The organism is Bacteroides sp. 14(A), from assembly GCF_000526555.1.
Lineage (GTDB): Bacteria > Bacteroidota > Bacteroidia > Bacteroidales > Bacteroidaceae > Bacteroides > Bacteroides cellulosilyticus.
The window spans coordinates 173,015-288,357 of record NZ_JAGH01000005.1 but is presented as its reverse complement, the minus strand read 5'-3'; the positions used below and the strand labels follow the sequence as shown (position 1 = coordinate 288,357).

Below are 115,343 nucleotides of genomic sequence, written 5' to 3'. Positions count from 1 at the left end.
TAACCAGCATTTCCTCCTTCATAACGATTTGGGTTATATTCGGTCCCAAACCAAATTTTATTTGAATCCATGAACCTTTCAAAGTCCTGCTTAAATCCATGACTAACTCTATTATTGCCAACCATTTCTCCATCTTCAAACGACAACCTTTCAAATATATACTTATTAAAAAAATTATCCCCTTGCTCATAATTAAGTGCTATTAAAACCACAATCATAGAAATAAAGAGCAAAATAAAGGTATATAAAACAAAATGTTTACTTGATAATAGCAACTTAACATATAAGCCAAAAATAAATAGTACATATGCCGCTAACGAAAAAGATATTATTACCGTTAATAATAAAATCAGATTATACCACTTCCTAAAATTATAATTTTGAGAAATCAATAATACTGTACTCGCTACACCAATATGAGCTGGCTCCAAAAAATACCCAGAAAATCTCCACTTATCAGCAACTATAGTCTTCAAGTCTACTAAAAAGAAATAATAGTTATAGTATTCATATTGTCCTTCGTTATAGTCAACAACATTTGGAGAAAAATTAAAGCCTAAGAAAAAAAGAATAAGTCCAAAGATAGAAACAAGAGATATACATGCTAATAATTTAGCTATAAATTGCAAAGAAACGATTCGACAAGCATCTCTAGAAAATATTATAAAGCCAAAAACACATATATTTAAAATAGAAAATATAATGGTTAATATCGTTACATCACTTTTAATCAGAAGAAGATAAATATGCAATATAACAAGAATAAAAAAGGAAAGCAAACGCTTTTCATTTATCAAATACAATTCCTTTCTATGAAACAAAGTAAAAAGAAATAAAACTACTGATAGAATAACGGAATAATTACCTAAAGACCATAAAAACCAAGGGTTCATTGAATATATAAAACTAGTGAACAATGCCACTTTAAATATTCCAATCCCTTTATTGTTTGCACTAAATATTCTCATCAATAATACTTCTCAAATAATTACCAGACTGTCTTCTACGTTCATATAACAATTTATTAGCTTCACCAAAACTATCAAAACTATCATCAAAATATATATCAGAGTCTATTCTAAATCTATTTTCCAAACCAAACTCTTTTAAAACTAATAATATTCTATCATTATCATTCTTAGAATCTTTTGAATCTCTTTTGGTAAAGCTATAAAATGGAATATTCAGATTTATACAAAAAATAGACCCATGGAAAGAATCTGTACAAACAAACGAAGCATTCATAATTAGAGAAATAAATTCTCCCGGACCTACTCCAGATAAGTAGTTTTCTTTCTCAAGATAGCATGGGCGTGTCAATATATAATACACTGGAAGTTTCTCTACTTTACCCAATTTTTCAGCAAATGATGATATGGATTTTTTCTCACCTAAAATGTAACATAAGATATATTTTGAAGGCATATCTGCCATAGGTTTGCAAACTTTTTCCCATTCTGTACGATCTAATAATAAGGTAGGGTCAACAACTGGTGTAACTTCTTTCTGTATCAAATTAGAAATTTTCACTGCTATTTCTTTTTCACGGCAAGAGATTTTATTAAATTGTTTTAATGATATCCGAATGTTTTTTAGATAATTCAAACTCAACTCTGTAGTACCAAAACTTGGAGCATATGAGTATTTCTTTTTGGACTCTGAAATAAAATTTAGAAAAAAATAATCAAAAATTTCCTTCCTTTGATTTCTATAAGGACTCCAGGTTTGGTCGCTACCAACAATGAATTTAGAATAACTATCAGATATAGTATGAATACTTTTTTCTGTAAAAATGCATTTTGTATGAGGAATATATTCTTCGTACCATTTGTTAAAAGCATCAACAGTGGTTCTAAATTCATCTGTTTTAAAAAATGAGAAATCATCCTGACTTCCTTTTCTCCTCACCACCCTGTCATACAAATTCTTTGGATGAAATAGATATCGATTCAAACATTGCAACAAATGTCTTTTTAAAGAAGGAGCAGAAGACTGATAAGTTATATACTCAGAATCTACTCCCTGCATTTTCAGTGCACGATATAACGCATAAGCTTGGAGCATTGTACCATAATTTAATTCATTATGATAAGATATTAATGCTATTCTATTTACCATTACTAAAACATTTACAACATTTGTCCACTGCAGTTTTCATTCTCTTCTTCAATTCTAATACTATAATACATTTAAATATCAAAAAGCGAATAGATTTTGTTACCTCTAAATTCTTATAAAAATATTCTCTATTATAATGAGGTTTGGAAGAACTCGTCAACGGCTTGTGTAAACCATATGGTTCAACATATTCATAAGGAACTGGAACAGAGTAAAAATTTTCTTTCATATTAAAAAATAAAGTTTTACCCTTGACTGTATTTATCAACACAATTGAACATCCCTTTTCAAACTGAGCTATCGAATAGTATTTTTCACACCCCCAAAAGTCGCCTATAGTAAAATCACTTCCACTCGTGTAATTTCTAGCTGGACAATCCGAACATGAAGGACGAGTATATAAATCTTCTAGAAAACCTCGCATATATAAATTTTGTTTTTTCCCCTCATGTAACAGTATTCTATCATCACTATTAACTTTGATACTATAATTTTTCCACCCATTTGATTTATCTCTAAACTGTACATTAGTAACAGAATTATAACGACTAATTTCAGCCAAATAATATCTCCACACTTTAGGGCTTGGAACACTATGACATATAATATCTACAGTAATCAAATTTTCATATTTTTTTAACAAGAAGTGATTCAAGCCAGATACTTGACAAGGTGTCCCTATAAACAATACATATTTGCCTTTCTTCAAATAATCCTTCACATGGCTATATACATCTCCTATTTTACTTTGCACATATTTAGAACCACGAAATTTAACAGAATCCTCAACATTATCAGCACAACTATGAAAAACCTCCCAATTCTCATCAAAACAGGCTCCACATACAATTCCTTTTTTTTCTAAAATATATTTAGACATCTCATATAAAATACCACCTGAAGAACTTCTTTCTTGTATATATTCATTATAGGTATAACACGCATATGAGTCCAATACAGTTGAAGATGAAAAACGATTCAGGACAGGACATACCTTTTCGCATAGCCTACAATTAATACATTTTTGAAGTTCAATCTTAGGATACAAAAAGCCCTCATAATCTTCTTCCATAATAATACATTTCTGAGGACATATTTGTACACAAGCATTACATCCACAACAATTTACCTTATTATAAATATTTATCATGAAAAAAATTAATTATTAATATGAAATACCCTAAAATAACATTTCTTCATCTTTAACACAAATGTCATTCTTTCATTCACAGTCAAACCGATCCTATATATTACTAACAATGAAATTATTCCACTTAAAATAAAAGTATTTATAAAATGTAATGTATCTTCAAATAATAATTGAAAACAGATTGGAATAGGAATGGCACATGCTGTAACATATATAATTCGAAGTATAACTTCCTTAAAATACTTCTTTACAGGAAGTCCGACATGCCCCCCTAGATACAAAACTCTAACCAATAAAGTTAATATATTAAGCCCAACTTTTGCAATAATTACATATACAGGAGAAAAATCAAAATACAATAACGCAAATGAGACAGGTATATTCAATGAAATCAATATTGATATAAGAATCTGATAGTTACGAATTTTACCTGTAGCCTGAACAGAGTTCCATAATGGTCCAGACACAGCATCAATCATACAAAATATTACTATCAACTGAGTAAATTCTACTGCATACTTAGGAATAACTGTTAACCAAAATTCAAGAATAGGTCTACAACATAAAATCAAAGGAAAACCTATTAAAAAGATTAAGAAATAAGAAAATCGAGATGTACGAAAAATAAGTGATAAAAAATAGTTCCTATTTTCTTCAGCATACGATTTTATAATCTGTGGAACAAATGCTGTTTGAAAATTCGCAATAAATGTATTTACCGCAGCATGTACTTGATGAGCAATTCCCATAGCTGCATTTACTGCAACACCACAAAAGACATTAATTACAATATTTACCCCTTGATTAGAACCAACATTTGCAAGACTTCCAAGCATACTCCAGCCAGAAAAACAAACAAGTTCTTTGTATAGTTTTGCATCCCAAAAAAAAGAATAATGGCTAACTGAAAATTTTTTATTACAAAAATATTTATATGCTAGATTCATTATTAATACAACAACAAACATCAATATTGAGTATAATATGAGCTTATCATGTTGCACTATCAATAATAAATACACTAACAAAAGTTTTAATACAGCTTCTACAATACTAATATAGGCATAGAATGACATCCTTTCGTAAGCAATAATGATAGCATTATATGGAATTCGTAAAATACTTACACAACAACTAAGAATTGAAAAATGATATACCCATAAAGCGGCAATAAACCTATCCTTTGGAATATTTAACTTAGTATATACAAAATACGCTCCTATAGTTTCTGCAAGTACAACAATTAACAATGCTATTGTAATATAAGCTGTTAGGCTCATACTGAATATTCTCTTCACTCCATTTATATTCTTACGTCCCAATTCATAATTCAAAAAACGTAAAGTAGCAGAAGACATTGCAGAATTCAAAAAAGAGAAAAGAACAACTACCGAACCTACTATATTATAAATTCCAAAATCCGTTTCCCCCAAAGTTTGTAACACAACACGACTAGTATATAGTGTCACAAACATAATAATAAAAGTTCTTATATATAAAAAAAATGTATTCTTAGCTATACGCTTATTACTCTCTGTTACAGAAGACATAAATAATTTATTTCAATATAGTGAAGGAAAATCCACAAAAGAATCTTCAAAACAATTTAATACACGATACATATTCTGATCTTCATGTACATCAAAATCGACAAGCCCATTCAGAATTACATTATTACTACCCAATATATTAGAATAATAAATTGTACTTTTCAGATTCCCATATTTTACCTGTCTATTAGCCTTAAATACACGGAGCAACTTTTTATTACTCCACTGCATTGGAATTTTCATATTATATCCAAAAATCCTATTTTCTCTTATATCCCAAGAACAATACTTATCTCCTGAAAAATATTTAGGGCAATTAGTGAAACTACAACCATCAATAATATATGAATTATTCTCTGAAATGATACAAGAATAATATTTGTCATTAGTAGGATATATCATTTTTCCCATTCTTATTTCACCATTTTCATCAAATCTATCACCAATTCTATATGGTACTATATCCTCAAAATAACACCCCCTTATTATTACATGACTAGACTGACTTCGATTGTAACCACAATTAAATCGAATTCCAAAACAACCTAATTTATCATATATCGCTTTATCATATTTCCCCCAACCTATTTTATAAAAATTACACCGATTAAATTCAACCATTGCAAAATTCGAATTACTAATAAAATAGGCGCCAAAATGACAATACTCAAAAGTACAATTATCAAAATAATTCGCTGTACAGTAATACATTTCATTACCACCTGCTGTTATCTGATTCATAAAAATACCACCAATACAGCTACTAAACTTGACATTCTCAAACGTACATCGATTTAACCCCGTTCTTGACACCCCGTCCCATTCCTTATATATGCAATATCTCCAAAGATATAACATCGAGTTTTTAATTGTCAAAGTTCTTGCTTCATTTGAAAAATGGAAACAGTCAGTACCATCTTTTGATGAACCATGATAAAAATTAAAGCCATCAAAAGAAACCTGATTATCGGCAATAATAAACATTGGCTTACCAATACCAGTGAAAACTAAACGAGAACCGATATTTTCTTCTGAGTAATTATTATAATCATTTTTATTACTTAAACTTGCAAAGTTATAACCACGAGATATAGTTACAGTGTTATCAATACGATAATATCCACCTAAAAAAAGTACTTCTTTATGCCTATAATTTGATTGTAAAACTCTATTTATAGCTTCTGAGGAGTCTTGCCCTTTTTTACATTCCGCTAAAGTCTTATATGCTTTCCCCCCATACCATTCAATAGGAATTGAACGATTTACCAACTCTCTGCATATTAAATCATCAAATATTTGCACAGCATCAGCTTCAACAACAACCTGTCCAACAACTTCACCATTTTTCAAAGCCCCACCCCTAAAGATTAGAACACAATTATCTGGAACTCTTATTGTCTTTTTATCTAGATTTAACGTTGATTCTATTATGTATCTTGCATTTGGCACATCTAACATTTCTTGTTTAAGAATTGTTCCACTCAAAACCAATTCAATATTTTTACATTTATTCATATTCCTATTTGCCCCTTCAACATTATGAAGAAATAAAAAAGTTAGAATACAATACAGTAAAATATTTTTTAGAGATACCTTTTTCATCTTAAGTAATCTACAATAATCAGTCTATTATATGTTCTTTTTTTGATTAAAGCATTAGCTCGACACCCTGAAATCTAAACAGTAACAAAACTGTTAATTACTGTCCAGTACTTAGCAATCCATGAGCTTTAGAAACAAGTCTTCGTTACGTTTACAGTTATCCTTTATATGCTTTCACCTGTCACTTATATCCCAATATAACTCTCTCCTATAACAATTAGGAATGATAAACATTTCATATATAAATAATGATATCCTTGTACTATAAAAAATAAAACATTTTATTTCCCACACAAAATATTTAAATAGATTCTACTGTACAGAATACAAATCCATTTGATAATCAAAATCTAGTACGATATCTTTCAAACACTCTCTCTGCATATCCTTTGCTGAAAGAATTACTTTCTCCATTGAAATTTCCCAATCAATCTCCAAATCTGGATCAAAAAGTTGAATGCCTCCTTCGCTTTGTGGAGCATAAAACTCATCACATTTATACTGAAAAACAGCTTCATCACTTAACACCGCAAAACCATGAGCAAACCCCTTAGGAATAAAGAGTTGTCGATGATTATCCTCACTCAGTTTTATTGCTACGTGCTTACCAAAAGTAGGAGATCCCTTTCGAATATCAACAGCGACATCTAACACACAACCTTTAACACAACGTACTAATTTACTCTGAGCATAAGGAAACTTTTGATAGTGAAGACCTCTTATCACACCATAAGAAGATTTACTTTCATTATCTTGTACAAAACGTATAGGGCGTACTTTCTCATCAAACTCTTTCTGCGAAAAAGATTCCAAGAAATAACCACGACTATCTAAAAATATGCAAGGTTCGATTATCACGACACCTTCTAATAAAGTAGGAATTATATTCATTTTTATTTTAAATATCACAATAAGCTTAACATTAAAACACTTATATTTATTCGTAAAACTCAGTAAATTTTGTTTCACGTATAATTTTTTATGTTCAAGCCACAAATCACCTCAATACAATTAAGATACTTATCTAATTAAAACTAGAGGGGAAGAAACACTAAGTTGATTTATATTAATTATAGGAATCTTCGCGCAGATTTATATTAAAAAATAGCATTACCTCCCACTCTAGTTATATAATAGTAATTTACTTATTTCATTTTTTCAATCTTGCTGTATCTCTCTTTTTTTACTCCTCAAACTTATAAAGACTCCCCTTCCAAACAATATCCAACCAATACAACTTGTTCCAGTCAGAAATATAATTCCAAGAAGCATAAGAGTTTTGCGAGGCTTTGAAGCTCTTATTGGAATAGTTGCAGGCTCAATTATAGTATACACAGGCGTAATTTCCTGCACCTTCGCCTCTGCCATTTGTAATTGTTGTGCTACGGATGTATAAACTTGATATGCCAAACGCATTTCATTTTCCAACCGTTCTTGTTCAGCACGATAACTCAATAGGATAATATTCTTGTTAGCATCAGCAAACTTTGCATAATTCTCTTGAGCTTTCTCATACTCCTTCTTTTTTCTTTCAAAAAGTTTTTTTTGAAACTGAAAATCTTGACGTGCTTTGGTCGTTCGATATTCCGTAATATAATCTTGCAATCGACGCACCACAGTATCAGTAAGACAAGCCGAAATACGAGCATCTTGCATCGTCACTGATAAAGTAGTAACTCCTGTCTTTTTATCAACGGAAACACTAATACGCTCACTCAACTCTTTTGCAGTATCAGCTTCTTCTTTCGTTAAATGAAAAGGGTCAAAAATTCTATCATTATCTACCTCATCATCTGCAAAGAGCGAAATAACCCAACCAAGTGCCTTAAAAGGCGCAGATGTTACCAGTGACCACCATGGCATACGTTGATGCTCATTTAAATAACAATAAAGCGTAGTATCAATTTCTTCATCCAAGTCCTTGACTCGAACCTTAAATAGCTCTGTTATAAAAGGAGTAGAACTAACAATATCAGGATACAAATCAGGATATATTGCATCCGCAGTAGATGTAGCATTAAGATTAAGACCTGCCATTGCTGCCAATGATGAAAGTCCACCTGTACCTTTATTGTCTGATAATTCAGGTGCAATCATAGTGCTCGCTGTATACTCTTTAGGAATACTAAATGCGATCACTAACCCAATCAGTACAGAATATCCACATACTTTCAATACAAACTTACGCTCTGCCCAAATCTTTAGTCCAAGTTCCAGCAAATCTATTTCTTCTTCATGTTGTGAAGACGTTTTTTTTTGAAGTTCCTCATTCATATAAATTATCTCTTATTTAAAAGCATTTGCCAAAGTTGCCACCATAGCCGCTATCGTAGCAGTAGTAGAACTGATACCCAATATTTCTGCAAATTTCATGTGCTGCTTCTCAGCCTTACTAGGTACTACAATTTCACAACCTGGCTGTATCAATTGACTATCACCGCGTCTTGCACGTGCCACTGTACCATTCAAATATATGATGTACGCTTTCTTCTTCTTTGCCATATTACCATAGCCACCAGCCATATTGATATAATGTTTTAATTTCGCACCTTTCTCCCAAGCCACCGTATTCGGATACATAACCGAACCGCTAATCTTAACAGTATTGACAAACTCAGGAATATAGATCACATCACCTTCGCGCAAAACAACATCATAGTCGCTACCCGGATTAGCCAAAGCCTTCTCCATATCTATACCGACGGTATATGTTTCTGTTATAGCCAACTTAGCAACAGATATGCTGTCTTTGCCCTCACCATTACGTGCCATACGCAGAGCATCCCTCTCACGGCGACGCTCTTCATCGTTCATTCTGCGAATAAGACGACCGCCTTTTATGTAAGCATCCGGAGTTATACCACCCGCACGTTTTATCAAATCACTCAAACGCTCGTTCTTTTTCAAAAGCGCATAACTTCCACTAAACAACACTTCTCCCGATACTGAAACGGTACGTTGCACCTTATAGGCCGGACTCCTGCGGATCTGAACCATATCAAACGGCTGCAAATAGAAATCCGCATCCCCTATCACCAAACCGTCTTTTATATCAAAAGCAAACGTTTCCGCCAATTTACTACTGTAAGCAGTACTCTTAGGGTTTTTAATACGGCGCGTCACACTCACTCGCGTAGTAGCCGCTGCCTCACGCAAACCGCCAGCCTGAACAACCAAATCCTCTATAGTCATCTTGTCCGAATATAGGAAGGTTCCCGGATTTAGAACTTCACCATATATTGATACGGTCTCTTCCTCCTTCAGATCATTCACACTGGGGATATAAAGATGGTCATCCTTTTGCAAGGGAATATCTGCAACGGTACCATTGAGTAAATCGTTCAAATCAATAGCTATAACTTCATGAGAAAGATCCTCATGTTCACGATCCAATAATACACGATTCAAAAAGGCATCGCCACGAAGCCCTTCAGCTTTCTTTATCAACTGTTTTACCGTGTTTACCTCTCCGTCCAACTGATAGAGTCCCGAACGGTAAACAGCACCGCTAATCTCAACTTTGTTTTCAAAGCGGTCGAGTACGGCATCAACGGTTACAAGATCACCGTCATCCAGACGGAATACGGAATAATCCATTTCATCTACATTGAAAACCTGATGCTCACGTCCGCTCTTACGGATAAGACGAATGGCTTTCTTATAGGAATCTCCAGTAAAACCACCGGCATATTCCAACAAATTAGCGACAGTTTCCGTAGGCTTCATTTCGTAGTACATTGGACGTTTCACCTTTCCAACGATCTCCACCAGAGATTCATAAGGATTCACAATGATAACGTCGCCTTCTTGCAAGCGTATATCGTCATTCATCTTACCCTTCATGATAAACTCATAGACATCAAGATTTTCTATAGTCTTTCCGTTACGCACCAACTTTATGCCACGCAAACTACCGATTTTATTAACACCACCCGCACGGTACAATGCATGAAAAACAGTAGAAAAAGCAGAAAGAGAATAAGTACCCGGAACGGAAACCTCTCCCATGATGTTTACCTGAATAGTACGCGTGTCGCCAAGCGTTAACCGAATCTGAGAGTTAGGCTCATTGCCACCAATACCCGAATAAATCTTAGAAAATTCACGTTGCAAATATTGGTTGGCTTCCTTCACCGTCATCCCATTCAAATGAACCGGCCCCAGATCCTTAACCTGAATATCACCTTCAGGACTGATCGTCTGGCGGATTGTATTTTCCGAAGCACCCCAGATATCTATAATCACTTCATCACCGGGGCCCAAACGATAACTTATCGGAGTGGCAAGATTAGCGCTGGGTTCAAAGCTTAAATTGGTATTTCTGAATAAATTGTGACCGAAAATCTGCCTGGTAGACATTTCCAAATGAGCTTTGCTATCCTGCTTTTCATCAATAACAGCCTTCTGGTCTTCCAACTCTGCAGCTTCATAAGATGAATCCAAAGCCACGGCGTGTTTACGCATCTGGTTGGGCTTATTACCTGTACCTTCAGCAGTACTGTTGGTAGCCTCATACCTGGACTTAATCCGCAATACCTGCTCCTGGGTCACACCACGGCGAAGCAGTTCAGTAGTCATTTGCTTCTGGGATTTTCCTGCTGCTTGTGCATTCTTTACATACTCAACAACCTGTTCATCAGACATGCGTTGGGCATGAACAAAACCGGATAAAGTAAAAAGACAAAAGATAAATAATAATAATCGACGCATAGTTTATATATAAAGATAATTATTCTTCATGATGATTTTCTCATTCATCAATATATTCCCAAGGATAAGGATTATCCACTACATTCTGGAACTCGGCGATAGCTTCCTGTTGATCGGGAGTAAGTGATGCGGAATCCCAGGAAGCAATGATGGTACGAGCTTCATCAGCCAAGGGATCGTCAAAAACCTCACCATAGCAGGCAGTTAGTAAACGGAGCTTCAACAAAGAAGCCGGAAGTGAATCGAGGATATTCCAGCAACGGTTTAAAACTTCCTGAACATGTATTTGCTTTTCACCATGATCGACAAATGAAGCGTTGTAACCCATCAGAAGAGCCAGACAAACATTTGCCTGTTCTTCCACAGTAGAACCTTTGACACCGGAATTATACAAAGCCGTGGTCAGGCGGTAAACTTCACCGTTACGGCGGGACAAGTCATCGCTATAGACCGGACTCCCGTCCATGCCTAAATACATCAGCTCGTGCGCTGCACGCTGAAGAGAAACTATTTCTTCGGAAAGAGTCATAAAGAATTATGATTTTGGAGTTATCAACTGTCAATTACCTCTATAAGGTCAGGATGGATAGTAGCCATGGCAACGGCTATGACACCTTGTATCGCAACAACTACACGACGATCGCGAGCCCCTTTTACTTTCAGGAAAATACCTTCCTGACCCTCGAAGTCACCTCCCGTGATACGAACTTTTGTACCTTTAGATAAATTCAGTTCATCAGGTTGAAAATACATGAGATGATCATTGTAAGTACCGGCTACAGCAATAAAACGCTGCATCTCGCTATCTGAGATAATAATCTTCTGACCACTACGGGTATCGGTTATGTATTGTAAATAGGTTACTTGTGATTTGATACGCTTCACTTCGGAAGGACAAGCATGAACAAAAAGTAAATTATGAATGACAGGAACCAGAACACGCACTTTCTTACCTTTCTTTATACTGATTTTGTATTGCATGGGAACGAAACAACCCAATTTTTCCTTTTCAAGCAGACGCATAGCATCCGGCTCTCTACGATAAGTGGCACGCATAGCATACCATATTGGGGTTTCTTTCTCCACTTCCATTCTATGATTATTTCAGAAAAGTGCGTTCCTCCGGGGCTTTGAACTTCTTGCATACACTTGAAATTCAATCACTTGCGAACACTTTATGTAAAATACAACAAGCTTTGTGCTCCTCTTGTCAACGAGTTTTCTACAGCAGTTCAATGCTTTATAGGTAAATAACTATAAACGAACAGATTACAGTCAAAAAGTATTTTTTAATCGTTCGTTTAATGGGCGTCAATATTTTTAAAAAGCGGAAGATAGAAAAAGAATAAAATGAGTAAATATTAACAGATATTTTTAGTCCTCGTTTATTACTTATAATCAAATAGTTAGCTTTGCATTTATCCAATTTAAAGAAGATTTTTTATCAAACATTTTGTCATTCGAAAAAACACCTTTATCTTTGCGCCCATTAAACGAACGTTTTTTGAACACTTTCCAAATTAAAACTTATATATCTAGTATACAATTATTTACTACTCATAAAAGATTATATTTACTGTATTTCCCCCTACTCTATTATCCCTCTAATTTTAATTTCCTATTTTTGTAACATTTTTAACTGTGAATATCAGTTAAATCAATAATTAAAAATTATACAATATGGAAAAATTAAAAAAAAGAGGTTCAAAATGAATCTAACGTAAAGAAAACATCTCATCAAGTTGAAAATCAGAGTACAAGCAGTAGCAGAACAGTAAGTAAAATCAGTATAGTTGATGAGGATTTATTGGCTGAACGGTATTATGCAGGTATAAAAACTCATCTGTGTATAGGAGCTCTAAGAAGCTTCAAATTAGGCTATTTTAAAGGTCAAAATATTAATAACATAAGCGATTTAGGAATGCATTTGTACAAATCGGGCGACGCCATAAAACACGAGAAAGGGCAAGATAACTTAATGGAAATAAGCAGCTTTATGACAGAACTAAGAAAGATGTGGGCAGTAATACAAAAGGAAGATACCGAACACATAGATCCGTATGGTTATGATGTAACAATAAATCATTGATAGTTTACTACAAAGAAAGGGCATAACTTTGCCCCGTCAATCTGATCGTGGAAGGGCTACACCCTTTCACCCGGATGGTGTAGCCCTAACCTAAAAAGGGTATAGCTATCCAGAGCAAAGGGTGTAGCCATCGCAGAGGATTGATTATTAATCATTTATAAACTACTAAATTCATTAAAATGAAGAAACAAACGTTGGGGCACCAATCGAATCATGTAACGAAAAGCGAAAGAGTAGAAAATCTATGGAAGAAACTTATCAGACAAGAAACAGATTTATCAGATGAAACCATCACATGGATGACAAGACGAATTAGACTACTGACTGAGTATATGGCATACGGATGTGCACTAATAGCCTATCGCAAGCAGAATGGAGATTTTTACATGGCAAGAGCCACACTCGTATATTATGAAACCTGTTTTCACCGAAAATACGACATTGAACGTATCCAGAACCATGTGGTATACTGGGATATAGAACAGCAGGGATGGAGAACATTCCAGATAGAGAATTTTCTGGAGTGGAAACCGGTGGTTAATTGAGAGTGGAGAATTTAAAAATCAGGAGATTATGGAATCATATCTATTACATGACGCCAATGCAAGCAGTAATTTTAAAATAATGATGATGATACAGAAAGAAGGAATGAAAGGATACGGTATCTACTGGATGATACTGGAGTTTCTTAGAGTACAGAATGGATATAAGGCAGACGTAAGAATACTGCCCGTACTGGCAAGAAAAATGAGAGTGACAGTAGCAACCTTAAAGAGAATCATCTTCGATTCAGGACTATTTGAGGTGAACGACACAACCTTTTCATCGCCCGGACTCACACGGCGCATGGGGCCACTGGAAGCCAAGCGCGAAGCGAACAGAGAATCGGGCAGACGTGGAGGACTGGCTAACCAACAGAGAATCAGGGAAGGCATGGCAAGCGACGCTTTACCTATCAATCAGACTAATGATATAAATAACTCCCCCTCTATATCTCCCCAAAGGGAGACAGGAAAGAATGAGGAGGTTCTTCTTCTTCCACCGGAGTATGCACTCAACAAAAATACACATAATTATGAAGGACTGATGGAAGAGTTACAACGCCAAAAAGTAACGGTTATCAAGGAAATCAATGCCATTCTCAGACTCACGGATTTCGGAAAGCTGAAAGGAAAGATATGGAAAATACTCTATGACATCAACAACTCACCGCAGATGAAAGCAAGGATTGTGATGCCCGGAAAATATATTCTGAAGCTGTTGCAAAACTAAAAGAACTAAAGAGGGTTTTTACACTTCTTCCACCACAGATTACACGGATTCTCACAGAATATCTATACTGGATAACAATTGTTTATTTGAATCTGGATAAATCTGTGGTGCTTTCTTCTTTCCACTCTAAACAAATTCGTATATTTGCTACACAAAAACCGTTTTAAATATCATGATAACATTTCCGAATGCCAAAATAAACCTGGGACTGAACATTGTAGAGAAGCGTCCCGACGGGTATCATAATCTGGAAACAGTATTCTATCCTGTTCCCCTAGAAGACGCGCTAGAAGTGAATATTCTGCACGAAGGCAATGAGAAGTTTCGATTGCACCAGGCAGGATTAAAAATCGAAGGAGAAGTTGAAAATAACTTAGTGGTGAAAGCCTATAAGCTGTTGGATGAAAAGTTCAATCTGCCGCCCGTGGATATTCACCTGTTCAAGCATATTCCTTCCGGTGCCGGTTTAGGCGGCGGATCATCTGACGCAGCTTATATGCTGAAATTATTGAATGAAAAATTCAATCTGGCACTCACGGATGAGACCTTAGAAGAATATGCCGCAAAATTGGGAGCAGATTGCGCCTTTTTCATCCGGAATGCCCCAACATACGCTGAAGGAATAGGAAACGTCTTCTCCCCTATCTCTTTATCCCTAAAAGGGTATCAGATTGTTTTAGTTAAACCGGATATTTTTGTTTCCACCCGGGAAGCTTTTGCTCAAATAAAACCGCATCGGCAGGAAATGCCACTAAAAGAGATAGTGAAACGTCCTGTAGAAAAATGGAAAGAATGGATGATGAATGATTTCGAGGAAAGTGTATTCCCCCAGTTCCCAGCTATCAGGGAAATTAAGGAAGACCTGTATAAACAAGGAGCTATTTATGCCTCCATGACAGGTTCCGGTTCGTCTGTTTTTGGATTGTTCGAACCAAGTGCCATATCACCCAGCAATACTTTTGGAGAGAAGACATTTATATACCGCGGAATATTAAAATAACGATCTTGATTAAAACTATATTGGAGAGGCTAAATTCAGCCTCTTTTTTTATGCCATTTTCCAGAAGCTGCAACTGAACCTTTATCAGACCCTGATATTTTTTTGTTCACTGGTGAACAAATCGAGTAGGAGGAACGGGATTAATTCCCGTTCCGACCTCTCACACCACCGTACGTGCCGTTCGGCATACGGCGGTTCCTTAATTAACCTCTAAACACAGGATGGTAGTACATCTTAAAAGTGGGATAACCAGCTCGGAGCAAGCGTTCATCCGACAAAGCCTCATGTACGGTAGGATGACTTGCCATTCGCCAGTATTTCTTCCGACAAAAGGCAGCCATTCGCACACGGTTCTCATCGGGAATAAGCTTCTGCAAATTTCGATACCGGGTTCGAACCCGTTTCCAAGACTTCCAAATACACATCCGTATTCGACGACGGAGCCAACCGTCCCATTCCTTTATCCGGTTTCTTAGACCTGCCAACTTAAAATAGTGGAGCCAACCACGGAGATAACAAGTCAGACATTGTTTACGATATTCGTAGCTCCAACCATTGTTACGGCCAGTGAGTTCACGTATCTTACTTTTCATCTTCTTGATGCTATCCCCATGAATGTAGAATTGGCATTTGCCATTACTACGACCAAAGGCATAGGAAAGGAATTTGATGTCACGCATATAAGCTACATGGGTCTTCTCCTTATTCACCTTTAGAAAAAGCTTCGTTTCAATAAAGGGAAGCAGATTATCCAATGTGCGTTGCGCGGAACGACGGCTCTTACAGAAGATGACCAGGTCATCAGCATACCGAACGAACAAATGACCACGTTTCTCCAGTTCCTTGTCTAACTCATTAAGCATTATATTGCTTAACAAGGGACTCAGTGGACCACCCTGAGGAACGCCGACTGAACTCTCTTTCTTCTTACCTCCTATAAGTACACCAGAGTTCAGATATTTATGAATAAGGGATATGACACGACCATCCTTGATAGTACGGGACAGAATTTCTATCAGTTTACTATGGCAGACTGTATCAAAGAATTTCTCCAAATCCATATCAACCGTGAACACATAACCGGCAGAGATGTATTCGCCACACTTTAATAACGCGTCATGAGCGCTACGATGAGGGCGAAAACCATAGCTGCTTGGTGAAAATTGGGCTTCATAAAGAGGTTGAAGCACTTGTGAGATGGCTTGCTGAATCAAACGGTCAACCACCGTGGGAATGCCCAGATTACGTTTCTTTCCACTCGATTTGGGAATCTCCACACGACGCACGGGGTTCGGATGGTATTTACCATTGTAGATGGAAACTATTAGCTTATCCTTGTGGCAACGAAGATAAGGAAGCAGCTCATCCACTTCCATACGGTCAATGCCGCCACTACCCTGGTTACTCTTAACCTGTTTATAAGCATGGTTTAGATTAGATGGGGAAAGAATATACTCCAATAGTGCACCTTTCTCCTGTTTTATGGCTGTAAGATGATTTTCAGTTATCCCCATGAAAGTCTGCATACCAATCATGACTTCAGGTTCCACCCACTGCGCCGATTGGTCGGATAGAGTTGCTATGTTCTGCTTTCTTCCTCTCATAAGGTAACATTCAGGCATCTTACGTAATTAAGGTTCAGCCCTTCCCCATTATTAGTGACTAACAGGTACTATGGCTTCTGCTGACTTCTCACGGTAAATCTTGTTTCAACCGGATACAAGCGTGTTGCACCCGTCCGTGAGATCTCCCCAGATAAGAACGTACGCTTTCATCTCATGTGCCCTCTGATTCTACTACATAGGGATTCGGATAGTTATAGGACTTTGTTTTGTTTAGCAAACTTGTCCACCAAATGTAGCCTCATAATCAGTTTCTGTTCGTAGAGCCGAGATTTTGCCGACAGCTTCCTTCAGATTCCTACTCATGCAGGACACCCTTGCCTTTGGCTAACGATTCCCACTATCAGGGCTCGTTCGGGACTTGCACCCTATAGCGAACACCCATGCTGGGCGTACAAAAAAATAAGCCCTGTCTCCCGACAAGGCTTATTCACAACACAAACACAAAATAAAACACGACAAAACTACTATGCAATCTTACCTGTCTATGCCGGGGAGGCATAAGTACTAGTTACGGATATTCACATATACATAAACAGCGTCAGGCTGATTTGCAACATATAAACAAATGCGGGGAAGCATTTGTTCATGTCCTATTTGTTAATAAAAACAAAAATCGCTTTTAATGCTTATTGAATACCTCTTTCGCGAAGCTTCAACTGCCAGTTCCAAGCAGAGAGCAACGTATCTTCGATAGTTTCAACAGCTGTCCAACCCAACTCTTCATTTGCGAATTTAGGATCGGCCCATACCTTTTCAATATCTCCCGCACGACGACCAACAATCTGATAATTCAGCTTCACGCCGGTTGCCTTTTCGAAAGCATTAATTAATTCCAATACTGAAAGACCGCGTCCTGTTCCAATGTTGAACACTTCCACTTTCTCTTTTTGTTTATTTTCCAAGATGCGGCGGATAGCAATCACATGTGCTTTTGCTAAATCGACTACATTTATGAAGTCTCGTATGCAAGAGCCGTCGGGCGTATCATAATCATCACCGAACACACTCAGTTTCTCACGGATACCGATAGCGGTCTGGGTCAGATAAGGTATCAAGTTTTGAGGCACACCATTAGGTAATTCACCAAGCAATGCTGTAGGATGCGCACCAATCGGATTGAAATAGCGCAGCAATATTGCATTGATAGGAGCACCTGAAGCCACAGTATCACGAACAATCTCTTCATTGATCTGCTTTGTATTACCATAAGGAGATTCAGCTTTCTTGATCGGCGCTTTCTCCGTCACCGGTAATTCATCCGGTTGGCCATATACAGTACAAGAAGACGAGAATACGATACCTTCCACTCCATGCTTCGGCATCAGTTCAAGCAGGTTTATCAATGAAACCAGATTGTTGCGGTAATAAAGCAACGGCTTCTGAACCGATTCGCCTACAGCCTTACTGGCTGCAAAGTGGATGATGGCTTTAATGCCTTTATATTTAGTAAACACAGCGTCAAGACCGGCGAAATCCAAACAATCCAACTTCTCGAATGCCGGACGGATACCCGATACTTTTTCGATGTTATCAACTACATCGGCGCTAGAGTTTGACAAATTATCTATTATCACTACTTCGAAACCTGCGTTCTGAAGTTCTACTACAGTGTGTGAACCAATATAGCCTGTTCCACCTGTAACCAAAATTCTTTCCTTCATCAGTGATTTATTCTATTAGGTTATCATCGTTGTGCCCGCAAAATTACGAAATTTAATTTAGATAAAATAAAAAAAGAGTGTTTTTTTTAGTCTAAAAAAGAAAGGGGTAGAATTTCTTCTACCCCTAACCTATTAGTTAATGTTCTATTTTTCAGATTTTCACAACACCGGAGAAACCCATAAATGCCATAGCCAAAAGACCGGCAGTAATCAGAGCAATCGGAGTTCCCTTCATTCCTTTCGGGATATTTACCAAACTCATCTGTTCGCGCAAGCCCGCAAAAAGAGTCAGCGCCAGGCCAAAACCGATAGCTGTGGAAAATGCATAAACCACACCGGTCAACAGATCATAATCTTTCTGAATTACAAGGATGGCAACACCAAGAATACAACAGTTAGTTGTGATCAGAGGCAAAAACACACCCAGTGCCTGATACAAAGAAGGCGATACTTTTTTCAAAATAATCTCTACCATCTGAACCAGTGCAGCAATCACCAGAATAAAAGTAATAGTCTGTAAATAACCCAGGTCAAAAGCATCAAGCACAAATTTCTGAATAAGGAATGTCACTATGGTTGCAATCGTAAGCACAAATGCCACGGCAGCCGACATACCCAATGCAGTTTCCACCTTCTTGGATACACCTAAAAACGGACAGATACCCAAAAACTGCGACAATACGATGTTATTGACAAAGATTGCCGAAATAAATATCAATATATATTCCATACTTTCCAAAATTAAGAATTAAAAATTAAAAACTAAAAGCAGTTACTACTCTCATCCTTAATTTCTAATTTTCCATTATTAATTCTTTTTCAAGCCGTTTATCAATGCGATCAGATACCCCAGTGCAATGAAAGCTCCCGGTGCAAGTACAAATATCAACATACCGTATTCTTCAGGAAGGATAGTCAGATCGAATATCTTACCGGTTCCCAAAAATTCACGTACGGCACCCAGCAAAGTAAGAGCCAAAGTAAAACCAAGGCCCATTCCTAAACCATCAAAGAAAGAAGCTACCGGAGTGTTTTTGGCAGCAAAAGCTTCTGCGCGTCCCAATACAATACAGTTTACCACAATCAGCGGAATAAACAAGCCCAGCGTAGCATATAGAGCAGGAACATAAGCTTGCATGACCATTTGCAGTAAAGTCACAAAGGAAGCAATGACCACAATGAACGACGGAATACGTACCATATCAGGAATTACATTCTTGATTGCCGAGATTACGACATTAGAACAGATCAGCACGAACATCGTTGCCAGTCCCATACCCATACCATTGATAGCGGAAGAGGTGGTACCCAGCGTAGGACACATACCAAGCAGGAGTACAAACGTAGGATTCTCTTTGATAATCCCGTTCATCATAACTTTAAAATTATTCATATCTTCTACTCCTTTCTTTATTTAGCGCTGATAGAGTCCGCAGCTTCAGTGGCGGCATTTTCAGCAGGTTCAACAACTTTTTGCGTAGCGCCCGTAGTGGCATCCGATTCATTCTGACCGGCATAAGCTGCATAAGCAGCATTCACAGCATTCAGGAAAGCTCGTGAAGTAATGGTAGAAGCTGTAATGGCATCTACCTGGCCTCCATCTTTGCTTACAGACAACGGAGTCTTGCCGGGGTTCATACCTTTGATACTTCCTTTATTTCCTTCTTTAAACCAATCGGCAGCCTTGGACCCCAATCCCGGAGTTTCCACATGCGACAACAGGGAATAATCTATAATGTTTCCCTCCGCATCAAAGCCGACCAAGACTTTCAGCTCGCCACCGAATGCCATTGAACTTGCTTCTATGGCAGCACCAATAAACTCTCCACCTTTCGTAGCAGGATACACAGCATAATCTACACCATTCACAGCCTGCATCTTCTTTTCTGCAATCGGATCATTATCGAAACCGGGAACCACTGCACTGACAGCGTCGCTCAATGTCTTTGCATTGGCTTGTGCTATAGGTTCTTTCGTCAATTCATTCACATATGCCAGCAAAGCCACAGAGATGGCAGTAACGCCCGTGAGTACCAGCAACATATTCTTCAAGGATGATTCTAACTTTTTCATTTCTTCTTCGCTACCTCCCCAAAGCGTTTAGGTTTACAATATGTATTAATCAGCGGAGTGAAGGCGTTCATAATCAAAATAGCGAATGACATACCTTCGGGATAAGCACCGAACAGACGGATAATCACTGTCAGTAATCCGATACATACACCATAAATCAGCATTCCCTTCTTGCTCATCGGAGAAGTGACGTAGTCAGTAGCCATAAAAATAGCACCCAGCATCAAACCACCTGTAAGCAACTGAAGCACGGGAGATACATACAGTTCCGGATCTACCAGATGCATAATACCCGAGAACACAAATACTGTAGCCAATATAGAAATAGGAATATGCCAGGTAATAATTTTCTTCCAAAGCATATAAGCTAATCCCAGCAGTAACGCCAATGCACTGACTTCACCCAGACAACCGCCATTGTTACCAATCAGCAAATCGAAAGAGGAAGGTAGATCTTTCAGAGCCTCTAAATTTCCACCGGCAATCTGCTTCATCAGATTAAGCGGAGTAGCAGCCGTCGTAGCATCGGTGTAAGCAGTCAACTGTCCCACCACCGGCCAACTCGTCATTTGCACAGGGAAAGAAAGCAACAGGAACACACGGCCTGCCAATGCAGGGTTGAACGGATTATTACCCAATCCTCCAAAAGACATCTTACCTACACCTATAGCAAACAATGCACCCAGAATAATAATCCAGATAGGCAGATTGGAAGGTAAATTGAATGCCAACAACACACCTGTAATTACAGCAGAACCGTCACAGATTGTTGTGGTTTCTTTCTTCATCAGGAATTTACCAATAGCCCATTCGAAGAACAAACAGGCAGCTACTGATGTAGCCGTGACAATCAGCGCACCCAGTCCGAAGAAATAGAGCGATACAAGAAATGCAGGAATCAATGCAATAAGCACACCATACATATTCTTTTTCACGCTGTCACCACCATGGACGTGGGGTGAAAGTGATATTACTAATTTATTTTCCATACTTCGTTATTATTTAGCTTGACGTGCACGGATAATCGCTCCTACCTTGCCCTTACCCAAGCGGCAATAGTCCAGCAACGGACGGTTGGCAGGACAGGTAAACTGACAAGAACCGCACTCGATACAATCCATAATTCTTTCTTTTTCCATTCTCTCGAATTCTGTATGTTCGGCAAGTGCCGACAGCAAATAAGGTTCCAATCCCATCGGACAAGCACCCACGCACTTTGCACAACGGATGCAAGGTTGAACCTCACCACGTTTGGCTTCCTTTTGATTCATTATCAGAATACCGGAACTACCTTTAGCGGTAGGAACCTCCGTGTTGACCAATGCCTTACCCATCATCGGGCCACCACCGATAATCTTACCTGTATCTTCGGGCAGACCACCGCAAGCATCAATCAATTGCTTCATCGGCGTGCCAATACGTGCCAGGAAGTTAGACGGTTTTGCTACTGACTTACCAGTAACGGTAATCACGCGCTCAAACAACGGCTTGTTTTTCTGTACGGCCTGATATACCGCAAATGCAGTACCTACATTCTGTACCACGGCTCCTGTAGAAATTGGTAAAGCACCACTCGCTACCTGACGACTGGTAATAGCATCTATCAACTGCTTTTCACCTCCTTGCGGATATTGCACCTTCAAGGCTACTACCTCGATACCTGCATAGCTGGATGCCACCTTCGCCATCAACTGAATAGCATCGGGCTTATTATTCTCAATACCGATAAATGCCTTGTTCACCTTCACAGCTTTCATCAGAATAGATACACCTACCATAATTTCCTCGGCATGTTCCAGCATTAGCTGATGATCAGCTGTCAGATAGGGTTCACACTCCACAGCGTTGATAATCACACACTCTGCTTTGAATGCAGGCGGCGGACAGAGTTTCACCTGAGTAGGGAAACATGCACCACCCAAACCTACAATACCGGCATTGGCTATCTTTTTTACTATTTCCTCGGATGTAAGGTTACATTCCCTCACCAACGTTTCGGTGCGGTCAATACTTTCTTCCCATTCATCACCGTCCACATCAATAAAGATGGCAGGTTTCGGATAACCACTGGCATCGATAACCGTATCGATTTTAGCAACCTTGCCGCTGACAGACGAGTGGATGGCCGCGGATACGAAACCACCGGGTTCGGCAATCTTTGTGCCGACTTTCACCACATCTCCTTTAGCTACAATCGGCTTTGCAGGCGCACCAATGTGCTGGCCCAGCAAAATCACAGCTTTGGCAGGAATTTCCGCCTTTATAATCGGCTGATGTGCTGAAAGTTTATTTTCGTGTGGATGAACACCACCGATTGAAAATGTCTTCAACATACAATTCTGTATTTTAGTCGTTTATTACTTCTTTATTATTAAGCCTCTGCCTTTGGAGTTTCAACCTGAGGAGTCTCAACAGCTTTAGGGGGCTCTACAGTTTTAGGAGCCTCTGCAACCTTAGGCGTTTCTGTAGCTTTCGGTGCAACGGCTACCTTAGGAGCAGCAACCGGAGCAGCACCTTCCGCCTTCGGTTTACGCGGCGGGAAATTGAGTGCGATAATAGTGTTCTGAGGACAAGCCTCTTCGCACTTACGACATGATTTACATTTGTTCGGGTCGATGTAAGCCAGATTATTTTCAAGTGTAATCGCTTCGAACGGACAAACCTTCACGCACTTGCCACAACCAATACAAGCAACTGTACAAGCTTTACGCGCTACGCCGCCTTTGTCCTTGTTTACACACTGCACATAAATACGGCGTGACTTCTTACCTTGCGGACGAATCTCGATAATGTTCTTCGGACAAGCCTTGACACAAGCTCCACAAGCCGTACATTTTGCTTCATCCACTTCCGGAAGTCCCGTTTCAGGATTCATGTGGATAGCATCAAACTGACAAGCTTCCACACAGTCACCACACCCTAGACATCCGAAACTACAACCGGTTTCGCCACCATAAAGAGAGGCCGCAATAGCACAACTCTTCGCACCGTCGTACATATTCGTACGGGGACGGTTGGCGCAGGTTCCATTACATCTCACAACTGCCACCATCGGTTCGGCAGCAACGGCATCCAAACCAAGGATTCCCGCTATTTGCGTCATAACAGGTTGTCCGCCTACCGGACAGAACTTGCCCTCCAGCGAACCTGCCTTTACACAGGCATCGGCAAAACCGCTACAACCCGGATAACCACATCCACCGCAATTTGCTTGAGGCAACACCTCTCCTACCTGTGCAATTCGCGGATCTTCATACACGGCGAATTTCTTGGAAGCTATGTATAATATAGCGGCCGAAACCAGCGCTATGGCTCCCAATGAAATCACTGCAATCAGAATTACATTCATAAATTAGTTATTTATTTAATTATTTGTTTTAATGTTCCAAGAGTTAGTCAATTGGCCTTATTGAAAAAGAAAATTTCTTTCCCATACGTGTTTTATTTAGCCACAATATATAATAATAAGGAATAAGAAGAGCTAACGAACAAAGTGCAGAGAGAAGTTCGTCACTCCAGATAGCCATAAATACAAAGAGAGAAATCACCAGAATACAGAAAGGTACTATAAAGGCCCACAACACCGCCATCATTCCCATAGAGAGTTCGCCAAAAACGATTACCCGGTCACCCACCTGATAGGAAGACGCATCGCCGGTAGTTACATCGATTATTTTTTCTTTGGTATCAGCCGAGGCACAATGTCCCTTCGCACTACATGCCGCACAAGCTGACGTTTGGACAATTCTCACCTTTATATGAGAACTGTTTATGTTTTCCACAATACCTTGATGTTTTATAATATCTGCCATTTTGCAAACTGTGCATTACAAATTGCGGCAAATTTACGCATTATTTGTGAACTGCAAGGCTTTCACCCGCTTTTTTTATGTGTACGCCAACGTACTTTTCCCCGTTTTAACTATTTTTCTTCACTTTTTCCACAGAACAAGCAAGAAAACCTGTTTTATAACACAGACTAAGGTATCACTTTGCACCATTGATAAGTATAAGATAACAAAATGATACTATGAATAATTCTTTTCTCCTAAAAGCAAGTAAGGCTGCCTCCCTAAAAGAAACAGCCTTACTTGTAATATCTATATTCAGATAGTATAGACTTACCATTTATAATTAATACCGAAACTCAAAATTTCATTCACCTGAAAGTAGCTGTCTCCCGTAGTCGGTTTACTGCTGTCATCATAACGGGCATGTACATAGAGTTTTGTAGAGAGGTAACGGTTCAATATAAAGTTGATTGTATTTTCCCACTCAATACGTGTCCATTCATAGCTGGTCAGATAATTCAAACGAGAATTCAGCACAATAGAAGGAATGATGGTCCAGTCAAATGTCGGTTGTATTTGCGAACCCCAATTATGACGCACGCATTTGCCCTTTTCCAAACCAAAGTCTACCTCATTTACATCTTTATTACCGATATAACGCATTGTCCAAGTCAACGGAGCTATAAAGACAGAAAGATTGAACTTTTTCTTCTTCAGTTTATAGTCCATACCGACACTGGTGGATAAATCAGCCGGAGCAAAGAAAGCAGAAACTAACTTCTCGCTATTTGCTTTATAACCGTGACAGAACTGAGTTTTGAATTCAGTAGAAATGGTATAGTACCAATTAGAAGCAGCCTGAACACCCAGCTTACTGTAAATACGGAGCAAGTCGGTGTTTACCAGATAATCATGGTACTTATCCGAAGGAGTTGAACCAAAACCTAACTTAGCTTCCAGCATATTTTCCCACTGTATCTTCTCACGGTCGTTATAGTTAGCGAACAACTGTAAGTTAGCCAGAAAAGAGTTCGTACTTTCACCACCTTTATACCAGTTATCCGAAATATAGTTCTGCGTAATCTGTAAAGAACCGCTTCCACCGGTCACCCACCAGTTAGGTTTCCGAATCAGCACTTCCGCATCTTCTTTCACATTTGCCATACTCTCCTGAGCAAACAACTTCAATACAGAAGGTTTAGAAGATACCTCTTTTTCAATATTATCCTTGAATACCCTCACCTGCATAATATCATCTTCCCATGCCACAATCTTATGCAGATCATCATTAACATAAAGATAGAGCAAAGCACGATCCACTGTTTCATTCGCGCGTTCCTTCGAGGTAAAGCGGGCTTCATCAAATGGCAAAAGTTCTTTCACTGGCAATTCAACCGTATCAAAAGGTTCAAATTTCCAATTCAATGTCGAAACACGCTTTATAGGAGAATTATAATATGTAAATGGCTTAAGAAACAGACGGTAGTAATCGGGATTATCAGGAATGTAACGTTCAGGAGTAGACGGATCATTCAGGTAGTTTAATACTCCAAAATACTTCTCATGCAGTATGGATACTGTGTCCAACTTGAGAGTATCATTCGCTGGTTTCAACTTTAAGACAAAATATTGCTTCATCACATCCGACAAGGTATCCACTTGTGCGGCAGCCGGTTCCTCTCCGGCCTTTAAGACAGTCTTTACTGAATTCTGCGCCACTATCGACGAAGAAAAAAGCGCAGCAACTGCCCATAAAGATAAGTATCTATTCTTCATAACGCCCTAAAATCTATGTTTTGACTGCAAAAGTAATTTAAAATGTTTAGAAAACATAGAAAAGAGTAAAGAAAAGATTAGCAATAGCCGGTACTTAGGATGACAAGTTCATATCAGCTCCGTACCAGCCCCGTACCAAGTCCGTATCAAGTCCAAACATATATATACGGAGATGACACGGAGGTGATACGGAGATAGTACGGAGATAACACGGAGATAGTACGGAGATGATAAGGACTTAATAACATTGCAGCATCACTTTTTTTAGAATTGTTTCGCCGAAACTTTATGTACTTCCTCTTTTTTTTTGTAATTTTGCGCTTTTTAAGTCTCATCTGTAGACAGGTAGGTACACAAATGTGTACATCGACCAAACAAAACAATAATATTAAAACAGTATAGCTGTGGGAGAAACAAAGTATATTTTCGTCACCGGTGGCGTTGCCTCATCATTAGGTAAAGGCATCATCGCCTCATCCATTGGTAAATTGCTACAAGCAAGAGGTTACAAAGTAACCATTCAGAAGTTTGACCCGTATATCAATATTGACCCGGGCACTTTAAACCCCTACGAACACGGAGAATGTTATGTGACTGTAGACGGACATGAAGCTGACCTCGACTTAGGTCATTACGAACGTTTTCTTGGGATCCAGACTACTAAAGCCAATAACATCACAACCGGACGTATCTATAAAAGCGTTATCGACAAAGAGCGCCGTGGTGATTATTTAGGTAAGACCATTCAGGTTATCCCTCACATCACGGACGAAATTAAACGAAACGTGAAGTTGCTGGGTAACAAATATAAATTCGATTTTGTAATTACAGAAATCGGTGGTACGGTGGGTGATATCGAATCATTGCCGTATCTGGAAAGTATCCGTCAGTTGAAGTGGGAATTGGGACGTGATGCTTTGTGCGTGCACCTTACTTATGTACCTTATCTCACGGCAGCCGGTGAATTGAAAACCAAGCCGACACAACACTCCGTAAAAGAATTGCAGAGTGCAGGTATACAGCCGGATATATTGGTATTGCGTACAGAACACGAATTGGGTACCAACCTGCGTAAAAAAGTAGCATTATTCTGTAATGTGGATGAAAACGCAGTAGTACAGAGCATCGATGCTCCTACCATCTACGAAGTGCCTATTCTGATGCAGGCTCAGAAACTGGATGAAACGATATTGAAGAAAATGGGACTGCCCGTAGGAGACACACCGGGACTGGGTCCATGGCGTGCTTTCCTCGAACGTCGCCATAAAGCAGAAAATACAGAACCACTGCACATTGCATTAGTCGGCAAATATGACTTGCAGGATGCTTACAAATCCATTCGCGAAGCCTTGTCACAAGCTGGTACATACAATGATCGTAAGGTATCCGTAGACTTTGTGAACAGTGAAAAGCTGACAGAAGAAAATGTAGCGGAAGCACTGAAAGGCATGGCAGGTGTATTGATAGGTCCGGGATTCGGTGAACGTGGTATTTCCGGTAAGTTCGTGGCTATCAAATACGCACGCACACATGATATTCCGACTTTCGGTATTTGCCTGGGAATGCAGTGTATCGCCATTGAATTCGCACGCAACGTGCTGGGATATACCGATGCAGATTCACGCGAAATGAACGAAAAGACTCCGCATAATGTCATCGACATTATGGAAGAGCAGAAATCCATCACAAACATGGGTGGAACAATGCGTCTGGGAGCCTACGAATGTATCTTGCAGAAAGGTAGCAAGGCTTATGAAGCTTATGGAACGGAACACATCCAGGAGCGCCACCGTCATCGCTATGAATTCAACAACCAGTATAAAGCGGAATACGAAGCTGCCGGCATGAAATGTGTAGGTATCAATCCGGAATCTGATTTGGTGGAAATCGTAGAAATACCGAAGTTGAAGTGGTTTGTCGGAACTCAGTTCCATCCGGAATACAGCAGTACGGTACTGAATCCCCATCCGTTGTTCGTGGCTTTCATCAAAGCATCTGTCGAAAGTTTCGAGGAGAAGGAGAAAGCAAAGAAATAAGATTATTTCAATAATTATAAAATTGTAAATTAGAAATTATTCATGGATAAAAACACCATTACAGGTCTTGTTTTAATAGCAATTTTGTTAGTCGGCTTCAGTTTTCTGAGTCGCCCCAGTAAAGAGCAATTGGAAGCACAGCAGCGTTATTATGATTCCATTGCGCTGGTACAGCAACGTGAAGAAGCGCTGAAAGCCAAAGCGGATGCAGCATTGGCCAATGAAAAAGATGTGGAAACTGTGGATTCCACTTCACTCTTCTTCAATGCCCGCCAAGGAACAGATTCGCTTATTACGATTCAGAACGACGTGGCTGAGTTGACCCTCAGCACCAAAGGCGGTTCCATATTCTCCGCTGTATTGAAAGAGTATATGGAACAGGACAAGAAAACTCCTGTAACCCTATTCACCGGAAACGATGTTTCCATGAATTTCCTTTTCTATAATAAAAAGGAAACAATACAGACTAAGGACTATTACTTCACCACTGTGAACCGTACGGACAGCACCGTAACAATGCGTTTATCAGCTGACAGTGCAAGTTATATAGACTTCAAGTATGCATTGCATCCCAATACCTACCTGGTAGACTTCAGCATCGATGCTAAAGGTATGGCAGATAAATTGGCAGCAAGCAATAACTATGTAGACATCGAATGGGCACAACGCGCCCGCCAGATCGAAAAAGGTTATGTATATGAGAACCGTTTGTCTGAACTGACTTATAAAATGCTGGGAAATGGCACAGACTACTTGTCAGCCAATAAGGATGATGAAAAAGAAGTGCCCGAACGTCTGGACTGGATTGCTTTCAAAAATCAATTCTTCTCCTCGGTATTCATTGCAGACGCTGACTTTGAAAAAACGAAGCTAGTCTCCAAAATGGAAAGAGAAGGCAGCGGATATATCAAAGACTACTCCGCCGAGATGAGCACGAGCTTTGACCCGACAGGTAAACAGCCTACGCAAATGTTCTTCTACTTCGGTCCGAACCATTACAAGACGCTGACTGCGCTGGATAAGGGACGTGATGAGAAATGGGAACTGAACCGTTTGGTTTATCTGGGTTGGCCGTTGATACGCTGGGTCAACAAGTGGTTCACCATCAATATCTTCGACTGGTTGTCCGGTTGGGGTCTAAGCATGGGTATTGTATTGTTACTGATGACCTTGATTGTAAAAGCAGTCGTATTCCCCGCTACCTGGAAAACGTATATTTCTTCTGCCAAGATGCGTGTGTTGAAACCGAAAATCGATGAGATCAATAAGAAATACCCCAAACAGGAAGATGCGATGAAAAAACAGCAGGAGGTCATGGGAATGTACAGCCAATACGGTGTGAGTCCGATGGGTGGCTGTCTGCCGATGCTGGTACAGTTCCCGGTTCTGATTGCATTGTTCATGTTTGTGCCAAGTGCTATTGAATTGCGTCAGCAAAGCTTCTTGTGGGCTGATGACCTTTCAACGTACGATGCATTCATCAACTTCCCGTTCAATATCCCGTTCCTGGGTAGCCACCTCAGTTTGTTCTGTTTGCTGATGACGGTTGTGAATATATTGAACTCCAAGTTCATGATGCAGCAACAGGATACCGGAGCCAACCCGCAGATGGCGGCGATGAAGTGGATGACGTATCTCATGCCGATTATGATGTTGTTCATCTTGAACAGTTATCCTTCAGGTCTGAACTATTACTACTTCATATCGACATTGATTAGTGTGGTGACTACTCTCATTCTGCGTAAGACTACGAATGAAGAGAAACTTCTTGCCCAATTGGAAGCCCGAAAGAAAGATCCGAAGAAAGCTAAGAAAACCGGCTTTGCCGCCCGCCTGGAGGCAATGCAGAAACAACAGGAACAGTTGTTGAAAGAGAGACAGAATAAAAAGTAAGTCTCCGCTTTTCATCACTTGATAATAAAAGCCGGGCAATTGATGTAATTGTCCGGCTTTCTTTCTCTTATAACGACTATAACTATAACTCAAATGAAAACTAAATATACCAACAAACAGATTTGGATGATAGCCTATCCGATCCTCATCAGTCTACTGATGGAGCAAATGATAGGTATGACAGACACAGCCTTCCTGGGACGGGTAGGCGAAGTAGAACTGGGAGCATCAGCCATTGCAGGTGTCTTCTACATGGTAATATTCATGGCAGCTTTCGGTTTCAGTATCGGAGCGCAGATACTCATTGCCCGGCGCAACGGTGAAAAGCAATACCGGGAAATAGGCGACCTTTTCTATCAAGGAATTTACTTTCAGATAGGACTGGCGGCAGTAATGTTCCTGCTCTCCTACTTCCTTTCACCAATGATACTGAAACGAATCGTTTCTTCCGAACACATCTATGAGGCTGCCATCAGTTATCTGAACTGGCGGGTTTTCGGAGCCTTCTTCTCATTCAGTGCAGTCATCTTCCGTGCTTTCTTCCTGGGAACTACACAGACCAAGACACTGACACTCAATTCCATAGTCATGGTATTGAGTAACGTAGTTTTCAACTATATACTGATTTTCGGTAAATTCGGCTTTCCTGCGCTCGGCATTGCAGGTGCCGCCATCGGTTCATCACTTGCAGAGCTGGTTTCACTGATATTCTTTATCCTCTACACCCGTTACCGCATTGACTGCCGTAAGTTTGGACTGGACCGTATTCCGAAGTTCCGCCCGGAGATACTTAAACGCATGCTGAACATTTCCTTCTGGACCATGATACAGAACGTCTTCTCCTTGTCCACCTGGTTCTTGTTCTTCCTCTATGTGGAGCATCTGGGAGAACGGTCGCTCGCCATCACGAACATTGTCCGGAGCATATCCGGCATTCTGTTCATGGTAATGATGGCATTTGCCTCAACCTGTGGTTCATTGGTCAGCAATCTCATCGGTGCAGGAGACAAAGACTGCGTGGCAGGCACTATCCGGCAGCATATACGCATTGCATACCTGTTCACATTGCCGCTAGCACTGTTTTTTGCACTGTTCCCAAAACTTATACTGGGAATCTATACGGATATACCCGATTTACAGGATGCAGCCGTACATTCACTTTGGGTAATGTGCTCGGCATATCTGTTTCTCGTACCTGCCAATGTATATTTCCAGGCAGTATCAGGAACGGGAAACACGCGCACGGCTCTGGTCATGGAACTAATAACGCTCGTCTTCTATGTTGCCTACATCACATACATCATTCTTTACTTGAAACTTGATGTAGCCCTGTGCTGGACATCGGAAATGGTATACTCCATTTTTATACTATTACTTTGCTGGTGGTATATTAAAGGAGGACGATGGCAAGAAAAACGCATATAATTTGTATATTTGTCGCAAAATAACCGTAACGAACAACATACATGAAACAAGTAAATTTATTGCTTATGTCAGCAGCTATGACATTGGCTGCCTGCGGCGGAACAAAGGACGCAGGGCAAGCCGGAGTACCGCTTATCGAGCGGTCGGACATCCAGATTGAAGGTAAACGCATGACTCCCGAAGCTCTCTGGGCCATGGGTCGTATCGGTGGTGTAGCCGTATCCCCCGATGAAAAGCAAATTGCTTACACAGTAGCTTACTACAGTGTACCGGAGAACAAGAGTAACCGTGAAGTCTTCGTGATGAACACAGATGGAACAGGCAACAAACAAATCACCCACACTCCCTGGCAGGAAAACGAAGTGAACTGGATAAAGGGTGGCACTAAACTGGCGTTCCTTTCCAATGAAGGTGGCAGCAGCCAGTTGTGGGAAATGAATCCGGACGGCAGCGGGCGTAAGCAGCTAACTCAATATGATGGTGACATCGAAGGTTATTCTTTCTCTCCCGACGGCAAGAAGTTGCTTTTCATTGCACAGGTGAAAACTAAACAAAGTACTGCGGATAAATATCCCGATCTCCCTAAAGCGACGGGTATCATCGTTACTGACCTGATGTACAAACACTGGGATGAATGGGTAACCGGTGCTCCGCATCCTTTTGTAGCTGATTTTGATGGAAACGGTATCAGCAATATAAAGGATATACTGGAAGGAGAACCTTACGAAAGCCCGATGAGACCTTGGGGTGGCATCGAGCAACTGGCATGGAGTCCTGCCGGAAACAAGGTGGCATATACTTGCCGTAAGAAGACCGGTCTGGCTTATGCCATCTCCACCAACTCGGATATTTATATCTACGATCTTGCAACCAAGAAGACAGACAATATCACCGAAGAAAACAAAGGTTATGATACAAATCCTCAGTACTCTCCCGATGGTAAATACATTGCCTGGCAGAGCATGGAACGTGACGGTTATGAAGCTGACCTAAACCGCCTCTTCATCATGAATCTGGAAACAGGTGAGAAACGTTTCGTCAGCAAGGAATTCGAATCGAACGTAGATGGTTTCTTGTGGAATAAAGACTCTAAGAGTATTTATTTCATCGGTGTCTGGCATGGTGAAACACAGATTTACAATATCGATCTTGCTGCCAACGATAAGGTTACGCAGTTGACAGACGGTATGTATGATTATGCTTCCCTCGCCCTTGCAGGAGATAAAGTAATCGCTTTACGCCACTCAATGAGTATGGGTGATGAAATCTATGCCGTATCTGCCACCCGCAACGGGGATGCTTTTGCCGAAGCAAAACAACTGACCTTCGAAAACAAGCAGATTTACGACCAACTGGAAATGGGTAAGGTTGAAGCTCGCTGGATGAAGACTACAGACGGCAAACAGATGCTGACATGGGTTATCTACCCGCCACAGTTTGACCCGAATAAGAAATACCCTACCCTCCTGTTCTGTGAAGGTGGTCCGCAAAGCCCCGTAAGCCAGTTCTGGAGCTATCGCTGGAATTTCCAGATTATGGCTGCCAACGACTATATCATCGTAGCTCCCAACCGCCGCGGACTTCCGGGCTTTGGAGTGGAATGGAATGAAGCCATCAGTGGTGATTACGGTGGTCAGTGTATGAAGGATTATTTTACAGCTATCGACGAGATGGCTAAAGAATCGTTTGTAGACAAAGACCGTCTCGGTTGTGTAGGTGCCAGCTTCGGTGGTTTCTCCGTTTACTGGCTCGCCGGACATCATGACAAGCGCTTCAAAGCATTCATTGCACATGATGGCATCTTCAACATGGAAATGCAATATCTGGAAACAGAAGAGAAATGGTTTGCCAACTGGGATATGGGTGGTGCATACTGGGAAAAACAAAATCCGGTAGCTCAACGCACATTTGCCAACTCTCCGCACCAGTTTGTAGACAAATGGGATACACCTATCCTTTGCATTCATGGCGAAAAAGACTACCGTATTCTAGCCAACCAGGCAATGGCTGCTTTTGATGCCGCCGTAATGCGTGGTGTTCCTGCCGAGCTACTGATCTATCCGGATGAAAATCACTGGGTATTGAAACCTCAGAATGGTATCCTCTGGCAACGCACATTCTTTGAATGGCTGGACAAATGGTTGAAATAAAAAACAGACGATTGAAGGCTCCTGAAACAGACCATCTGTTAGGGATGAACAGACCGTCTATTTGATACGAACAGGAAGGTGTGTCAAAACTGGAAAGTAACTTAATCTCCCCTCCTCCCGGGAGGAGGGGTGCCCAAAGGGCGGGGTGGTAGACAAACATATAACTTTAGATAGTACTGCATTATGACACATCTTCCTGTTTTTTATCTCTGCATCAAGCCCTGTAATTCAAGGCATAAGCATTGTTTTACTTCTTCCATCGGCACCTCCCGTTTCAGCTCCTGTTGCAGCGAAGTGACTCCTTTATCTATAAAGCCGCAGGGGTTGATATAACTGAAATATCGTAAATCAGTATTCACATTCAGCGCCAATCCATGCATGGTAACGAAATGACTGCTACGCACGCCAATAGCGCATATTTTACGCGCACGCGGCGTATCTCCCTCCAGCCAAACACCGGTTGCTTTCTCCAACCTCCCGGCAGCAATGCCATAAGAGGCACATACACGGATGACCGCTTCTTCCAACAAATGTACATACTCTTTCAGCCCCAACGAGAATTCTTCGAGATTCAGGATAGGATAACATACCAGTTGTCCCGGACCATGATATGTGATATCACCTCCACGATCTATATGATAGAGCGTAGCTCCTATCTTCTGAAGTTGTTCCTCACTCAACAGCATATTTCCTTCTTTACCGCTACGACCTAAAGTATAGACATGCGGATGTTCACACAAAATGATGTGATTTTCATACTCTTCCCCTGCCTGCTTGGCACGAATAAGAGCATCAAACCACTCCGTTTGCCGGGTCCATGCATCGGCATACGGAATAATATTCCAGTCTGTTACATTCAGTTTCATGCCGACAAAGTTAAGACTTTAGGGATAAAATCGTATATTTGCCGACAGCAAAATGAAAAAAGATGAAACATAACTTCCCACAAGTAGATTTGCCGGTTGAAATGCTGGCATGGAGAGATGTTACAGAAGATATTCTGAATCTCTATCGCCAGTCATGCCGTCTGAAGGCATGTATTTTTGCATTATGCACTGAAGGGACCATTACAGCATCCATCAATCTGATGGAACATGAAATAAAAAAGAATGATCTGATCATTCTGATGCCGGGAACTATCTTACAGCTCAATGAGCAAGTAGAAAAAGTACGGCTTTGCTTCGTAGGTTTCTCCAGTCACTGCGTCAACGGTATTAATCTATTGCAGGCTACGATGGGATCTTTCTCCAAAATATGGGATAATCCGATTGTAAATGTCAGCGACTTAATAGCATCCTACTTCGTGGATTACTTTGCACTACTGACACGTATATCAATCTCCCATCCTACCGCCACCAGTACCGCAATGGCACAAAGTGTGCTCCACAGCATTTTGCTTGGAATTAATGCCCTTTATGCCAATCGTCCGCAAAGCATTCTTGCCAAAAGCCGCAAAGAGGAAATCTGCCAAAAATTCGTACAACTGGTTATTGAAAATTATATGACTGAGAGACGTGCTCAATTCTATGCCGACAAGCTGGGAATTTCATTGCAGCATCTCAGCACTACCGTAAAGCAAGTAACAGGAAGGAATGTACTCGAAATTATTTCGCATGTGGTGATTACAGACGTCAAAGCACGGCTGAAATCCACAGACATGACTATTCAGGAAATAGCCTATTCACTGAACTTCCCCAGTGCCTCTTTCTTCGGAAAGTACTTTAAGAGGCACATGGGGATGAGTCCGTTGGAATATAGAAATAGTTAGTATCTTAAACGAAGGCTGTTCAAGACTACCGATACACTGGAAAATGCCATAGCGGCACTTGCCAACATGGGGTTCAGCAATAATCCATTGATTGGATAAAGCAATCCGGCAGCAATAGGAATACCTATCAGATTGTAAATGAATGCCCAGAACAGATTCTGATGAATCAAGCGCACCGTCTGCCGGGAGAGATTGAATGCTTTCGGCAACAGCAACAGATCCGAAGTCATAAGAGTGACCATTGCCACATCCATGGCAATGTCCGTTCCTTTACCCATGGCAATGCTTACATCGGCACAAGCCAAAGCCTGTGAATCATTGATACCATCACCCACCATAGCTACCGTCTTTCTCTGAAGTTGAAGCTGGCGTACAAACTCTTCCTTATCATCCGGCAAAGCATCGGCAATATACTGGATATTGCCTAATCGTCCGGCAACAGCAGAAGCAGTACGTTCACCGTCTCCCGTCAGCATATAAACTTCAATACCCTGGGTACGGAGTTCGCGAACAGCCTCAGCGGAAGTCGCCTTTATCTGATCTTTGATAGCAACAATCGCAAGCAATTCATCCTTGCGGCCAAAGTAAACGATGCTACAACCGTCCGACTCGTATTGAGCCAGCATTTCTCCCAAAACATCAGTCAGGGTGGCATGGTAATCTTTCAACAACTTGTGGCTGCCTGCCCAATACTCAGCACCCTGATAAGTCACTTTAATACCCTTACCGGTAATACTTTCAAAACCATCCAGAGTTGCAGGAACAATGTTCTCTTGTTCTTGCAAGGCAGTGACAATAGCACCAGCCAGCGGATGCTCCGATTTAAGCTCGGCAGCCAGAAGAATGTCTTTATAATGTCCTTCCTGCGGCTGTGCCCATAACCAACCGGCAACGGTAGGATGCCCTTCAGTCAATGTACCGGTCTTATCCAATACCACAACATTTACCTTTCGCATCTGTTCCAGTGCCACAGCATCTTTTATCAGAATATGATGATCGGCAGCCTTACCGATACCTACCATCAAAGCCGTAGGAGTAGCCAGTCCCAATGCACAAGGGCAAGCAATCACCAATACGGAAACCGCTGACAGCATGGCATGTGAAAGCATATCCACACCACCAAAGAACATCCAGATAAAGAATGTCAGGACAGACAAACCCAGTACGACAGGAACAAAGATACCCGTCACTTTATCTACAATACGCTGCACGGGAGCCTTACTGCCTTGCGCTTCCTGCACCATACGGATGATACGCGCCAGCACTGTTTCTCCACCTACTTTCTCGGCACGGATTATGAACGATCCTTTCTGATTGATGGTTCCGGCCAACACATGCGAGCCAATCTTCTTTTCTACCGGAATAGGCTCACCGCTTATCATGCTTTCATCTACATAAGAGTCACCTTCGGTCAGAAAACCATCCACAGGGATTTGCTCACCGGGGCGGACACTCACCAGATCATCGATGTTCAATTGATCCAAAGGTACATCCAGTTCTTTACCGTCGCGTACTACACGGGCTTTCTTAGGTTGCAAACCCATCAGTTTGCGGATAGCAGTGGAAGTATTTCCCTTCGCACGTTCCTCCATGAGTTTACCCGTCAAAACGAAGGCGATGATAACCACAGCAGCTTCGTAATAGACATGAGGCTCCAATCCACGGTTATACCAGAAATCGGGGAAGAAAGTATTAAAGACGCTGAACAGGAAAGCAATGGATGTACTTAGTGCCACCAGTGTATCCATATTGCTGCGTCCCAGACGTGCTTGTTTCCAGGCACCGGTATAGAATGGCGTACCGAACAATACCAATACAGGAATAGCAAGTACCATCTGTATCTCGTTAGAATAAGGTACATGCATGAAGACCATGGAAAGCAACAACAGGGGAACAGCAAAAATCCACGCTCCTATCACCCGCGTTTTCAAGCGGTGATAGCGTTTCTGTTGTTCTTCTTCCTGGCGTTCTTCAACATGCTCTTCCTCCATGATGAGGTCATAGCCCGCAGCCAGTACGGCAGCACGAATTTCTCCGGGTGTCAGTTTGTCCGTCTCATAGGAGACAGACAATGTATTGGAAGCAAAGTTGACCGAAGCATCTGCAACGCCCACCAACTTGCGAACTGTCTTTTCTACGTTATTGGCGCATCCCGCACAATGCATGTTCAGCACGGGAAACGTCTGTTTTTTTAAATTACCCATATATTGTTTTTATTTCAAGTTTTATATCAAAACAATCTCTACAGGCCGTTTGTTCGACTACTTCTTGTCCTCTTGTTTCGTTTCTTTCACGAATTCAGCTTCGTAGTTGAACTTCTTGAAACCGGCTTTCAGTTTATCCACAGTTGTCTTTTCAGCATCATAAGTAATGGAAACTGTTTTCGTTTTCAAGTCTGTAGAGAATTCTTTTACTCCTTTCTCAAATTTAATGTTATTCTTCACCTTCCGTTCACAGTTTTCGCAATGCATCTGTGAAACTTTAAAGACAGCTGTACGGATATCTTTTGCCATTACTGCCGTTACACTCAACAAAGCTACTACGAGGGCAGCCATCATTCTTTTTGTTTTCATAATCAATTTAGTTATTAGTTATTAGTTATTAGTTTCTTGCCAGGTTAAACCTCAACCCGATATATGCTTTCGCCCCGTGCATCGGTCCCCACACCATGGTAGCATCGAAATTCTCTCCCCATGGGTTAGAAGCATCGATTATCGGATTCTTCTGCTTAAAGTTCGTCAGGTTCTCACCGCCGATATAAACAGACCAGCGACGGAAATAGCGCGTCACCTGCGCACTGAGTTGCTGGAAACTACCGTAACGACGTTCCCACGAAAGACTTCCGTCAGACAGTTCATAAGGATCGGGCATCCTTCCACCACCATTCAACTGCAAGGTAGCATCGAATTGCCACAAGCCCAGAGGAGTCTGATAAGAAGCAGTCAACAAGCCTTTATATTTACCAGTAAGTGGCTTCTCCATTAATTTACCATTATAGGTAGTTTTCGCGTCCGTCAAACGGTAAGCCGCAGTCAAAGTGAAGCCTTTGAACAACGGATAATTGGCTTCTACCTGGAATACATGCGAATAAGAACGCCCATCCAGATTGTAAAAAGCCACTTCATGCGGATTGCTGTCCATATCCACTACTACCTGTTTCAGAAAATCCGTATAGTAATATTCTGCATTCACATTCAGCGTCTTACCGAAAAGGGGGATATAAGTCGAAACACTCGCACCGTAATTCCACGCTTCCTCCTGGTCTAGATGAGAAGCAATCTTCATCTTGCGGCTACTTGCCAGAAGATAATTATTCTCCGCCAATACATGATTCGTACGATATCCCTTGCCGGCAGACAAACGGAAATGCAGATATTCATTCGGATTATATTTGACGTGGGCACGCGGCGTCACAAAGAAGCCGTACTCACTACTGTAATCTCCCCGAATACCTCCCATCAGCATCAACTGATCGTTCAGATTGAATGTATATTGGACATAAGCTCCCGGAACAGACTCCTTCACAAATTTCTTCGTCAGCCCTTCTTCTGCCTGATTCGTCAGCCGATAGTTCTGATCGTAACCATCATAGTTGAAACTTAATCCGGCAGACAGACTATGCTGCTTACTGAGCTCCGTTTCAAATAGCAGCGAAGCATAAAAATTACTCTGATCCACATCATACAGTTTACGCCCGTAATTGGCATCCTGATTATGCAACGTTCCCTGTAAAATCAAAGCAAGATTCGTATTTTTCTCTTTGTCGAAGATATAAGCATTCTTCGTGAACGCTTCGTAACGATTTGTTTTGATACCTATTTCATACAGGTCATGCGAAGGAGTATTTCCGTGTGCAATCTGACCGCTGTTTCGAGTTTCATGCAACGCCTTTATACCTGCCTGGAATACATAGTGGTCACCCATATATGCCCATCGGTTCCAGACATTATATTGCTCCACACGAGGTATATCTACAAAACCATCATCATTAGAGTCATGAGATTTCGTCTCATTCTCATAATGTGCCAACAAAGAAGTGCTCCATCGCTTCGACAACTTTACCGTAGCATCCGCATTGGCTTCATAGCGGTTCGTACTACTGGCAAAAAGATTTGCCGACACCCAATCCGCTTCCGGCAATTGAGGCTTCTTGAATTCTACATTGATCTGTCCGGTTATGGACTCATATCCATTCTTCACGGACGAACTTCCTTTGCTGACCTGTATACTCTGCATCCACGGCCCGGGTACGTATCCTAAACCATAAGGAGCGGCAGCCCCCCGGAAATTGGGAATATTTTCAGTCATCATCTGCACATACGTACCGGAAAGTCCTAACAGTTTAATTTGTTTGGCTCCCGTAGCTGCATCCGAGTAACTGACATCCACGGAAGGATTCGTCACAAAACTCTCTCCCAGGTTACAGCAAGCCGCACGTGTCAGTTCGGCACTACTGATCATATCTTCATTCATCACACTGGTGCGCAGTTTCATAGTTCCCAATTTGCGGGTCACTACATTTACTTCACTAAGTTCCACTCCTTCACGAAGAACAATATCAAGTTGTTGGTTTCCTTTGTCTACATGTATCGTGTCATTCTCAAAACCAATAAAGCTAACTACAAGCATGTGGCTGCGAGCAGGCTTATGAATTGAAAAGTTACCGTCTTCATTGGTAGTTACTCCATTGGTTGTATTCATCCAAAACACATTCGCTCCCGGAATAGGTTCTCCGGCAGCATCTTTTACGACACCTGTTACTTGCGCCTGCAAAAAATTAAAAGTAAAAAGTGAAATTAATAAGAATATATATTTCATATATCTGAATTCATTTATTAAGGGTACAAAAATAGGATATATTTCATGCAACAAGGTTGCAAGACTATCCAGCTATCAATTCTTTAAAAGAGAACGTGCAAAGGTATCATCTCCGTACTCTTAGATACGGACAAACTACGGACCAGACACAGTTCAGATATAGCTTTGGATAGAACCGGGCAGGAAGGAAAACACTTCTCCTGCACACTAATTGATTCTAAATAATGAGAACAGAATATAAGGCCAGATACTGCCTCGAACTATCAGGATGCGGAGGTACGGCATACGACGCCTCTTTCAATTCCCTCGTAGGCAAGGAGTATTGGAAATCCGGCAATACTTCGCAGAAAAGTTGAATGACAGGTACGGTTATAACAGGACTTTCACATGAATATTTCACCAAATCCACTTTATAAAAAGTAGCCGTACAGCCTTCGTCTTTGCAAGATTTTTCCGGTTTATGAGAAGTTTTATGAGATTTATGGCATTTGGCACATCCATTGGTGCAACATGCTTGCGCTGTCTCGCAGCGGGCACAACAATAATGGACAATAGAGACTCCTGCCCCTGCATAAACAACCGTCAGGGACAATAAAACTGCCAATATGTAACGAAGTCTCTTCATATCCGGTGCAAAGATAGCCAGATAAAAGCATTCATACCTATCTTTTTTCATTTTTTATATGTTCTATTCGTTAATATGTTCTATATTTGTCGATAACGAACTGATATCGAAATGTTGAATTTAACGAAGAAAGTCCAAATGAAAAAGCAATATGTCAGCCTACTTGTCATTCTACTTGCGGCAAGTGGCTTTTTATTTTCTTGCGGTAACACTGTGAACAAAAGCGCGGGTGCGCTGGAGTTCGACAGTATACAGGTAAATGAGGTAGCCCACCTCTTCGGAGACACTGCGAAGCCCGGCTGCAACATCATCATCAACTTTGCATACGCTAATAAGTCGTCCGACGAAAAGCTGAAAGACAGTCTGAACACCTATTTCCTTTCAGCCTGTTTCGGAGATAAATACATGACTCTGAAACCTGAAGAGGCGATAAAACTTTACAAGGAAAACTATATCAAGGATTACCTGAAAGATTTGGAACCGATGTATGCCAAAGATGAAGCTGAAAAAGAAGACTCTGCTTCAATATTAGCTTGGTATTCTTATTATAAAGGTATTGAAAGCCACGTGCAGTATTATAAAAAACATCTGCTGGTTTACCGCATCAACTACAATGAATATACCGGAGGCGCACATGGTATTTATATGTCTACTTTCCTGAATATGGACCTGCGCACCTTGAGCCCGATATGCCTGGATGATATTTTTGTAGGAGAATATCAGGAAGCTCTCACCGATTTATTATGGAACCAGCTCATGGCAGACAATAAAGTTACTACACGCCAGGAAGTAGAGGATATGGGCTATACAAGTACAGGAGACCTGGAACCGACTGAAAACTTCTACCTAAGTCCCAAAGGTATCACCTTCTATTATAACATTTATGAAATTGCTCCTTATGTGATGGGCCCGGTAAAAATTACCTTGCCTTATGAGATCATGTCGCATCTGCTGAGTGATGATACTATGGTATTGAACGAAATAAGAAACGAGAACTAATTATGATTTAGGACTTCCACCCGCATCGTAAATCATAAATTATAAATCATAATTCATAAATTATTCACATGGAAATCATTCTAAAGTACTTCCCAGACCTCACAGAGGCGCAGAAGCAGCAATTTGCGTCCCTCTATGATCTCTATACGGACTGGAATGCAAAAATAAACGTCATATCACGTAAAGACATTGAAAACCTGTACGAACACCACGTACTCCATTCATTGGGTATAGCTAAAGTGATTCGCTTTACCCCCGGCACCCGCATCATGGACCTTGGAACGGGCGGTGGTTTTCCGGGTATTCCCCTTGCCATCTTATTCCCCGAGGTGAAATTCCATCTTGTTGACAGCATCGGGAAGAAAGTACGTGTAGCAACGGAAGTAGCCAACAGCATCGGACTGAAAAACGTGACTTTCCGCCATGCACGTGCTGAGGAGGAAAAGCAACTCTTCGATTTCGTTGTAAGCCGTGCCGTGATGCCGTTGGCCGACTTGCTGAAAATCATCCGCAAAAACATCGCCTCCGAGCAACACAATGCTATGCCAAACGGACTGATCTGCCTGAAAGGTGGTGAGCTGGCAAATGAAGCCATGCCTTTCAAGAATAAGACCATGATGTATGATCTGAAAGACTATTTCGAAGAAGAATTCTTTGAAACGAAGAAAGTGGTTTACGTGACGCCTTAATCACAGAAATAATGACTAACATATACCTATCATGAAAATAAAAAGGTTTGAGTTTAATATGTTCCCAGTAAACTGTTATGTTCTGTGGGACGACACTCTTGAAGCTGCCGTGATAGATCCCGGTTGCTACTATGAGGAGGAAAAACAAGCGTTGAAGAACTTCATTCACAAAAATGGCCTGAACGTAAAGCACCTCCTTAATACGCACCTGCATCTGGACCATATCTTTGGAAATGCTTTCATGGTCAAAGAATTCGGTCTGCCGGTGGAAGCCAACAAAGCCGATGAATTCTGGATTGACGAAGCTCCGAAACAAAGCCGCATGTTCGGTTTTCATTGGAACGAACTGCCCGCACCGATAGGACACTATCTTCATGACGGAGATATCATCAACTTCGGTAACACTACGTTAGAAGCTATCCACGTACCGGGACATTCACCGGGTAGCCTTGTTTACTACTGTGCCGCAGATCATTGCATGTTCTCCGGTGACGTACTTTTCCAGGGCAGCATCGGACGTGCCGACCTTACCGGTGGTAATTTCGACGAACTGAAAGAGCACATTTGCAGCCGCCTGTTCATACTGCCCAATGAAACGATTGTCTATCCCGGACATGGCGCCCCGACCACTATCGGTATTGAAAAGGCAGAAAATCCATTCTTCAGATAAGAGTAAGAGTCCACCACAGATTACACAGATTCACACGGATTTCTTTATCCGACAATCAGTAAAAGAAATTATTAATCTGTGATAATCCGTGTAATCTGTGGTGAAAAAGAAAGCATAAACTTTTAATCAAAATATAGATATGAAAAACGACCTATTAGCTTGCCGCCACATCGGCATCAGCGAAAAAGACGAAGAGAAAATGCTCCGGAAAATAGGAGTCGGCAGTCTGGATGAGTTGATAGACAAAACCATCCCTGCAAACATTCGCCTGAAAGAACCATTGGCATTGCCCGCGCCTATGACTGAATATGAGTTCGGACAACACATCACCCGGTTGGCGTGCAAAAACAAACTTTACACAACGTATATCGGCCTCGGCTGGTATAACACCATTACCCCCGCCGTTATTCAACGGAATGTATTCGAGAATCCGGTATGGTACACTTCTTATACCCCCTACCAGACAGAAGTTTCGCAAGGGCGCCTCGAAGCGTTGATGAACTTCCAGACCGCAGTATGCGACCTGACAGGTATGCCACTTGCCAACTGTTCTCTGCTGGATGAAGCTACAGCTGCTGCCGAAGCCGTAAGCATGATGTACGCCCTGCGTCCACGTGATATGCAGAAGTCCGGTGCAAACGTAGTGTTTGTGGACGAGAACATTTTCCCACAGACACTGGCTGTAATGACTACGCGTGCTATCCCGCAAGGTATTCAGATACGCACGGGAAAATATTCCGAACTGGAACTGACACCGGATATTTTTGCCTGTATACTGCAATATCCGAATGCAAGCGGAAACGCAGAAGATTACCGTGCCTTTGTAGAGAAAGCCCATGCCGCTAACTGCAAAGTAGCCGTTGCCGCTGATATCCTGAGTCTTGCCCTGCTCACCCCTCCCGGAGAATGGGGAGCTGATATTGTATTCGGTACCACCCAACGCCTCGGTACACCGATGTTCTATGGCGGACCGTCAGCCGGGTACTTCGCTACGCGCGACGAATACAAACGCAATATTCCGGGACGTATCATCGGTTGGTCAAAAGATAAATACGGAAAACTCTGTTACCGTATGGCACTGCAAACCCGCGAGCAACATATCAAACGGGAAAAGGCTACTTCAAATATCTGTACCGCACAGGCTCTGCTGGCAACCATGGCGGGCTTTTATGCCGTGTACCACGGTCCGGAAGGTATTCATGCCATTGCAGAACGTATCCACAGCATCGCCGCATATCTGGAAAAGTGTATCAAGAAACTGGGATACAAACAAGTGAATGACCAATACTTCGACACCCTTCGCTTTGTGTTGCCCGACAGCGTATCTGCCCAACAGGTACGTACCATCGCATTGAGTAAGGAAGTCAATCTGCGCTACTTTGATAATGGAGACGTAGGTATGAGTATTGACGAAACAACTGATGTATCCGCTGCCAATGTGTTGCTTTCCATCTTTGCCATTGCCGCAGGAAAAGACTACACCAAAGTGGATGATATTCCCGTAAGCAATACTATTAATAAGACTCTGAAACGCCAGAGCGCTTATCTGACACATGAAGTGTTCAATAAATATCATACGGAAACGGAGATGATGCGCTATATCAAGCGCCTTGACCGTAAGGATATCTCCCTTGCCCACTCCATGATTTCCCTCGGCTCCTGCACCATGAAGTTGAATGCTGCGGCAGAAATGTTGCCCCTCAGCCGTCCGGAATTTATGTGTATGCATCCGCTTGTACCCGAAGACCAGGCAGAAGGATACCGTGAACTGATTAACAATCTCAGCGAAGAACTGAGAGTCATTACAGGTTTTGCAGGTGTCAGTCTGCAACCGAACTCCGGTGCTGCGGGCGAATATACCGGTCTCCGTGTGATCCGCGCTTATCTGGAGAACATCGGACAGGGACATCGTAACAAAGTGCTGATTCCCGCATCTGCTCATGGTACCAACCCCGCATCTGCCATCCAGGCCGGTTTCACTACCGTGACTTGTGCATGCGATGAGCAAGGAAATGTTGATATGGCTGACTTGCGTGCCAAAGCGGAAGAGAACAAAGACGATCTGGCTGCACTGATGATCACTTATCCTTCCACCCACGGTATTTTTGAGACGGAAATCGTAGAAATCTGCCGCATCATCCATGATTGCGGTGCACAGGTATACATGGACGGTGCAAACATGAATGCGCAGGTGGGCTTGACGAACCCCGGAGTTATCGGCGCCGACGTTTGCCATCTGAACCTGCACAAGACCTTTGCTTCACCTCATGGCGGTGGTGGTCCGGGTGTGGGTCCTATCTGCGTAGCGGAACATCTGGTTCCGTTCCTACCGGGGCATCCGTTGTTCGGTAATCCTGTAAATACAGTGTCTGCCGCTCCGTTCGGTAGTGCAGGTATTCTACCTATCACTTACGGATACATCCGCATGATGGGTACGGAAGGGCTGACCCGTGCAACGAAAATCGCTATCCTCAGTGCCAATTATCTGGCTGCTTGTCTGAAGGATACTTACGGCATTGTATATCGTGGAGCTACGGGGTTCGTAGGTCATGAAATGATCCTGGAATGTCGTAAGATTCACGAAGAAACGGGCATCAGTGAGAATGATATTGCCAAGCGATTAATGGATTATGGTTATCATGCTCCTACCCTCTCCTTCCCTGTCCACGGCACACTGATGATAGAGCCTACGGAAAGTGAAAGCTTCAGCGAATTGGAAAACTTCGTGAAGGTGATGCTCAATATCTGGGAAGAGATTCAGGAAGTGAAAGAAGGAAAAGCGGATAAGGAAGACAATGTTCTGGTAAATGCTCCGCACCCTGAATATGAGGTGGTAGCCAACAACTGGGAACATAGTTATACCCGTGAAAAGGCTGCTTATCCGATAGAAAGCGTACGTGAAAATAAATTCTGGATAAATGTAGCGCGTGTAGATAACACGTTGGGCGACCGTAAGTTGTTGCCGACGTGCTACGGATGCTTTGAATAATCTCATTTTTCGGCACATCGTATTAATCAAGAAGCGGAACTACATGATGATAGTTCCGCTTTTTTTATCTCCTAATAACTAAAATAGCATCTCACAAAAACCGGTGACGGAGAATTTACGCAGCGCAGCAACATAATAAAGAAAAAGTTGTTACCTTTGCATCTGTACCTATTTTTAAAGCAATATTCATCATGGCTACAAAAGAAATTCCATACGGTCTGAGCGACTACGCCCGCCTCGCCCTCGAAAACTATTATTACGTAGATAAAACCCACTTTATCCCACTGATAGAGAAGGCCGCTTCGTTTTTCTTCCTCATCCGCCCCCGGCGTTTCGGCAAGAGCCTCACGCTGAGTATGCTTGAAAGCTATTATGACATCAACAACGCCAATCGCTTCGAAGAACTCTTCGGAGAACGGTGGATATACCAACATCCTACAGCACTGCGGGCAAAGTTCCTGATTCTGAGATTCAACTTCTCGGCAGTAAGTTCCAACATCGACCGGATGCTTGACTCCTTTGAGGAGCACTGCAAAGATCGCTTCATTGATTTTGCTGACCGCTACGAGCACCTCTTCGCTCCCGGCTTCCGCCAGGAACTGATGGAACGCGAAACGGCAGCATCCGGCCTAAGCTACATCAACACCAAAGCCAGCTTCCTAAAACTCAACCTCTACCTTATTATCGATGAGTACGACAACTTTACCAACACCATACTCTCCACCTACGGCACCGAGACCTATCAGAAGGCCCCCCACGGCGAGGGATTCTTCCGCTTCTTCTTCAACGTGATAAAAGCCGCCACCACCGGCAGCGAACAGGCACTGAAGCGAATGTTCATCACCGGAGTGTCGCCCATCACGCTGGACGACGTGACGAGCGGATTCAACATCGGCTCCAACTTCAGCACCGACCCACAATTCAACGGCATCGTCGGCTTCAGCGAAACGGAGCTACGCACCATGCTCACTTATTACAAAGAAGAGGGCACGCTGAAAACCGAAGTGGAAGATCTCATCACGATGATGAAACCCTGGTATGACAACTATTGCTTCGCGGAAGAAACACTGTCCGAGTCGATGTTCAACTCGGACATGGTGCTCTATTTCCTCTCCACTTTCCTGCGCCTAGGCACTCCACCAAAGGAGATGATCGACAGGAACATCCGCACGGACTACAACAAAATACGTCACCTCATTCGCATAGACCGAGAGTTGGGAGCCAACTTCTCCATCATCCGCGAGATTGTGGAAAACGGACGTACTACGGCCAACATCAACAGTAGCTTCCCCGCCGACCGAATGGTAGACACCAACAACTTCAAGTCGCTGCTCTACTACTTCGGATTGCTGACCATCAGCGGCACGGAGCGGGGAAACGTTGTACTCACCATCCCCAACCAGACGGTACGCGAACAACTCTACACTTATCTCGTCGACACCTACCACCAGGCCGAACTCTTCGCAGTAGATCTCAACAAACTAAACAACCTGATGGCAGGTATGGCCTACGACGGCGACTGGCAACCCGTCTTCACCTACATCGGTGAAGAATTGAAACGCCAGAGTCGCATCCGTGAGTTCATCGACGGCGAGGCGCACGTGAAAGGGTTCCTGCTCGCCTATCTGGGATTGACTAATTATTACTATCTGCAACCGGAATACGAATCGGGCAAGGGCTATGCCGACTTTTACTTCCGCCCCAACCCCTCGGTAACGGGTATTCCCTATCTCTATCTACTGGAAGTGAAGTACGCCAAGGCCTCCGATCCTGCCGACAAAGAGCAAGAGCTCATGACGGAAGCACGCACGCAATTATTGCAATATGCCGCCGACCCCATCGTGACACAGAGCATCGGAACGGCAAAACTAAGACTCATTACCGTTGTCTTCCGTACATGGGAAGTGGTAGCAATGGAGGAGGTAGAAGAAATAGAATAAATTTATCAGCGAAGAACGAAAGTGTAAACATCGCATTTCTATAAATGAGCATCACCCGAAAAAAGAAACAAAACGGACTTTTCTACACAAAAGCCGAAGAGAGAATAAATACCCTCTCGCACGCCGCAGGCATCCTGATGGGGATTATTGTCGGCACGATATTTCTCGTGAAAGGCTATCAGAGTGGAAACTTCTGGGCTGTATTTGGCATCTGGCTCTATCTCTTCGGTATGCTTGGCTCTTACGTCTCCTCTACCCTCTACCATGCGCTGAAATACCATAATCCCTGGAAGAAACGGTTGCGGAATTGGGATCATGCAGCTATTTACTGGCACATTGCAGGCAGTTATTCACCCGTCACGCTGATTGCACTGCGGAATGAAGGTGCCTGGGGATGGGGATTGTTCGGATTCGTCTGGCTATGCGCCATAATCGGCACTATCGTGAGTTTCCGCAAGATGGAGGAGCATAGCAATGTGGAAACCATTTGCTTCATTGTCATGGGATTGTCCGTACTGGTTGCCTTCAAACCTCTATATGCCATTGCCGAAGGAACTTGCTACTGGATGATTGCCGAAGGAGTCTGCTACATCACCGGAGCCGTATTCTACTCTTTCCGACAGCGATATATGCATTCTGTCTTCCACTTCTTCGTACTGGCAGGATCGGCATGTCACATAGTGGCGGTGTGGCTTATCCTATAAAATAAATACGCAGGAAATTACATTAATCCCCTTACAACACATCACATACACGCCCATCCGAATTTACGCACAAGTTCCGCCAACAGGCTACGGTCTTTTACAGGGAGATTAATTACCACATTCTCACGCATATCTCCTGACAATATATATCCCTCAGCAGGCAATTTATCTTCAGGCAACGATTTCTCCATGAGCCTCTCGTGTTGATATTGCCCCGTCTGAAACACTACATCAAAATATTCATGTTTGTTTTCAGGATGAATGAAAAGTGAGCGTAAATCTATACCGCCACTCAAAAAGTCTTCCAAGCGCCGGGCAGAAATACGAATACCTGTATAGCGACAAAGCAATTCATCTTCATATAGCAAACAAAGATACAAAGTATCAAAGGCATCACGTGCCACAAAAAGCTGTGGTACATCACAGAAATCCAATATCTTTTCTATCCTTAATACATTTTCCATAATCAGATTACTTTAGCTTGTGAAACATCAAAATCTTTCGTTCTCCACCAAGAATAATGTGCAGTGCCGAAAGTTTTCTTTATCATCCCATCTTTAGGCTTCAATTCAACCAAGGCAATATTTGCATTCCTGAACTTTGGAAGCTTCAATCTTTTCTCAGCCTCTTTTCTGTCAGAAAACAAAGAAACGGCTCTTGTTATACACTCATCTACGCCCAGCCCCTTAAACACTTTGTCCGGTTGCAGTCTTCTCTGCGAAAAAAAATCTACCGATTGCGCAGGATTGCCGTTTGCTATTCTATAATAATAACCATCACACTGTTGAGCATCTTCGGGTGGACATTGTTCTGGCAACAACTCAAACCATTCTACTTCCATTATTTCCTTATCTGTGTATTTCTCGCAAAGTTACTGCTTCTGTACAAGTAAACAAATATTTCTCAGAATATTTATCAACCCAAATATATCACCATTTCACAAGATATTTATGCAACAAGTTATCCTGAATCGAATTCAACGCGTGTTCCATTTTCACTTCTTCGTACTGGCAGGGTCGGCATGTCACATGGTGGCGGTATGGCTTATCCTATAAACATCCATCTGCTAAAATATATTAATTAAAGTCTCTCTTCCTTGCTTTTCTCCTTAGCATCATCTACGTTTGCAGTGTTGTACATCAGTGCAACACCTATAAAGTTATGATAAAGATAGAGAATATAAGCTACGGCTATAAGCCTAAACAACCTATTTTCAGTGATATATCTCTAAAAGTAGGCAGTGGGATATACGGACTCCTGGGAGAAAACGGTGTAGGAAAAACAACACTGATACATCTCATTTGCGGACTTCTTTTCCCCTGGAAAGGTGAATGCAGCATCGATAACAGTAACTCCGCCCGAAGAAGTCCGGAATTGCTGAACCGCTACTTCTTTCTACCGGAAGAAATGCAAATGCCTACTGAAAGTATCTATCAGTTCGCCGCCCGCCATTCCGTATTCTATCCCCATTTCAGCCGCAAGGATTTCGAACAGAACCTGGAAGAATTGCACATCGATGGAAAACAGAAACTTTCCGCCGTCTCCTACGGACAACAGAAGAAAGCGATGCTGGCGTATGCCTTAGCCCTGCACACTCCCCTCACCCTGCTCGACGAACCTACCAACGGACTGGATATCACCTCCCGGCAAGCCTTGAAACGTATCATCAGTCGCACCGTGGATGATGAAAGCACCTTATTCATCTCCACTCATCAGGCACACGATTTCGAAAACTTGCTGGATCACCTCATCATCCTCAGCGAAGGCGAAATCTTACTGAACCGCTCACTGGATGAAATCAGTGAACGGCTGCTTTTTGTCCGCACAGCCTATCTACCCGAAGATAGCCTTTATAGCGAACAAGACCTGCATGGCTACTTCTCTATCCTACCTAATGAAGAGGGAGAAGAGAATACAGCGGACATTGAACTACTGTATAAGGCAGCGCTGCAAGTACCGGAGAAAATTAAAACGATATGGAATGAATAAATCATAAGAAGAAATTATGAATACAACTTTTAATCTGAAACGTTTCTTCCTATTGGAGAAATACAAGAAGCAAGAAACCGGAAAACACTTGTTATGGAGTGCAGGTGTCGTTCTGGGGATTTGTATTCTCTGTATGATGTATGATATTAATAAAGGAGCAAGTTTCTATACAGAACAGACGCAAGCCGCATCCTTGAGTCGCTATACTTTGTGGTTCCTCTGCATCGCTCCTTGCCTGCTGGAAGCAAGTATCTCCAAGCATAACTCCACACTCTATCTGCTGCTACCCGCTTCTGCTTTGGAAAAGTTCATTCATTTATGGCTGAAATATATACTCATACTTCCGCTATTCTGTGCCCTGATAATTGTAGCTCTCAAAGGAGTATTCATGTTGTCAGGTATCGACTATCTGCAACACTTCGGGAATCTTATCGAACTTTACGTAGTCAATAAAGGCCAACTATTGACATACAGTCTGCTACAGGGTATCTTCTTCATCGGCTGTATAGCCTTTAAGCGTCAAAAAATGATAAGTTCTTTTATCCTCGTATGCCTCTGTCTCATCATCATGCTGGGGCTCACCGCACTCATGACAATATGTGCCCCCGCTGACTCTCATGGATATTGGATGTCAAATATTATAGCTTATCCAATATATAATTTCCCGGTATCTCCCACGGGAGAAGCCATCATCGCTTTCTGCAACTATGCCACTCCCCCGCTGTTTATCATCGGAACATGGGTATCAGTCTACTTCCTGCTCAAAGAAAAACAACTGTAAGCTATGGAGTTTAAAACCAACAAACCAATATACCAACAGATCGTAGACTTCTGTTTCAGCAAGATACTCACCCGGGAATGGCGGGCGGAAGAGCGGGTAGTCTCGGTCAGGGAGTTTTCTACACAGCTTGCCGTGAATTCGCGCACCGTAATGAAAGCCTACGAATACCTACAGGCGGAAGACATTATTTATCCGGAACGGGGTATGGGCTTCTATCTGGCAAAGGATGCGGTGAAGAAAGTGATGAAGATACAGAAGAAAGAATTCTTCGACAACCAACTGGCCGATGTATTCCTCAATATGGAACTGCTCGGCATCAGCATAGATGAAGTAATAGAACGATATAATAAACTTAAAAACAGCAGTTCATGAAGAGATACGCAAAGACAGCATTATGGATTACCTTCGGACTCCTCTTCGTGCTCATCATAGTCAAAGTTTTTACTCTGATGTACGAACTGAATTCCGCTGTACAGTCTTAACTTTTACAGCCTCGACGCCGAAAGTATAAACATCTGAAATACAAATTATAGAATCTTCCCTGACAGGGAGGAGTGCCTTTTACATCTCTAATCAAACAGTAATCTACTAACAGGAACGAATATGAAAACAAAACTATTTTTACTACTGGCTGTCCTCTCCGTACTCAGTACGCAGGCACAGAACCTTACAATCAAAGGACGTGTTACGGATATTTCGCAAGAAGCCATCATAGCCGCCAATGTATCGCTATGGACCACGGACTCCACTCTGGTGACCGGAGTGACTTCGGACACGCAGGGTAAGTTTGCCCTCAATAAAATCAAGGCGGGTAATTACCGCCTGGCCATTACTTTTATCGGCTATCAAAGTGAAGTCATCCTACTGAAACTGAACAACAACCTCGACCTGGGCGATGTACAGTTGCAGGAAGATGCCGTAAGCCTGGGTGAAGTGACCGTATCCGCCAGCAACGTGCTTCAACGCGTGGACCGTCAGATTATCCTGCCCACCGAGAGCCAGCTAAAACGCTCGTTCGGTGCCTACGATCTGCTGAATAACCTCGGCATCGCCCGTCTGCAAGTGGACAAGTTCACCAATAGCATGAGCATCAGCGGTGGCGGAGCCGTACAAACCCGTATCAACGGCATCAAAGTGACGGACAAGGAAATAGCCGCCGTCAGAGCCAAAGACGTGCTACGCGTGGAGTTCATCGAAGACCCGGGCAAGCAATACGGTGACGACGAACTGGGTGCCGTAGTCAATATTATCCTGCGTCGCCGCGAAACGGGTGGTGTGGTGAACTTCCAGCTTTCCGACTCGCCCCATACCCTGTGGGGAGAGAATTTCCTGAGTGCGAAGTTCAACTACAAGAACTCCGAATGGGGCATTGACTACTTCAACAAGAATGGCAAATACCACAGCCGCCTCGAATCTCACGAAACGTTCTATCTGGGCGACCGTACCATCGACCGCATCAAGGAAGGTATCGAAGATGAATCTCCCGCACTCAGTTTCATCAACAACCTGAATCTGACTTACAATCTGACAAAAGCGGACAAATATGTATTCAACGCCATCTTTCGCAATAACCTCAACAACGCTCCCTATCAGAATGAACTGAACAAAATGTGGGCGGCAGGAGATACGGAATCTATTTATTCGTACGTCAACAACCATTCGTCCAGCTATTCTCCGGCACTCGACCTTTACTTCCAGCATACCCTGCCCCATCAACAGAGCATTCAGATGAATGTGACGGGAACGCTCATCCATACCAAAAACAACCGGAAATATAAGGAGTACAAAAATGAGAATACGCCACTGGCAGACATTCAGACACTGGTGGACGGTGACAAACGCTCCATCATCGGTGAGGCCATTTATGAAAAGAGTTTCAAGGATGTAAAACTAAGCGGCGGTGCCCGCCACTATCAGATGAGGACGGAAAATGAGTACAAAGGCTCCACCCCCACAACTTCGAAGATGGATCAGGCACAGACCTCCGCTTTCTTTGAGGTGCAGGGCAAGGTAAAGGAGTTCAGTTATGCAGGCAGCGTAGGCATGACGCGCGCCTGGTTCAAGGAAAGTGACGAAGACCATGCTTACTATACTTTCACGCCTACCGTACGATTGAGTTATAATTTGAAGAAAGCGGGTTTCCTGCGCTATCGGTTCAATATTAGTCCCGCCATACCTTCACTCGGTTCGCTGACGGATGTGGAACAGGCTATTGATACCATACAGATTGTTCGTGGTAACCCGTTGCTGAAAACATACCAGCAGTTCACAAATTCCTTGTCCTACAGTTATTCTAAGAAACAGTTCAATGCCAATCTGAGCCTGCGCCATCAGTATTACGACAGTCCCATCATGGAAAGTATCTTCGTCGAGGATAGAAAACTGATACTGAAAGATGAAAACCAACGCTCGTTTCAGAGCCTGAATGCGGAACTGATGATCGGCACAAACGGGGCAACACTGTTCGGACTGAAAGATTTCCTGACTCTTTATGCTTCGGGAGGATACACTCGCAGTTGGTCGGAAGGTTTGGAATACAGCCACACGTACGATGAATTTTACTACAGTGTGATGGCGCAACTGCAATACAAAGGCTTCTCTTTGCTCGGGCAATTCAGGAAGGTGCAGAACAACTTCTTCGGTGAGACCATCAAGAAGAATGAAAATCAGACGGCATTTATGGCAATGTACGCCAAGCAGAACTTTCAGGCAGGGATTGGTGTTCTGTTTCCTTTCACCAATAATTATAAGGTGGGAAAAGAACGCATCAGTGAGGTGGCTCCCTTCCGTTCGGAAACTTTTGTGAAGGAGACGGGGCAAATGTTCATACTCCGCATAGGCTATACGTTCGAGTTCGGCCGCAAGCACAAAGCCGGAAACAAGGGATTGAACAATAGTGATACGGACAGTGGCATCATTGACATGCAGAGATAAAGATCCGGATATAATTTCATTTCAGCCCTCTTTGTGAAAAGAGGAAGTCCAAAGGGCGAGGTGGCGGATTATACAAATTGCTTCATGTATAATTCATTAATTACCTGACTGCCGCCTCCCCTGCGGACTTTTTCTATTTATAAACGGGAAGAAAAATCTTTCTTCCGCATGATCCCTTTTTCATCCTTATTCTTCATTTCCAGTTTCAAAGGATGAAACCAACAGTTTCTCGGTGTGAAACTGTCAGTTTCAAGCAATGAAACTACTGGTTTCACGGCATGAAACTGAGAGTTCCAAGCCATGAAACAAATCTGGGAACATGGAGATGAATTTTATCAGGTTGATAGCTCCTGAAAAGCAGGTCCGGTATTACTTAATAATAGTCACAGTGCCTTCCGCAAGCTGCCTTTCCTTAACCGGGGCAGCTGCCGCATAACCTAAAGCAGCGCAACCGTACACACGATGATTTTCGGGAATACCCAGCTTCGTCAGGAAAGCACGTACCTCAGGATCATCATAAGTCTGCCCCAATTGATTGATCCAGCAGGAGCCTATTCCGAGAGATTTTGCAGCAAGGAAGATATTCTGCATGGCACAGGCACAATCCATAGCTGCCCACCACTGCGTCGGTTCATTGGATACGATGACAAGCGTAGGCGCATGATAATAACAGCAATAGGTCTGGCTGTGTCCACGCTCCTGCAAACGGGGCTCTTCACTCTTGGCAAAAGCGCCTTTGATCTTCTCATTCAGTTCTTCCAGCACCGCGGCATTCTGAATGGCTGTGAAATGCCACGTCTGATAGTTCATACCACTGGGAGCATAGGTTGCCGCTTCCAAAATAGCATTCAGATCTTCTTGTGAAATCTGTTGTGCCGTATAAGCGCGTACACTGCGACGCGACTTGATGGCTTTTAAAACTTCATTCATACTCTTTATTTTTTTGTCAATCCAATCTTTACATTCAGTCTGAAATAATACACGCCGTTCTCTTTTTCCAGAAAGCCGTACTTGTCCTTGTCTACCGAGCCTTTCTCCAAACGGGTATTCAGGAAGAGGAAATCGGCAAATGTCCGGTGCTCCGACTTATGATAGCAAAGCACTTCTCCTTCTGCATCCACCAGCAGAATACCTTCTACGGCAGAGTCCGTACCGTTATAAATCTTTGCCGGACGCATACCAAAGGCAAGTGCCAACAAGAACTGCTTCATCTTAAACTCGTAGAAACCATGCTTGTTTATCAGCTCATCTTTTATCTTCAAGGGATTTATCTCTTTGATGCGTTCCGTCAGTTCACTGATACGGGCTATGCCGTCGAGATGCATCATACGCACCATTTCAGCCAGCATACGAGGAAAATGCAAATCAATCATCAGCAAATTACAACGGAATACACGGTCGGCTACATCGGAATATTTCAGTACTCCGCCCAGACGTTCAATCATCAGCATACGCTCAGCCACCTCCGTAGGAGACTCCGGCAAAGCATTCACCTTATTTACCGTAGGCGTGGCAAATTTAACACCCGACTGTTCCAGTTTCAGATTTGCCGTACGTCCGCCATCGAGCAACGGATTCATTGAGCTGAGACGACAACGGACATTGAATCCCGTCAGCGGAGCCTCGGGATGCCAGAAAGCTACTGAGAAATCCGTACGGTCTTCCGTCTTCGCTTCCAGGTCGTAGATATTGACCGCATCCAGAAATGCCTCCAGTCCTTCGGGAACTTCAATGGCGTCAGTGCCACTGGTAGTCTTCAGTAACTCAAGGATAAACTCGGCCGCTCCACCAAAATCTTCACGGGGGATGACTTGTTCCTCCTTATCGGCTGCAACAAATGTCCCCTCCTTCTCTATCACACCACTGACAATGCGGACATTGCCCTGCTCTATATAATAACGACGCGTACCGTCATGTTCCTCCCTCTGTATCAGCGCAACAGGCCAACACTTCGTTTCATCCTTCCGGGCTTGCGGTGTACCCAGTGAAACCTTTCCGTCTGCCAGGAGGCGAAAGAATGTGTAGAGTTCGCCCAACTCACGTTTTGTAGCTTCGAATGCCATAACAAATTGTTTTTTTCCTAATTAACAAGTGTGCAAAGATAATGCAAATCGAAGGTAGAACTTTCATGCTGGCATGAAAAAGTTATGCTGAAGCATAGCTTATTTTATTTAAAGATAAGGAAATCCCCCCAAAAGAAAGTGAATGGACAAACTATTTCCATGTAGAAGCGTTCTACCTAAAACATCAAACATTTAACTCCCTATAGCATGGAAAATGAAAAGAATATAGTAGCCATCACAGCTACACCGAATGGGCCTTTCATTGTGGAAGGCAATTTTAAACTGATAGACAGAGAAGGAAAAGCGGAAATACGAACAGGCAGAATTGCCTTATGCCGGTGCGGTAAGTCCTATAAACAACCCTTTTGCGATGGTACACACCGGAAAATCCACTATAATGATTTATCTTTGAAATAAACGTACTGGATCACCAGGAAGCCGGAGACATTACACTTCCTCGAAGTGTAATGTCTCTACTTTTTCCAGACGCGCCTTCAACTTCGGCATCATCGACTTCCGGATGCGAAGTGTCATACGGCAATCCATATCATACGACTGTTCCAGAATTTCCGGTTCTTCTTCCTTTACGATACGCATTACATCATTCATAAAGGGATATTCAAACAAGAAGGTCACTGCTTCGTCCACCGTTTTCTCTATCACTTCGGCAACAGCTATCGCCTCGGCAGCGGCAGCTTTATAAGCAACAATCAGTCCGCTTGTTCCCAACTTTATACCGCCGAAATAGCGGACAACAATTATCAGTATATCCGTCAGTTCATTGGAGTTTATCTGTCCCAGGATCGGCTTTCCTGCCGTACCGGAAGGTTCTCCATTATCATTGGCGCGGAAATCTTTACGTTCGGGTCCCAGCATATAGGCGTAGCAGACGTGGCGGGCATCATAATATTTCTTCTGATAAACTTCCAGATGCGATTTTACCTCATCGACAGTACGCACGGGCAAAGCGATAGCAATGAACTTGCTGCGCTTCTCAGTGTAAATCCCTTCGGAAGGGGCGCTTATGGTTTTGTAGGTATCTTCACTCATGCTGCAAAGATAAGTATTCTTATTGTTATGAGAAAATAGTTTCTAATCCTCTCTCTTTTTCAGACGAAACAGGCAGACTTTAGAAGTTTTTTCGTAAGTTTGTCAAAAGTACAGCGCATTCCATAGAAAAAAGTCTGATTATGAGTATGTATCAGGGCCTCATACTGATAATCTTAGCATGCAAGGTCCTCCCATAAGTAACATTTATTACTATGAACAACAAGCTGTTTACCTTTCTCGACCCTCTGCTGGGTTACATCGACAATGGTCGTTTCTTCCGCGAACCCTTCCGCTGGCTCTATGTCATCTTTGCCGTATTGAACTTGCTGTTTCCTATCTTTATACTGGCAAAGGTCATCGAGATGGACTTCTTTAAATATGCCGAAGGGAAATTAATCCTTGCTTTCATTCTGCTGTTCATTATCCTTTGCGCAGGAGCATGGGGAAGCTATCTGCTCTGGATGAACCGGAAAAACAAACTGAAAGAAGCTATTCAGGAAGAAAATGAATTCATTGCCATTCCTGTTGTATCGCACCTGACGCAGACGATGGGTGAATGGCTGGGACTTTATATCGGTGTCATCGGTACACTGTGTTCGGTGGTTATTGCAATCTTTGCTGCCAATGAAATCAGATACATACTGCCGATACCTTCCGGTATGTTCTTCCTGATGCCTATATACGGCTTCCTGATTGTGGTATTCGCACGCCTGCTTGCCGAGTTGTATCGCGCATTGGCCGTCATTGCCAACAACACCAGGAAATTGACAAAGACAGAAGCAAAAGCCGAAGCCAAACTGGAAGATATAGAAGATATAGAGGAAATCTAAATATATGAAGAAAGTAGTCATAGCTATTGACTCCTTTAAAGGATGTTTGCCCTCGGCAGAAGCTGGAAAAGCAGCCGCCGAGGGTATTCGTTCCGTATACCCGGAATGTGAAGTCATCTGCCTGCCCATAGCCGATGGGGGCGAAGGAATGCTGGATGTGCTGATTATGGCAACCAACGGTCAGGAAGTTCCGATCTCCGCCCACGATCCATTGATGAGGTGGCGCAATACTTATTACGGCATTTCCGAAAATGGGGAAACAGCTTTCATAGAAATGGCAAGCATCAGCGGATTGCCTTTAGTTCCACCGGAAAGAAGAAACCCAATGCTGACTACCACTTACGGCACGGGAGAAATCATTCGTGATGCTCTGGAACGTGGTTGCCGCAACTTTATCATTGGCATTGGTGGCAGTGCAACCAATGATGCGGGGTTAGGAATGCTTCAGGCATTAGGCTTTCGTTTTTCAGACAAGGAGGGTAAAGAAGTAGGGACAGGCCGTGGAGAAGTATTAATAAAAGTAGCGCATATAGACAGCACTTGTGTCCATCCGGCTTTAAACAGTTGCCGATTTACTGTTGCCTGCGATGTACAAAATCCATTCTATGGTCCCGAAGGAGCGGCTTATGTCTTTGCACCTCAGAAAGGAGCAGACCGGGAAATGGTGGAGGCATTGGATGCAGGACTGCAAAACTTTGCAGAAGTCATCCGTCATACGACGGGAAAAGATATTTCCCATCACCCCGGAGCCGGTGCCGCCGGAGGTATGGGCGGTAGTCTGCTGGCTTTCCTGAATGCGGAACTGAAACCCGGCATACAACTGATGCTGGAAGCTCTTGACTTCAGTAATAAAATAAAAAGCGCTGACCTGATCATTACCGGAGAAGGAAAAGCTGACCGGCAAACATTGATGGGAAAAGTTCCTTCCGGCATACTTGCTGAAGCCCGAAAACAAAATATTCCGGTAATCCTGTTAGCCGGCAACATAGAAGATTCGGATGAATTACAACAAGCCGGGTTTGAAGGGGTCTTCTCTGTTAACCCTCCATTCATATCGTTAGAAGAAGCCATGAGACCGGAAGTTGCACGCAAAAACATACAGCAAACAGTCGAGTCTATTTGCAAGAAATAAATGATTAGATGCAAGTGTATCTCCGTATCAGAGTTTATGTATCACTCTGCGACAACGTTTCATTTCCCTTTCCGTCAGTCCGGGATGTTGTTTCGTTCCGCCTTTCTCGATGGCTGAAACAACTTTAAAGCCGCTCCATTTCAGAATTTCTTTCAGCGCTTTTACTACTCCCCTTGTCTGATTAAAGAATATATTGAAAGGATATGGAGTAGTGCAAGTGCTTACGATAACTGCCTTTTTACCTTTATGCAGGCCGATAGGAATGCCTCGTGAGGTCTCTCCCATCATTCCGTAAACGATGCGGTCGAACATCACTTTCAGTTGTCCCGGCAGGTTTCCCCAATAACAAGGAGCGCCGATTATCAGTGCTTGTGCTTCTTCTATCTGCTTCAGCACACGTTGTGCATCATCCTCGGGCAAACAACATTTCAGTTTCTCACGGCAACTCATACAGCCGATGCAGGGACTGATTTGCAGGTCAGCCACTCTAATCACGGTAACTTCGTCCCCATTCGCCCGGGCTTCCGTTTCCATCAATTGCAGCATTTTCGAGATATGTCCTTGCTTGCGGGGACTTCCGTTGATAATCAGTATTTTCATAATTAGTCCGTATTTACGCAATTCCCAATAGCTGGACGTCAAACACTAAAGTAGAGAAAGCAGGAATAGGGCCACTGCTACGTGTACCATATCCCATTGCATAAGGAATATAAACAATCCAATGATCTCCTACATGCATTCGTTGCAGGGCTATCTGCCAGCCTTCAATGACTTCATTCAGACGAAAAGCCTCAGGGTAATTCCGTTTCCAGGAGTTATCGAACTCGCGGCCATTTATCAAAGTGCCTTTATAATGCACAGTTACGATACTATTCAAACGGGGAGTATTGCCGCCATTCCCTTCTTCCAATACCCGATATAGAATTCCGCAAGGCAGTTCCCGGATATCATTCTCTGCACGCAAAGCCTCCAGGTACCGCTCATTCTGCAATTTATATTCTTCTTTTCGTCCCATAAGTTATAAATGATTCTTCTTTCCCACAAAAGTACAACATTTATGCTATCCACCCAAATATGGAATAAGCTCATCGTGCGTTTTTGGAGATTATATGAATAAGCGGTATCTTTGCTCCATGAAAAAATTAGTTATTGTCGGATGTGGACGACTGGCCGGAATAGTTTCGGATGCAGTTGTTAATGGCTTATTGCCGGAATATGATTTAGTTGGAGTTTACTCACGCACAGCAGAAAAAGCTGAACGTATAGTTAGTAAAATGCAGCAACACGGGAAATCCTGCGTAGCATGTACAACCCCGGAAGATTTACTGGCACTGAAACCGGATTATCTGGTAGAAGCAGCCTCTCCTGCTGCCATGAAAGAGTTTGCATTGCCCGCCCTAAAGAACGGTACTTCCATCGTCACCTTGTCTATCGGTGCTCTGGCAGACACTGCATTCTATCAGGAAGTGATGGAGACTGCCAAAGCGAACGGTACGCGTGTATACATCGTTTCCGGTGCTACGGGCGGTTTCGATGTTCTGCGGACAGCTTCTTTAATGGGAAATGCAAAAGCTAAATTCTTTAATGAAAAAGGTCCTGATGCCTTGAAGGGAACAGCTGTATATGATGAGACATTGCAAACGGAGCAACGTGTTGTCTTCTCAGGAAATGCTACTGAAGCCATAGCCATGTTCCCAACAAAAGTCAATGTAGCCGTTGCTGCTTCACTGGCCTCCATCGGCCCGGAGAATATGGAAATGTCCATGCAATCCACTCCCGGATTCGTGGGAGACACTCAAAGAGTGGAAATAAAGAACGATCAGGTGCATGCCGTAATTGATGTGTACAGCGCCACCGCTGAAATTGCAGGGTGGTCTGTTGTGAACACCCTGCTTAACATAACATCACCGATTGTATTCTTCTGATTACATTATCGGTTATATGCTTCTATATTGGCCAGTACTTTCTCGCTCAGGCGGTCAAACGCCTGACGGGTACGGCCTGTAGACACCTGCATACAGCGGACATGCGGATGGCTTAAAAGATGCGCTCCACCCAAAGCTCCCAGTGTATCACAAAAACAAAGGTTATCACCTTTCAGCCACTTAACGAACGCGGGTTCGTCCCATGCCGGAGACAGCCCGGTATTGAACAAGATCTTTTTATTTCCGAGTTGTTCGAACTCAGCCTCATGCAACAGGACTGTATTCTTATTGAGACAACAGAAAACGACTTCACTCTGAGAAAGAAGTTCTCCCAAGGGTAAGAAACGATATCCTTTGGCAGCCGCATCCTCTTTTTCACTACGGGCAAAATAAGCGATATCCGCCCCAAAGAATTTCAATGCATCGGCAATCATGCCACCGGATTTACCCAATCCTATGACACCTACTTTCAGCCCTGTGATCTCCCGGGGCATTTCTTCCCAGGATTCCTGACCAAATCCATGCAGGCAACGCACCAGTTCGCTGACTACATATTCCACCACACCTTCATCCCCATAATCCCGGATACCGGTTACAGTAATCCCCCGTTCGTTCGCATAACGAATGTCTACATTGGCACTCTCCGGCGAATACAGCGAACAGCACATACCGATATACCTTATATTCGGACACTTCTCGAGCACACTCCTGTTTATTTGTGAAGTATAACTCAATAGCACAGCATCGGCATCTCCGATACGGGCTACTATTTCATCATCCCCTGCCGGAACATCAGGGAACGTCACTACCTTTTCTGCATACGAATGCAGTGCTTTTTCTGCTGACGGAATCAGACTTACGGGTTCTATTGCTACAAGTTTACGAAACATAGTTTTTTTATTTTAGAGAGGACGAAGTTAGCAAAAAGAGTGATATAAAACAAAAGAGCTGCCATCGATCATACGTGACAACTCTTTCTTACTATCTTTACGACAATACTTTTTCTTGTTCTTATGCGGACGATCTTTTGCAATCCAACGTCCACCATTGCGTTCCATCTCTATCAAGCGGTTCGCTTCTTTGAATGCCGACAGGGCATCCCTACGTTTTTTCGTCTTCATTGTTCTACAATTTTTATACATTACAATATAGCTGAAAGGCTAATGTTTTGCAAAGATAATGCAAATTGAGCGCAGAACTTTCATACTTGCATGAAAAAGTTATGCCGAAACTATCCTCTGCTGCCCAAACTATTCTTATCCGGATTTATCTCCGAAACCATATTGCGCACTTCTTTCTTATCGACTTTGGAATATAAGCCCAATTGTCGTCCAGGTAATGTTCCTTCAGCATCTTTTTGTATCTTGCTCTTCTCTTCAAGAGCCTTTTCATCTTTTTTATCCATATCGTTATCTGGTTTAGGTTATTTACTGATATACTAACAAACAGATGCTCCTTAAAGTTCTACTTTGCTGCAAAAAAAAGAGAGTTGACAGGGACATTGTCAACTCTTTTTTTTAATTCTTCAGAATAGAGTATCATTTCTTACTCAGTTTCAACTCCGTAATAAAAGCGGCAACAAGCCCTATACCACCAAATACAAGTACACATGCTCCATAAACCAAGGAAACTGTTTCTCTATACACACGCCAATCATCCATATTCTTATCCAAATATCCGGGAACCGATGAAGTACAGATAATAAAACCTATCAACAGACCTAACCCCATACCCAGCAGAAGACATCCTATCTTCAACGCCGAAAAAGAATAATTACTGTGAAACCTCGGTATAGATGCCACATCCGGTTCATATTTATCTCCCATTTTCTCAATAAGCATCAACCGCTCTTTCTTACATACAAACAGTTCAAACAGTTTGTAAATCCCTACAGTAATGATTGCCATTATCGCAGGCACCATAATAAAATTCATCATATTCGTTTCGTTTTAAATTAGTATTTTTGTTCCTTTGTACACTTTAGACGCAGTGTCTTGTGTAAGGTTACACATTTCATCGAAAAAAAATATTTCTCAGAAACAATGTAACCTCCTACAAAGAGTTGCGTCTAAAAGGCAGAATGGAGAATAACGAAACACATATTATCCAACGCATACTGAGAGGGGAAACTGCTCTATACGAATACTTCCTGAATCAACACGGTCAACAGGTCTTTTCTCTGATTGCCCGCATCATCTGTAACCAGAAAGATGCCGAGGAGTTGACGCAAGACGTTTTTCTGAAAGCGTTCCAGCACCTCTCCTCTTTCAAAGCTGAAAGTTCGTTCTCAACATGGATTTATTCCATTGCTTATAATACGGCGATTTCGGCAACCCGTAAGAAGAAGTTCGATACCTTTGCCATGGATGATACGTTGCTCGCCAACATTTCCGACCAACAAGTAGATGAAACGCTTAATGATGAAAGCGAGGAAATGATTATCAGATTAAACAGAGCCATAGAAAAACTTAACTCAGACGAGCGTGCCTTGATTACCTTGTTCTACTACGAAGAAAAGTCATTGAATGAAACTGCCCTGATTCTGGGCCTGACGGAAAGCAATGCAAAAGTAAAATTGCATCGCGTACGCAAAAAGATATATGTACTCATAAAACAAGAGGAAGTATGAACGAAGAACAAAAAGACAAAGGGCTGAAAAAAGCCATAAAAGAGGAAAACGGATTTCGTCTACCTTCCAATTTCGCCTACCATACCATGAGGAAGGTGGAAGAAGCCATACGCTTACGCGAAAAGAAATCGGAACGAAGAACGCTGTTTGCTACGATAGCCGCTTCCATATTCTTAATAGGATGCTGCATTGCCGGATTAGTGATTTATTTCGGTAATACAATCAGAGAAGCCTTCACCCGCCCCGACATACTGGAAACGGAAAAGATTCAAATTCCCTCATTCTATTTACTGATACTTATCGCAATGCCTCTGTTCCTTATCTTTGACCGCTGGATGAGGAAACGATATTTTAATAAGCATCACCCTTAAAGAAAAAGCGAGGATATCCTTTGCAGGAACATCCTCGCTTCACTTTTTTTATTCCATATTTTAATCCAGCTTATGAATCACCAACCCCGAACGTAGTTTCGGTTCAAACCACGTTGTCTTAGGCGGCATGATATTGCCCGTATCTGCAATATCCATCAATTGCTTCATGCTGACAGGATAAAGTGCCAAAGCCACTTTCATTTCACCACTATCCACACGCTTCTTCAACTCACCCAGACCACGGATACCTCCAACAAAATCAATACGTTTATCCGAACGCAGATCTTTGATGCCGAGAACTTCATCCAGAATAAGGTTGGAAGAGATAGTAACATCCAGTACACCAATCGGATCATTATCATTGTAAGTACCCGGTTTAGCGGTCAGACTGTACCACTTGCCATCCAGATAAAGGGAGAAATTATGCAAACTGGCAGGTTTATAGATTTCAGTGCCTTTTTCTTCTACCGTAAAATTCTTGCTGACAGCAGTCAGGAATTGTTCAGGCGTCAAGCCATTCAAGTCTTTTACAACACGGTTGTAATCAATAATGGTCAGTTGGTTAGCAGGGAAACAAACGGCCATGAAATAATTATATTCTTCATTACCGGTATGGTTTACATTCTGCTTGGCTTTCTCCGCTCCTACCAAAGCGGCAGCGGCACTACGATGGTGTCCGTCGGCAATATAAAGAGCAGGCATCTTAGCAAATTCCTTCGTAATGGCATCAATGTCTTCCTGCTTATCAATAATCCAGAAAGTATGACCAAAGCCATCACCGGGAGCAATAAAATCATATACCGGCTTTTCGGCTGTATAATGAGCGATAATAGCATCCAGAGTAGCATTGTCAGGATATGCAAAGAATACCGGTTCGATATTGGCATTATTCACACGAACATGCTTCATACGGTCTTCTTCCTTATCGCGACGGGTCAGCTCATGTTTCTTGATGACACCGTTCATATAATCAGGTACATAGGCACCTACTACTAAACCGTATTGCGTTTTCCCATTCATGGTCTGCGCATAGACGTAGTAGTTTTCTTTATCATCCTGCACCAGCCATCCTTTGTCCTGAAACATCTGGAAGTTTTCGGCAGCTTTCTGATAAACACATTCATCATGTTCGTCGGTACCTACGGGAAAGTCTATTTCGGGTTTAATGATATGATACAACGATTTTTCGTTTCCTTTTGCCTCTTCACGCGCTTCTGCTGAGTTCAGCACATCATACGGGCGGGAAGCTACTTGCTCCACCAGATCCTGCGGTGGACGGATACCTTTAAAAGGTTTAATTATTGCCATGGCTAGATTTATGATTTATGATTTATGATTTATAACTCATGAACTATGAAGACTTTTGCTTGGTAGTGAGAATACCACGCGAACAGCATACTTCAACGCCTTATCATACGTCAGTTTTTCCTTCATAAATCATAAATTATAAATCATAAATCTGATTATTTCTTATTAACACGGAATTTCTCGCAACCGTCTTTCAGGAAACCAACAATCTGTTGTGCAGCGGCAATACCGGCATTGATGTTAGCTTCAGCAGTCTGTGCCCCCATCTTCTTCGGTGTAGAGAAATAACAGCCTACGAACTTGGCAGCAAATGTTTCGTGAGCTGCGGGCATGATATCAGTCATGTATTTCAGATCACCGCGTTCTTCCATCAGCTGAATCAGTTCCGCTTCGTTGATAACTTCCTTACGTGCAGTATTTACCAATACACCACCCTTCGGCATTTTATTTACCAAAGCATAGTTGATAGAATTCTTCGTTTCAGCAGTAGCCGGGATGTGCAATGAAACTACGTCACAAGCAGAATAAAGCTCATCAGCAGAGTCAACAGCCTTCACACCGTCTTTCTCAATCACTTCTTTCGGACAGAAAGCATCGAAAGCAAAGATTTCCATACCGAAACCCTTGGCTATGCGAGCCACGTTGCGACCTACATTACCATAAGCGTGAATACCCAGTTTCTTACCCTTCAATTCCGTACCGGAAGTACCGTTATACATATTGCGGACAGCCATCACCATCATACCGAAAGCAAGTTCGGCTACGGCATTAGAGTTCTGTCCCGGAGTGTTCATTACGCACACACCATGAGCAGTGGCAGCTTCCAGGTCTACATTATCGTAACCTGCACCTGCACGTACTACAATCTTCAGTTCTTTTGCAGCGTCCAATACTGCGGCATCTATAATGTCGCTACGGATAATGATGGCATTGGCATCCTTCACTGCGTCCAGCAACTGGGCTTTTTCTGTATATTTCTCCAACAAGGCAAGTTCATAACCTGCCGCTTCAATTTCTTTGCGAATACCGTCTACAGCTACTTTAGCGAACGGTTTGTCGGTTGCAATTAATACTTTCATGATTCTTATGATATTAAAAAAAGACTCACCACAGATTACACAGATTATCACAGATTTTAATCATAAAACAATCTGTGGGATCTGCGTAATCTGTGGTGAATAAATATTATTAATGAAGTTTCTCAAATTCCTGCATGCAGTCAATCAAAGCCTGTACGCTTTCCTTCGGCATAGCATTGTAGCAAGATGCACGGAAACCACCCACTGAACGGTGTCCCTTGATACCTACCATACCTCTTTCTGTAGCAAACTTCATGAAGTCAGCTTCCAGTTCTTTGTATTCGGGAGCCATCACGAAGCAGATGTTCATGCGTGAACGGTCTTCCTGTGCGGCTGTACCTACGAACATCTTGTTGCGGTCGATTTCAGCATACAGCATATCTGCCTTTTCTATGGCACGACGTTCCATTTCTTTCACACCACCCTGTGCCTTGATCCAACGCAAAGTCTGCAATGCAGCATAGATGGGAACCACCGGAGGAGTGTTGAACATAGAACCGCTGTCAATATGTGTCTGATAGTTCAGCATCGTAGGAATATAGCGGGATACCTTACCCAAAGCGTCATTCTTCACGATAACGAAGGTTACGCCTGAAGGAGCCAGATTCTTCTGTGCACCACCATAGATACAGATATATTTAGACACGTCGATAGGACGGGAGAAAATATCGGAAGACATATCGGCAATCATCGGAACGTTTACATCCAGGTCTTCTTTAAGTTCAGTACCATAAATAGTGTTATTGGTCGTGATGTGGAAATAATCAGCATCAGCAGGCACTGTATAATCCTTAGGAATATAAGTATAAGTAGACTCTGCGGAAGAAGCGACTTCAACTACTTCACCGAAAGCTTTGGCTTCTTTCATGGCTTTCTTAGCCCATACACCTGTATTCAGGTAAGCAGCTTTCTTTTCGAGGAAGTTGAAGGGGACCATGCAGAATTCCAAACTGGCACCACCGCCCAAGAACAGTACCGAATACCCTTCAGGGATATTGAGTAATTCTTTGAATAGTGCTACGGCTTCGTCCACAACAGGTTGGAAGTCCTTAGCACGGTGGCTGATTTCCATCAGTGAGAGGCCTGAGCCATTAAAATCAAGAATAGCTTTTGCCGTATCCTCAATCACCTCACGAGGAAGAATAGAAGGTCCTGCATTGAAATTATGCTTTTTCATTTGAAGTTTGTTTTGGTTATACAATTTCGTTCATTAGTGTCTTTAGACCTTGCGAAATTACGGAAATATTTCTTTAAAACAAACCTTTCATAATGAAATTCTATTTTAACAGCGCATTTAGCTTACTTTTTTATGGTTTATACAGGATATATGCACCATTTTGTTATCCATACTTATCAAGAACGGACTTTTAGAAGAATCTAATAGTAATACGATTTTATTACTTTACATTCAGAAGTTTAGACGCAAAAAAAGTGAATATTTATAAGAAAGCTTACTTAGCTTCCTCAATTATCGTCTTTACTCCTTTAATTTTCTCACCTTGTATCAACGTGAGCAACTGTTTCATCTTACTACGGCGCACAGCAACGAAAGCATAGTGTTCTTTCACATCCACTTGTCCCACATCTTCACGCGCCAGTCCACCTTTCTTATATAAGAAGCCGACAATATCGACTTTGTTCAGCTTATCTTTCTTTCCTTTACCTATATATAAGGTAGCCCATCGGGACTTGGCCGGCTTCGGCAGTACTTCCGGAAACTCAAAGACTTCAATATCTTCGGGAATGTATTCAGGAACCCGTTCTTCATTGTGCAGGATGAGATAGGAATTTCCATCAGCTTCCCAACGAGCCGTACGTCCGTTACGGTGCGTATAGGCTTCTTCATTGACAGGAAGATGATAATGAACTACGTTTTCTATACCGGGGATATCCAGTCCGCGGGCAGCAAGATCAGTAGAGATCAATACGGCACAACTGCCGTTACGAAACTTATAGAGCGCCCGTTCACGGTCGGGTTGCTCCATACCGCCATGGAACATATCGCATGGGAATTTCTTTGCTTGCAGATATCCGGTGACTCGTTCCACACTTTCACGATAGTTGCAGAATACAAGGGTAGAATGATAGCCAAGCACACAAAGCAGGTTATAGAGAGTTTCCAGCTTGTCTTTTTCGGGAGAAACAACTTTATGAAGTTTCAGACGCGGTGCAAGGGCATCAGGGTCCAGGAAATTCAGTTTGACAAGTCGAGAACTGTCAGCAGAAAGTTGGTCCTCGCCTCCTACTCCGGCAAATTGAGGAATTTCTTCAGCATCCGTAGCCGAAAGCAGAATACGCTTCTTTAATGACGGTAACTGTCCGATCACTTCCGCCATTTCATCGTGGAAACCGAACTCAAGGCATTTATCGAACTCATCTATCACCAATGTGGTGACGGTAGCCGCATCGAAATTCTCTTTCCGCAGATGATCGTTCATTCGTCCCGGCGTACCGATAATGACGGAAGGATGAATCCCCTTCATCGTCCTGTGCTCTTCCATTGCAGGACGACCGCCGTAACAACTCATAGCTTTAAACGGGGTCCCCATGGATTTGAATACCGTTTCAATCTGCAATGCCAGTTCTCGTGAGGGCACCAGAACAACGGCTTGTACGCCTTGCGCATCCGTTTTCAGAGTCTGCACCAGCGGAAGCAGAAAAGCCAGTGTTTTACCCGATCCTGTGGGTGAAAGCAGCACCAAGTCTTTATTTTCACGGTAAGCTTCCCGGGTTGCCTCTTGCATCGGGGTAAGTTGCTCTATTTGCAGATTACGCAGTATATCTTGAATTTCCATAATAATCTTTTGTTATGACGAGCCAAAGATAATGCAAATTGGGCGTAGAACTTTCATGCATGTATGAAAAAGTTAATAAAAAAACTCCTGCTCAGCCGTAGCCTTGCAGGAGTTTTCAAAAATATCGAAGTCATTTACCAATTTTAGCGTATGCCTTATCCGCCGAAGTTGTCGAACATCAAGTTCTGAGCCGGAACGCCGAGATCGTCGAGCATCTTCTCGACAGCTTTCGACATCGGGCCAGGACCACACATGTAGTATTCGATATCTTCGGGAGCTTCGTGATTCTTCAGATAAGTTTCGTAAATCACCTGATGAACGAAGCCCGGAGTATACTTCACGCCTGCTGCATCTGCTGCGGGATCCGGACGGTCCAAAGCCAGATGGAACGTAAAGTTCGGGAAATCCTTCTCGATTTGCAGGAAGTCTTCCAGATAGAACACTTCATTCAGCGCACGTGCACCGTAGAAGTAAGTCATCTTACGGTCTGTAGTATGCAATGTCTTCGTCAAGTGCATGATCTGGGCACGCAAAGGAGCCATACCGGCACCACCGCCAATCCACATCATTTCCTTCTTAGAATCGAATATCGGGTGGAAGTCTCCGTAAGGACCACTCATGATTACCTTATCACCCGGTTTCAGTGTGAAAATATAAGAAGAAGCGATACCCGCAGGTACATCCATAAAGCCTTGTCCCTGATCTTTCGGCTTGAACGGAGGAGTTGCGATACGTACTGTCAACATGATACGGTCGCCCTCTGCCGGATAGTTAGCCATAGAATACGCACGGATGGTTTCTTCGTTGTTGTCACACTTCAGTGTAAACAAACCGAATTTCTCCCATGCCGGCAGATACTCGTCACCAATCAGGCTCTTGTCAATGTCCTTGTTATAGTCCATTGAGTATTTAGGTATCTTGATCTGTGCATAAGATCCCGGGATAAAGTCCATGTGTTCGCCTTTAGGCAACGCAACGATGAACTCTTTGATGAACGTAGCCACGTTCTTGTTGGAGATAACCTCGCACTCCCACTCTTTTACACCCAGTACAGACTCATCAATCTTGATGCCCATATCACTCTTCACTTTCACCTGGCAACCCAGACGCCAATGATCTTGCACCTGTTTGCGGCTGAAATGAGGAACTTCAGACGGCAGAATCTCGCCACCGCCATCCAGTACCTGGCATTTGCACTGTCCGCAAGAACCCTTACCACCACAAGCGGAAGAAAGGAATATACCGTTCACAGACAACGTATTCAGCAACGTGGAACCGGAAGCTACGTCCAGTACATTATCGCCGTTGATAGTCAGTTTTACATTACCTGAAGGTACCAGGAAGTTCTTGGCAACCAGCAGGATAACAACAAGCAGCAGAATAACCACCAGGAATACTCCAATGCTCGCTAATATTAAATTCATATCCATTGTTCTATTCCTTTCTTTATTAGATGTTCAAACCAGAGAAACACATGAATGCCATTGCCATCAGACCTACTGTAATGAACGTGATACCCAAGCCTTTCAGCGCGTCGGGCACGTCAGAGTAAGCCATTTTCTCACGAATAGCCGCCAGACCTACAATGGCCAGCAACCAGCCGATACCGGAACCGAGTGCATAAGAGATGGCATCCCATACGTCACCGATGTATTTCGGATCGCTCTCGCCCACATTGATACGTTGCTGCATGAACAGCGAAGCACCCATAATGGCACAGTTTACGGCAATCAGCGGCAAGAAGATACCCAGTGAAGCATAGAGGGAGGGACTGAAACGTTCCACAACCATCTCTACCAACTGCACGATACCGGCAATTACCGCGATGAAAAGAATAAAACTCAGGAAGCTGAGGTCAACGCCTTCAATGATAGCGTTGGCAGCCAGTACCTTGGTTTGCAACAAGTAGTTGACCGGAAGCGTAACCACCAACACGAAAGTTACGGCGATACCCAGTCCTACTGCGGTTTTCACGTTCTTAGATACAGCCAAGTAAGAGCACATACCCAGGAAGAACGCAAATATCATGTTGTCCACGAATATGGAGCGGACAAATAAACTTATTAAATGTTCCATAATCTTTATTGATTTATGAATTATGATTTATCGGTTATGATTTATCAGCACTGTAAGTAGCAGAAAATAAATCATAAATCTGAAATCATAAATCTACTTACTTTTCTTGCAATTCTTTGTGACGGGCACGTTGATACCAGATGATACAAGCACAGATGATCAAGGCCATCGGCGGCATCAGCATCAAGCCGTTGTTCACATAACCCAGGTTTGTCAACCATTCATGGTTCAGAATATTGAAACCGAGCAATGTACCGGAACCTAACAGTTCGCGGAAGAAAGCTACGATAATCAAAATCTTGGCATATCCCAAACCGTTACCTATACCGTCGAGACAAGACTCCCACGGACCGTTCTGCATGGCAAACGCTTCCAGACGTCCCATCAGGATACAGTTTGTGATAATCAGACCTACATAAACAGAAAGCTGCACACTTACGTCATAAGCAAACGCCTTCAGTACTTCACTTACGATGGTTACCAAAGCGGCTACCACAACCAACTGAACGATGATACGGATACGGTTGGGAATGGTTTTACGCAACAACGAGATAACCACATTAGAGAAAGCCGTAATCACTGTTACCGAAAGCCCCATTACGATGGCAGGTTCCAGTTTGGCAGTTACAGCCAGTGCAGAACAGATACCCAGCACCTGTACGGTAACAGGGTTGTTCATGCCCAGCGGGGTTGAGAATACTTCTCTATTTTTCTTTGAAAATAACTGTCCCATATCCTTTATTCCTCATCATTATTGGTTAAAAAACTCTTGTAACTATTCAGACAGGTTTTCAACATAACGTCTACACCTACAGATGTAATCGTACCACCGGAGATACCGTCCACCTGGTAATCAGGTTTTTCCACCTTACCGTTCTTCACAACACCCAGGGCAACTTCACCATTGTCCAGCGTCTTCTTGCCCAGGAATTCATCCTGGAATTGTTGTCCGGCGATTTCGGCACCCAGACCCGGAGTTTCACTGGCATGAGAGAAGTAAACACCGTAAACGGTATCCTTGTCACTGTTCAGTGCAACATATCCCCAGATAGCACCCCAAAGACCGGCACCGTAAACAGGGAATACATATTTGGTTTCTCCATTCACTTCTGCAACGAATACGTGCAGGCGTTGGTGTTCTTTAGCTTCTTTTTCGTAGCCGGTAGCAAATGCTCCGGTGTTCTCGGTCAGAGTACCGTCTACGTTCATCAGCATATCTCCTTTTACATACTTATTATATTCAGCCTCGGCATCTTCCACATTCTTGATGTTCAATGCAGCGAGTATTTGCTTCTTCGTATCCAGTTCCACGTTTTTATCCTGAATGCTTCTCAGTGAGGAACTAACGAATGCCAGCAAGAATGCCACGATAACAACCATTACCGAAGCATAAATGATAGTATAACTATTACTATTGGTATTCATTTTCTTCGGTATTTTAATTGTTAGACTTAATTGCACGTTTCTCGCGACGGCTGATATTGCCCTGTACTACACAGTAGTCAATCAGCGGAGCGAAGATGTTCATCAGCAGGATGGCGAGCATCATACCTTCGGGATAACCGGGGTTCAGCACACGGATCACGATTGCCATGACGCCGATCAGGAAACCGAAGATATACTTACCCGTCTCGGTACGTGCCGAAGTTACAGGGTCGGTAGCCATAAATACGGCACCGAAGCAGAAACCACCCAGCACGAGGTGTTCGTACCAAGGCATCTGAGCCATCGGAGTGTCAGGACCGATAGCGTTGAATACCCAAGCCATAAACGCACCGCCCACGAATACGGAGAACATCGTCTTCCAGCTTGCGATACCCGTTGCCAGCAACAGGATAGCACCCAGAGCGATAGCAATTACACTGGTCTCACCGATAGAACCCGGTATCAAGCCCGTCACCATATCCCAGGAGAATGGCGGAACAGCCCCCGATGTGGCAGCCGCACCCAACGGAGTAGCTACGGTCAGTCCGTCAACCGCTTGTCCCAGACCGAAGATTGTGTCGCCTGATACCCAAACGGCATCACCGGACATCTTCGTAGGATATGCAAAGAAAAGGAATGCACGAGTGACCAGGGCAACGTTGAACACGTTCATACCCGTACCACCGAATACTTCTTTAGCGAAAATTACAGAGAATGCAGTAGCCACCGCCAGAATCCACAGCGGACAATCTACCGGAACAATCATAGGAATCAGGATACCGGAAACGAGGAAACCTTCCTGGATTTCTTCTTTCTTCCACTGAGCCACAACGAACTCAATGCCCAAACCTACTACATAAGAAACGATGATTTTAGGCAATACAGCCAGAAAACCGTAGGCAAACATTTCAATGAAGCTACCTGTAGCACCGGTATTCGTGAAATGCTGATAACCTACGTTATACATACCGAACAACAACGCCGGTACCAACGCAATGACCACCATCGACATAATGCGCTTGCTGTCGATAGCGTCGTGAATGTGCGTTCCCGATTTCGAAGTCGTGCTGGGGACGAACAGGAATGTTTCGAATCCGTCGAACACAGACTGGAATGCGTGGAATTTGCCGCCCTCTTCAAAGTTCGGCTTTATCTTGTCGAGATAATTTCTTAACGCTTTCATTTATAAGTATTAATTATATAAGTATTAATTATTAGGCCATTTCGGCGCGAAGCATGTCGAGTCCTGCACGAACGATACGTTGAACTTCTACCTTCGAAGAGCAAACGAATTCGCAGAGGGCAAAATCCTCGGGAGCTACTTCATAGATTCCCAAAGCCTCCATACGGTCGATGTCACCCGCAATGATAGCTTTCACCAGATATTCGGGGAAGATATCCATCGGGAATACACGGTCGTACTCATTGGACATGATCATGTGGCGTTCACCACCCTTGATGCGGGCATCCAGCACATATTCCTTGTTGTTGCCCAGCAACCAGCTGAAGTAAGAACGGTTCACGCTGAACTGATTGAAACGCGGCATAATCCAACCCAGCATTTCGTGGATGTCATCGCCTTCGGGGATCACCGTGAGCTGGCTGTCGAATGCGCCGAGGAAAGCGTTCGGAGAAACCTTCTTGCCTGTAAGCACATTACCGCTGATGTAGCGCAAGTCTCCCTTGCCCGAGCTCACGTTTCCACTGAATACGTTTGTCAGCAAAGCACCTACTTTCAGTTTGCAGTATGCAGGTTTCAACACTTCGGAACCTGTAACGGCCACCTTGCGCGTCATGTCCACACGTCCTGTATTGAACAGGCGTCCGATGAATATAACGGCTTCCGGACTGATTGTCCACACAGTTTCGCCTTTCACGATAGGAGAAATGTGGTTGATCTGTACGCCTACATTGCCGGCCGGGTTCGGTCCGTCAAATGCGTTAATCGTTACATTCTTAGCTTGCGTCAACGCGGTTGCCTTTTGTTTTACACTAATACTCAGATACGTCTTTGCCATCTTGGAAAGAGCATCCAATCCTGTCTGGAAGTTTGCTTCCTCGCCTTTCAGAACGAATTCGAAATCGGGTGCCAGCGGGTTACTGTCGAAGGCCGAAACAAAGATAGCTTTCGGATACATCGTGGGGTCAGCAATCACGTCATAGGGACGCTGACGGATGAACGCGAACATACCTGCTTCCAGCAATGCGGCTTTCACTGACTCGCCGTTCAGGGAACTCACGTTTTTCTTACCGAATTCTTCATAGTCTTGCTCAGCCGCAGCTTCAACGACAATGTTCAGCACTTTACGACGTGCGCCGCGCTCCACACTTGTCACTACGCCGCTAACGGGCGAAACAAATTTCAATTCAGGATGATTCTTGTCGATAAACAAGGGTCCTCCGGCCATCACATATTCCTGTTCTTTGACTACTACCTTCGGAGTAATACCCGTAAAATCTTCAGGAACCAATGCGTAGAATCCCGGTTCTTTCACAGACATAAACTCCTGAGAAGCCTTACCTTTCAGGTTGATGTCAAGACCTTTACGTAACTTAATTACATTTGCCATGCGTTTATATAAAATAATGGTTTCATTAATTTGCCGCAAAAGTAGCAAAAAAGAACGTGAATAAAGAGCAAAAAAGAAAGGAATTACGGATAAATTTCCGTAATTCCTTTCGTTAACGAACACGATGACAACAAGATGAGTTATTGTGTTTAATATTCTTCTGCAAACATCGGATCCCAAGCGGGCAAACGAATGGGTTTCTGCTTGAATATATCCATTACTTTGGCAGGAATGTATTTAGTCTCCAGCACCAGACGGAACATATATTCGTCGAACCATTCATCGGTCATGATCAGATGTCCTTGATAACCGCTGGCAGGTCCCCAACTATTTTCAACCATCCATTTCACGGGTTTTCCGTCTTTATTCAGATCCACAGCCATAAGGGTCATGGCATGAGACGAGCCGCTGGAGAAGGTTTGGATGCGTTGTTTCTTATCCATATTGAAGGTGGTGCCCATGAGCGATTCATAATCATAGTTTTTCACATCGAGCAAGCCACGCTCGGAATTCAGGAACTTGCCTACGTCGCAAGAGAAATACATCATGGTGCTGTCCTTCAGAGAAGCGATAGCCATCTCTTTGATATCTTCCACAGGCAGATTGACGTACGTCCAGTTCTTCCCATCGTAGCGATGACGGTCGTAATCTATTTCATAGCACTTGTAGTACTCGCGCGAGGGATCGTTCATAACCATCACATAATTGGTCAACAGATTCTCGTCGCCATACTTCTTGAGGAATGACATCGGAGTGTGGTGTTCCGTTTCGGCAGGATTGCCCTGGGCATCTTTACGCACATAGTCAAATTCCGTAGGAGGAACGCCAAGATTCAGCACCAGCATGCGATAAATGGTACCGAGCATCGCAGTCTTTTCTTTATCCAGCGCCGCAGGTTTTGCTCCGTTAGAAGCCAGATCACGCAGTTGCAGACCGTATTCCTTTAACTTCAAAGAAATCAAATTTGCCATACGCGACGTATTGTCGCTGCTGTTCGTTTCCGGCATGGCTTCTTTAGGAACCAAACCATATTTACCTACAATGTCTGCAACGCCCGTAAAAGTTCCTCCATCGCTTAGCGGATGTTGGAAAAGCCATTCTACGGTTTTATCGTTCAAGGGTTTGTCACGGGTATCAATGATGCCTTGCAAAAAGAGGTTTGCCTTCTCCAGCTGGTCCCAGAAAAAAGGATAAATTTCCGAGAATTCAAAAGACTGGAAACCGTATTTACCGATGGCTTTGGCACGCATCACATTCAGTCCTGTGAAAAGCCAGCAACGACCGGATGATTTCTGGTCGGTGATGCCTTTCGAATTTACTTTTACGGAGAAATGAGTATCCATTCCGGTCAGATTCTCCTGGTTGAGGGCAAGTTTGCGGATGTCATTGTTGCCAATGGCATTACGCAGAGCTTTGTCGGCACTGGTTCCCTCGTAACTCTGTTTGATCTGGTTCAGCATCGCATCGCTGATACCGCCTTTCCTATCTTGCGCCTGTATGGAAAGTAATGCGGCGCTGAAAACAAAAACGGATAAAATTCGTTTATTCATAAATTATATGGTTTTTATAGTAATTGGTCTGTTTCTCTTGCTTCCTGTTACCCGAACCGTACCAAATCCGTGTTTGCTCCGTATCCAAGACTTTGGACTTGGTACGGACCAGGTACGGGCCAGACACGGACCGGGTACGGAAGGGTTCTGAATATTGGTCTAATTATCCGATATGTCGAAAAAACTTATTTAGAATTTCTCACAGCCAAGCTTCAGATTACATGCAAAAATAGCCGTTTTTTTGAAACTTTTAGTGAAATCTTTAGATTTATTGTCTATCAATTTGAAAACTTATCCAAATAAATTAGTTTTCTTTGCACCCTCATTCGCACGATATGAAGAAATATATAATAGGTATTATGACGTTACTGCTTTCAGTAACAAGCCTTTCCGCTCAGGAAGCTACAAATTTGGTTAGCATCAGTGACACTACACCGGCATTGACTAAACGTGAACTACGAAAACAGAAGGTAGCGCAACGAAATTTGCACTACAACATTTTGGGTGGTCCGAGTTACACCCCCGACTTTGGTGCCGTACTCGGTGGAAGCGCCCTGATGACCTTCCGCATGAACCCAAGTGACACCACACAACTGCGCTCCGTGGTTCCCGTAGCCATCGCTTTCCTCTTCAATGGCGGTATCAACCTTTTCTCTAAACCCCAACTCTTTTTTAAAGGTGACCGTTTCCGCATCTTCGGAAAGTTTGCCTACAAGAATACGGAAGATAACTTCTATGGCTTGGGCTACAGCACGAACAAGAATTATGTCCGGAGCGACACTACCAGTCAGTATCGCTACAGCGGCATCCAGTTCAACCCCTGGTTCCTGTTCCGCCTGGGCAACAGCAACATATTCGCCGGACCGCAGATAGATATAAATTACGACGACATCACGAAACCAGCCAAATATCTGGTGGACGAACCGTCGTACAAAGCAGCCGGAGGAACGGACAAAGGATACAAGAATTTCAATTCCGGTGTCGGCTTCCTGCTGACCTATGACAGCAGAGACATTCCCGCCAATGCCTATCGCGGCACGTACCTGGATTTCCGGGGAATGATGTATACTAAATTTCTTGGAAGTGATGACAATTTCTATCGTCTGGAAATAGACTATCGACAATATAAGACTGTCGGTAAGCGCAAAGTCATTGCCTGGACTGCTCAAAGCAAAAACGTATTCGGCGATGTACCCCTGACACAATATATCCTGACAGGAACTCCTTTTGACCTGCGGGGATATTACATGGGGCAGTATCGCGATAAATCGTCCCACGTAGTCATGGCCGAATACCGTCAGATGATAAATACCGATAAAAGCACCTGGCTGAAACGCATGCTCAATCACGTCGGCTTCGTGGCCTGGACAGGCTGCGGATTCATGGGACCCACCCCCGGCAAAATAGAAGGTGTGCTGCCTAATTATGGCGTAGGATTGCGCATCGAAGTGCAACCACGTATGAACGTACGACTCGACCTGGGTAAAAATACGGTCAACAATCAGACGTTGTTCTATTTCAATATGACGGAAGCGTTCTGAAAAGTATGGAAATGAACTAAATGCTGATAATAATTTAGGCGCGGATTACACGGATTAAAGGCTGCGCTATCACACTATATTACAGAAAATAAATCCGCGTAATCCGTGTAATCCGCGCCTAAAATTATTATCATGACCCGTTTACAAACAAACAACTCCCGCCAGCATCTTCCCCCCCTTATCCTTTCCGTTATTTATTTTTCCCTCTTTTCTTGCATCAGTAAAAGATTATCCATACTTTTGAGAAATATTTTGTTTACCTTGAACAAACAACTCTGAGGACATTACACAATGAGAACTTTCGAGATATTATTCTGGATAAGCCTGTTTATCGTATTCTATACTTATATAGGATACGGAATTGTGCTATACATTCTGGTCAAAATTAAAGAAACTTTCCGCAAACCGGTACACTACCCCATGCCTGCTGACGAGGAACTGCCCGAAGTCACACTCTTCATCGCAGCTTACAATGAGGAAGACGTGGTGGACGAAAAGATGCAGAACTGCCTGGCGCTGGATTACCCCGCAGACAAACTGCAAATATTCTGGGTCACGGACGGCAGCAACGACCATACCAACGAACGGCTTTCCCACTGGCCCCGTGCCACCATCCTCCACCAACCCGAGCGACAAGGAAAAACCGCCGCCCTCAACCGCGGAATGAAGTTCGTGAAAACACCACTCGTCGTATTCACCGATGCCAATACCCACCTGAACCGGGAAGCATTGCGCGAAATCGTCCATGCTTTTGTCAACCCCAAAGTGGGCTGCGTGGCAGGCGAAAAACGCATTGCCATGCAAAGCAAAGACAATGCCGCATCAGGAGGAGAAGGCATTTACTGGAAATATGAATCCACCCTGAAAGCACTCGATTCACGACTCTACTCAGCCGTAGGCGCTGCCGGAGAGCTGTTTGCCGTACGCCGGGAATTGTTCGAAGACATGCGGACGGACACACTACTCGATGATTTCATCCTCTCCCTCCGCATCGCCATGCGTGGCTACACCATTGCCTACTGTGCCGCGGCTTATGCCACCGAAAGCGGCTCCGCCGATATGCAGGAAGAAGAAAAGCGCAAAGTACGCATCGCCGCCGGAGGCTTACAGTCCATCTGGCGTTTGCGCCCGCTGCTGAATCCTTTCCGCTACGGTCTGCTCAATTTCCAATACGTATCCCATCGTGTCTTGCGATGGTCCATCACTCCTATCCTATTGTTCCTGTTGTTCCCTCTCAACGTAGCGCTACTTTTCACCACCGCACAACCATTGTTCTACGCCGTTATACTGGGACTGCAAATCTTGTTTTACCTGATGGGAATCTGGGGATATATCCTCTCCAGGAAACACATCAAAAACAAAATTCTTTTCATCCCTTACTACTTCCTCTTCATGAACGTCAATGTGCTAAGAGGATTCCGCTACCTGAGTAAGCGCAAAGGCAATAAAAGCGGAGCCTGGGAAAAAGCACGAAGGGCAAGTTAAGACGGAAATACCTCGACAAAAATCTAATACAAAGAAAATAATGAAAAGCATTCTGAAAGACACAAATAACTCCGAAAAACTACTGAACATGGTATCAGACACCCTGATACTCATGGACAAGGACGGTATTTGTGTAGACATGGCCGTACACAACGTAGACCTATGGTTTATGAACGAAGAGAGATTGCTCGGAAAGAATCTGCTGAACCTGCTACCTCCGGTGACATACAGTGAGTTTTATCCTGAATTCAAGAAAGTTTTGCTCCGGAGAACAAAGTCTGTCCGCAATTATGAACTCATGTTGCGGGATGACACCTACTTCTTCAAATGCATCATGCAACCCTACGGTGACCTCGTGCTTTGCCAATACCGGGATATCACCGAACGCAGCCAGCGCAAACTGGAGCTGGAAAGAAGAAACCGGGAACTATATGAGATACAGAAAGCCGCATTCATCGGCAGATGGGTGTTTGACACAGTCACCCGCGAATTTGGTTATGCCGGACATACGGGCATCATGTGCAAGACGGATGAGCAAGCCATTCCACTGGATGCATACCTGAACCTGATCTTGCCCGAAGACAGAAATACTTTTGAGAACTGGCTCGGCGATAATCTGAAAGGTAACATGGAAAATACTGTGGACTACCGCATTCTCTACAACAAAGATGTACATTATATCCGCCTGAAAACATTCAGTCGCGAACGCGATAAAGACGGCAACATCTCGCTGGAAGGATACATACAGAACATTACTGACATCCAAAAAAGCCGCAATGACATCAACCTGCTGACGCACGCCATCAACAATTCCACAGAAGATATCTTCGCCGCCAAGGAAGACGGTACCCTGATTTTTGCCAACCGCCTCTTCAAGTTGCACCATGAACTGGGAAGTACGGATGATATCAGCCAACTAAAAATATACGAAATCGGCTCGTATACACGTACCCTGGAGGGTTGGCAAAAGATGATAGCTTCAATCAAGGAGGGAGAGAAACATCAGTCCTTTATGGTATACAACCCATTGCCGCGCTTCCCAGAAATACTGGCGTACGAAGGCAATGCCTATTGGGTGACCAGCGATGAAGGCGTAGGAACCATCTGGGCTTTCGGCCGGGACATTTCACAACGCATCCGCCACGAACAACAGATCAAGTGGTTCAACCAGATATTGGACAAAACCATGGAGCATCTGCCCGCAGGAATTGTTGTGAAAGATATCAGGAACAACTTTAAATACCTGTACCGCAATCGTGAATCGTACAACCGTGACGTCCCTATGGAAGAGGCTTTGGGCAAAGACGACTTCGATTTCTATCCTCTCGAAATAGCCCGTGAGAAACGCCGACAGGACAAAGATATAGCCACCACCGGACAAGAGATGCACTGGATTGCAGAAGAACGTGACGGTCATGGAAATCCGCTTTTCCTGGACAAGCGGAAAATGAAAATAGAGAGCAAAGACTTCTCCCCCATCCTGCTGAACATAGAATGGGACATCACAGAAATGGAACTGATGAAACGGGAACTGATGGTAGCCAAAGAGAAAGCCGAAACCTCCGACCAACTCAAATCAGCCTTCCTTGCCAACATGAGCCACGAGATACGTACACCGCTCAATGCCATCGTAGGCTTTTCACGCATCATTGCCGAAAGCGAAAATACGGAAGAGCGCAAAGAATATTACAACATTGTGGAAGCCAACAACGAACGTCTGTTGCAACTCATCAATGAAATTCTCGACCTCTCGAAGATAGAGGCCGGAATTGTGGAGTTCAGCATCGCCGCCGTCCGCCTGCACCCGCTGTGCAAGGAAATCCATGATGCGCATGTATTCCGCTGTCCGTCAGGTGTAGAGCTGATATTCGATCCATCCGACGAAGATATTCTGATAGACTCTGATAAGAACCGCATCTTCCAAGTGATATCGAACCTGATAGGAAATGCGTTCAAATTCACCACCAAAGGCAGCATCAGCTACGGATACCACCGGGAAGGGGAAACTATCGTATTCCATGTGACTGACACGGGCACAGGCATCGCCCCCGAAAAGATAGGAAAGGTATTCGAGCGTTTTGTAAAAGCCAACAATTTTGCACAGGGCACCGGATTGGGTTTAGCCATTTGCAAAACAATCATCGAACGTCTGGGCGGAAAAATCTCCGTGACTTCCGAACTGGAGAAAGGAACTACCTTCATCTTTACCCTGCCCGCCAAGACCACCCAAGACGAAGATAAGGAAAAAACTGAAAACAGCCCCGAAGAAAACAAAACGGCAGCCGGAGAACAAAGTGCAGACAGCGAAAGCACGGAAAATGTACAGGCATCGCCACAAGAAACCGTCTCGCTGAAAACCGTTTTGATAGCCGAAGATACGGATAGCAATTATATCCTGACCAAAGCTATTCTGGGGAAGGAATACCATCTGGAACGTGCCAAAGATGGTATGGAAGCCGTCAATATGTTTGTAGAAATAAATCCGGATATCATCCTGATGGACATGAAGATGCCGAACCTGGACGGACTGGACGCAACAAAAATCATCCGGGAATTATCGCCCGGCGTCCCTATCATCGCCCTGACTGCCTTTGCCTACGATCATGACCGCAAAGCCGCACTCGAAGCGGGTTGCAACGATTTCCTGACCAAACCTTTCACACAGGAGAAATTGAAGGAGACGATAAAGAAGTGGGTTAATAAGTGATTAACCCACTTATCACTAATCACGCAAAGATATCGCTTCTTTGAATATAGGCAATCACATCGCCCTTATTCACAGTATCGCCTTGTTTGGCGCATATCTCTACGACGCGTCCGGTGAATCCGGTCAATATCTTTTCGTATTCTCCCCACGGGGTGGAGAGGTAACAGAACACTTCATCATGCTGGTATTTACGCCCTATGAACGGAGCCACGGAAGGACCTTCCACAGATACTTCCCACAACACCTGTCCTTTATCCGGTGCAATAATCGGATCGGCCTTGGCACGTTTCAGTTTCCGGATTTCTTCTTCCGAATATCCATTCTTCACCATAGACGCGTCTTTGGCACGTTGCAATTCATCCTCGAAACGCTTCTTGGCTGTGCCGGACTTGTAATCACGATACTGACGGTCGTGCATGGCAAGTTCAAAGAGTTCTTCTTCATCATCTCCATATTCCCAACCGTTCTCATCCATTTCTTTCCGATATTCATCCAGAGCATCCGGATAGTTCAATTGCGGATCGGTATCCACAAATTCATATCCTTTTGATTTCGCCAATTCCACAATTTCAGGAGCCAGCTCGCCCGGCAGACGTCCGCTCTTACCGAGAATCATATCCCACGTATGATTATCTATCATCGTCCAGCGCTCCTCACCTTTCACCAACTGCATGAGGTTCATCAATGCTACATTCTTCACATACTGACTGAAAGGCGTTACCAACGGAGGATACCCCAGCTTAGGCCATACGTATTCCACCTCGTCGAAGAGCATCACCAACAGGTCGTCAATGCTGAGTTCCGGTTCATTCTTCCCTCTTAATATCATGTTTATACCCGAATGTACTCCCTTCAGATCAGCCATCATGGAACCCATCATACCACCCGGAAGGCCACACTTCAACAGCAAAGAGGACATGTGTTTATTGGTCGGATCCATGAAATAGCCCAGGAAGTCATCTATAAATTCCTGTGTCATGGCACGTGCTTTCATATATGCCTTCATATTGATATCGGGCACCTGGAAGCCCTTATCTTTCAGCATGGCTTGTACGGAAATCACGTCCGGATGTACTTTACCCCAGGACATCGGTTCCATAGCCACATCAATGATGTCGGCGCCATTCTCGCAAACTTCCAGAATAGAAGCCATCGACAGCCCCGGTCCGCTATGGCCGTGATACTGGATAATCACTTCGGGATGCCTTTCCTTAATCGTCTTCGTCAACCGTCCCAGCATACCCGGACGACCGATGCCTGCCATATCTTTCAGACAGATTTCGGGTGCTCCTGCTTCAATCAGCTGGTCGGCAACATGGGCATAATATTCCACCGTATGCACAGGCGAGTGTGTGATACAAAGGGTTGCCTGCGGTATCATCCCTGCCTCCAATGCATATTTAATAGAAGGAATTATATTCCGCGTCTCGTTCAGTCCACAGAAGATGCGGGTGATATCCACCCCTTGCGCATGCTTCACACGATACATCAGACGGCGTACATCGGCAGGCACAGGATACATGCGCAAAGCGTTCAGACCACGGTCCAGCATATGCGTTTGTATGCCTACTTCATTGAAAGGTTTGGTAAAAGCGCGTACGGCTTTGTTAGGATTCTCACCGTACAACAGATTCACTTGCTCAAAAGCTCCCCCGTTCGTTTCCACACGGGCAAAACACCCCATTTCAATAATCAACGGAGCGATACGTACCAATTGATCTACACGAGGTTGATATTTACCGGAAGATTGCCACATATCACGGTAAACAAGACTGAATTTAATTTCCTTTTTCATCGCAGTCAACAGTTAGCGGTTTAACATATATGAATTACTCGGTTAACTTAACAAGTACAAATATAAAGGTTTATTCTGACATATAGTCAAACTTATATTTGAATTATTTAGTATAAAAGATATGTTTAATATCATATTGAAACTTATTTTTCATTTTATAACATTTCTCGTCATTTCATTCCTCTATGATTCAGACGATAATTTATCGGAAAGGATGGAGGGGAGTAATTATGGTACAGTAATGAACTAAATGCTGATAATGATTTAGGCGCGGATTACGCGGATTACACGGATTAATGGCTGCGCTATTACACTATATTACAGAAAAAGAATCCGTGTAATCCGCGTAATCCGCGCCTAAAATTATATTCATACTGGGAAAGAAAGGAATAAAAGTGATAAGTGTTTGGTGATAAGTGATTAGCGCCATTCGGCATATTATTTTTTAGACGCGGATGACACGGATAACGCGGATTTAAAAGGCTGCGCTATAAAAGTGGATAAAAAAAAGATCCGCGTCATCCGCGTCTAAAAGATTATTTATCATTTCACTCATAACCGTACAGAAAGGAACCAATCCCATCACAAAAAACATGCCCAGAGCATTGCCCTGGGCTATAAATATTAAGTTTGTCAGTCTTCAGTCTGCACTGTTTGTTTTCAAACAAAGTCTTTCAGTTCTTGTTGTAGCCGTTGGCGGGTAAAGAAGATACGGCTTTTTACGGTTCCTAAAGGCAGTCCGAGACGGTCAGCTATTTCACGATACTTGAAACCGGAGACATGCATGGAGAAAGGAACTTTATAATCGCGGGGTAACGAATTCACGATGCGATGCATTTCTTTTAAATCATAAGATCCTTCGGCATTTGCAAAACCGGAGTTTTGCGGCAGGTTTAAGTGATAAAGGTTATCTGTCTGGTCCACGAAAGTTTGTTCGCGAACGATTCTGCGGTAATTATTAATAAAGATATTCCGCATAATGGTGTACATCCACCCTTTGAAATTGGTATCGGGCATGTACTTGTCTTCGTTGTCCAATGCTTTGAGTGAGGTTTCCTGCAATAAATCATTCGCCTCCTCTTTATCGGCTGTCAACTTATATGCAAAGCGAAGCAGTTCTTCTTGCACACTAATCAAATCCTTCCTAAAACTGTAGGTATTCATACTTTGCTCTTTTAAATAGTTAATAATTATTTTAAATTCACGGTTGCAAGTATAGGGAAGTTTTGGGGTTCCCGAGGACCGAGTTTTGTTTTTATTTAGGGCAAAAACTATCAATTGACAGTTTTCACCCCCTTTTTGAGAGTTTTCTGGTGGTGATTTTTGTAAAAAGCGTATCTTTTTCCGAAGATTTCGTAAACTGTTTGTGATTTTTTTATAGTTTTGCCTACATATAGCAAAAACACTTTATTTAAAAACACTTTATTTTATGAGACGAATTATTAAATCAATCACTCTTCTGGCTATCATGGCTATCGCTTTGCCGTCATTCGGTCAAGGATTGAAAGCTTTCAAGCTGAAGAACGGCCTTTCCGTATATGTATGGGAAGACAACACGAAATCGGATGTGTACGGTATTGTGGCCTGCCGAACAGGTTCAGTGAACGATCCGGCAGAGTACACAGGATTGGCACACTATCTGGAACACGTGATGTTTAAGGGTACCGACAAAATCGGTGCACTGGACTGGGCTACCGAAAAGCCTATTTATGATAAAATCATTGCCAAGTACGATGAAATGGCCGACGAAGCTGATCCCGTTAAGAAAGAGGCAATCGCTAAAGAGATCAACGAGCTGACCATAGAAGCCGGAAAGGTTAGTGTATCCAACGAGTTCATGAACCTGATAGAAAGCATGGGTGGAAAGAGACTGAACGCCGGAACCAGCTTCGACGTAACTTACTATCACAACTCATTCCCTCCTTACCAGATCAACAAATGGTTGGAAATCTACTCACAGCGTCTTATCAACCCGGTATTCCGTACCTTCCAGACTGAGCTGGAAAGTGTATACGAAGAATATAATATGTATAAAGATAATCCGGGAAGCGTACAGCAAGAATTCATTTCGAGTGTCGCCTATGAAGGACATCCGTACGCACGCCCCATCATCGGTCTGCCGGAACACCTGAAAAACCCTCGCTTGAGCAAACTAATCGAATACTACAACGAATGGTATACTCCCGAAAACATGGTACTCATTCTTGTGGGTAACGTCAATGCCAAGCAAATCAGCGGACGTATCAACGCCACTTTCGGACGTTTACCGGCTAAGGCTACTCCCGAACGTAAAACTTATCCTGACCTTGAAATTAAAGGTCGCAAGCAGTATAATGCTAAAATCGGTTATTACCCCAATGTATGCCTCGTATACAAAGGCGTACCTTCCGGACACCCCGATGAAAAACCTCTGGAAATCGCCATGTCTTTGCTGAGCAATAGCAGCAGCACCGGTACGCTGGACAAATTGACCATCGACGGTGAACTAACCAATGGTTATGCCTATGCAGACACCCGCCGCGAACAAGGCCGCAATATCGTACGTTGCACACCACTGTACGATGAAAACCAACGTCGTTTCGAATCGAACAAGAGCGCTGAAAAGAAAGCACTGAAAGCTATCGAGAAAATCGCCAACGGACAATTCGAAGAATGGCAGATCAATGCTATCAAGAACAACATGTGTCGTGACTTCGACCTGATGATGGAATCGAATACTTCCAAAGCCCTCACGCTGATGCAGGCCTTTATCAGTGAAGAAGACCTGGGACAAGTTCTCAACTACAAAGATGAGGTAATGGCTATTACCACAGAAGATATCAAGCGTGTTGCCAAACAATACCTGACCAACGATTACCTGGCCATCTACATTGAAAAAGGCAAGCTGGACAAGAATGCAAAAATCAAGAAACCGGGTTACAAACCCATCGAACCGCCTGTAGGCAAACAATCTTTGTATGCTACACAGTTCAAGAATATGCCTATCGGACAAGTGGAAGAGAAATTCCTCGACTTCAGCGAGATACAGAGCAAACAACTGAATGACCGCTCCAAGATGTATTATTCGCAGAATCCGGAAAACAACGTATTCAGCCTTACACTCCGTTATGGTGTCGGAGTACGTGATTTCCCGAAACTGGGTATTGCAGCGGACTTGATGAACAACGCCGGTATCATGGGTACTTATGAGCCGCAACAACTGAAAGAGGAACTTAGCAGACTGAATGCAACTTGCCGCGTAAGCGCCAGTCAAAACTACCTCTACATCACCATGGAAGGCTACGAAGAAACCTTGCCGCAAGCTTGTCAGCTTCTTGCCCGCCAAATCCTGATGCCGAAACTGGACGAAAAACAGTTAAGCCGTATCAAAGGTTCCATGCTGGGCAGCCGCCAACAACGTAAGGAGAATGTAAACACCTTATCCAACGCACTCCTCCAATACATGATCTTCCAAGATAAGTCATCCTATATTGACGAACTGACAGATAAGGAAATCTACGAATTGCAGATCTCCGAGCTGACAGGTGATATCAACCGCGCATCCAACTATGAAGCCGAAATCTTCTATTGCGGAACAATGCCTTTCGATAATGCTTACGACGTCCTCAGCAAGAATCTGCCGCTGGTTGCCAACGAAAAGCCATCTACATCTCCGCAGGACAAGCCGATGGTTTCAGTAACGGAAAATACCATTTACTTCCTGCCTAACACGGATGCGGAACAGGCACAGATTTATTTCTACCTGCCGATGGCAAAATATGATAAGAAAGATGATGCAATACGCGATGCGTTCAATCAGTATTTCTCCGGTGGTTTCAACGGTTTGGTAATGACTGAAATCCGTGAAAAGCGTTCTATGGCTTACTCAGCCGGAGCCTACATCGGAACTCCTGCATTGCCCGGTAACCCCACTTACCTGTTTGGTAACATCGGTACGCAGAACGACAAAGCCAATGACGCGCTGGATGTCTTCATGGGATTGGTAACGGATATGCCTAAAAATGCAGACCGTATCGATAACATCAAGAGTTACATACGCCAAGAGATGCTGACAACTCATCCTTCTTTCCGCGATAAAGCAGAGAACATGAGAGAATTGCAGCGCATAGGTTACAATGCAGACCCTGCCAAGGAGAACCTGCCAAAGGTTGACGCATTGACTTTTGACGATATCGTGAAGTTCTACGAAGAGAATATTAAGGGCAAACCTTACTGCATCGGTGTCATGGGTAACCCGAAAGATATTGATCTGAAGAAACTGGAGAAATACGGCAAAGTAGTGAAACTGAATGAGAGAAAATTATTCAACACGAAAGACGCATTGTTCTAAAGAGCTACGAGTTACAAGCTACAAGTTGCTGCGCTGAAAGAGCTACGAGTTGCTGCGCTGTAACGCTGAAAGAGCTACAAGTTACGAGTTGCTGCGCTATGATGCTGAAAAGCACTCGTAGCTTGTAGCTTGTAGCTCGTAGCTCTTTCTTTATTACTCCTTGTCTTCCTCCTCTTCTCCGCCTCCCGTAAGAATCGGCAGACAGATATTATACTTCACTGCCAGAATGCGCGTCACAAAGACCGATACTCCGCCCACCACCTGGCAAGCATAGGACTGCATTCCCAGCAGATCGCACAACCAGTAGGCCGTACCGCCTACCACACATGCCATCGCATAAATCTCTTTTCGGAAAATAAGCGGTATCTCATTGATAAACACATCACGGATCACTCCACCCGCAGCACCTGTAATGCTACCCATAATGATGGCTACCCAGAACGGATATCCCAATGCAATGCTTTTCCCTACACCGACCACCGTAAACAGTGCCAGACCGATACTGTCGAAGATAAAAAACGTATTGTGCAAGTGGATGAGATGCTTTCCGAAAAGAATGACCCAAAGTAAAGCCAGTCCCGTACAAATCAGATAGATAGGATCAGTCATCCACCCCGGCGTCACTCCCAGCAATACATCGCGGATGGTACCGCCGCCGATAGCCGTCACAAAACCTACCACATACGCCCCAAACCAGTCGAACCGCTTTGCCGATGCCAGCCGGATACCGCTGATGGCAAAAGCGAACGTACCTATAAAATCGAGAATTTGAACAAATGTAGGCATGATAATCAATGATTAACGTTAAATGTTTAATGATTTATAATCGGTATTCATTAAAATTATGGGCAAAGTAACGAATAATTTCCCTAAGAAAACGTATTTTTGTCTCATCAATTTATATGCAATGAAAATAACAATCGTATCGGGCGCACGCCCCAACTTCATGAAAATAGCTCCCATCACCCGGGCCATCAGAGCCGCACAGGAAGCTGGAAAGAAGATTTCATACCGTCTCATCTACACCGGGCGACAAGATGATACCAGTCTGGATGCCTCCTTGTTTTCCGACCTGGACATGAAGCGGCCGGACGGTTATCTGGGAGTCACCGGACACGACCATTCGGAAGTGGCAGCCGCCATCATGCTTGCTTTCGAGAAGGAACTGAACAATCATCCCGCGCAGGTAGTACTCGTTGTAGACGATCTTACCGCCACCATGAGCTGTTCCATCGTTGCCAAAAAGCGCGGTCTGAAAGTTGCGCACCTCATTGCCGGAACCCGTTCGTTCGATATGAATATGCCCCGCGAAGTAAACCGCACCATCGTAGATGCCATTTCCGACTATCTGTTTACCGCAGGCATGGTAGCCAACCGCAACCTGAACCAGGAAGGCATGATTCCCGAATACATCCATTATGTAGGCAATATATTGATAGATACCGTCCGCTACAACCGTCACCGTCTGTTGCAGCCTGTATGGTTCTCCACCATAGGGTTGGAAAAGCGCGGTTACCTGTTGCTGACTCTCAACCGGCACGACCTGCTGACCAAGAAACATGTTCTCAAATCGTTGATACAAACATTGATTGAGAAATCCGAAGGCATGCCCATCATTGCGCCCCTGCACCCTTATGTGCAAAAAGCCATCAAATCGCTGGACATCCCCGCGTCTAATCTGCACATCCTGCCGCCTCAAAGTTATCTGCATTTCGGTTACCTCATCAACCATGCAAAAGGCATTGTGACGGACTCCGGAAACATTGCCGAGGAAGCTACCTTCCTCGATGTCCCCTGCATCACGCTCAACTCCTACGCCGAGCATCCCGAAACCTGGCGTGTAGGTACCAATGAGTTAGTGAATGAAGATTCCGTGGCTCTTGCCAATGCTCTGGAAAGATTAATGCTCGGCGAATGGAAACATACTACCCTGCCCGACCGTTGGGATGGACGTACAGCGGAACGTATCGTACAGACGTTGATTAACGGAGAATTAAAGGAGCATTACTGAATTAGGAGTTAAGTTAGAGGAATTAAACAGATAACCAACAGAAATAACCTAACTTATAGAAAGCGAAAAGCCGTAAAGAGGGGTGTTTTCCAGTCAGGTTCTTTTCCAAAAGACTCTCAGATATACGAAATAGGAAAGCGGTTAGTGCAACAGCATGAAACCGCTTTAAACAATTGTACCAGCGCAATAAGCGGACATAAGGAAGCAATTCCCGTTCACGACCCAAGAGGTTTTTCACAGAACGGCGTGTTTTCACCAAAAAAGAAGCCGCATCTTCCTCCACCAGATGCCAGACCGGATTTTCAATATGCAACACCGGTATACCCGCATCTTCCAGCCTCTTTCCGAAAGCGGTATCCTCATATCCCAGATGAAACGTTTCGTCAAAACGGACACGCAGAAAAAGCTCTCTCGGAATAAAAAAGTTCATACTTATAAAGTGCTGATAAGGATGCTTACGACGTTCGGCAGCCGGTTGCGCTTCCACCTGCGCTCCGTATTTATTGCGCAGAAAGGAGTCCCCCTCCTCCGGATAACAAAAGCCACCGCAAACCACCTGTCCGCCCACATTCTTGAGGTATAAAGAGAGAAAGTCCTCACCTACCGGACTTGTGTCCGTATCCAGAAAAAGCAAATAAGGATAACGCGCCTGTTCACCCAAATAATTGCGGATAAATGCCGGACCATGATTCGTCTCCAGTTCCAGCACACGACATCCGTCCAACCGGTTCAACACACGATTTTCTTCCTTCACTTTCCGGCACGACGCGTCGTCCGCCAGCAAAATTTCGAAAGGAAACTCCGTCAGCAAGGCCATCTCATATAATTTCCGAACCAACGAGACGCAATTTATATTATACACCGGAATGAGTATGGACAGCATTTTGTGAATTTTACGCGACAAATATAGTACAAATCAGATAAAAGTTAAAGCAGATATAAACATTCCTCTTATTTCTTTAGATTATATTTACTTCTTATTTAACTGTATTTTGTTAACTTTGCGGCCTCATACTGACTTAAATATGAAACAACAATATATAGCTCTCATCCTTTTTCTGCTGTCATTATTCGTCGCACACAGCGCATCCGCACAGATTAAAGGTGTCGTGACCGACTCCCTCACCAATGAACCATTAATGTACATCACCGTTCAATACGAGGGAAAAGGCGTGGGTGCCATCACCAATGCCGAAGGCGAATACACAGTGGAAACCCGCAAAGGCTGGAATGAATTATCATTCTCCGCCATCGGATACGTGACCAAGAAAGTCACCCTGAAGCCTACCACCAAAGTACTGAACGTGAAGCTGGCACCTGCCGACGTCATGCTCTCCGAAGTTGTGGTGAAGCCCCAAAAAGAGAAATACTCCCGTAAGAACAATCCCGCCGTGGATTTTATGAGGAAAGTTATCGAGAATAAGAAAGAACTGAAACTGGAAGCCAACGATTTCTACCAGTATCAGAAATACGAAAAGATGAAGATGTCCATGAACGACGTCACCCCCGAAAAGATGGAAAAGGGCATCTACAAGAAATTCTCATTCTTCAAAGACCAGGTGGAAGTATCGCCCAAGACCAACAAGATGATCCTCCCCATCTCCATCAAGGAGACGTCTTCGAAGACCATCTACCGCAAAAGTCCCAAAAGCGAAAAAACCATCATCGAAGGTGTGAATTCCAGCGGTATAGAGGAGTTTTTCAATACGGGAGACATGTTGGGCACCATCCTGACCGATGTCTTCTCCGATGTCAATATCTACGACGATGACATCCGACTCCTGCAACGCCGCTTCGTCAGCCCCATTGGTCGCGGGGCCATCAGTTTCTATAAATACTACCTCATGGACACCGTCATGGTGGACCGTCAGGAGTGTGTGCACCTCACCTTCGTGCCTCAAAACTCACAGGATTTCGGTTTCACGGGACACCTCTACGTAGTGAAGGATTCTACCTATGCCGTCAAGAAGTGTACCATGAACCTGCCAAAAAAGACCGGTGTGAACTTTGTGGACAACCTCGACATAGTGCAGCAATTCGAGCAGATGCCGGACGGAAACTGGGTACTTACGGACGATGACATGACCGTGGAACTGCAATTCGTAAAAGGCATACAAGGGCTTGAAGTGCAGCGTACTACCAAATACTCCAATTACAACTTTGAAGACATTGAGCCTCGTCTCTTCCGCCTGAAAGGTAACGTCATCAAAGAAGCCAACATGCTCAACAAGAGTGATGAATATTGGGCGAGTGTGCGTCAGGTTCCCCTCACAAAGAAAGAGAGTAACATGGACGTCTTCATGAACCGCATTGAGCAAATTCCCGGATTCAAATATGTCATCTTCGGTGCGAAAGCCCTGATTGAGAACTTCGTGGAAACGGGCACCAAGAAGCACCCCAGCAAGTTCGACTTCGGGCCTATCAATACCACCATCACAAGCAATTACGTGAATGGCACACGTTTCCGTCTCAGTGGTATGACCACCGGTAACCTCGATCCGCACTGGAGTTTCAGCGGATATGCGGCCTACGGTACGAGGGACAAGAAATGGTTCTATAAAGGTCAGGCAGCCTACTCGTTCAACAAGCGCGAATATGTATTGTGGGAATTTCCCAAGCACTACCTGGCCTTCGATTACAGTTACGACGTCATGTCTCCCATGGATAAATACCTCTCAACGGACAAGGATAATATGTTTGTGGGCTGGAAGTGGACCAAGGTAGACCAAATGTCGTACATGCGCGACGCTACCCTGACCTACGAACTGGAAACCAATACCGGTTTTTCCATCAAAGCCATGGCACGCCACCGCAACGACCAGCCTGCCGGAGGTGTATTGCAATACTGGAAAAACGATGGTAACATCGCCGGAATATGGGATGATACGAATACCTTCATCAAGGACATCACCACCACCGAACTCGGTGTCACCCTGCGTTACGCACCGGGTGAGACGTATGTCAACACGAAGCAGCGCCGTGTGCCCGTATCGCTGGATGCCCCGATCTTCTCCCTCTCCCACACCCTCGGTCTGAAAGGCGTGTTAGGTGGCGAGTACAACTTTAACCTTACGGAAGCCAGTATCCGTAAACGTTTCTGGTTCGGTTCGTGGGGTAAACTGGATATTACCGCCCGTGCCGGCGCGCAGTGGAACACTGTACCGTTCCCCTTGTTGAACCTGCCCATGGCGAATCTGTCATACATCACCCAGCACAACGAGTCATTCAGCCTGATCAACAACATGGAGTTCCTGAACGACCGTTATGCCTCTCTCGCCCTGACCTATGACATGAACGGAAAGCTGTTCAACCGCATCCCGCTTATCAAGAAGTTGAAGTGGCGCGAAACTTTCCGCATCCGTGGTATGTATGGCACCCTGACGGACAAAAACAATCCGTACAAGAGCCATAACAGTGAACTGTTCCTTTTCCCCATGCGCGACGGTGTCCCCACCAGTCACGTAATGGGCAGCACTCCCTACTTGGAAGCCAGTGTAGGTATCTACAACATATTCAAGCTGTTGCATATCGAATATGTACGCCGCCTCACCTACACCGATATACCGGGAGTGAAGAAAGATGGCATACGCTTCATGATATTAATGATATTCTAAAATAGCGACTTAGTGATGAATGATTAGTGATTAGCATAGTTACTTATCACTAATCACTAAACGTTAAACACTTATTCACATGACTCCATTAGCAGAAAGGCTTCGCCCTAAAACCTTAGACGACTACATCGGTCAGAAACACTTAGTAGGACCGGGTGCGGTGCTGCGCAAGATGATTGACGCAGGACGTATTTCTTCGTTCATACTATGGGGTCCTCCGGGTGTAGGCAAAACCACTCTGGCACAGATCATCGCTAACAAACTGGAAACTCCGTTCTACACCCTGAGCGCTGTGACCAGTGGGGTGAAAGATGTGCGCGAAGTGATAGACCGCGCGAAGAGCAACCGTTTCTTCTCGCAAGGCAGTCCCATCCTGTTCATTGATGAAATACACCGTTTCAGCAAGTCACAGCAAGACTCACTGCTCGGAGCCGTGGAACAAGGCACAGTGACGCTGATAGGCGCTACCACGGAGAATCCGTCTTTTGAGGTAATCCGCCCACTGCTGTCACGCTGCCAACTCTATGTGCTGAAATCTTTGGAAAAAGATGATTTACTGGAACTGTTGCAACGTGCCATTACCACCGACCATATACTGAAAGAGCGTACCATCGAGCTGAAAGAAACCACCGCCATGCTTCGCTACAGTGGTGGAGACGCCCGCAAATTGCTCAACATCCTGGATCTCGTTGTTTCTTCCGAAGCCGGAGATCCCGTCGTCATCACCGATGAGATGGTGACAGAACGCCTGCAACAGAATCCGCTTGCCTACGACAAAGACGGAGAGATGCATTATGATATCATTTCCGCCTTCATCAAGTCCATCCGTGGCAGTGATCCCGACGGTGCCATCTATTGGCTGGCCCGCATGGTGGAAGCCGGAGAAGATCCCGCATTCATCGCCCGCCGCCTCGTCATTTCCGCTTCGGAAGACGTGGGACTGGCAAACCCGAACGCCTTGCTGATTGCCAATGCGTGTTTCGACGCCGTAATGAAAGTGGGTTGGCCCGAAGGACGCATCCCTCTGGCGGAAGCCACCGTTTACCTCGCCACAAGCCCGAAGAGTAACTCCGCCTACATGGCCATCAACAATGCCCTGGAACTTGTACGCCAGACCGGTAATCTGCCCGTACCCCTGCACCTGCGCAATGCACCTACCAAACTGATGAAACAGTTGGGTTATGGAGACAATTATAAGTATGCGCACGATTATCCCGGGCACTTCGTCAAGCAACAATTTCTGCCCGACGAGCTGAAAGACCGCCGTCTGTGGGAAGCACAAGACAATGCTGCCGAACAGAAACATGCGGAACGGATGAGAGCGTTGTGGGGTGAGGATAAGTTCAGAAAATCGTAATCTCAAATCTTTTCCCTAAATTTGCGTACTCACTTTAAATATATACAAAATGAGAATTGTAGTATTAGACGGTTACACCACGAATCCCGGCGATCTGTGCTGGGATAAGTTGAAAGAGTTAGGCGAGTGCACGATCTATGATCGCACCGCTCCCGGCGAAGTTCTTGAACGTGCTGCCGGTGCAGAAGCCATCCTTACCAATAAGGTAGTGATCAACAGCGAGACAATGGCTGCCCTGCCCGATCTGAAATACATCGGCGTGATGGCTACAGGCTACAACGTGGTAGACATCAACGCCGCCCGCGAACGCGGCATCATCATCACCAATATCCCTGCATACAGCACTCCCTCTGTCGGACAAATGGTATTTGCACATATCCTGAACATCACCCAGCAAGTACGCCATTATTCCGAAGAAGTCAGCAAGGGAAACTGGAGCAAGAATCCCGACTTCTGCTTCTACGACACTCCACTCATCGAGCTGCTCGGAAAAAAAATCGGTATCGTAGGACTGGGACAGACCGGCTACAACACCGCCCGTATAGCCATCGGCTTCGGTATGAAGGTATGGGCCTACACTTCCAAATCGCGCCTCCAACTTCCTCCCGAAATCCGTAAAGCGGAACTCGACCAATTGTTCCACGAATGTGACATCGTCAGCCTGCACTGCCCACTGAACGACAGTACCCGTGAACTGATCAACGCCAACCGCCTCTCCTTGATGAAACCCACCTCCATCCTCATCAATACCGGACGCGGCCCGCTCATCAACGAACAAGATCTTGCCAATGCCCTGAATACCGGCATCATCTACGCTGCCGGACTGGATGTTCTTTCTGAAGAACCACCCCGTGCCGACAATCCGTTACTCACCGCCCGGAATTGCTTCATCACCCCTCACATCGCATGGGCCAACTTTGAAGCCCGCCAAAGGCTGATACATATTCTTATCAGTAACTTAAAAGCATATATTGACGGAAAACCGGTAAATGTAATAAAATAAGCTACGAGCTACAAGCTACGGGCTACGAGTGGCTGCGCTATCATACCGAAAGGCACTCGTAGCTCGTAGCTTTGTAACTTGTAGCCCGTAGCTTTACAACAACATGGGAAAATCAGAAATCAAAAGTTTATTCCGCAGCATTCCAGTCCTCCTGAGCATCGTATTGGCCCTTGTCACGATGATTGCTGCATTCTCCGGGAACTTCGACCCTGCCAATTCAAGGTACATGCCCGTACTGGGATTAGCATTGCCCGCACTATTGCTATGCAATCTGTTAGTCGCCATCTGTTGGGCATTCGCCCGCAGGCGCTGGGCATTCATTCCCCTTGCAGCATTAGTTTTCAATTACGGATATATCCTTGCCATCTTCCAGTTCAGCTTCACCAAGAAGATTCCCGAAGGGCACTACAGCAGCAATTATGCCGACGGATACCTGAAAATAGCCACCTACAACGTTGGCAATTTCGGAGGAGAGATTACAGGCTACTCCTGCAAGGAAATCGCCCGCTACATGAAAGAACAGGAAGTCGACGTCCTCTGCTTCCAGGAATGTGGCGACAACAAATACTTCCCGATGGACAGCATCCGCAACGTATTTTCCCACTGGCGCTACGCCTTGATCCCTACCGAGGATTCTATCCGCGGAGTGCTTCCTATCGCCGTGTTCAGCCGCTACCCGCTCGTCAATCCCCAGTTCATTTCCTACCAGCAAAGCGCCAACTGTAGCATGCAGTGCGACATTGTCCTGGGACGCGACACCGTCCGTCTGCTCAACAACCACTTGCAGACCACCAGCGTCAGCCAGAACCGCCGGAAATGGGAACGCGGACTTGCCAACAGTAACGACACCCGTCGTGAAGCAGAAGTCGTGCAAGGCGCCATCACTTCCCTGCACGACAACTTCGTGAAACGCGCCGAACAAACGGACAGCATCCGCCAACTGGTAGTTGCCAGCCCCTACCCCGTACTGGCATGCGGTGACTTCAACTCCCTGCCATCCTCCTACACCTATGCCGAACTGTCCGATGTCCTCAAAGACGGCTTCCGCACCAGCGGTCGCGGCTATATGTACACCTACCGCTACTTCAAACGTCTGTTGCGCATCGACTACATATTCCATTCGCCCGGCATCCAGGGATACCGTTACTACTCGCCCGATCTGGACCTGTGCAGCGACCATAATCCGGTGCTGATGGAAATGAAAATTAAGAAATGAGAAACAACCACCTAATGAAACTACTTATGAAAAGACCGCTACTTCTACTTCTTAATCTGATCCCTATATTACTGTTTGCCCAGCAACCGGTTATTTTCCCTGACGACTTCAAAACAAGCGCCCTGAACGGGAAAGAAGTGACCATTACAAACACCCTGACGCTGACAAACAACTACAGCTACACGTATGGCACACTGAACTTTTCCAACGGCCAGCTATGGACTCCTACCGAAAAGTTCGAACCGGGTGTAGATATGTTCAATCAGAAGAACCTGGAGAACCAGAAAAACCAACTCACCGTAAAGCAAGGCTCCTTCCCTATCGTCGATGCAGACGGAACCTGCCGCATCGGACAAACCATAGAAGGGCTGACCGGAAAAGCCAGCTACAGCAACGGCACATACACCATCACCCTGACCCGGAAACCCGAATTCAAAGGCAACGAACGCCCCATCTCCTGCGACACCCCGGAAACGTACAACCTGAAAGTGGTCAGCTTCAACCTGGAACACTTCGGCAAAAACGTAAACACCTATAGCATCAAGCTGCCCAAAGTAGCCCTCGCCCTGCAAGCACTGCAAGCCGACATCTACGCCCTTGTGGAAGTAGAAGGAGCCGCCGGACTGGAAGAACTCTGCCAGCTCCTGAACCGGAACTGCAACACCCAGAAATACAAGACACGCTATTATAAAGACAACGTGCAGGGCATGGCCTGCTTCATCTACAATAGCGACGCAGTTACCCCCGTGGGCGCCATCAGTCTGAACAAACTCGCCGACAATTACCTGCCGGAACGCAAAACCGCCCAAGGTTTCCAACTGAACAGCAATCAGGAGCGTTTCATCCTCTGCTGCAATCACTGGAAATCAAAATCAGGCAGCAATGTTCCGGAGCAATACAAAGATAAAGGTGACGGCCAAGGCGCCTATAATCCCCGCCGTGTGCAGGAAGCCGAAGCCACTCTGAAGTTCATCGAAGAAATCACGAAAACCTACAATGATCCCGACGTCCTGGTGGTAGGCGACCTAAACGCCTATACCTGTGAAGACCCCATCCGTACCCTCGAAAACGGTGGTCTGGTCAATCTGCTCACCACCTACGCCCCAAACCAGTACAGTTACGCTTACTTCAGTAATGGCAGTTACGCAGTAGGCTATCTGGATCACAGTCTGGCCACAAGTACCCTTGAAAAGCAAGTAACCGATGCCCGTCCCTTCCGTATCAACGCCGACGAACCACAGAAAATGGACGTCGATCAAAGCGGCGTACAGAAAAACAATATGTACCGCTGCTCCGACCACAGCCCCATCGTCACCTTCCTGAATCTGGGGAACGGCAGCACAGGTATCGAACCCCAGACAATTTCCCGCCCCGCTATCCGCCTGACAGGCGATCCACGCAGCGGCTACCTCACTTTAGTAAGCAACACCAGCCTCAGCCGTGCCGAAATCGTCAATATCAGTGGGCAAATCATTGCCACATACGACATTAGCAATGCCGAAAATGCAGAAAATCGTTTCACCCTGCCCGTAAATAGTCTGGTGCGTGGCTTCTACCTGATACGTGTTTACGATGCACAAGGCAGGTGTACACGGTATAAGGCAGTGCTCCCCTGACAATTTCAAAATTCCTCCCGCAAATGTGAACTTCAGAAACAGCCTTCGAATACCACACTTCATCGTCCCCAATGCCACACCCAATCAGGCGTGACGTGTGGTATTTACTGTGCTGAGGTGTGGCAATTACTGCACTGAAGTGTGGCAGTTGGGGCAGTGAAGTGTGGCAATTGAGGCGTTGAAGTGTGGCATTCGGGATGATGAGGCCGACATTCCGAATGACAAAGCTCGATATTCCAGGCGACAATGTGCGGTTTCTCTCCGTCAAAGCTACGGCAGATAAATCATCAACAACAGCAACAGCAGTCTTTTTTTCTTTTCTTGCTGCTGCTGTTGTTATTATATCTCTTATATTCTCTTTATTAGCAGTATATTCATTTGAGCTAATACTATTGTTTTTCAGCGATTTACCAGACGATAAGCATTCTTTTTCCCCTTCATTCCTAAGCACTTTTTGACTGTTTTCAGCCATTTTTTGCTCTTTTTTCGATGATTCTCGCTTGTTTTTGAGCGTTTTTCGAACCTTTTTCTCTGAGCTTCCGATACAATCCGCATCAGTCGCAATACAGTTTACCTGCCGTTCACATATCGTTTGTTCCGTCCGTTCATGTATCGGATTCAGTTCCGCAGGCATAAAATAGCCATCCTCTTCAAAGTCGAAAAGCTGGTATCCGAAAATGATTTTCTTGATATAAGCAAAAGAAATCTTATGGACCTTACAGAAAGAGCGCAGGTATTCCACCTGAGCACGCGACTCGGGCAATAACTCCAGTTTTTCAATAATAAACCAATAGGCACCAGTTCCTTTAAGCGTTTCCTTAGCCAGCAGATTCTGCATTCTGGGGTCATGCATCGCCATTAGTGGATGCTGAAGGTAGAAGTTTCTTTTCATATTTCTTATTTTTTCATTTGACTCTACAAAGATAAGCATTGAAGAAACTGACAAAATGTACGGTCTTACGACCTTTATCCCCCTTCAGAGAGCTCCTGAAAAGGATTTTTCATCTTAAACCGCACATTACCTAAATATGTTAAAAATATATAATCGCGTTAGAAAAAATGCGGAGTCCCGCAAGAAACAATAACCCTATATGAAGTTCATTAGTGCTTACATAGCGGAATGCCTCTGCAAATGTAGGTTTCTATAAATCTGCAAAAACATAAAATAAGACTTGCTTCTATGAGAAAAATTAATCAGATTGTCGTCCACTGTTCCGCCACCCGCTGCGACCGCCCTTATACGGAAGCTGACTTAACCGCCGATCATCTGCAACGTGGCTTCAGTGAGGCCGGAATCATTATTATGTATGTCTGAACGGAGACATCAAAAGCCTTCGTCCTGTGATGAAACCGGGAGCGCATGTGAAAGAAAAGTGCCCGTGCTTTGAGGTGAAGAGGGAACGGTGGTAAGAAAAACAATGAGACTGTCTCCTTCAAAAAAACAGGAGACAGTCTCATTAATAAATATCCGCAGACTCTTATTCTGCTTTCTTCAAAGAACCTTCAATATACTGGAATTTACCCTTGCCAATCACTTCATATTGGATAGTCCAAGTTACTGTAGTTGAACCGTCGTAAACACCAAAGTAAATTGTATAAATAACTTCTACACCCGATACTACATTTGCATCTCCATATAAAGCCTCCAACGCAGGAACAAATGCTTCAGGTAAACGTTCAAACATCAGTTTCACCAAATCCTCATCTGACATTTTTTCATAAAGCGCCCCATTATTATGTTTGGTCTTCCAAGCAGATGGGCGGAAGTCAAAGTTATTTTGATAAGAAGAAGCCCCATAATAATATTCAGCATTAGTATACCCGGTCTGATAATAATCCTTACCGTGTTCTTTTCCTGAATAGTCTACAATAGCCTGATAGAAAGGAGTAGATACAGGGTCATTCTTTACGACAGAAAGTGTAATTGTAGTACTAGGATTAAAATTCCATTTACCTTCCGAACGAACAAACTGATCGGTAACTACTTCCACATTATCATTCTTCGTCCAAACTCCAGCGGTATAAATATACTCGGCTGCTTCTTGATTATTCGAATATGTATAAACAACCCCTACTTTCTGTTCTTCTTGCGCATAAGGATAGTTGGCTGTCAAGAATTGCGGCAAGTAATTATCCGGTTTGTTAGAAGAAGTAAACGTTTCAAAGCCCATTTCCTCATAGTCAGAAGGACTTACTACAATAGCATCTTCGTATGGAATCCACGTAGAGCCATTATAAGTATAGATGGTAGCCAATTCGTTAACACCGCCAGCAGTAGCACGCGTAGTCGTAGACAACTTAGCCACAGCGGCCTTACGAGCTACAGTTTGTACCTTGATATTATCAATCTGATAGGTAGTTGAACGAGATTCAGCACCATTACCTACATATCTGAATGCCACATGAATAACCTGTCCCGCAAATTCATTCAACGGAGCAGCGCCTGCATAACCAAATTTACCATAAGCATTGGTCGGTCCTTCCGGAAGAGCAAATTCCGCCGTCATATCTTTCCAAGTCGCCTTCGTAACATCATCTACATAATCAGTAGACACCAAAACAGAAAGACAATTGGCATTCCAATAACCAATGCAAACATCAAATAGCAATTCAGCTACCCCTTCTGTTTTTGCAGGTATTGTTATAGCCGGAGAAATATAATAGCTCTCTTGCTCTTCTGTTGATTTATTGGCAGAGTACTGTACATAGTGGTTATTACTGAAGTCTTTAGCAGTCCATGTAAAATCTCCTTGAATAATTTGCTCTTTCCAAGCATCTGTACCGTTTTCAAAATCTTCTTTGAATACAGAAGTAGCTTCTACACTTACGTTATCACCTAACTGAATATTGTCAATCTGGAAAGTGGTTGTCTTCTCCGCATTACCTACATATTTAAAAGCTATATAAACGGGATTCTCTTTATAAGCACTCATATCATAAATACCAGCCGGCGACATTGTCCCAAATTTTGCATTAGATGCATCAAATGCAAAATATGCAGTCAAATCAGTCCAAGTAGCAGAATTAACATCACTTCCATTAAAATCGTCTGATACCAATATTTGTAAAGTCGCACCATTAGGATAGCCTAAACATACATCAAACGCCAATTTGGGAGCAGCGGCAGAAGATAAATCCACTTTGGGCGAAATAAGCCATGCAACAACATCACCACCACCATTATAAGCAGAACACTCCGTATAACCACCATTATAATACTTATCTGTCCAGTACTTGGTACCTTTCTCCGCAATATTTTGCCAACCATCAATAGCAGTTTTTCCACCACCGACAGATATATGATCGAAAGTCTCATCAAGCTCTTTTGCTACTGTAGCACCACCACCCGTATTAGGCTCAGAAATAGAATAATTGTAAGCAACAACCTTAACATCTCCACTTTGAGCGGTAGGATAAGCTGTAGTCAATATCTTATTTGCAACTTTTGCCAGCGGTTTAGAAGGTGTGAAATATTTAGCATCAACATCACCCCATACGCTCACATAATTTGCATCTGACACTGTATAGGTTTCTGACGCAGCCAATTTAGCAAGGTATTCCGGTGCGTCAATCCCTTTGTTATAAGTAACCTTAACTGATGAACCGTCATCAGCACCTAGCCATTTTGCAGCCAAAAAAGTAGATAAATACTTAGAAGCCGGCAAAATATCAGAGAAACGCATACTAGTTTTCAATGCAGCCAACGCAGCCTTTTCTTCATCGCTACCAGGCAATGATTCATAAGCTTTGCCTGACGAGATAGTAGCATAATCAGCCTCTGTCAAAGCATACGTTTTCGTAAACACTTCTTTAGGCTGGCTCATCTCGTCCAGTCCTTCGAAATATTTTTCATTATAATCGCATCCTGATATCATCAGCGTAGCAGCTAACGCAGGAAATAAATATATTTTCTTCATATCTTTATAGACTGTTATATATTAAAAGTTAACTTTAAGTCTAACGTTGAACGTGCGTCCAAATCCGTAGAATATGCCATAAGCTGTTTTCCAGTCATGGTTTGCACCATCAAGAGCATCAGTAATATACTCCTGATCCAACACATTATAAATATTACCGGAAAGAGTAGCTTTCACATTACCGATATTGAAAGTATATCTTGCATCCAAGTCAAGAGTCCAAGCAGAGGGTACACGCCACGGAGTTTCATAAACCTTTGTTGCATTAGGTAAAATATCACTTGCACTAAAGGTCCAGTCAGCATACAGACGTCCAAAGAAGTTACAATTGGCACCCACCTTAAAGTCTTTGCTTACTTTCACATCAGCGCCCAAGGCAGCTGTTGTCTGCGCCGAATCACCAACTTTCGTCTTATCCAAAATCACAGTCATAGAAGCATGATCTTCCGCTTGAATACCAGATGCATGTACAATTCCCGTCTTACCACTCCATGATGCAACAGGTTGGCTAGTAGAATCATAAAAATAACCTTTAGCAGTACTATCCCAACGCCAATTACCGATAGAGAACATTCCAGTAATATCAAGCCAATGAAGTGGCTTAGCAACAAAGTCCAGCTCAATACCTTGATGAATAGCCGCTACGCCGCTCAGGTTCAGACTAACACGGTCAATAAATACCTTATTATCATCTACAACTTCAATTCCCTTTGACATTGTCTTATCCATCCATTTTGTATGGTAGACATTCAAGTTAGCCGTAAGGAACCTAGACCGGAAACCGTACCCCAACTCCGCAGAGAAAATTTTCTCATTTACTGCATCAGGATTAGTCGCATTACTGGTTGTAGAGTTTAAAAATGCACCTTGAGAGAAGAACGGAGCACGACTGATATAACCAATGTTTCCAAATACGTTGTGATTTTCTGTAATATTATAATTCAAACCACCCTTTATATTCCAACCGATAAAACTAACTTTCTTCGATTTTGCGTGTTCTGCATCATAATAGAAGCGATCATAACGCCAATATGTAGTATTAGATACAGCTCCTGAAGCAAATGCGCTCAGTTTATCTTGATTATATTCCAACTGACCAAATACCCCTTCTGACATTGTAAATCCATCGTAATCACGATATACAACATCACCTACTTTCAACTTCTGGTTAACAAAAGCATCTCCAGCGGCAGCTGCTTTGTTGTAAGCAGGAAGCACATTGGCACGAGAAGAAGAGTCAATATAGTACTCGCCACCATAAAGATCAACAAGCTCATTAGTATGCACACCTTTATAATAACGAAAATCAACACCACCATAAAAATCGAAATTTTCACCAAATTTAGTAGTGTAAGTAGAGAGCAAACCATACCAGTTATGGTAATTCTTACTCTTTGACATCGCCATAATAGAACCATTTTCACTGGTTTCGTTCAAATCATAAATCTCATCGTATGCAAATGTACCATCATCTTTACGGAAAGTGGTATTCAATGTCCCATAACTACTACCATACCAGTTATTACGGTCAGCTGAGGTCAAACCTTGACCGGCATACCCGTAACCACGACCGATAGAAGCATATAGAGCAGTACTCAAGCTTGACTTCTGGTTGATTTGCCATAAATGGTTTAAAGATAATTGTGGCTTGTTGTAAACGTTATGAGCAGAAACTTTACGTTGACCATTTCTTCCAAAACCATAAGAAGGATTGTATTTATAAGCCTTATCGCCATTCATATACTTATTAGCGACCGTTTGCCAACCTTCAATAGTCAAACCATCTTTAGAATTACGCTGATTGTGCCATTGAGGAGCAGCAAAAGCTGTAAAAGATAACTGGTGATTATCATTGAAACGCTTAGTTATATTCACAAACCAGTTGTAAGCTTCGAAGTCCGTACCTTGGATATAGCCATCACCCCATGTTTTTGCACCTAATAATGTCAATGCCCAGCCTTTATCACTCAAACCAGTAGAAACGGTAAATGCAATCTTATTGTAACCGTCATTTCCTATACCATAGGAAACACTCCCCCCTTTCTTAGCATCAGCAGATCTTGTAATAATGTTTAAGGAACCACCAACTGAAGGTGCAGAAACTTTCGATGCACCTAAACCACGCTGAGTCTGCATTGAACGGGTTACATCAGACAGACCTGCCCAGTTAGACCAATAAACACCGCCCCACTCCATATCATTCATAGGGACACCATTAATCATAACTGCGATATTCTCAGTCTTAAAACCACGCATATTCAACTTTGAGTCTCCATAACCACCACCTTGTTTTGTAGCATAAACGCCCGGAGTTGATTTCAAGATTTCGGGAAATTCTTGCGTTCCTAATTTTTCTTCGATATAAACAGGATCTACAGTAGAAACCGCTACCGGAGTTTTACGGGCAACCGCTACAGAAGAAGTAATTGTAACGTCAGCCAGCATCACAGCATCCGGCTCCATCTTGATAACCCCCAAATCAACAGAAGCACCCTTCTGTGTTATTTTCTTCTTGAGGTCTTTAAAACCTACATACTTGAACACCAATGTTCCACCTTGAGCAACACCTTGCTTAAAATAACCATCAATGTCAGTCACAGTTCCTTGTGAAGTGCCTTCTACCATAACAGCAGCGCCCACTAACGGTTCTCCTGTTTCTGAGTCAACAAGCTGACCTTTCACTGTAGTCTGGGCAAATGCCGCAGCACTGCATATAGACAGCACAGCCACCAACAGGAAATGAATTAGATGTTTTTTCATACTTCTGTTTTTTGTTAATTAAATGTGTTAATTACGAATGTTAATTAAGTATTAAATACTGTTTTAAGACGCAAATATAATTAATAAGATTTAGATTTGTATTACATTTCTGCTACAAAATTTTAGGGTATATAGGAGTTATTGAAACTTTTTATAACAAAAAAGCCCTACAAGTTTTTTGCAGGGCTTTCTATTTGTCATAAAAATATTAGTTATGCTATCAGATTCTTACTGTTATCAGTCATTCATCAGCTTTCTATAACGTACACGGGTAGGTTCTTCTTTCCCTAAACGTTTCTGTTTATTTTCCTCATATTCCGAATAAGAACCTTCGAAATAGAAGACATTGGAATCACCTTCGAATGCAAGTATATGAGTGCAAATACGGTCGAGGAACCAACGGTCGTGACTGATAATTACGGCACATCCTGCAAAGTCTTCAAGACCTTCTTCGAGTGCGCGAAGCGTATTCACGTCGATGTCATTGGTAGGTTCGTCCAGCAACAGCACGTTGCCCTCTTCTTTCAGAGCCATAGCAAGGTGCAGACGGTTCCGTTCACCACCCGAAAGTACACCGCAAAGCTTCTCCTGATCTCCACCGGAGAAGTTGAAACGTGACAAATAGGCACGTGCATTGATATCACGTCCACCCATACGAATCAGTTCCGTACCACCGGAAATAACCTGGTACACGCTCTTGTTCGGGTCGATATCGCTGTGTTGCTGGTCGACATAAGCTACCTTTACGGTCTCTCCTACTTCAAACTCACCTTTATCTACTGTTTCCAGCCCCATGATCAACCGGAACAGCGTTGTTTTACCCGCACCGTTAGGCCCGATTACACCCACAATGCCGTTAGGCGGAAGCATGAAGTTGAGATCATCGAACAGAAGTTTGTCGCCATAAGCTTTTGCCACGTGTTTCGCTTCGATAACCTTATTTCCAAGACGCGGACCATTAGGGATAAAGATTTCAAGTTTCTCTTCTTTCTCCTTGATATCTTCATTCATCAATTTATCGTAAGAATTCAAACGTGCCTTACCTTTCGCCTGACGCGCTTTAGGAGCCATACGCACCCACTCCAACTCACGCTCCAACGTCTTGCGGCGCTTGCTGGCGGTTTTCTCTTCCATTTCCATGCGCTTGGTCTTCTGTTCCAACCAGCTGGAATAGTTACCTTTCCAGGGGATACCTTCGCCACGGTCGAGTTCAAGAATCCAGCCTGCCACATGGTCGAGGAAGTAACGGTCGTGGGTTACGGCAATCACCGTACCCTCGTATTGCTGCAAATGTTGTTCCAACCAATCGATGGATTCAGCGTCAAGGTGGTTGGTAGGTTCGTCCAGCAACAGCACATCGGGCTTCTGCAACAGCAAGCGGCAAAGTGCCACACGACGACGCTCACCTCCCGAAAGATGGTCTACAGTTGCGTCTTCGGGCGGACAACGGAGGGCATCCATAGCGCGTTCCAGTTTACTGTCGAGATTCCAGGCATCAGTTGCATCGATGATATCCTGAAGTTCTCCCTGACGGACAAAAAGCTTATCCATCTTGTCGGCATCCTCGTAATACTCCGGCAGGCCGAATTTCTGGTTAATCTCTTCGTACTCAGCGAGTGCATCCACAATGGGTTGTACACCTTCCATCACAATTTCTTTTACGGTTTTCGTAGGATCCAAGTAAGGTTCCTGAGCCAGATAGCCCACTGAGTAACCCGGTGAAAACACCACTTCGCCCTGATAAGACTTGTCCAACCCGGCGATAATCTTCAGCAAGGTAGATTTACCGGAGCCATTCAGACCGATGATGCCAATCTTTGCACCATAAAAGAACGAAAGGTAGATGTTCTTCAGCACCTGCTTGTTGTTCTGCTGAATGGTCTTGTTCAGCCCTACCATAGAAAAGATAATCTTTTTATCGTCAACTGTTGCCATAAAGTTTTTAAGTGTATTATATTAATAATGTATATGCTATTCCCATTCGATGAATATTGGGCAAAGATAACAAAAAAAGAGATATTCTTTTGCATTTTCAAAAATTGTCTCTATCTTTGCGCCCGCTTAACAGCAATAAAGGATTGATTCAGTAGCTCAGCAGGTAGAGCACAACACTTTTAATGTTGGGGTCCTGGGTTCGAGCCCCAGCTGGATCACAGAAATCAAAAAAGCCTCTGCAAGTCAGAGGCTTTTTTCTTTTTGACAACAATTTCAATCTCCACGAAAATAACAGATGCCTTTAATTTAATCCATATCCAACCAAGGAAATCATTTCGACTGGTAAAACTCTAATTTTACCATCCTTACCAAGCCTATTGCACCTTCGAAATAAAACCAGTCGTGTTGTCGGCAAAAAGTTAAATAAAGACAATCGCTCACTTTTTCCAAAAGATTTCGTACATTTGCAGCGTCTGACATTAGTGTCAGACTAATATATCTGATTTTATTATTTATATACCCAATCAGCAGAATTCTATTATGGATATTTACAAAGTCGGCCTGGATATCGGCTCTACTACCGCTAAAATAATAGTGCTGGATAAGAGTGAGAGAAATGTCCTTTTCTACAAATATGAAAGGCATCAGGCAAAAGTTCAGGAATGCCTACTGGCATTTTTCCACCAGCTGAAAGAACAGATGGGCGATGTTACTTTATCAATCAATATCACCGGTTCAGTAGGCATGGGAATCGCAGAGAAATACTCTCTGCCTTTCGTGCAGGAAGTGGTAGCGGCAGCCCAATATATTCGGCGGAATCATCCCGGAATATCTTCCATGATCGACATCGGAGGAGAAGATGCCAAAGTCGTCTTCTTCCAGAATAATCAAGCCACCGATTTACGGATGAACGGAAACTGCGCCGGAGGAACAGGGGCATTTATCGATCAGATGGCCATATTATTGGGAGTATCGATGGATGAACTGAACGGACTGGCTCTCCGGGCAACACGAGTACATCCGATAGCTTCCCGATGTGGTGTATTCTGTAAGACGGATATTCAGAATCTGATAGCCAAGAATATACCGAAAGAAGATATCGCGGCTTCCATTTTCCATGCTGTAACGGTGCAAACCATCGTTACACTTGCGCATGGATGTGATATTGTTGCTCCGATATTACTTTGTGGAGGACCGTTGACATTTATTCCGGCACTCAGGAAATCATTCGCCAACTATTTGCAGTTATCAGAGGAGAACGATTTTCTGCTGCCGGAGAAAAGTAATCTTATTCCAGCCTGGGGAGCAGCACTGGCAGAGAACTCCCGGAAAATGAAAATAACTGAGCTAACCGGACTTCTGGAAAATCTATCAGAAAAAGCATACCAGCCACAAAACAGCCTTCCACCTTTTTTCAAGGATGAAACGGAATATCTGCAATGGAAGGACAGGTTGGCACAATATGATGTGCAGCGGACGGAATTAACATCCGGAATACAACAGGCTACCATAGGAATAGATTCCGGCTCTACCACCACCAAAATAGTAGTGCTTGATGAAAATAACCGTATCCTGTACTCCTACTATCACGACAACAAAGGAAATCCGATAAAAGCCGTGGAAGAGGGATTGCAGAAACTGCATAAAGAATGTCAGGAAAAAGGGACAATCCTGCAAATCAAAGGAGGATGCTCCACCGGATACGGAGAGGATCTGATAAAAGCTGCCTTCCAGATGGATGCCGGTATCATTGAAACCATAGCCCATTACATGGCTGCCAAACATATAAATAAGGATGTATCTTTCATCCTGGACATCGGCGGACAGGATATGAAAGCCATTTTCACAAATGGCGGAATTATCAACCGGATTGAAATAAACGAGGCTTGCTCATCCGGATGCGGTTCTTTTATCAGCACCTTTGCACAGTCACTGGACTACAAAGTGGAGGACTTCGCCAAAGCGGCTTGTTTCTCAAAAGCTCCGTGTGATCTGGGAACACGCTGCACCGTTTTCATGAATTCCAAAGTGAAACAAGTGCTCCGTGAAGGGGCATCCGTGGCGGATATAGCGGCCGGTCTTTCTTACTCTGTTGTAAAGAACTGCCTGTACAAAGTGCTTCAACTTAAAAAGCCGGATGAACTTGGAAAACATATCGTGGTGCAAGGTGGAACCATGCGCAATGATGCCATCGTACGAGGTCTGGAGAAGCTGACAGGAAAAGAAGTATTCCGTAGCGATTGTCCCGAATTAATGGGTGCTCTGGGCTGTGCACTTTATGCAAAGCAACTTAAGACGGCCAAAGTTACAAATCTGGAAGATATGATGCATCAGGCCCAATTCACTTCCCGACAGGTTCAGTGCAATGGATGTGAAAACCAATGTGCCATCACCCGGTACACCTTCGGCAGTGGAGAACATTATTTCTCCGGTAATAAATGCGAAAAGGTGTTTACCAATAAAGGGAATGTTTCGGAGAAAGGCGTAAATGCTTATGAAAAGAAAATCGAACTTCTGTTTGATCGGCAAGTAAATATAGCCGCTCCACTACTGACCATAGGTATTCCCCGCTGCCTGAATATGTATGAAGAATATCCCTTCTGGCATTCTTTGTTCACAGAGTGTGGCATCCGGGTATGCCTGTCGGATGCTTCGACATTCAATAAATATGAGAAGGCGGCCAATATGGTAATGTCCGACAATATCTGTTTTCCTGCAAAACTGGTGCACAGCCATATCCAAAACCTTATCGAATACAAAGTAGACCGGATATTTATGCCGTTTGTCATATTCGAAGAAATCGATAAGCAACAACAGAACAGTTACAACTGCCCCATTGTGTCCGGATACTCACAGGTTATCAAGAATGTCCAGACAGATAACTTACCGATTGACCATCCGGCCATCACTTTCAAAGATACAGGATTACTGTATAAGCAATGCCGTGACTACCTAAGCACACTGGGCGTGCAAGAGCAGGTAGTAAAGAAAGCATTCGACCATGCACTGAAAGCACAAGACGCTTTTGAAAAAGAGCTTATCGCCTATAACCGGCAAATAGTTGAAGAAGGAAATAAAAAGCAGAAGCTGATTATTCTCCTTGCCGGACGTCCATATCATTCGGACCCGTTGGTACAACATAAGATTTCGAATATGATCAGCGCTATGGGCGTTTATGTAATTACAGATGATATCGTCCGTCATCAGGATATTCCACTGAAGGAGGTGAATTTTCTGGCTCAATGGGCATTTACCAACCGTATTTTGAAATCAGCCAAATGGGCAGCGCAGCAGGGAAATCACGTGCAATATATGCAGCTGACTTCTTTCGGATGTGGACCGGATGCCTTTCTGATAGACGAAATACGCACTTTACTGAAGCAGTACAATAAAAATCTTACTTTATTGAAGATAGACGACGTTAGTAACACCGGTTCCATCAAACTGCGTGTACGTTCGCTGGTAGAGAGCCTGCACATCAGTTTGCAACAAGCTGAAGAGAGACAGGTACAGAAACCTTTATCCCTCCCTCTTTTCACCAAAAAGGACAGAAAGAAGAAGATTATCGCCCCATTCTTCACCCCTTTTATATCACCACTTATTCCTTCCATTTTTAAAGTGGCAGGATATGAAATGGAGACTCTGCCCATAAGCGATGAATGTTCGTGCGACTGGGGTTTGAAGTATTCCAACAATGAAGTTTGCTATCCGGCTACACTGATTGTGGGTGACATCGTGAAAGCTTTTAAGGAAGGACGATATGACCCGGACAACACTTGTGTAGCCATTACGCAGACGGGAGGGCAATGCCGTGCCAGCAACTACATCTCTTTAATAAAAAAAGCATTAATAGAAAACGGATACACTCATACTCCCATTCTGTCAATAGCATTCGGCAGCGGAATAGATAATCAGCAACCGGGCTTCAAAGTAAATTGGCTGAAAGTATTGCCAATAGCGCTTGCCGCTGTTCTATACAGCGACTGCATAGCTAAATTCTATTACGCCGCCGTTGTTCGTGAGAAAAAGCCGGGACAGGCAGCTAAATTAAAAGATATGTACCTGGAAGCGGCAAAGCCTCTTATCCTGAAAAACAGACCGGAAGATTTGCTCAGTTACTTATCTCTGGCAGTTGACGAATTCAATCAGATCTGTCAGCAAAAATCATGTCCTAAGGTGGGTGTGGTAGGAGAAATCTTCCTAAAGTTCAATCCTTTTGCACAAAAAGATATCACCACATGGCTCATAGACAGAGGTATAGAGGTGGTTCCTCCATTGATGACAGACTTTTTCATGCAAAGCTTCGTCAATATGAAAGTAAACCAGGATAGTCATATAAAAAAGAAATATATTCCTGATTTCGCTATCGACTGGCTTTATGGAAAAGTTCAGAAACAAATTGATAAAATCAACAAGATAGGAAAAGCCTTCCTGTACTTTCAACCCTTTGAAAATATTTACGAGAAAGCGGAAAAAGCCAAGCAGGTTATATCGCTGAACACGCAGTTCGGTGAAGGCTGGCTGATTGCCGGAGAGATGTCGTCTTTTGCCAGTCAGGGTATTAATCATGTCATCAGTTTGCAACCATTCGGGTGTATAGCTAACCATATTGTGGAAAAGGGAATAGAAAAACGTATAAAGTCTGTCTACCCTCAGATAAATATATTATCTTTAGATTTTGACAGTAGCGTCAGCGATGTGAATATCACCAATCGCCTGTTACTTTTTGTTGATAACATAAAATAAATAAGACCATGGGAGCTACAGAAAACAATGAGTTGGAATATCAAATAATTGAAACAGCGAAACAGCTTTTTATAGAAAAAGGCTTCGTTGAAACCAGCATGAGTGATATTGCCGCAAAAGTAGGAATAAACCGTCCTACCCTACACTACTATTTCAGGACAAAAGACAGAATGTTTCAGGCTGTATTCGGTTCGATAGTGATGTCGCTATTACCGAAAGTACAGGAAATAATACAGCAGGAACTGCCGTTCATAGATCGCGTAAGTCTTATATTGGATAAGTATATAACACTCTTCACCGAAAACCCTGACATGCCAAAGTTTATATGCGGGGAAATACAGCGCGATGTCAACCACCTGCTTGATGCAGCTAAGGAAATGCAGTTTGAAGAAACGTTCCTGATTATAAAGGAACGACTGCTCATGGAAATGGAAGCAGGCAGACTAAAGAAAGTACCCATACATACAGTATTCATAACTTTCTATGGTTTGCTTACTTTTCCTTTGATTACAAAAAATTTGATCACCAGCATATTCCTGAAAGATACTACCGATTTTTCGGTTTTTATGCTGGAGTGGAAGCAATATATTCTTTTTCACTTGATGAATTTGCTGGGTATTGAGAAGGAAAATTGATTGTTACTCATATACATAACCGATAAAAAAGTATAGTATGAAAACGATTCGAATTATTTTCTCCTTATTGCTGATAACTGCAATGAGTATGCCTACTCTTTCGGCACAAACTAAGAAAGAGAAAAAAGAACTGAAGAAGCAGGCCGTTGAAAAACTGGTCACATCCGGGAAGTATAAAATAAATGTAAACAGAGCTCTTCCTGCACGAGGACGGTCTGTTACACTAACTTCACCGTACTCTGTGGAAATAAGAAATGATTCCGTTATATCTTATCTGCCTTACTATGGGCGTGCTTACTCTATTCCTTATGGCGGTGGAGAAGGGCTAAACTTTAAAGCTCCACTCACCGACTATAAGTTGGAGTGGGACAAGAAGGAAACAGCCAAGATAAAGTTCTCTGCACGAAGTGAGGAGGATAAGTTCGATTTCAGTATAGACGTTTTCAGTAACGGATCATCTTCGATATTCGTGAATATGCAGAACCGTCAGTCCATCAGTTTCCAGGGAGAACTGGATATGCCGGAAGAAATCAACCAATGATTACCTTTGTACATGATATCTTTTTAAATTTATGTATAAAGAATACCAACCCTGCGCACTACTCTCTCCCTATATAGACAAGTATTGGGAATTCAAAGGGAATCCGGAGTACGGAATGCGTATCAACATACTTCCTGATGGATGTACAGACTTTATCTTCACCCTTGGGGAAGCAACACAAGCGGTAAATAGCAGTCTGACCATGAAGCCTTATCGTGCTTATTTTATAGGTCCGATGAATAGCTATTCGGAATTGGTAGCGTATGCGGAAACGGTTCACATGTTAGGGGTTCGCTTCCTACCTTGCGGACTATCCCGCTTTATCCGTCTGCCACTGCACGAACTGACTAACCTGAGAATCAGTGCAGACGAGGTAACCTGCTTTTTTGATACTTCTTTTGCAGAAAGGCTATGCGAAGAAGACTGTTTAGAAAATAGGGTAAAGATCATAGAAGAATTATTTATCAAATCTCTTTATAAACACGACTTGCCGACAGATCCGCA

At 43.5% G+C, this 115,343-nt stretch carries 93 protein-coding genes, 1 tRNA gene and 1 pseudogene (2 of these 95 running past the window's edge); 40 read left to right on the top strand and 55 right to left on the bottom strand.

Annotated elements, in window-relative coordinates:
- From K429_RS0123930 to K429_RS0123885, 10 genes are all read right to left on the bottom strand, one after another.
- On the bottom strand, positions 1-968 hold the 5' portion of the coding sequence (locus K429_RS0123930) for a hypothetical protein (protein ID WP_029328351.1). Its footprint begins 220 nt before the window's first position; only the first 968 of its 1,188 coding nucleotides appear in the window; the start codon lies at positions 966-968; the stop codon falls past the left edge of the window.
- Positions 955-2,118, bottom strand: coding sequence for a polysaccharide pyruvyl transferase family protein (locus K429_RS0123925; RefSeq protein ID WP_029328349.1), 1,164 nt, complete (start codon positions 2,116-2,118; stop codon positions 955-957). Before K429_RS0123925 ends, K429_RS0123930 begins: the two co-directional genes overlap by 14 nt.
- Entirely contained in the window at positions 2,108-3,268 is a 1,161-nt protein-coding gene (locus tag K429_RS0123920; protein ID WP_029328348.1) for a Coenzyme F420 hydrogenase/dehydrogenase, beta subunit C-terminal domain, read from the bottom strand. The genes K429_RS0123925 and K429_RS0123920 overlap by 11 nt, the downstream gene beginning before the upstream one ends.
- Positions 3,269-3,276: 8 nt before the next feature.
- Positions 3,277-4,818 carry a lipopolysaccharide biosynthesis protein gene (locus K429_RS0123915; protein WP_029328346.1) on the bottom strand — a complete coding sequence of 514 codons (1,542 nt, stop codon included), beginning with the start codon at positions 4,816-4,818 and terminating at the stop codon, positions 3,277-3,279.
- Between the two features lie 12 nt (positions 4,819-4,830).
- A complete protein-coding gene (locus tag K429_RS0123910; protein WP_029328345.1) occupies positions 4,831-6,420 on the bottom strand; it encodes a hypothetical protein in 1,590 nt (529 codons plus the stop codon).
- A gap of 312 nt (positions 6,421-6,732) precedes the next feature.
- Positions 6,733-7,311, bottom strand: coding sequence for a dTDP-4-dehydrorhamnose 3,5-epimerase (gene rfbC / locus K429_RS0123905; RefSeq protein WP_029328344.1), 579 nt, complete (start codon positions 7,309-7,311; stop codon positions 6,733-6,735).
- A 267-nt stretch (positions 7,312-7,578) separates the two neighbouring features.
- On the bottom strand, positions 7,579-8,694 hold the full coding sequence (locus tag K429_RS0123900) for a Wzz/FepE/Etk N-terminal domain-containing protein (RefSeq protein ID WP_029328343.1): 1,116 nt from the start codon (positions 8,692-8,694) through the stop codon (positions 7,579-7,581).
- A gap of 12 nt (positions 8,695-8,706) precedes the next feature.
- Positions 8,707-11,130, bottom strand: a complete 2,424-nt coding sequence (locus tag K429_RS0123895; RefSeq protein ID WP_029328342.1) for an SLBB domain-containing protein — start codon at positions 11,128-11,130, stop codon at positions 8,707-8,709.
- A gap of 40 nt (positions 11,131-11,170) precedes the next feature.
- A complete protein-coding gene (locus K429_RS0123890; protein WP_007213710.1) occupies positions 11,171-11,659 on the bottom strand; it encodes a UpxZ family transcription anti-terminator antagonist in 489 nt (162 codons plus the stop codon).
- 23 nt (positions 11,660-11,682) lie between these two features.
- On the bottom strand, positions 11,683-12,222 hold the full coding sequence (locus K429_RS0123885) for a UpxY family transcription antiterminator (RefSeq protein ID WP_007213709.1): 540 nt from the start codon (positions 12,220-12,222) through the stop codon (positions 11,683-11,685).
- Between the two features lie 1,176 nt (positions 12,223-13,398).
- On the opposite strand from K429_RS0123885, the gene K429_RS0123875 reads away from it, so the two are divergent.
- The 3 genes from K429_RS0123875 to ispE all read left to right on the top strand — a co-directional run bounded on the left by K429_RS0123875 (position 13,399) and on the right by ispE (position 15,491).
- Complete coding sequence (locus K429_RS0123875) at positions 13,399-13,764, top strand: SH3 beta-barrel fold-containing protein (protein ID WP_007217958.1); 366 nt, start codon at positions 13,399-13,401, stop codon at positions 13,762-13,764.
- 28 nt (positions 13,765-13,792) lie between these two features.
- Positions 13,793-14,491 (top strand): DUF4373 domain-containing protein, encoded by a 699-nt coding sequence (locus K429_RS0123870; RefSeq protein WP_007217957.1) that lies wholly within the window; start codon positions 13,793-13,795, stop codon positions 14,489-14,491.
- Positions 14,492-14,663: 172 nt separating this feature from the next.
- On the top strand, positions 14,664-15,491 hold the full coding sequence (gene ispE / locus K429_RS0123865) for a 4-(cytidine 5'-diphospho)-2-C-methyl-D-erythritol kinase (protein WP_029328339.1): 828 nt from the start codon (positions 14,664-14,666) through the stop codon (positions 15,489-15,491).
- A 203-nt stretch (positions 15,492-15,694) separates the two neighbouring features.
- On the opposite strand, the gene ltrA is transcribed toward ispE, so the two are convergent.
- From ltrA to K429_RS0123815, 10 genes are all read right to left on the bottom strand, one after another.
- Positions 15,695-17,095 (bottom strand): group II intron reverse transcriptase/maturase, encoded by a 1,401-nt coding sequence (gene ltrA, locus K429_RS0123860; RefSeq protein ID WP_081750948.1) that lies wholly within the window; start codon positions 17,093-17,095, stop codon positions 15,695-15,697.
- Between the two features lie 647 nt (positions 17,096-17,742).
- Positions 17,743-18,777, bottom strand: coding sequence for a UDP-glucose 4-epimerase GalE (galE, locus tag K429_RS0123855; protein WP_007213703.1), 1,035 nt, complete (start codon positions 18,775-18,777; stop codon positions 17,743-17,745).
- Positions 18,778-18,928: 151 nt separating this feature from the next.
- Entirely contained in the window at positions 18,929-19,507 is a 579-nt protein-coding gene (rsxA, locus tag K429_RS0123850; protein WP_007213702.1) for an electron transport complex subunit RsxA, read from the bottom strand.
- A 78-nt stretch (positions 19,508-19,585) separates the two neighbouring features.
- Positions 19,586-20,170, bottom strand: a complete 585-nt coding sequence (gene rsxE, locus K429_RS0123845; RefSeq protein ID WP_007213701.1) for an electron transport complex subunit RsxE — start codon at positions 20,168-20,170, stop codon at positions 19,586-19,588.
- A 17-nt stretch (positions 20,171-20,187) separates the two neighbouring features.
- Entirely contained in the window at positions 20,188-20,850 is a 663-nt protein-coding gene (locus K429_RS0123840; protein WP_029328337.1) for an RnfABCDGE type electron transport complex subunit G, read from the bottom strand.
- Positions 20,847-21,839 carry an RnfABCDGE type electron transport complex subunit D gene (locus tag K429_RS0123835; protein WP_029328335.1) on the bottom strand — a complete coding sequence of 331 codons (993 nt, stop codon included), beginning with the start codon at positions 21,837-21,839 and terminating at the stop codon, positions 20,847-20,849. Before K429_RS0123835 ends, K429_RS0123840 begins: the two co-directional genes overlap by 4 nt.
- Before the next feature lie 9 nt (positions 21,840-21,848).
- On the bottom strand, positions 21,849-23,183 hold the full coding sequence (gene rsxC / locus K429_RS0123830) for an electron transport complex subunit RsxC (protein ID WP_022210661.1): 1,335 nt from the start codon (positions 23,181-23,183) through the stop codon (positions 21,849-21,851).
- A gap of 38 nt (positions 23,184-23,221) precedes the next feature.
- Positions 23,222-24,199: a Fe-S cluster domain-containing protein gene (locus K429_RS0123825; RefSeq protein WP_029328334.1), complete on the bottom strand. Its 978-nt coding sequence runs from the start codon at positions 24,197-24,199 to the stop codon at positions 23,222-23,224.
- Between the two features lie 43 nt (positions 24,200-24,242).
- Complete coding sequence (locus tag K429_RS0123820) at positions 24,243-24,662, bottom strand: SoxR reducing system RseC family protein (RefSeq protein WP_029328332.1); 420 nt, start codon at positions 24,660-24,662, stop codon at positions 24,243-24,245.
- Positions 24,663-24,971: 309 nt separating this feature from the next.
- Entirely contained in the window at positions 24,972-26,417 is a 1,446-nt protein-coding gene (locus K429_RS0123815; RefSeq protein ID WP_007213693.1) for a DUF3078 domain-containing protein, read from the bottom strand.
- 404 nt (positions 26,418-26,821) lie between these two features.
- Here K429_RS0123815 and K429_RS0123810 point away from each other — a divergent pair, with 404 nt between their 5' ends.
- The 4 genes from K429_RS0123810 to K429_RS0123795 all read left to right on the top strand — a co-directional run bounded on the left by K429_RS0123810 (position 26,822) and on the right by K429_RS0123795 (position 33,921).
- The gene (locus K429_RS0123810; RefSeq protein WP_007213692.1) at positions 26,822-28,453 is read left to right on the top strand and encodes a CTP synthase; all 1,632 of its coding nucleotides are present in this window, start codon (positions 26,822-26,824) and stop codon (positions 28,451-28,453) included.
- A gap of 42 nt (positions 28,454-28,495) precedes the next feature.
- Positions 28,496-30,346, top strand: coding sequence for a membrane protein insertase YidC (gene yidC, locus K429_RS0123805; protein WP_007213691.1), 1,851 nt, complete (start codon positions 28,496-28,498; stop codon positions 30,344-30,346).
- A 93-nt stretch (positions 30,347-30,439) separates the two neighbouring features.
- Entirely contained in the window at positions 30,440-31,771 is a 1,332-nt protein-coding gene (locus K429_RS0123800; RefSeq protein ID WP_007213690.1) for an MATE family efflux transporter, read from the top strand.
- A 41-nt stretch (positions 31,772-31,812) separates the two neighbouring features.
- Entirely contained in the window at positions 31,813-33,921 is a 2,109-nt protein-coding gene (locus K429_RS0123795; RefSeq protein WP_029328331.1) for a S9 family peptidase, read from the top strand.
- A gap of 203 nt (positions 33,922-34,124) precedes the next feature.
- Here K429_RS0123795 and lipB read toward each other — a convergent pair whose 3' ends face one another.
- A complete protein-coding gene (gene lipB / locus K429_RS0123790) occupies positions 34,125-34,787 on the bottom strand; it encodes a lipoyl(octanoyl) transferase LipB (RefSeq protein ID WP_007213688.1) in 663 nt (220 codons plus the stop codon).
- Positions 34,788-34,849: 62 nt separating this feature from the next.
- On the opposite strand from lipB, the gene K429_RS0123785 reads away from it, so the two are divergent.
- Entirely contained in the window at positions 34,850-35,689 is an 840-nt protein-coding gene (locus tag K429_RS0123785; RefSeq protein ID WP_007213687.1) for a helix-turn-helix domain-containing protein, read from the top strand.
- Here the strand turns inward: K429_RS0123785 and K429_RS0123780 are convergent.
- The 4 genes from K429_RS0123780 to K429_RS0123765 all read right to left on the bottom strand — a co-directional run bounded on the left by K429_RS0123780 (position 35,686) and on the right by K429_RS0123765 (position 41,183).
- Positions 35,686-37,893, bottom strand: a complete 2,208-nt coding sequence (locus K429_RS0123780) for a heavy metal translocating P-type ATPase (protein WP_029328329.1) — start codon at positions 37,891-37,893, stop codon at positions 35,686-35,688. The two genes, K429_RS0123785 and K429_RS0123780, sit on opposite strands and share 4 nt — an antisense overlap.
- Positions 37,894-37,950: 57 nt before the next feature.
- Positions 37,951-38,262 carry a heavy-metal-associated domain-containing protein gene (locus K429_RS0123775; protein WP_007213685.1) on the bottom strand — a complete coding sequence of 104 codons (312 nt, stop codon included), beginning with the start codon at positions 38,260-38,262 and terminating at the stop codon, positions 37,951-37,953.
- Between the two features lie 28 nt (positions 38,263-38,290).
- On the bottom strand, positions 38,291-40,507 hold the full coding sequence (locus K429_RS0123770; RefSeq protein WP_022210667.1) for a TonB-dependent receptor: 2,217 nt from the start codon (positions 40,505-40,507) through the stop codon (positions 38,291-38,293).
- A 217-nt stretch (positions 40,508-40,724) separates the two neighbouring features.
- Positions 40,725-41,183, bottom strand: a complete 459-nt coding sequence (locus K429_RS0123765; protein WP_007213683.1) for a hypothetical protein — start codon at positions 41,181-41,183, stop codon at positions 40,725-40,727.
- A gap of 87 nt (positions 41,184-41,270) precedes the next feature.
- On the opposite strand from K429_RS0123765, the gene K429_RS0123760 reads away from it, so the two are divergent.
- From K429_RS0123760 to K429_RS0123735, 6 genes are all read left to right on the top strand, one after another.
- On the top strand, positions 41,271-42,131 hold the full coding sequence (locus K429_RS0123760) for a DUF3298 and DUF4163 domain-containing protein (RefSeq protein ID WP_029328326.1): 861 nt from the start codon (positions 41,271-41,273) through the stop codon (positions 42,129-42,131).
- 68 nt (positions 42,132-42,199) lie between these two features.
- A complete protein-coding gene (gene rsmG, locus K429_RS0123755) occupies positions 42,200-42,820 on the top strand; it encodes a 16S rRNA (guanine(527)-N(7))-methyltransferase RsmG (protein ID WP_007213681.1) in 621 nt (206 codons plus the stop codon).
- Between the two features lie 31 nt (positions 42,821-42,851).
- A complete protein-coding gene (locus tag K429_RS0123750; RefSeq protein WP_025833002.1) occupies positions 42,852-43,490 on the top strand; it encodes an MBL fold metallo-hydrolase in 639 nt (212 codons plus the stop codon).
- Positions 43,491-43,629: 139 nt separating this feature from the next.
- Positions 43,630-46,479, top strand: a complete 2,850-nt coding sequence (gene gcvP / locus K429_RS0123745; RefSeq protein WP_029328324.1) for an aminomethyl-transferring glycine dehydrogenase — start codon at positions 43,630-43,632, stop codon at positions 46,477-46,479.
- Positions 46,480-46,670: 191 nt separating this feature from the next.
- A complete protein-coding gene (locus K429_RS0123740; RefSeq protein ID WP_029328323.1) occupies positions 46,671-48,419 on the top strand; it encodes an ATP-binding protein in 1,749 nt (582 codons plus the stop codon).
- A gap of 44 nt (positions 48,420-48,463) precedes the next feature.
- A complete protein-coding gene (locus K429_RS0123735; protein WP_029328322.1) occupies positions 48,464-49,123 on the top strand; it encodes a hemolysin III family protein in 660 nt (219 codons plus the stop codon).
- A gap of 41 nt (positions 49,124-49,164) precedes the next feature.
- Here K429_RS0123735 and K429_RS0123730 read toward each other — a convergent pair whose 3' ends face one another.
- Both K429_RS0123730 and K429_RS0123725 read right to left on the bottom strand, forming a co-directional pair.
- Positions 49,165-49,587 carry a DUF6575 domain-containing protein gene (locus K429_RS0123730; RefSeq protein WP_007217931.1) on the bottom strand — a complete coding sequence of 141 codons (423 nt, stop codon included), beginning with the start codon at positions 49,585-49,587 and terminating at the stop codon, positions 49,165-49,167.
- Between the two features lie 2 nt (positions 49,588-49,589).
- Positions 49,590-49,964 (bottom strand): hypothetical protein, encoded by a 375-nt coding sequence (locus K429_RS0123725; RefSeq protein WP_007217930.1) that lies wholly within the window; start codon positions 49,962-49,964, stop codon positions 49,590-49,592.
- Positions 49,965-50,284: 320 nt separating this feature from the next.
- Here K429_RS0123725 and K429_RS0123720 point away from each other — a divergent pair, with 320 nt between their 5' ends.
- The 4 genes from K429_RS0123720 to K429_RS0123700 all read left to right on the top strand — a co-directional run bounded on the left by K429_RS0123720 (position 50,285) and on the right by K429_RS0123700 (position 54,827).
- Positions 50,285-51,112: an ABC transporter ATP-binding protein gene (locus tag K429_RS0123720; protein ID WP_029328320.1), complete on the top strand. Its 828-nt coding sequence runs from the start codon at positions 50,285-50,287 to the stop codon at positions 51,110-51,112.
- Positions 51,113-51,128: 16 nt separating this feature from the next.
- Complete coding sequence (locus K429_RS0123715; protein ID WP_029328319.1) at positions 51,129-51,893, top strand: hypothetical protein; 765 nt, start codon at positions 51,129-51,131, stop codon at positions 51,891-51,893.
- A gap of 3 nt (positions 51,894-51,896) precedes the next feature.
- Positions 51,897-52,265, top strand: a complete 369-nt coding sequence (locus tag K429_RS0123710; RefSeq protein ID WP_029328318.1) for a GntR family transcriptional regulator — start codon at positions 51,897-51,899, stop codon at positions 52,263-52,265.
- 231 nt (positions 52,266-52,496) lie between these two features.
- Positions 52,497-54,827, top strand: a complete 2,331-nt coding sequence (locus K429_RS0123700) for a TonB-dependent receptor (RefSeq protein WP_029328316.1) — start codon at positions 52,497-52,499, stop codon at positions 54,825-54,827.
- A 369-nt stretch (positions 54,828-55,196) separates the two neighbouring features.
- Here the strand turns inward: K429_RS0123700 and K429_RS0123690 are convergent, their stop codons facing one another.
- The gene (locus K429_RS0123690) at positions 55,197-55,757 is read right to left on the bottom strand and encodes a nitroreductase (RefSeq protein ID WP_029328315.1); all 561 of its coding nucleotides are present in this window, start codon (positions 55,755-55,757) and stop codon (positions 55,197-55,199) included.
- A 5-nt stretch (positions 55,758-55,762) separates the two neighbouring features.
- Complete coding sequence (locus K429_RS0123685; RefSeq protein WP_029328314.1) at positions 55,763-56,890, bottom strand: HpaII family restriction endonuclease; 1,128 nt, start codon at positions 56,888-56,890, stop codon at positions 55,763-55,765.
- 207 nt (positions 56,891-57,097) lie between these two features.
- Here K429_RS0123685 and K429_RS0123680 point away from each other — a divergent pair, with 207 nt between their 5' ends.
- Positions 57,098-57,307 (top strand): CDGSH iron-sulfur domain-containing protein, encoded by a 210-nt coding sequence (locus K429_RS0123680; RefSeq protein WP_007213658.1) that lies wholly within the window; start codon positions 57,098-57,100, stop codon positions 57,305-57,307.
- Positions 57,308-57,337: 30 nt separating this feature from the next.
- Here K429_RS0123680 and K429_RS0123675 read toward each other — a convergent pair whose 3' ends face one another.
- Positions 57,338-57,940: a YigZ family protein gene (locus K429_RS0123675; RefSeq protein WP_029328313.1), complete on the bottom strand. Its 603-nt coding sequence runs from the start codon at positions 57,938-57,940 to the stop codon at positions 57,338-57,340.
- Positions 57,941-58,152: 212 nt separating this feature from the next.
- On the opposite strand from K429_RS0123675, the gene K429_RS0123670 reads away from it, so the two are divergent.
- Both K429_RS0123670 and K429_RS0123665 read left to right on the top strand, forming a co-directional pair.
- On the top strand, positions 58,153-58,770 hold the full coding sequence (locus K429_RS0123670; RefSeq protein ID WP_007217916.1) for a hypothetical protein: 618 nt from the start codon (positions 58,153-58,155) through the stop codon (positions 58,768-58,770).
- A 4-nt stretch (positions 58,771-58,774) separates the two neighbouring features.
- Positions 58,775-59,902, top strand: coding sequence for a glycerate kinase (locus tag K429_RS0123665; protein ID WP_029328312.1), 1,128 nt, complete (start codon positions 58,775-58,777; stop codon positions 59,900-59,902).
- A gap of 27 nt (positions 59,903-59,929) precedes the next feature.
- On the opposite strand, the gene K429_RS0123660 is transcribed toward K429_RS0123665, so the two are convergent.
- Positions 59,930-60,502: a flavodoxin family protein gene (locus tag K429_RS0123660; protein ID WP_007217914.1), complete on the bottom strand. Its 573-nt coding sequence runs from the start codon at positions 60,500-60,502 to the stop codon at positions 59,930-59,932.
- A gap of 13 nt (positions 60,503-60,515) precedes the next feature.
- A complete protein-coding gene (locus K429_RS0123655; RefSeq protein WP_007217913.1) occupies positions 60,516-60,917 on the bottom strand; it encodes an FKBP-type peptidyl-prolyl cis-trans isomerase in 402 nt (133 codons plus the stop codon).
- A gap of 118 nt (positions 60,918-61,035) precedes the next feature.
- Here K429_RS0123655 and K429_RS0123650 point away from each other — a divergent pair, with 118 nt between their 5' ends.
- A complete protein-coding gene (locus K429_RS0123650) occupies positions 61,036-61,827 on the top strand; it encodes an aspartate dehydrogenase domain-containing protein (protein ID WP_029328311.1) in 792 nt (263 codons plus the stop codon).
- Between the two features lie 5 nt (positions 61,828-61,832).
- Here the strand turns inward: K429_RS0123650 and K429_RS0123645 are convergent, their stop codons facing one another.
- From K429_RS0123645 to K429_RS0123630, 4 genes are all read right to left on the bottom strand, one after another.
- On the bottom strand, positions 61,833-62,717 hold the full coding sequence (locus tag K429_RS0123645; RefSeq protein WP_029328310.1) for a D-isomer specific 2-hydroxyacid dehydrogenase family protein: 885 nt from the start codon (positions 62,715-62,717) through the stop codon (positions 61,833-61,835).
- A 27-nt stretch (positions 62,718-62,744) separates the two neighbouring features.
- The gene (locus tag K429_RS0123640) at positions 62,745-62,948 is read right to left on the bottom strand and encodes a hypothetical protein (RefSeq protein ID WP_007213650.1); all 204 of its coding nucleotides are present in this window, start codon (positions 62,946-62,948) and stop codon (positions 62,745-62,747) included.
- A 110-nt stretch (positions 62,949-63,058) separates the two neighbouring features.
- Positions 63,059-63,232: a hypothetical protein gene (locus K429_RS30730; RefSeq protein WP_007213649.1), complete on the bottom strand. Its 174-nt coding sequence runs from the start codon at positions 63,230-63,232 to the stop codon at positions 63,059-63,061.
- Between the two features lie 133 nt (positions 63,233-63,365).
- Entirely contained in the window at positions 63,366-63,764 is a 399-nt protein-coding gene (locus K429_RS0123630) for a DUF6249 domain-containing protein (protein ID WP_007213648.1), read from the bottom strand.
- 143 nt (positions 63,765-63,907) lie between these two features.
- Here K429_RS0123630 and K429_RS0123625 point away from each other — a divergent pair, with 143 nt between their 5' ends.
- Together K429_RS0123625 and K429_RS0123620 are read left to right on the top strand one after the other, a co-directional pair.
- Positions 63,908-64,456, top strand: a complete 549-nt coding sequence (locus K429_RS0123625; protein WP_029328308.1) for an RNA polymerase sigma factor — start codon at positions 63,908-63,910, stop codon at positions 64,454-64,456.
- Entirely contained in the window at positions 64,453-64,827 is a 375-nt protein-coding gene (locus K429_RS0123620; protein ID WP_007217910.1) for a hypothetical protein, read from the top strand. Before K429_RS0123625 ends, K429_RS0123620 begins: the two co-directional genes overlap by 4 nt.
- A gap of 60 nt (positions 64,828-64,887) precedes the next feature.
- Here the strand turns inward: K429_RS0123620 and K429_RS0123615 are convergent, their stop codons facing one another.
- The 11 genes from K429_RS0123615 to K429_RS0123565 form a co-directional block, all read right to left on the bottom strand.
- Entirely contained in the window at positions 64,888-66,135 is a 1,248-nt protein-coding gene (locus K429_RS0123615) for a DUF1015 domain-containing protein (RefSeq protein WP_007213645.1), read from the bottom strand.
- A gap of 155 nt (positions 66,136-66,290) precedes the next feature.
- Positions 66,291-67,214: an NAD(P)-dependent oxidoreductase gene (locus K429_RS0123610; protein ID WP_029328307.1), complete on the bottom strand. Its 924-nt coding sequence runs from the start codon at positions 67,212-67,214 to the stop codon at positions 66,291-66,293.
- 109 nt (positions 67,215-67,323) lie between these two features.
- Positions 67,324-68,391, bottom strand: coding sequence for a 3-phosphoserine/phosphohydroxythreonine transaminase (gene serC, locus K429_RS0123605; RefSeq protein WP_007213643.1), 1,068 nt, complete (start codon positions 68,389-68,391; stop codon positions 67,324-67,326).
- A 274-nt stretch (positions 68,392-68,665) separates the two neighbouring features.
- Positions 68,666-70,009, bottom strand: a complete 1,344-nt coding sequence (locus K429_RS0123600) for a DEAD/DEAH box helicase (protein ID WP_029328306.1) — start codon at positions 70,007-70,009, stop codon at positions 68,666-68,668.
- 155 nt (positions 70,010-70,164) lie between these two features.
- Complete coding sequence (nqrF, locus tag K429_RS0123595; protein ID WP_007213641.1) at positions 70,165-71,439, bottom strand: NADH:ubiquinone reductase (Na(+)-transporting) subunit F; 1,275 nt, start codon at positions 71,437-71,439, stop codon at positions 70,165-70,167.
- Positions 71,440-71,458: 19 nt separating this feature from the next.
- A complete protein-coding gene (gene nqrE / locus K429_RS0123590) occupies positions 71,459-72,085 on the bottom strand; it encodes an NADH:ubiquinone reductase (Na(+)-transporting) subunit E (RefSeq protein WP_007213640.1) in 627 nt (208 codons plus the stop codon).
- A 97-nt stretch (positions 72,086-72,182) separates the two neighbouring features.
- Positions 72,183-72,818, bottom strand: a complete 636-nt coding sequence (locus tag K429_RS0123585) for an NADH:ubiquinone reductase (Na(+)-transporting) subunit D (RefSeq protein ID WP_007213639.1) — start codon at positions 72,816-72,818, stop codon at positions 72,183-72,185.
- A 5-nt stretch (positions 72,819-72,823) separates the two neighbouring features.
- Positions 72,824-73,510 (bottom strand): Na(+)-translocating NADH-quinone reductase subunit C, encoded by a 687-nt coding sequence (locus K429_RS0123580; protein ID WP_029328305.1) that lies wholly within the window; start codon positions 73,508-73,510, stop codon positions 72,824-72,826.
- 13 nt (positions 73,511-73,523) lie between these two features.
- Positions 73,524-74,693 (bottom strand): NADH:ubiquinone reductase (Na(+)-transporting) subunit B, encoded by a 1,170-nt coding sequence (locus K429_RS0123575; protein WP_029328304.1) that lies wholly within the window; start codon positions 74,691-74,693, stop codon positions 73,524-73,526.
- 31 nt (positions 74,694-74,724) lie between these two features.
- Positions 74,725-76,080, bottom strand: coding sequence for a Na(+)-translocating NADH-quinone reductase subunit A (locus K429_RS0123570; RefSeq protein ID WP_007213636.1), 1,356 nt, complete (start codon positions 76,078-76,080; stop codon positions 74,725-74,727).
- A 149-nt stretch (positions 76,081-76,229) separates the two neighbouring features.
- Positions 76,230-77,630, bottom strand: coding sequence for a C1 family peptidase (locus K429_RS0123565; RefSeq protein ID WP_029328302.1), 1,401 nt, complete (start codon positions 77,628-77,630; stop codon positions 76,230-76,232).
- Positions 77,631-77,965: 335 nt separating this feature from the next.
- Here K429_RS0123565 and K429_RS0123555 point away from each other — a divergent pair, with 335 nt between their 5' ends.
- The 3 genes from K429_RS0123555 (at position 77,966) to K429_RS0123545 (ending at position 83,363) form a co-directional block, all read left to right on the top strand.
- Positions 77,966-79,171 (top strand): BamA/TamA family outer membrane protein, encoded by a 1,206-nt coding sequence (locus K429_RS0123555; protein ID WP_029428900.1) that lies wholly within the window; start codon positions 77,966-77,968, stop codon positions 79,169-79,171.
- Between the two features lie 291 nt (positions 79,172-79,462).
- On the top strand, positions 79,463-80,656 hold the full coding sequence (locus K429_RS0123550) for a glycosyltransferase family 2 protein (protein ID WP_029328300.1): 1,194 nt from the start codon (positions 79,463-79,465) through the stop codon (positions 80,654-80,656).
- 40 nt (positions 80,657-80,696) lie between these two features.
- The gene (locus K429_RS0123545; protein ID WP_029328299.1) at positions 80,697-83,363 is read left to right on the top strand and encodes an ATP-binding protein; all 2,667 of its coding nucleotides are present in this window, start codon (positions 80,697-80,699) and stop codon (positions 83,361-83,363) included.
- 19 nt (positions 83,364-83,382) lie between these two features.
- On the opposite strand, the gene K429_RS0123540 is transcribed toward K429_RS0123545, so the two are convergent.
- The gene (locus K429_RS0123540) at positions 83,383-85,158 is read right to left on the bottom strand and encodes a biotin/lipoyl-binding protein (RefSeq protein ID WP_007213628.1); all 1,776 of its coding nucleotides are present in this window, start codon (positions 85,156-85,158) and stop codon (positions 83,383-83,385) included.
- 660 nt (positions 85,159-85,818) lie between these two features.
- Complete coding sequence (locus K429_RS0123535) at positions 85,819-86,322, bottom strand: RNA polymerase sigma factor (RefSeq protein WP_007215087.1); 504 nt, start codon at positions 86,320-86,322, stop codon at positions 85,819-85,821.
- Between the two features lie 265 nt (positions 86,323-86,587).
- Between K429_RS0123535 and K429_RS0123530 the strand changes: the two genes are divergently transcribed.
- On the top strand, positions 86,588-89,488 hold the full coding sequence (locus tag K429_RS0123530) for a pitrilysin family protein (protein ID WP_029328298.1): 2,901 nt from the start codon (positions 86,588-86,590) through the stop codon (positions 89,486-89,488).
- A 153-nt stretch (positions 89,489-89,641) separates the two neighbouring features.
- On the opposite strand, the gene K429_RS0123525 is transcribed toward K429_RS0123530, so the two are convergent.
- Positions 89,642-90,274: a trimeric intracellular cation channel family protein gene (locus K429_RS0123525; RefSeq protein WP_007213626.1), complete on the bottom strand. Its 633-nt coding sequence runs from the start codon at positions 90,272-90,274 to the stop codon at positions 89,642-89,644.
- Between the two features lie 121 nt (positions 90,275-90,395).
- Here K429_RS0123525 and K429_RS0123520 point away from each other — a divergent pair, with 121 nt between their 5' ends.
- The gene (locus tag K429_RS0123520) at positions 90,396-91,499 is read left to right on the top strand and encodes a UDP-N-acetyl glucosamine 2-epimerase (protein ID WP_029328297.1); all 1,104 of its coding nucleotides are present in this window, start codon (positions 90,396-90,398) and stop codon (positions 91,497-91,499) included.
- A gap of 22 nt (positions 91,500-91,521) precedes the next feature.
- Here the strand turns inward: K429_RS0123520 and K429_RS0123515 are convergent, their stop codons facing one another.
- Positions 91,522-92,382 carry a glycosyltransferase family 2 protein gene (locus K429_RS0123515; protein ID WP_029328296.1) on the bottom strand — a complete coding sequence of 287 codons (861 nt, stop codon included), beginning with the start codon at positions 92,380-92,382 and terminating at the stop codon, positions 91,522-91,524.
- Between the two features lie 142 nt (positions 92,383-92,524).
- Between K429_RS0123515 and K429_RS0123510 the strand changes: the two genes are divergently transcribed.
- From K429_RS0123510 to K429_RS0123490, 5 genes are all read left to right on the top strand, one after another.
- Positions 92,525-95,113: a DUF5686 and carboxypeptidase-like regulatory domain-containing protein gene (locus K429_RS0123510; protein WP_029328295.1), complete on the top strand. Its 2,589-nt coding sequence runs from the start codon at positions 92,525-92,527 to the stop codon at positions 95,111-95,113.
- Between the two features lie 79 nt (positions 95,114-95,192).
- Complete coding sequence (locus tag K429_RS0123505; protein ID WP_007213622.1) at positions 95,193-96,470, top strand: replication-associated recombination protein A; 1,278 nt, start codon at positions 95,193-95,195, stop codon at positions 96,468-96,470.
- Positions 96,471-96,519: 49 nt separating this feature from the next.
- A complete protein-coding gene (locus K429_RS0123500) occupies positions 96,520-97,473 on the top strand; it encodes a D-2-hydroxyacid dehydrogenase (RefSeq protein WP_029328293.1) in 954 nt (317 codons plus the stop codon).
- Between the two features lie 103 nt (positions 97,474-97,576).
- Positions 97,577-98,689 (top strand): endonuclease/exonuclease/phosphatase family protein, encoded by a 1,113-nt coding sequence (locus K429_RS0123495; RefSeq protein ID WP_029328292.1) that lies wholly within the window; start codon positions 97,577-97,579, stop codon positions 98,687-98,689.
- A gap of 26 nt (positions 98,690-98,715) precedes the next feature.
- On the top strand, positions 98,716-100,305 hold the full coding sequence (locus K429_RS0123490) for an endonuclease/exonuclease/phosphatase family protein (RefSeq protein WP_029328291.1): 1,590 nt from the start codon (positions 98,716-98,718) through the stop codon (positions 100,303-100,305).
- On the opposite strand, the gene K429_RS0123485 is transcribed toward K429_RS0123490, so the two are convergent.
- A complete protein-coding gene (locus tag K429_RS0123485; protein WP_029328290.1) occupies positions 100,208-101,197 on the bottom strand; it encodes a DUF4373 domain-containing protein in 990 nt (329 codons plus the stop codon). The genes K429_RS0123490 and K429_RS0123485 overlap by 98 nt on opposite strands.
- 288 nt (positions 101,198-101,485) lie before the next feature.
- Between K429_RS0123485 and K429_RS29105 the strand changes: the two are divergent.
- A pseudogene (locus K429_RS29105) lies at positions 101,486-101,673 on the top strand (N-acetylmuramoyl-L-alanine amidase); the annotation flags it as partial.
- A gap of 110 nt (positions 101,674-101,783) precedes the next feature.
- On the opposite strand, the gene K429_RS29555 reads toward K429_RS29105, so the two are convergent.
- The 3 genes from K429_RS29555 to ettA form a co-directional block, all read right to left on the bottom strand.
- Positions 101,784-104,222 carry a choice-of-anchor J domain-containing protein gene (locus K429_RS29555; protein WP_029328289.1) on the bottom strand — a complete coding sequence of 813 codons (2,439 nt, stop codon included), beginning with the start codon at positions 104,220-104,222 and terminating at the stop codon, positions 101,784-101,786.
- Between the two features lie 21 nt (positions 104,223-104,243).
- A complete protein-coding gene (locus tag K429_RS0123470) occupies positions 104,244-106,982 on the bottom strand; it encodes a TonB-dependent receptor (protein ID WP_029328288.1) in 2,739 nt (912 codons plus the stop codon).
- Between the two features lie 237 nt (positions 106,983-107,219).
- Positions 107,220-108,917 (bottom strand): energy-dependent translational throttle protein EttA, encoded by a 1,698-nt coding sequence (gene ettA / locus K429_RS0123465; protein ID WP_007213599.1) that lies wholly within the window; start codon positions 108,915-108,917, stop codon positions 107,220-107,222.
- Between the two features lie 145 nt (positions 108,918-109,062).
- On the opposite strand from ettA, the gene K429_RS0123460 reads away from it, so the two are divergent.
- The 5 genes from K429_RS0123460 to K429_RS0123440 form a co-directional block, all read left to right on the top strand.
- Positions 109,063-109,135, top strand: a tRNA-Lys gene (locus tag K429_RS0123460).
- Between the two features lie 322 nt (positions 109,136-109,457).
- Positions 109,458-113,663: an acyl-CoA dehydratase activase-related protein gene (locus K429_RS0123455; protein ID WP_029328286.1), complete on the top strand. Its 4,206-nt coding sequence runs from the start codon at positions 109,458-109,460 to the stop codon at positions 113,661-113,663.
- Positions 113,664-113,671: 8 nt separating this feature from the next.
- On the top strand, positions 113,672-114,298 hold the full coding sequence (locus K429_RS0123450; protein ID WP_007213596.1) for a TetR/AcrR family transcriptional regulator: 627 nt from the start codon (positions 113,672-113,674) through the stop codon (positions 114,296-114,298).
- 37 nt (positions 114,299-114,335) lie between these two features.
- Complete coding sequence (locus K429_RS0123445; RefSeq protein WP_007213595.1) at positions 114,336-114,839, top strand: DUF4251 domain-containing protein; 504 nt, start codon at positions 114,336-114,338, stop codon at positions 114,837-114,839.
- Between the two features lie 31 nt (positions 114,840-114,870).
- A protein-coding gene (locus K429_RS0123440) for an AraC family transcriptional regulator (RefSeq protein WP_007213594.1) crosses the window boundary here: on the top strand, positions 114,871-115,343 show its 5' portion. Its footprint extends 346 nt past the window's final position; 473 of the gene's 819 nt are visible here — the first part of the coding sequence; the start codon lies at positions 114,871-114,873; its stop codon lies off the right edge, out of view.

What these genes read in the sequence shown, in the direction of transcription:
- K429_RS0123925 (WP_029328349.1), bottom strand. Translation starts at nt 2,118, where the DNA reads ATGGTAAATAGAATAGCATTAATATCTTATCATAATGAATTAAATTAT.
- K429_RS0123920 (WP_029328348.1), bottom strand. Translation starts at nt 3,268, where the DNA reads ATGATAAATATTTATAATAAGGTAAATTGTTGTGGATGTAATGCTTGT.
- K429_RS0123915 (WP_029328346.1), bottom strand. Translation starts at nt 4,818, where the DNA reads ATGTCTTCTGTAACAGAGAGTAATAAGCGTATAGCTAAGAATACATTT.
- K429_RS0123910 (WP_029328345.1), bottom strand. Translation starts at nt 6,420, where the DNA reads ATGAAAAAGGTATCTCTAAAAAATATTTTACTGTATTGTATTCTAACT.
- rfbC (WP_029328344.1), bottom strand. Translation starts at nt 7,311, where the DNA reads ATGAATATAATTCCTACTTTATTAGAAGGTGTCGTGATAATCGAACCT.
- K429_RS0123900 (WP_029328343.1), bottom strand. Translation starts at nt 8,694, where the DNA reads ATGAATGAGGAACTTCAAAAAAAAACGTCTTCACAACATGAAGAAGAA.
- K429_RS0123895 (WP_029328342.1), bottom strand. Translation starts at nt 11,130, where the DNA reads ATGCGTCGATTATTATTATTTATCTTTTGTCTTTTTACTTTATCCGGT.
- K429_RS0123890 (WP_007213710.1), bottom strand. Translation starts at nt 11,659, where the DNA reads ATGACTCTTTCCGAAGAAATAGTTTCTCTTCAGCGTGCAGCGCACGAG.
- K429_RS0123885 (WP_007213709.1), bottom strand. Translation starts at nt 12,222, where the DNA reads ATGGAAGTGGAGAAAGAAACCCCAATATGGTATGCTATGCGTGCCACT.
- K429_RS0123875 (WP_007217958.1), top strand. Translation starts at nt 13,399, where the DNA reads ATGAAGAAACAAACGTTGGGGCACCAATCGAATCATGTAACGAAAAGC.
- K429_RS0123870 (WP_007217957.1), top strand. Translation starts at nt 13,793, where the DNA reads ATGGAATCATATCTATTACATGACGCCAATGCAAGCAGTAATTTTAAA.
- ispE (WP_029328339.1), top strand. Translation starts at nt 14,664, where the DNA reads ATGATAACATTTCCGAATGCCAAAATAAACCTGGGACTGAACATTGTA.
- ltrA (WP_081750948.1), bottom strand. Translation starts at nt 17,095, where the DNA reads ATGAGAGGAAGAAAGCAGAACATAGCAACTCTATCCGACCAATCGGCG.
- galE (WP_007213703.1), bottom strand. Translation starts at nt 18,777, where the DNA reads ATGAAGGAAAGAATTTTGGTTACAGGTGGAACAGGCTATATTGGTTCA.
- rsxA (WP_007213702.1), bottom strand. Translation starts at nt 19,507, where the DNA reads ATGGAATATATATTGATATTTATTTCGGCAATCTTTGTCAATAACATC.
- rsxE (WP_007213701.1), bottom strand. Translation starts at nt 20,170, where the DNA reads ATGAATAATTTTAAAGTTATGATGAACGGGATTATCAAAGAGAATCCT.
- K429_RS0123840 (WP_029328337.1), bottom strand. Translation starts at nt 20,850, where the DNA reads ATGAAAAAGTTAGAATCATCCTTGAAGAATATGTTGCTGGTACTCACG.
- K429_RS0123835 (WP_029328335.1), bottom strand. Translation starts at nt 21,839, where the DNA reads ATGGAAAATAAATTAGTAATATCACTTTCACCCCACGTCCATGGTGGT.
- rsxC (WP_022210661.1), bottom strand. Translation starts at nt 23,183, where the DNA reads ATGTTGAAGACATTTTCAATCGGTGGTGTTCATCCACACGAAAATAAA.
- K429_RS0123825 (WP_029328334.1), bottom strand. Translation starts at nt 24,199, where the DNA reads ATGAATGTAATTCTGATTGCAGTGATTTCATTGGGAGCCATAGCGCTG.
- K429_RS0123820 (WP_029328332.1), bottom strand. Translation starts at nt 24,662, where the DNA reads ATGGCAGATATTATAAAACATCAAGGTATTGTGGAAAACATAAACAGT.
- K429_RS0123815 (WP_007213693.1), bottom strand. Translation starts at nt 26,417, where the DNA reads ATGAAGAATAGATACTTATCTTTATGGGCAGTTGCTGCGCTTTTTTCT.
- yidC (WP_007213691.1), top strand. Translation starts at nt 28,496, where the DNA reads ATGGATAAAAACACCATTACAGGTCTTGTTTTAATAGCAATTTTGTTA.
- K429_RS0123800 (WP_007213690.1), top strand. Translation starts at nt 30,440, where the DNA reads ATGAAAACTAAATATACCAACAAACAGATTTGGATGATAGCCTATCCG.
- K429_RS0123795 (WP_029328331.1), top strand. Translation starts at nt 31,813, where the DNA reads ATGAAACAAGTAAATTTATTGCTTATGTCAGCAGCTATGACATTGGCT.
- lipB (WP_007213688.1), bottom strand. Translation starts at nt 34,787, where the DNA reads ATGAAACTGAATGTAACAGACTGGAATATTATTCCGTATGCCGATGCA.
- K429_RS0123785 (WP_007213687.1), top strand. Translation starts at nt 34,850, where the DNA reads ATGAAACATAACTTCCCACAAGTAGATTTGCCGGTTGAAATGCTGGCA.
- K429_RS0123780 (WP_029328329.1), bottom strand. Translation starts at nt 37,893, where the DNA reads ATGGGTAATTTAAAAAAACAGACGTTTCCCGTGCTGAACATGCATTGT.
- K429_RS0123775 (WP_007213685.1), bottom strand. Translation starts at nt 38,262, where the DNA reads ATGAAAACAAAAAGAATGATGGCTGCCCTCGTAGTAGCTTTGTTGAGT.
- K429_RS0123770 (WP_022210667.1), bottom strand. Translation starts at nt 40,507, where the DNA reads ATGAAATATATATTCTTATTAATTTCACTTTTTACTTTTAATTTTTTG.
- K429_RS0123765 (WP_007213683.1), bottom strand. Translation starts at nt 41,183, where the DNA reads ATGAAAAAAGATAGGTATGAATGCTTTTATCTGGCTATCTTTGCACCG.
- K429_RS0123760 (WP_029328326.1), top strand. Translation starts at nt 41,271, where the DNA reads ATGAAAAAGCAATATGTCAGCCTACTTGTCATTCTACTTGCGGCAAGT.
- rsmG (WP_007213681.1), top strand. Translation starts at nt 42,200, where the DNA reads ATGGAAATCATTCTAAAGTACTTCCCAGACCTCACAGAGGCGCAGAAG.
- K429_RS0123750 (WP_025833002.1), top strand. Translation starts at nt 42,852, where the DNA reads ATGAAAATAAAAAGGTTTGAGTTTAATATGTTCCCAGTAAACTGTTAT.
- gcvP (WP_029328324.1), top strand. Translation starts at nt 43,630, where the DNA reads ATGAAAAACGACCTATTAGCTTGCCGCCACATCGGCATCAGCGAAAAA.
- K429_RS0123740 (WP_029328323.1), top strand. Translation starts at nt 46,671, where the DNA reads ATGGCTACAAAAGAAATTCCATACGGTCTGAGCGACTACGCCCGCCTC.
- K429_RS0123735 (WP_029328322.1), top strand. Translation starts at nt 48,464, where the DNA reads ATGAGCATCACCCGAAAAAAGAAACAAAACGGACTTTTCTACACAAAA.
- K429_RS0123730 (WP_007217931.1), bottom strand. Translation starts at nt 49,587, where the DNA reads ATGGAAAATGTATTAAGGATAGAAAAGATATTGGATTTCTGTGATGTA.
- K429_RS0123725 (WP_007217930.1), bottom strand. Translation starts at nt 49,964, where the DNA reads ATGGAAGTAGAATGGTTTGAGTTGTTGCCAGAACAATGTCCACCCGAA.
- K429_RS0123720 (WP_029328320.1), top strand. Translation starts at nt 50,285, where the DNA reads ATGATAAAGATAGAGAATATAAGCTACGGCTATAAGCCTAAACAACCT.
- K429_RS0123715 (WP_029328319.1), top strand. Translation starts at nt 51,129, where the DNA reads ATGAATACAACTTTTAATCTGAAACGTTTCTTCCTATTGGAGAAATAC.
- K429_RS0123710 (WP_029328318.1), top strand. Translation starts at nt 51,897, where the DNA reads ATGGAGTTTAAAACCAACAAACCAATATACCAACAGATCGTAGACTTC.
- K429_RS0123700 (WP_029328316.1), top strand. Translation starts at nt 52,497, where the DNA reads ATGAAAACAAAACTATTTTTACTACTGGCTGTCCTCTCCGTACTCAGT.
- K429_RS0123690 (WP_029328315.1), bottom strand. Translation starts at nt 55,757, where the DNA reads ATGAATGAAGTTTTAAAAGCCATCAAGTCGCGTCGCAGTGTACGCGCT.
- K429_RS0123685 (WP_029328314.1), bottom strand. Translation starts at nt 56,890, where the DNA reads ATGGCATTCGAAGCTACAAAACGTGAGTTGGGCGAACTCTACACATTC.
- K429_RS0123680 (WP_007213658.1), top strand. Translation starts at nt 57,098, where the DNA reads ATGGAAAATGAAAAGAATATAGTAGCCATCACAGCTACACCGAATGGG.
- K429_RS0123675 (WP_029328313.1), bottom strand. Translation starts at nt 57,940, where the DNA reads ATGAGTGAAGATACCTACAAAACCATAAGCGCCCCTTCCGAAGGGATT.
- K429_RS0123670 (WP_007217916.1), top strand. Translation starts at nt 58,153, where the DNA reads ATGAACAACAAGCTGTTTACCTTTCTCGACCCTCTGCTGGGTTACATC.
- K429_RS0123665 (WP_029328312.1), top strand. Translation starts at nt 58,775, where the DNA reads ATGAAGAAAGTAGTCATAGCTATTGACTCCTTTAAAGGATGTTTGCCC.
- K429_RS0123660 (WP_007217914.1), bottom strand. Translation starts at nt 60,502, where the DNA reads ATGAAAATACTGATTATCAACGGAAGTCCCCGCAAGCAAGGACATATC.
- K429_RS0123655 (WP_007217913.1), bottom strand. Translation starts at nt 60,917, where the DNA reads ATGGGACGAAAAGAAGAATATAAATTGCAGAATGAGCGGTACCTGGAG.
- K429_RS0123650 (WP_029328311.1), top strand. Translation starts at nt 61,036, where the DNA reads ATGAAAAAATTAGTTATTGTCGGATGTGGACGACTGGCCGGAATAGTT.
- K429_RS0123645 (WP_029328310.1), bottom strand. Translation starts at nt 62,717, where the DNA reads ATGTTTCGTAAACTTGTAGCAATAGAACCCGTAAGTCTGATTCCGTCA.
- K429_RS0123640 (WP_007213650.1), bottom strand. Translation starts at nt 62,948, where the DNA reads ATGAAGACGAAAAAACGTAGGGATGCCCTGTCGGCATTCAAAGAAGCG.
- K429_RS30730 (WP_007213649.1), bottom strand. Translation starts at nt 63,232, where the DNA reads ATGGATAAAAAAGATGAAAAGGCTCTTGAAGAGAAGAGCAAGATACAA.
- K429_RS0123630 (WP_007213648.1), bottom strand. Translation starts at nt 63,764, where the DNA reads ATGATGAATTTTATTATGGTGCCTGCGATAATGGCAATCATTACTGTA.
- K429_RS0123625 (WP_029328308.1), top strand. Translation starts at nt 63,908, where the DNA reads ATGGAGAATAACGAAACACATATTATCCAACGCATACTGAGAGGGGAA.
- K429_RS0123620 (WP_007217910.1), top strand. Translation starts at nt 64,453, where the DNA reads ATGAACGAAGAACAAAAAGACAAAGGGCTGAAAAAAGCCATAAAAGAG.
- K429_RS0123615 (WP_007213645.1), bottom strand. Translation starts at nt 66,135, where the DNA reads ATGGCAATAATTAAACCTTTTAAAGGTATCCGTCCACCGCAGGATCTG.
- K429_RS0123610 (WP_029328307.1), bottom strand. Translation starts at nt 67,214, where the DNA reads ATGAAAGTATTAATTGCAACCGACAAACCGTTCGCTAAAGTAGCTGTA.
- serC (WP_007213643.1), bottom strand. Translation starts at nt 68,391, where the DNA reads ATGAAAAAGCATAATTTCAATGCAGGACCTTCTATTCTTCCTCGTGAG.
- K429_RS0123600 (WP_029328306.1), bottom strand. Translation starts at nt 70,009, where the DNA reads ATGGAAATTCAAGATATACTGCGTAATCTGCAAATAGAGCAACTTACC.
- nqrF (WP_007213641.1), bottom strand. Translation starts at nt 71,439, where the DNA reads ATGGATATGAATTTAATATTAGCGAGCATTGGAGTATTCCTGGTGGTT.
- nqrE (WP_007213640.1), bottom strand. Translation starts at nt 72,085, where the DNA reads ATGGAACATTTAATAAGTTTATTTGTCCGCTCCATATTCGTGGACAAC.
- K429_RS0123585 (WP_007213639.1), bottom strand. Translation starts at nt 72,818, where the DNA reads ATGGGACAGTTATTTTCAAAGAAAAATAGAGAAGTATTCTCAACCCCG.
- K429_RS0123580 (WP_029328305.1), bottom strand. Translation starts at nt 73,510, where the DNA reads ATGAATACCAATAGTAATAGTTATACTATCATTTATGCTTCGGTAATG.
- K429_RS0123575 (WP_029328304.1), bottom strand. Translation starts at nt 74,693, where the DNA reads ATGAAAGCGTTAAGAAATTATCTCGACAAGATAAAGCCGAACTTTGAA.
- K429_RS0123570 (WP_007213636.1), bottom strand. Translation starts at nt 76,080, where the DNA reads ATGGCAAATGTAATTAAGTTACGTAAAGGTCTTGACATCAACCTGAAA.
- K429_RS0123565 (WP_029328302.1), bottom strand. Translation starts at nt 77,630, where the DNA reads ATGAATAAACGAATTTTATCCGTTTTTGTTTTCAGCGCCGCATTACTT.
- K429_RS0123555 (WP_029428900.1), top strand. Translation starts at nt 77,966, where the DNA reads ATGAAGAAATATATAATAGGTATTATGACGTTACTGCTTTCAGTAACA.
- K429_RS0123550 (WP_029328300.1), top strand. Translation starts at nt 79,463, where the DNA reads ATGAGAACTTTCGAGATATTATTCTGGATAAGCCTGTTTATCGTATTC.
- K429_RS0123545 (WP_029328299.1), top strand. Translation starts at nt 80,697, where the DNA reads ATGAAAAGCATTCTGAAAGACACAAATAACTCCGAAAAACTACTGAAC.
- K429_RS0123540 (WP_007213628.1), bottom strand. Translation starts at nt 85,158, where the DNA reads ATGAAAAAGGAAATTAAATTCAGTCTTGTTTACCGTGATATGTGGCAA.
- K429_RS0123535 (WP_007215087.1), bottom strand. Translation starts at nt 86,322, where the DNA reads ATGAATACCTACAGTTTTAGGAAGGATTTGATTAGTGTGCAAGAAGAA.
- K429_RS0123530 (WP_029328298.1), top strand. Translation starts at nt 86,588, where the DNA reads ATGAGACGAATTATTAAATCAATCACTCTTCTGGCTATCATGGCTATC.
- K429_RS0123525 (WP_007213626.1), bottom strand. Translation starts at nt 90,274, where the DNA reads ATGCCTACATTTGTTCAAATTCTCGATTTTATAGGTACGTTCGCTTTT.
- K429_RS0123520 (WP_029328297.1), top strand. Translation starts at nt 90,396, where the DNA reads ATGAAAATAACAATCGTATCGGGCGCACGCCCCAACTTCATGAAAATA.
- K429_RS0123515 (WP_029328296.1), bottom strand. Translation starts at nt 92,382, where the DNA reads ATGCTGTCCATACTCATTCCGGTGTATAATATAAATTGCGTCTCGTTG.
- K429_RS0123510 (WP_029328295.1), top strand. Translation starts at nt 92,525, where the DNA reads ATGAAACAACAATATATAGCTCTCATCCTTTTTCTGCTGTCATTATTC.
- K429_RS0123505 (WP_007213622.1), top strand. Translation starts at nt 95,193, where the DNA reads ATGACTCCATTAGCAGAAAGGCTTCGCCCTAAAACCTTAGACGACTAC.
- K429_RS0123500 (WP_029328293.1), top strand. Translation starts at nt 96,520, where the DNA reads ATGAGAATTGTAGTATTAGACGGTTACACCACGAATCCCGGCGATCTG.
- K429_RS0123495 (WP_029328292.1), top strand. Translation starts at nt 97,577, where the DNA reads ATGGGAAAATCAGAAATCAAAAGTTTATTCCGCAGCATTCCAGTCCTC.
- K429_RS0123490 (WP_029328291.1), top strand. Translation starts at nt 98,716, where the DNA reads ATGAAAAGACCGCTACTTCTACTTCTTAATCTGATCCCTATATTACTG.
- K429_RS0123485 (WP_029328290.1), bottom strand. Translation starts at nt 101,197, where the DNA reads ATGAAAAGAAACTTCTACCTTCAGCATCCACTAATGGCGATGCATGAC.
- K429_RS29555 (WP_029328289.1), bottom strand. Translation starts at nt 104,222, where the DNA reads ATGAAGAAAATATATTTATTTCCTGCGTTAGCTGCTACGCTGATGATA.
- K429_RS0123470 (WP_029328288.1), bottom strand. Translation starts at nt 106,982, where the DNA reads ATGAAAAAACATCTAATTCATTTCCTGTTGGTGGCTGTGCTGTCTATA.
- ettA (WP_007213599.1), bottom strand. Translation starts at nt 108,917, where the DNA reads ATGGCAACAGTTGACGATAAAAAGATTATCTTTTCTATGGTAGGGCTG.
- K429_RS0123455 (WP_029328286.1), top strand. Translation starts at nt 109,458, where the DNA reads ATGGATATTTACAAAGTCGGCCTGGATATCGGCTCTACTACCGCTAAA.
- K429_RS0123450 (WP_007213596.1), top strand. Translation starts at nt 113,672, where the DNA reads ATGGGAGCTACAGAAAACAATGAGTTGGAATATCAAATAATTGAAACA.
- K429_RS0123445 (WP_007213595.1), top strand. Translation starts at nt 114,336, where the DNA reads ATGAAAACGATTCGAATTATTTTCTCCTTATTGCTGATAACTGCAATG.